General features: G+C 71.1%; 108 protein-coding genes and 2 tRNA genes (2 of these 110 cut by a window edge). 66 read left to right on the top strand and 44 right to left on the bottom strand.

Features of this window, described 5'->3' with window-relative positions:
* Positions 1-401: the beginning of an ATP-dependent RNA helicase HrpA gene (gene hrpA / locus M4I32_RS03555; protein WP_319033110.1), read on the bottom strand. The gene continues 3,634 nt to the left of window position 1, outside the view; 401 of the gene's 4,035 nt are visible here — the first part of the coding sequence; its start codon is at positions 399-401; the stop codon falls past the left edge of the window.
* Between the two features lie 43 nt (positions 402-444).
* On the opposite strand from hrpA, the gene M4I32_RS03550 reads away from it, so the two are divergent.
* The 4 genes from M4I32_RS03550 (at position 445) to M4I32_RS03535 (ending at position 5,439) form a co-directional block, all read left to right on the top strand.
* Positions 445-1,776: a hypothetical protein gene (locus tag M4I32_RS03550; RefSeq protein WP_319033109.1), complete on the top strand. Its 1,332-nt coding sequence runs from the start codon at positions 445-447 to the stop codon at positions 1,774-1,776.
* A 9-nt stretch (positions 1,777-1,785) separates the two neighbouring features.
* The gene (locus M4I32_RS03545; protein WP_319033108.1) at positions 1,786-2,622 is read left to right on the top strand and encodes an aldo/keto reductase; all 837 of its coding nucleotides are present in this window, start codon (positions 1,786-1,788) and stop codon (positions 2,620-2,622) included.
* A gap of 447 nt (positions 2,623-3,069) precedes the next feature.
* Positions 3,070-3,483, top strand: coding sequence for a metalloregulator ArsR/SmtB family transcription factor (locus M4I32_RS03540; RefSeq protein WP_319033107.1), 414 nt, complete (start codon positions 3,070-3,072; stop codon positions 3,481-3,483).
* Between the two features lie 87 nt (positions 3,484-3,570).
* Positions 3,571-5,439, top strand: coding sequence for a thioredoxin domain-containing protein (locus M4I32_RS03535; RefSeq protein WP_319033106.1), 1,869 nt, complete (start codon positions 3,571-3,573; stop codon positions 5,437-5,439).
* On the opposite strand, the gene M4I32_RS03530 is transcribed toward M4I32_RS03535, so the two are convergent.
* Positions 5,426-7,000: a dolichyl-phosphate-mannose--protein mannosyltransferase gene (locus M4I32_RS03530; RefSeq protein ID WP_319033105.1), complete on the bottom strand. Its 1,575-nt coding sequence runs from the start codon at positions 6,998-7,000 to the stop codon at positions 5,426-5,428. The genes M4I32_RS03535 and M4I32_RS03530 overlap by 14 nt on opposite strands.
* Before the next feature lie 40 nt (positions 7,001-7,040).
* Between M4I32_RS03530 and rsmI the strand changes: the two genes are divergently transcribed.
* Positions 7,041-7,856 (top strand): 16S rRNA (cytidine(1402)-2'-O)-methyltransferase, encoded by an 816-nt coding sequence (rsmI, locus tag M4I32_RS03525; RefSeq protein ID WP_319033104.1) that lies wholly within the window; start codon positions 7,041-7,043, stop codon positions 7,854-7,856.
* Positions 7,857-7,905: 49 nt separating this feature from the next.
* Here the strand turns inward: rsmI and phnE (M4I32_RS03520) are convergent, their stop codons facing one another.
* The 4 genes from phnE (M4I32_RS03520) to phnD all read right to left on the bottom strand — a co-directional run bounded on the left by phnE (M4I32_RS03520) (position 7,906) and on the right by phnD (position 11,438).
* A complete protein-coding gene (gene phnE / locus M4I32_RS03520; RefSeq protein WP_319033103.1) occupies positions 7,906-8,769 on the bottom strand; it encodes a phosphonate ABC transporter, permease protein PhnE in 864 nt (287 codons plus the stop codon).
* Positions 8,769-9,578, bottom strand: a complete 810-nt coding sequence (gene phnE / locus M4I32_RS03515) for a phosphonate ABC transporter, permease protein PhnE (RefSeq protein ID WP_319033102.1) — start codon at positions 9,576-9,578, stop codon at positions 8,769-8,771. Before phnE (M4I32_RS03515) ends, phnE (M4I32_RS03520) begins: the two co-directional genes overlap by 1 nt.
* Positions 9,575-10,390 (bottom strand): phosphonate ABC transporter ATP-binding protein, encoded by an 816-nt coding sequence (phnC, locus tag M4I32_RS03510; RefSeq protein ID WP_319033101.1) that lies wholly within the window; start codon positions 10,388-10,390, stop codon positions 9,575-9,577. Before phnC ends, phnE (M4I32_RS03515) begins: the two co-directional genes overlap by 4 nt.
* A 64-nt stretch (positions 10,391-10,454) precedes the next feature.
* The gene (gene phnD, locus M4I32_RS03505; RefSeq protein WP_319033100.1) at positions 10,455-11,438 is read right to left on the bottom strand and encodes a phosphate/phosphite/phosphonate ABC transporter substrate-binding protein; all 984 of its coding nucleotides are present in this window, start codon (positions 11,436-11,438) and stop codon (positions 10,455-10,457) included.
* A gap of 242 nt (positions 11,439-11,680) precedes the next feature.
* Between phnD and metG the strand changes: the two genes are divergently transcribed.
* Positions 11,681-13,258: a methionine--tRNA ligase gene (gene metG, locus M4I32_RS03500; RefSeq protein ID WP_319033099.1), complete on the top strand. Its 1,578-nt coding sequence runs from the start codon at positions 11,681-11,683 to the stop codon at positions 13,256-13,258.
* A 90-nt stretch (positions 13,259-13,348) separates the two neighbouring features.
* The gene (locus tag M4I32_RS03495) at positions 13,349-14,242 is read left to right on the top strand and encodes a TatD family hydrolase (protein WP_319033098.1); all 894 of its coding nucleotides are present in this window, start codon (positions 13,349-13,351) and stop codon (positions 14,240-14,242) included.
* A 118-nt stretch (positions 14,243-14,360) separates the two neighbouring features.
* On the opposite strand, the gene M4I32_RS03490 is transcribed toward M4I32_RS03495, so the two are convergent.
* Entirely contained in the window at positions 14,361-15,785 is a 1,425-nt protein-coding gene (locus M4I32_RS03490; RefSeq protein WP_319033347.1) for a sugar porter family MFS transporter, read from the bottom strand.
* Positions 15,786-15,920: 135 nt separating this feature from the next.
* On the opposite strand from M4I32_RS03490, the gene rsmA reads away from it, so the two are divergent.
* From rsmA to M4I32_RS03475, 3 genes are read left to right on the top strand one after another with little or no spacing between them, the layout of a single operon-like run.
* A complete protein-coding gene (gene rsmA, locus M4I32_RS03485; RefSeq protein ID WP_319033097.1) occupies positions 15,921-16,772 on the top strand; it encodes a 16S rRNA (adenine(1518)-N(6)/adenine(1519)-N(6))-dimethyltransferase RsmA in 852 nt (283 codons plus the stop codon).
* Positions 16,773-16,781: 9 nt separating this feature from the next.
* Positions 16,782-17,849, top strand: coding sequence for an L-glyceraldehyde 3-phosphate reductase (gene mgrA / locus M4I32_RS03480; protein ID WP_319033096.1), 1,068 nt, complete (start codon positions 16,782-16,784; stop codon positions 17,847-17,849).
* Positions 17,850-17,869: 20 nt separating this feature from the next.
* Positions 17,870-18,778, top strand: a complete 909-nt coding sequence (locus tag M4I32_RS03475; protein ID WP_319033095.1) for a 4-(cytidine 5'-diphospho)-2-C-methyl-D-erythritol kinase — start codon at positions 17,870-17,872, stop codon at positions 18,776-18,778.
* Positions 18,779-18,846: 68 nt separating this feature from the next.
* Here the strand turns inward: M4I32_RS03475 and M4I32_RS03470 are convergent, their stop codons facing one another.
* Entirely contained in the window at positions 18,847-20,082 is a 1,236-nt protein-coding gene (locus M4I32_RS03470) for a DUF2254 domain-containing protein (RefSeq protein ID WP_319033094.1), read from the bottom strand.
* Between the two features lie 90 nt (positions 20,083-20,172).
* Here M4I32_RS03470 and M4I32_RS03465 point away from each other — a divergent pair, with 90 nt between their 5' ends.
* From M4I32_RS03465 to M4I32_RS03425, 9 genes are all read left to right on the top strand, one after another.
* On the top strand, positions 20,173-20,535 hold the full coding sequence (locus M4I32_RS03465) for a rhodanese-like domain-containing protein (protein ID WP_319033093.1): 363 nt from the start codon (positions 20,173-20,175) through the stop codon (positions 20,533-20,535).
* A gap of 110 nt (positions 20,536-20,645) precedes the next feature.
* Positions 20,646-20,948, top strand: coding sequence for a DUF427 domain-containing protein (locus tag M4I32_RS03460; RefSeq protein WP_319033092.1), 303 nt, complete (start codon positions 20,646-20,648; stop codon positions 20,946-20,948).
* A gap of 48 nt (positions 20,949-20,996) precedes the next feature.
* Positions 20,997-21,821, top strand: coding sequence for an ABC transporter ATP-binding protein (locus tag M4I32_RS03455; RefSeq protein ID WP_319033091.1), 825 nt, complete (start codon positions 20,997-20,999; stop codon positions 21,819-21,821).
* The gene (locus tag M4I32_RS03450) at positions 21,818-22,510 is read left to right on the top strand and encodes an ABC transporter permease (RefSeq protein ID WP_319033090.1); all 693 of its coding nucleotides are present in this window, start codon (positions 21,818-21,820) and stop codon (positions 22,508-22,510) included. The genes M4I32_RS03455 and M4I32_RS03450 overlap by 4 nt, the downstream gene beginning before the upstream one ends.
* Positions 22,507-23,232, top strand: coding sequence for an ABC transporter permease (locus tag M4I32_RS03445; RefSeq protein ID WP_319033089.1), 726 nt, complete (start codon positions 22,507-22,509; stop codon positions 23,230-23,232). Before M4I32_RS03450 ends, M4I32_RS03445 begins: the two co-directional genes overlap by 4 nt.
* A gap of 100 nt (positions 23,233-23,332) precedes the next feature.
* Positions 23,333-24,250, top strand: a complete 918-nt coding sequence (locus M4I32_RS03440) for an ABC transporter substrate-binding protein (protein WP_319033088.1) — start codon at positions 23,333-23,335, stop codon at positions 24,248-24,250.
* 184 nt (positions 24,251-24,434) lie between these two features.
* Positions 24,435-26,240 carry an ABC-F family ATP-binding cassette domain-containing protein gene (locus M4I32_RS03435; protein ID WP_319033087.1) on the top strand — a complete coding sequence of 602 codons (1,806 nt, stop codon included), beginning with the start codon at positions 24,435-24,437 and terminating at the stop codon, positions 26,238-26,240.
* A 24-nt stretch (positions 26,241-26,264) separates the two neighbouring features.
* The gene (locus M4I32_RS03430; RefSeq protein WP_319033086.1) at positions 26,265-27,332 is read left to right on the top strand and encodes a lactate/malate family dehydrogenase; all 1,068 of its coding nucleotides are present in this window, start codon (positions 26,265-26,267) and stop codon (positions 27,330-27,332) included.
* Positions 27,329-27,769, top strand: a complete 441-nt coding sequence (locus M4I32_RS03425; RefSeq protein WP_319033085.1) for a hypothetical protein — start codon at positions 27,329-27,331, stop codon at positions 27,767-27,769. Before M4I32_RS03430 ends, M4I32_RS03425 begins: the two co-directional genes overlap by 4 nt.
* A gap of 255 nt (positions 27,770-28,024) precedes the next feature.
* Here the strand turns inward: M4I32_RS03425 and M4I32_RS03420 are convergent, their stop codons facing one another.
* Positions 28,025-28,522, bottom strand: a complete 498-nt coding sequence (locus tag M4I32_RS03420) for a MarR family winged helix-turn-helix transcriptional regulator (RefSeq protein WP_319033084.1) — start codon at positions 28,520-28,522, stop codon at positions 28,025-28,027.
* Between the two features lie 233 nt (positions 28,523-28,755).
* On the opposite strand from M4I32_RS03420, the gene M4I32_RS03415 reads away from it, so the two are divergent.
* The 6 genes from M4I32_RS03415 to M4I32_RS03390 all read left to right on the top strand — a co-directional run bounded on the left by M4I32_RS03415 (position 28,756) and on the right by M4I32_RS03390 (position 34,254).
* A tRNA-Gln gene (locus tag M4I32_RS03415) sits at positions 28,756-28,827 on the top strand.
* Between the two features lies 1 nt (position 28,828).
* Positions 28,829-30,271 (top strand): bifunctional UDP-N-acetylglucosamine diphosphorylase/glucosamine-1-phosphate N-acetyltransferase GlmU, encoded by a 1,443-nt coding sequence (glmU, locus tag M4I32_RS03410; RefSeq protein ID WP_319033083.1) that lies wholly within the window; start codon positions 28,829-28,831, stop codon positions 30,269-30,271.
* Positions 30,246-31,280 (top strand): ribose-phosphate diphosphokinase, encoded by a 1,035-nt coding sequence (locus tag M4I32_RS03405; protein ID WP_319033082.1) that lies wholly within the window; start codon positions 30,246-30,248, stop codon positions 31,278-31,280. Before glmU ends, M4I32_RS03405 begins: the two co-directional genes overlap by 26 nt.
* Positions 31,281-31,383: 103 nt before the next feature.
* A complete protein-coding gene (locus M4I32_RS03400) occupies positions 31,384-31,827 on the top strand; it encodes a hypothetical protein (protein WP_319033081.1) in 444 nt (147 codons plus the stop codon).
* Between the two features lies 1 nt (position 31,828).
* A complete protein-coding gene (locus tag M4I32_RS03395; RefSeq protein ID WP_319033080.1) occupies positions 31,829-32,710 on the top strand; it encodes an FAD:protein FMN transferase in 882 nt (293 codons plus the stop codon).
* Entirely contained in the window at positions 32,707-34,254 is a 1,548-nt protein-coding gene (locus M4I32_RS03390) for a flavodoxin reductase (protein ID WP_319033079.1), read from the top strand. Before M4I32_RS03395 ends, M4I32_RS03390 begins: the two co-directional genes overlap by 4 nt.
* A gap of 162 nt (positions 34,255-34,416) precedes the next feature.
* Here M4I32_RS03390 and M4I32_RS03385 read toward each other — a convergent pair whose 3' ends face one another.
* Together M4I32_RS03385 and M4I32_RS03380 are read right to left on the bottom strand one after the other, a co-directional pair.
* The gene (locus M4I32_RS03385; protein ID WP_319033078.1) at positions 34,417-35,961 is read right to left on the bottom strand and encodes a sensor histidine kinase; all 1,545 of its coding nucleotides are present in this window, start codon (positions 35,959-35,961) and stop codon (positions 34,417-34,419) included.
* Positions 35,958-36,689: a response regulator transcription factor gene (locus M4I32_RS03380; RefSeq protein ID WP_319033077.1), complete on the bottom strand. Its 732-nt coding sequence runs from the start codon at positions 36,687-36,689 to the stop codon at positions 35,958-35,960. Before M4I32_RS03380 ends, M4I32_RS03385 begins: the two co-directional genes overlap by 4 nt.
* Positions 36,690-36,884: 195 nt before the next feature.
* Between M4I32_RS03380 and M4I32_RS03375 the strand changes: the two genes are divergently transcribed.
* Complete coding sequence (locus tag M4I32_RS03375) at positions 36,885-38,345, top strand: ABC transporter permease (RefSeq protein WP_319033076.1); 1,461 nt, start codon at positions 36,885-36,887, stop codon at positions 38,343-38,345.
* Positions 38,346-38,390: 45 nt separating this feature from the next.
* A complete protein-coding gene (locus tag M4I32_RS03370; RefSeq protein ID WP_319033075.1) occupies positions 38,391-39,119 on the top strand; it encodes an ABC transporter ATP-binding protein in 729 nt (242 codons plus the stop codon).
* Positions 39,120-39,305: 186 nt separating this feature from the next.
* On the opposite strand, the gene gndA is transcribed toward M4I32_RS03370, so the two are convergent.
* Together gndA and M4I32_RS03360 are read right to left on the bottom strand one after the other, a co-directional pair.
* Positions 39,306-40,742 (bottom strand): NADP-dependent phosphogluconate dehydrogenase, encoded by a 1,437-nt coding sequence (gene gndA, locus M4I32_RS03365; RefSeq protein WP_319033346.1) that lies wholly within the window; start codon positions 40,740-40,742, stop codon positions 39,306-39,308.
* Positions 40,743-40,997: 255 nt separating this feature from the next.
* Positions 40,998-41,126, bottom strand: coding sequence for a hypothetical protein (locus tag M4I32_RS03360; protein WP_319033074.1), 129 nt, complete (start codon positions 41,124-41,126; stop codon positions 40,998-41,000).
* Positions 41,127-41,397: 271 nt separating this feature from the next.
* On the opposite strand from M4I32_RS03360, the gene M4I32_RS03355 reads away from it, so the two are divergent.
* Positions 41,398-42,018 carry a 50S ribosomal protein L25/general stress protein Ctc gene (locus M4I32_RS03355; RefSeq protein WP_319033073.1) on the top strand — a complete coding sequence of 207 codons (621 nt, stop codon included), beginning with the start codon at positions 41,398-41,400 and terminating at the stop codon, positions 42,016-42,018.
* Positions 42,019-42,090: 72 nt separating this feature from the next.
* A complete protein-coding gene (gene pth, locus M4I32_RS03350; RefSeq protein WP_319033072.1) occupies positions 42,091-42,675 on the top strand; it encodes an aminoacyl-tRNA hydrolase in 585 nt (194 codons plus the stop codon).
* Positions 42,676-42,720: 45 nt separating this feature from the next.
* Here pth and M4I32_RS03345 read toward each other — a convergent pair whose 3' ends face one another.
* On the bottom strand, positions 42,721-43,269 hold the full coding sequence (locus tag M4I32_RS03345) for a hypothetical protein (RefSeq protein WP_319033071.1): 549 nt from the start codon (positions 43,267-43,269) through the stop codon (positions 42,721-42,723).
* Positions 43,270-43,364: 95 nt separating this feature from the next.
* Between M4I32_RS03345 and mfd the strand changes: the two genes are divergently transcribed.
* Positions 43,365-47,042, top strand: a complete 3,678-nt coding sequence (mfd, locus tag M4I32_RS03340) for a transcription-repair coupling factor (protein WP_319033070.1) — start codon at positions 43,365-43,367, stop codon at positions 47,040-47,042.
* Between the two features lie 29 nt (positions 47,043-47,071).
* On the opposite strand, the gene M4I32_RS03335 is transcribed toward mfd, so the two are convergent.
* Positions 47,072-47,317 (bottom strand): hypothetical protein, encoded by a 246-nt coding sequence (locus M4I32_RS03335; protein WP_319033069.1) that lies wholly within the window; start codon positions 47,315-47,317, stop codon positions 47,072-47,074.
* A 48-nt stretch (positions 47,318-47,365) separates the two neighbouring features.
* On the bottom strand, positions 47,366-50,038 hold the full coding sequence (locus tag M4I32_RS03330; protein ID WP_319033068.1) for a phosphoenolpyruvate carboxylase: 2,673 nt from the start codon (positions 50,036-50,038) through the stop codon (positions 47,366-47,368).
* Between the two features lie 131 nt (positions 50,039-50,169).
* Here M4I32_RS03330 and nhaA point away from each other — a divergent pair, with 131 nt between their 5' ends.
* From nhaA to M4I32_RS03265, 13 genes are all read left to right on the top strand, one after another.
* Positions 50,170-51,327: a Na+/H+ antiporter NhaA gene (gene nhaA, locus M4I32_RS03325; protein WP_319033067.1), complete on the top strand. Its 1,158-nt coding sequence runs from the start codon at positions 50,170-50,172 to the stop codon at positions 51,325-51,327.
* Positions 51,285-52,064 (top strand): MazG family protein, encoded by a 780-nt coding sequence (locus M4I32_RS03320; protein WP_319033066.1) that lies wholly within the window; start codon positions 51,285-51,287, stop codon positions 52,062-52,064. Before nhaA ends, M4I32_RS03320 begins: the two co-directional genes overlap by 43 nt.
* 86 nt (positions 52,065-52,150) lie before the next feature.
* Positions 52,151-53,425, top strand: a complete 1,275-nt coding sequence (gene hisS / locus M4I32_RS03315; RefSeq protein WP_319033345.1) for a histidine--tRNA ligase — start codon at positions 52,151-52,153, stop codon at positions 53,423-53,425.
* Between the two features lie 96 nt (positions 53,426-53,521).
* Positions 53,522-54,802: a phosphopyruvate hydratase gene (eno, locus tag M4I32_RS03310; RefSeq protein ID WP_319033065.1), complete on the top strand. Its 1,281-nt coding sequence runs from the start codon at positions 53,522-53,524 to the stop codon at positions 54,800-54,802.
* A 34-nt stretch (positions 54,803-54,836) separates the two neighbouring features.
* Positions 54,837-55,403 carry a septum formation initiator family protein gene (locus tag M4I32_RS03305; RefSeq protein WP_319033064.1) on the top strand — a complete coding sequence of 189 codons (567 nt, stop codon included), beginning with the start codon at positions 54,837-54,839 and terminating at the stop codon, positions 55,401-55,403.
* 78 nt (positions 55,404-55,481) lie between these two features.
* A complete protein-coding gene (locus tag M4I32_RS03300) occupies positions 55,482-56,003 on the top strand; it encodes a DUF501 domain-containing protein (protein WP_319033063.1) in 522 nt (173 codons plus the stop codon).
* Positions 56,000-57,364 (top strand): S8 family peptidase, encoded by a 1,365-nt coding sequence (locus M4I32_RS03295; protein ID WP_319033062.1) that lies wholly within the window; start codon positions 56,000-56,002, stop codon positions 57,362-57,364. Before M4I32_RS03300 ends, M4I32_RS03295 begins: the two co-directional genes overlap by 4 nt.
* On the top strand, positions 57,361-58,794 hold the full coding sequence (locus M4I32_RS03290) for an NAD(P)/FAD-dependent oxidoreductase (protein ID WP_319033061.1): 1,434 nt from the start codon (positions 57,361-57,363) through the stop codon (positions 58,792-58,794). The genes M4I32_RS03295 and M4I32_RS03290 overlap by 4 nt, the downstream gene beginning before the upstream one ends.
* Before the next feature lie 68 nt (positions 58,795-58,862).
* Entirely contained in the window at positions 58,863-60,167 is a 1,305-nt protein-coding gene (wecB, locus tag M4I32_RS03285; protein WP_319033060.1) for a non-hydrolyzing UDP-N-acetylglucosamine 2-epimerase, read from the top strand.
* 28 nt (positions 60,168-60,195) lie between these two features.
* Positions 60,196-61,596: a glycosyltransferase family 2 protein gene (locus M4I32_RS03280; RefSeq protein ID WP_319033059.1), complete on the top strand. Its 1,401-nt coding sequence runs from the start codon at positions 60,196-60,198 to the stop codon at positions 61,594-61,596.
* A 25-nt stretch (positions 61,597-61,621) separates the two neighbouring features.
* A tRNA-Leu gene (locus tag M4I32_RS03275) sits at positions 61,622-61,695 on the top strand.
* Positions 61,696-61,782: 87 nt separating this feature from the next.
* Positions 61,783-62,352: a LemA family protein gene (locus M4I32_RS03270; RefSeq protein WP_319033058.1), complete on the top strand. Its 570-nt coding sequence runs from the start codon at positions 61,783-61,785 to the stop codon at positions 62,350-62,352.
* A 26-nt stretch (positions 62,353-62,378) separates the two neighbouring features.
* A complete protein-coding gene (locus M4I32_RS03265; RefSeq protein ID WP_319033057.1) occupies positions 62,379-63,266 on the top strand; it encodes a M48 family metallopeptidase in 888 nt (295 codons plus the stop codon).
* A 16-nt stretch (positions 63,267-63,282) separates the two neighbouring features.
* On the opposite strand, the gene M4I32_RS03260 is transcribed toward M4I32_RS03265, so the two are convergent.
* The gene (locus M4I32_RS03260) at positions 63,283-64,209 is read right to left on the bottom strand and encodes a hypothetical protein (RefSeq protein WP_319033056.1); all 927 of its coding nucleotides are present in this window, start codon (positions 64,207-64,209) and stop codon (positions 63,283-63,285) included.
* Positions 64,210-64,457: 248 nt separating this feature from the next.
* Between M4I32_RS03260 and M4I32_RS03255 the strand changes: the two genes are divergently transcribed.
* Complete coding sequence (locus M4I32_RS03255; RefSeq protein WP_319033055.1) at positions 64,458-65,639, top strand: AI-2E family transporter; 1,182 nt, start codon at positions 64,458-64,460, stop codon at positions 65,637-65,639.
* Positions 65,636-66,883 (top strand): threonine ammonia-lyase, encoded by a 1,248-nt coding sequence (gene ilvA, locus M4I32_RS03250; protein WP_319033054.1) that lies wholly within the window; start codon positions 65,636-65,638, stop codon positions 66,881-66,883. The genes M4I32_RS03255 and ilvA overlap by 4 nt, the downstream gene beginning before the upstream one ends.
* 12 nt (positions 66,884-66,895) lie before the next feature.
* On the opposite strand, the gene greA is transcribed toward ilvA, so the two are convergent.
* Both greA and M4I32_RS03240 read right to left on the bottom strand, forming a co-directional pair.
* The gene (gene greA, locus M4I32_RS03245; RefSeq protein WP_319033053.1) at positions 66,896-67,387 is read right to left on the bottom strand and encodes a transcription elongation factor GreA; all 492 of its coding nucleotides are present in this window, start codon (positions 67,385-67,387) and stop codon (positions 66,896-66,898) included.
* A gap of 99 nt (positions 67,388-67,486) precedes the next feature.
* Positions 67,487-67,921, bottom strand: a complete 435-nt coding sequence (locus M4I32_RS03240) for a DUF4307 domain-containing protein (RefSeq protein WP_319033052.1) — start codon at positions 67,919-67,921, stop codon at positions 67,487-67,489.
* Between the two features lie 74 nt (positions 67,922-67,995).
* Here M4I32_RS03240 and M4I32_RS03235 point away from each other — a divergent pair, with 74 nt between their 5' ends.
* On the top strand, positions 67,996-68,316 hold the full coding sequence (locus M4I32_RS03235; protein ID WP_319033051.1) for a hypothetical protein: 321 nt from the start codon (positions 67,996-67,998) through the stop codon (positions 68,314-68,316).
* Between the two features lie 69 nt (positions 68,317-68,385).
* On the opposite strand, the gene trhA is transcribed toward M4I32_RS03235, so the two are convergent.
* Positions 68,386-69,057, bottom strand: coding sequence for a PAQR family membrane homeostasis protein TrhA (trhA, locus tag M4I32_RS03230; protein ID WP_319033344.1), 672 nt, complete (start codon positions 69,055-69,057; stop codon positions 68,386-68,388).
* Positions 69,058-69,190: 133 nt separating this feature from the next.
* Between trhA and M4I32_RS03225 the strand changes: the two genes are divergently transcribed.
* The 3 genes from M4I32_RS03225 to M4I32_RS03215 all read left to right on the top strand — a co-directional run bounded on the left by M4I32_RS03225 (position 69,191) and on the right by M4I32_RS03215 (position 72,690).
* On the top strand, positions 69,191-69,961 hold the full coding sequence (locus tag M4I32_RS03225; protein WP_319033343.1) for an isoprenyl transferase: 771 nt from the start codon (positions 69,191-69,193) through the stop codon (positions 69,959-69,961).
* Between the two features lie 52 nt (positions 69,962-70,013).
* Positions 70,014-71,126 (top strand): aminotransferase class V-fold PLP-dependent enzyme, encoded by a 1,113-nt coding sequence (locus tag M4I32_RS03220; protein WP_319033342.1) that lies wholly within the window; start codon positions 70,014-70,016, stop codon positions 71,124-71,126.
* 187 nt (positions 71,127-71,313) lie between these two features.
* Positions 71,314-72,690 carry a PhoH family protein gene (locus M4I32_RS03215; RefSeq protein ID WP_413466774.1) on the top strand — a complete coding sequence of 459 codons (1,377 nt, stop codon included), beginning with the start codon at positions 71,314-71,316 and terminating at the stop codon, positions 72,688-72,690.
* Between the two features lie 293 nt (positions 72,691-72,983).
* Here the strand turns inward: M4I32_RS03215 and M4I32_RS03210 are convergent, their stop codons facing one another.
* The 7 genes from M4I32_RS03210 to xseA form a co-directional block, all read right to left on the bottom strand.
* Positions 72,984-73,640, bottom strand: coding sequence for a response regulator transcription factor (locus M4I32_RS03210; RefSeq protein ID WP_319033050.1), 657 nt, complete (start codon positions 73,638-73,640; stop codon positions 72,984-72,986).
* On the bottom strand, positions 73,637-75,139 hold the full coding sequence (locus M4I32_RS03205; protein ID WP_319033049.1) for a HAMP domain-containing sensor histidine kinase: 1,503 nt from the start codon (positions 75,137-75,139) through the stop codon (positions 73,637-73,639). The genes M4I32_RS03210 and M4I32_RS03205 overlap by 4 nt, the downstream gene beginning before the upstream one ends.
* 46 nt (positions 75,140-75,185) lie before the next feature.
* On the bottom strand, positions 75,186-76,580 hold the full coding sequence (locus tag M4I32_RS03200; RefSeq protein WP_319033048.1) for a class II fumarate hydratase: 1,395 nt from the start codon (positions 76,578-76,580) through the stop codon (positions 75,186-75,188).
* Positions 76,581-76,627: 47 nt separating this feature from the next.
* Entirely contained in the window at positions 76,628-77,281 is a 654-nt protein-coding gene (locus tag M4I32_RS03195; RefSeq protein ID WP_319033047.1) for a carbonic anhydrase, read from the bottom strand.
* The gene (locus tag M4I32_RS03190) at positions 77,278-77,919 is read right to left on the bottom strand and encodes a DUF4245 family protein (RefSeq protein ID WP_319033046.1); all 642 of its coding nucleotides are present in this window, start codon (positions 77,917-77,919) and stop codon (positions 77,278-77,280) included. The genes M4I32_RS03195 and M4I32_RS03190 overlap by 4 nt, the downstream gene beginning before the upstream one ends.
* Positions 77,919-78,179 (bottom strand): exodeoxyribonuclease VII small subunit, encoded by a 261-nt coding sequence (locus M4I32_RS03185; RefSeq protein ID WP_319033045.1) that lies wholly within the window; start codon positions 78,177-78,179, stop codon positions 77,919-77,921. The genes M4I32_RS03190 and M4I32_RS03185 overlap by 1 nt, the downstream gene beginning before the upstream one ends.
* A gap of 103 nt (positions 78,180-78,282) precedes the next feature.
* The gene (gene xseA / locus M4I32_RS03180; protein WP_319033044.1) at positions 78,283-79,551 is read right to left on the bottom strand and encodes an exodeoxyribonuclease VII large subunit; all 1,269 of its coding nucleotides are present in this window, start codon (positions 79,549-79,551) and stop codon (positions 78,283-78,285) included.
* A 96-nt stretch (positions 79,552-79,647) separates the two neighbouring features.
* On the opposite strand from xseA, the gene M4I32_RS03175 reads away from it, so the two are divergent.
* The 3 genes from M4I32_RS03175 to M4I32_RS03165 are packed head-to-tail and all read left to right on the top strand — an operon-like array spanning position 79,648 to position 81,846.
* The gene (locus tag M4I32_RS03175) at positions 79,648-80,676 is read left to right on the top strand and encodes a 4-hydroxy-3-methylbut-2-enyl diphosphate reductase (RefSeq protein WP_319033340.1); all 1,029 of its coding nucleotides are present in this window, start codon (positions 79,648-79,650) and stop codon (positions 80,674-80,676) included.
* Entirely contained in the window at positions 80,673-81,254 is a 582-nt protein-coding gene (locus tag M4I32_RS03170; protein ID WP_319033043.1) for a DUF6264 family protein, read from the top strand. Before M4I32_RS03175 ends, M4I32_RS03170 begins: the two co-directional genes overlap by 4 nt.
* Before the next feature lie 40 nt (positions 81,255-81,294).
* Positions 81,295-81,846, top strand: coding sequence for an MOSC domain-containing protein (locus M4I32_RS03165; RefSeq protein ID WP_319033042.1), 552 nt, complete (start codon positions 81,295-81,297; stop codon positions 81,844-81,846).
* Between the two features lie 25 nt (positions 81,847-81,871).
* Here M4I32_RS03165 and fbaA read toward each other — a convergent pair whose 3' ends face one another.
* A complete protein-coding gene (gene fbaA, locus M4I32_RS03160; protein ID WP_319033041.1) occupies positions 81,872-82,900 on the bottom strand; it encodes a class II fructose-bisphosphate aldolase in 1,029 nt (342 codons plus the stop codon).
* 188 nt (positions 82,901-83,088) lie between these two features.
* On the opposite strand from fbaA, the gene glpX reads away from it, so the two are divergent.
* Both glpX and M4I32_RS03150 read left to right on the top strand, forming a co-directional pair.
* Positions 83,089-84,075 (top strand): class II fructose-bisphosphatase, encoded by a 987-nt coding sequence (gene glpX / locus M4I32_RS03155; protein ID WP_319033040.1) that lies wholly within the window; start codon positions 83,089-83,091, stop codon positions 84,073-84,075.
* 168 nt (positions 84,076-84,243) lie between these two features.
* A complete protein-coding gene (locus M4I32_RS03150; protein WP_319033039.1) occupies positions 84,244-84,441 on the top strand; it encodes a UDP-N-acetylmuramyl pentapeptide phosphotransferase in 198 nt (65 codons plus the stop codon).
* Here the strand turns inward: M4I32_RS03150 and M4I32_RS03145 are convergent.
* Both M4I32_RS03145 and M4I32_RS03140 read right to left on the bottom strand, forming a co-directional pair.
* Positions 84,425-85,720 carry a DNA recombination protein RmuC gene (locus tag M4I32_RS03145; protein WP_319033038.1) on the bottom strand — a complete coding sequence of 432 codons (1,296 nt, stop codon included), beginning with the start codon at positions 85,718-85,720 and terminating at the stop codon, positions 84,425-84,427. The two genes, M4I32_RS03150 and M4I32_RS03145, sit on opposite strands and share 17 nt — an antisense overlap.
* A gap of 68 nt (positions 85,721-85,788) precedes the next feature.
* Positions 85,789-86,400, bottom strand: a complete 612-nt coding sequence (locus tag M4I32_RS03140) for an exonuclease domain-containing protein (RefSeq protein ID WP_319033037.1) — start codon at positions 86,398-86,400, stop codon at positions 85,789-85,791.
* Between the two features lie 84 nt (positions 86,401-86,484).
* On the opposite strand from M4I32_RS03140, the gene ychF reads away from it, so the two are divergent.
* From ychF to M4I32_RS03110, 6 genes are all read left to right on the top strand, one after another.
* Positions 86,485-87,558: a redox-regulated ATPase YchF gene (ychF, locus tag M4I32_RS03135; protein ID WP_319033036.1), complete on the top strand. Its 1,074-nt coding sequence runs from the start codon at positions 86,485-86,487 to the stop codon at positions 87,556-87,558.
* Positions 87,559-87,910: 352 nt separating this feature from the next.
* Positions 87,911-88,375, top strand: a complete 465-nt coding sequence (locus tag M4I32_RS03130) for an aromatic ring-opening dioxygenase LigA (RefSeq protein WP_319033035.1) — start codon at positions 87,911-87,913, stop codon at positions 88,373-88,375.
* 86 nt (positions 88,376-88,461) lie between these two features.
* On the top strand, positions 88,462-89,049 hold the full coding sequence (locus M4I32_RS03125; RefSeq protein WP_319033034.1) for an alpha/beta hydrolase: 588 nt from the start codon (positions 88,462-88,464) through the stop codon (positions 89,047-89,049).
* 135 nt (positions 89,050-89,184) lie between these two features.
* A complete protein-coding gene (locus M4I32_RS03120) occupies positions 89,185-90,258 on the top strand; it encodes an alkene reductase (protein WP_319033033.1) in 1,074 nt (357 codons plus the stop codon).
* A 51-nt stretch (positions 90,259-90,309) separates the two neighbouring features.
* Positions 90,310-90,432 carry a hypothetical protein gene (locus M4I32_RS03115; protein WP_319033032.1) on the top strand — a complete coding sequence of 41 codons (123 nt, stop codon included), beginning with the start codon at positions 90,310-90,312 and terminating at the stop codon, positions 90,430-90,432.
* Positions 90,433-90,822: 390 nt separating this feature from the next.
* Entirely contained in the window at positions 90,823-91,176 is a 354-nt protein-coding gene (locus M4I32_RS03110; RefSeq protein WP_319033031.1) for a DUF1801 domain-containing protein, read from the top strand.
* Between the two features lie 42 nt (positions 91,177-91,218).
* Here the strand turns inward: M4I32_RS03110 and M4I32_RS03105 are convergent, their stop codons facing one another.
* The 3 genes from M4I32_RS03105 to M4I32_RS03095 all read right to left on the bottom strand — a co-directional run bounded on the left by M4I32_RS03105 (position 91,219) and on the right by M4I32_RS03095 (position 93,473).
* Positions 91,219-91,389 (bottom strand): hypothetical protein, encoded by a 171-nt coding sequence (locus tag M4I32_RS03105; RefSeq protein ID WP_319033030.1) that lies wholly within the window; start codon positions 91,387-91,389, stop codon positions 91,219-91,221.
* A gap of 87 nt (positions 91,390-91,476) precedes the next feature.
* Positions 91,477-92,484, bottom strand: coding sequence for a TerC family protein (locus M4I32_RS03100; RefSeq protein WP_319033029.1), 1,008 nt, complete (start codon positions 92,482-92,484; stop codon positions 91,477-91,479).
* Positions 92,485-92,690: 206 nt separating this feature from the next.
* The gene (locus M4I32_RS03095) at positions 92,691-93,473 is read right to left on the bottom strand and encodes a methyltransferase domain-containing protein (protein WP_319033028.1); all 783 of its coding nucleotides are present in this window, start codon (positions 93,471-93,473) and stop codon (positions 92,691-92,693) included.
* A gap of 68 nt (positions 93,474-93,541) precedes the next feature.
* Here M4I32_RS03095 and M4I32_RS03090 point away from each other — a divergent pair, with 68 nt between their 5' ends.
* Positions 93,542-94,159, top strand: coding sequence for a hypothetical protein (locus tag M4I32_RS03090; RefSeq protein WP_319033027.1), 618 nt, complete (start codon positions 93,542-93,544; stop codon positions 94,157-94,159).
* 95 nt (positions 94,160-94,254) lie between these two features.
* Here M4I32_RS03090 and M4I32_RS03085 read toward each other — a convergent pair whose 3' ends face one another.
* The 4 genes from M4I32_RS03085 to M4I32_RS03070 all read right to left on the bottom strand — a co-directional run bounded on the left by M4I32_RS03085 (position 94,255) and on the right by M4I32_RS03070 (position 97,006).
* Positions 94,255-94,476 (bottom strand): dodecin, encoded by a 222-nt coding sequence (locus tag M4I32_RS03085; RefSeq protein ID WP_319033026.1) that lies wholly within the window; start codon positions 94,474-94,476, stop codon positions 94,255-94,257.
* A 30-nt stretch (positions 94,477-94,506) separates the two neighbouring features.
* Positions 94,507-95,055: a type 1 glutamine amidotransferase domain-containing protein gene (locus tag M4I32_RS03080; RefSeq protein WP_319033025.1), complete on the bottom strand. Its 549-nt coding sequence runs from the start codon at positions 95,053-95,055 to the stop codon at positions 94,507-94,509.
* 77 nt (positions 95,056-95,132) lie between these two features.
* Positions 95,133-96,647: an MDR family MFS transporter gene (locus M4I32_RS03075; RefSeq protein WP_319033024.1), complete on the bottom strand. Its 1,515-nt coding sequence runs from the start codon at positions 96,645-96,647 to the stop codon at positions 95,133-95,135.
* A gap of 179 nt (positions 96,648-96,826) precedes the next feature.
* Positions 96,827-97,006 (bottom strand): hypothetical protein, encoded by a 180-nt coding sequence (locus M4I32_RS03070; RefSeq protein WP_319033023.1) that lies wholly within the window; start codon positions 97,004-97,006, stop codon positions 96,827-96,829.
* A gap of 148 nt (positions 97,007-97,154) precedes the next feature.
* On the opposite strand from M4I32_RS03070, the gene M4I32_RS03065 reads away from it, so the two are divergent.
* Entirely contained in the window at positions 97,155-99,026 is a 1,872-nt protein-coding gene (locus M4I32_RS03065; protein WP_413466778.1) for an ABC transporter ATP-binding protein, read from the top strand.
* A 21-nt stretch (positions 99,027-99,047) separates the two neighbouring features.
* Here the strand turns inward: M4I32_RS03065 and M4I32_RS03060 are convergent, their stop codons facing one another.
* Genes M4I32_RS03060 through M4I32_RS03040 form a run of 5 tightly spaced genes read right to left on the bottom strand, consistent with a single transcriptional unit; the run spans position 99,048 to position 104,835 of the window.
* Entirely contained in the window at positions 99,048-100,190 is a 1,143-nt protein-coding gene (locus M4I32_RS03060; RefSeq protein WP_319033021.1) for a cysteine desulfurase family protein, read from the bottom strand.
* 7 nt (positions 100,191-100,197) lie between these two features.
* Positions 100,198-101,073: a carboxylating nicotinate-nucleotide diphosphorylase gene (gene nadC, locus M4I32_RS03055; RefSeq protein ID WP_319033020.1), complete on the bottom strand. Its 876-nt coding sequence runs from the start codon at positions 101,071-101,073 to the stop codon at positions 100,198-100,200.
* Entirely contained in the window at positions 101,067-102,719 is a 1,653-nt protein-coding gene (locus M4I32_RS03050) for an L-aspartate oxidase (protein ID WP_319033019.1), read from the bottom strand. The genes nadC and M4I32_RS03050 overlap by 7 nt, the downstream gene beginning before the upstream one ends.
* Positions 102,716-104,047 carry a quinolinate synthase NadA gene (gene nadA, locus M4I32_RS03045; RefSeq protein WP_319033018.1) on the bottom strand — a complete coding sequence of 444 codons (1,332 nt, stop codon included), beginning with the start codon at positions 104,045-104,047 and terminating at the stop codon, positions 102,716-102,718. The genes M4I32_RS03050 and nadA overlap by 4 nt, the downstream gene beginning before the upstream one ends.
* Positions 104,048-104,049: 2 nt before the next feature.
* Positions 104,050-104,835 carry an NUDIX hydrolase gene (locus M4I32_RS03040; protein WP_319033017.1) on the bottom strand — a complete coding sequence of 262 codons (786 nt, stop codon included), beginning with the start codon at positions 104,833-104,835 and terminating at the stop codon, positions 104,050-104,052.
* A 149-nt stretch (positions 104,836-104,984) separates the two neighbouring features.
* On the opposite strand from M4I32_RS03040, the gene M4I32_RS03035 reads away from it, so the two are divergent.
* Complete coding sequence (locus tag M4I32_RS03035; protein WP_319033016.1) at positions 104,985-106,157, top strand: MarP family serine protease; 1,173 nt, start codon at positions 104,985-104,987, stop codon at positions 106,155-106,157.
* Positions 106,158-106,355: 198 nt separating this feature from the next.
* Here the strand turns inward: M4I32_RS03035 and M4I32_RS03030 are convergent, their stop codons facing one another.
* Both M4I32_RS03030 and M4I32_RS03025 read right to left on the bottom strand, forming a co-directional pair.
* Positions 106,356-107,321, bottom strand: a complete 966-nt coding sequence (locus M4I32_RS03030) for a hypothetical protein (RefSeq protein WP_319033015.1) — start codon at positions 107,319-107,321, stop codon at positions 106,356-106,358.
* A gap of 209 nt (positions 107,322-107,530) precedes the next feature.
* Complete coding sequence (locus M4I32_RS03025; protein WP_319033014.1) at positions 107,531-108,379, bottom strand: CPBP family intramembrane glutamic endopeptidase; 849 nt, start codon at positions 108,377-108,379, stop codon at positions 107,531-107,533.
* 142 nt (positions 108,380-108,521) lie between these two features.
* On the opposite strand from M4I32_RS03025, the gene M4I32_RS03020 reads away from it, so the two are divergent.
* The 3 genes from M4I32_RS03020 to typA form a co-directional block, all read left to right on the top strand.
* Entirely contained in the window at positions 108,522-109,085 is a 564-nt protein-coding gene (locus M4I32_RS03020) for a hypothetical protein (protein ID WP_319033013.1), read from the top strand.
* A 53-nt stretch (positions 109,086-109,138) separates the two neighbouring features.
* Positions 109,139-110,821, top strand: coding sequence for an ABC transporter family substrate-binding protein (locus M4I32_RS03015; RefSeq protein WP_319033012.1), 1,683 nt, complete (start codon positions 109,139-109,141; stop codon positions 110,819-110,821).
* Between the two features lie 109 nt (positions 110,822-110,930).
* A protein-coding gene (gene typA / locus M4I32_RS03010; RefSeq protein ID WP_319033011.1) for a translational GTPase TypA crosses the window boundary here: on the top strand, positions 110,931-112,568 show its 5' portion. Its footprint extends 264 nt past the window's final position; only the first 1,638 of its 1,902 coding nucleotides appear in the window; its start codon is at positions 110,931-110,933; its stop codon lies off the right edge, out of view.

Genomic DNA, 112,568 nt, shown 5'->3' with positions numbered 1-112,568 from the left:
ATGACCGTGTCGTAGCGGCGCAGCAGGCGGTCGCGATGGATCTCGTTGAGCAGGATGCCGTCGGTCAACAGGGCCACGCGCGTGGCGTCGGAGACCTTGTCGGTGAAGCGCACCTTGTAGCCGACGGTCGTGCCGAGCTCGACGTCGAGCTCGTCGGCGATGCGCTCGGCGATCGTGCGCGCGGCGATGCGGCGGGGCTGCGTATGGGCGATTCTCTCGCGGCCCAGCTCGAGGCAGATCTTCGGCAGCTGCGTCGTCTTGCCCGAGCCCGTCGCCCCGGCGACGATCACGACCTGATGATCCCGGATCGCGGCGGCGATCTCGTCACGGGCGGCGCTGACCGGCAGCTCGGGCGGGTACGAGATCACACCGTCGAGGGGAGAGGCGGTGGACGCGGACATGACCCTCCATGGTACGGCGACGGGCCGCCTCTAGGCTGGGCGGATGACGACACCGGGCTGGCAGCGCGTGCGGTTCATCGGCTACGCGATCCCCACGGCCCCGGCTCAGATGGTGCCGCTCGGCTCCCCCGGCGGCGGCGGGTCGCTCGGCGGCACGTACCTGGGGCTGCCGGATGCCGAGTCCGACATCGCCGGGCGCCTCGGCATCCTGCGCGCCGCCGTGCACGCCGCACGGGAGGCGCTGCCGGACGACGACGAGGGCGTGCTGAACGTCTTCGCGGTGCCCGAGTTCTTCTGGCACGGACCCCAGGGGCCGTATCTGTTCGGGACCGGCGAGACCGACCCGGTCGACCACCTGCAGACGCTGCTCGAGCGGGAATTCCCCGCCGACGAGTACGCCGACTGGCTGTTCCTGTTCGGCACCGCCATCACCGCCCAGGCCGACGACCCGCGGGAGGTGTTCTCGCGCGCCACGACGCTCGTGCGCAACGGCGTCGTCGCCGACCTTGCGGCCCGCTACCGGCGGGCATCCGGCGAAGACCAGGTCAAGGTCTTCGACATGGTCGAGGACTACCTCGAGTGGGGGCACGCGCATCCCGTGCTGCAGGTGCGAAACCGGGCGCTGCTGATGGGCGGGGCGCCGCTCGGAACCCCACGCGGAGCGTTCGGCGGGCGCGTCGCGACGACCGAGAAGTACGTCGACTCGGGGGAGGACTTCGTGCTGTGGGACACCACAGGGCGGGCCGACGTCGTGACCGAGCAGATGATCGCGCACGCGTTCATCGACCTGTCGGCGGGCGATCTCAAGCGCCGCGCCGACGACGCCCACGCGATCGCTCGATTGGCGCCGGATGCCGCGGCGCCGGTCGACGTCGGCGTTGAGATCTGCCTCGATCACACCGACGCCCGCCTGCGGCAGGGTCTGCCGCGCAATCGCTGGCCGCGCGATGCGGGGGACGGCATCGAGCTGCAGCTAGTGCCTTCGTGCGGGGCGGCGCTGCGCGCGGCATCGGTGGCCGTCGCCGCCGGCGGATACGCGTTCAACGTCGACGGGCAGTTCGTCGTGGGCGACGGATTCTCGCCGACGGGAGCGGGCCCCGTCTTCGGCGTCGCCTCCGCGTGGGGCAACCACGTCGCGCCCGCGAACCCGCGCTACCAGGCGCACACCCAGCTGGCGCGGGTCGACCGGCCGGCGAGCGGCGGCGACGCGAAGTCGCCCAGTTCGACGACCGCGACCTTCGAACGGCTCACGGCGGATGACGTGGCGGTGGTCGGCGTGCCGCTGCGGGCGATGACCGACACCTTCTTCGCCGGCGGTGGCGGAGCGGTGCACATCTACGGGTTGCGCGAGGCGCTGCCACTGTCGTCTTCGTAGGCTGGGGACATGACGATTCCCGCTCTGCGACTGAATTCCGGTCACGACATCCCCCAGCTCGGCTACGGCGTGTTCAAGGTGCCCGCCGACGACACCGCCCGCGCTGTGGGTGAGGCGCTCGCGCTCGGCTACCGGCACATCGATACCGCCGCCGTCTACGGCAACGAGGAGGGCGTCGGCGCCGCCATCGCCGCCTCCGGCATCCCCCGCGACGAGCTCTTCGTCACGACCAAGCTCTGGAACGACCGGCACGAGGGCGACGAGCCGCAGAAGGCCATCAGAGAGAGCCTGGCCAAGCTCGGGCTCGAGTACGTCGACCTGTACCTCGTGCACTGGCCGACGCCCGCCAACGACAACTACGTCGAGGCGTGGCAGGCGCTGATCGCCATGCGCGACGCCGGCCTGGCGCGCAGCATCGGGGTCTCGAACTTTCTGGTGCGGCACCTCGAGCGCATCGTCGCCGAGACGGGCGTGACGCCGGCTGTGGACCAGATCGAGCTGCACCCGGCGCATCAGCAGCGCGACGTCGTCGCCTGGGCACGTGAGAACGGCGTGCTGATCGAGGCATGGGGCCCACTGGGCCAGGGCAAGTACGACCTGTTCTCCGAGCCCGCGGTCGCGGGCGCGGCCGCGGCGCACGGCAAGTCGGTAGCCCAGGTCGTGCTGCGCTGGCATATCCAGAAGGGCAACGTCGTCTTTCCGAAGTCGGTGCGGGCGGAGCGGCTGCGAGAGAACATGGACGTGTTCGACCTGCAGCTCACCGACGCCGAGATGGCCGCGATCGACGCGCTCGACCCCGGCGACGGCTCGGGCCGCGTGGGCGCGCACCCCGACGACGTGAACTGAGCGGCCGCGCCCTCTCGCTCTCGACCGGGTGCCGCGTTCCAGGATCCGTATGCCACTTCGGGGTGGTGGTGTCGTTCGTGTGGCGGGTTCGGGGCGGGCGGTCCCGGAATCCGTATGCCACTTCGGGGTGGCGGTGTGGTGCACGTGGCCGGTTTGGGATGGGTGACCCGGAATCCGTATGCCACTTCGGGGTGACGGTGTGGCGCGGCGAACTCGGGGCGGGCGGTCCCAGAATCCGTATGCCACTTCGGGGTGGCGGTGTGATTCGCGTGGCGAACCCGAGGCGGGTGAGGCGGCGTCATCGGTCCGTGAGCCTCGAGTGGCATTCGAATAATCGGAGTTCACTTTCGGCAGCACTCTTCCTCCACAGCGCGCGATCCCGCCCCGGCGACCTCTCCCACGAGCGAGAGGCCGGTGACGTGACGGCGGCGGGTCTAGGGTCGGGCCGTGCACCCGTTCGAAGCGATGGCAGAGCCCATCCGGCGCCGCATCGTCGAGGTGCTCGCCTCGGGTGAACACCCCGCAAGCGTGATCTCGCACGTCATCCACACCGAGTACGGGGTCGGCCGGTCGGCCGTCTCGCGGCATCTGCGGGTGCTGCTCGATTCCGGCTTCGCCGAGGTGCGACCCGAGGCGAACGTCCGGCTCTACAGACTGAGGGGCGAGGGCATCGACGAGATACTCCACGAGGCGACACGACTGCACCGCCTCTGGCAGCGGCGCGTGGAGTGGGACTCGCCGGCGGACCCCTTCGCCGTGGCCGTGGAGCAGTGGTCACGGCCGCGGCGCGCGGAGTCGCGCCGCGGGAACCGCGGACGGTCGACCTGGACGCCCCCAGACGCGCCGCCGCCGGAATTCTGACGCTGCCTCGCGCGCCGAAGACCGGGGCGCCTGACAGCACCGCGCGGGGCCTGGCAGCGGTGCGCGGGGCGGGCGTAGCGTGGGCGAATGGCATCCCGGCTCGAATCCGCGCGCAGCCCCTATCTGCGCCAGCACGCCGACAATCCCGTCGCCTGGTACCCCTGGGGCGAGGAGGCCTTCGCCGAGGCGCGCCGCCGTGACGTGCCCGTGCTGGTCTCGATCGGATACTCCACGTGCCACTGGTGCCACGTGATGGCCCGCGAGTCCTTCGCCGATCCCGACATCGCCGCGCTGCTGAACGCCGGGTTCGTCACCATCAAGGTCGATCGCGAGGAGCATCCCGAGATCGATGCGGCCTATATGGCTGCGGCCGGGGCGTTCACCCGGCACCTGGGTTGGCCCCTGACCGTCTTCACGACGCCCGAGGGCGTGCCCTTCTACGCGGGCACCTACTATCCGCCGGTGCCGCATCCGCCGGTGCCCGCGTTCCGCGACGTGCTGCGGGCGGTGCAGGATGCCTGGACCGCTCGCCGCGGCGAGGTCGACGCCACCGCGCGCGCGCTCGCCGAGGCGCTTGAGCGCGCCGCCGCGCCGGCAACGGGCGGCGGCGATGAGGCGGCGCCGCCCTCGGCCGGCGCGCTGATCGCCGCCGCCCGCACGCTCGCCGCTCAGGAGGATCCGGAGCACGGCGGGTTCGTGAGCACGCCGGGGCCCACGCCCGACACCCCCAAGTTCCCGATCGCCTCGGCCCTCGGGTTCCTGCTGGCGCCCCTCGTGCGCGGTGGCGACCCGCACGCCTCCGCCGTCGCCGATCGCGCCCTGTCGTCGATGGCCTCGTCCGAGCTGCGCGACCCGGTCGAGGGAGGGTTCTTCCGGTACACGACGCGGCGGGACTGGACCGTGCCGCACTATGAGCGCATGCTCACCGACAACGCCCTGCTGCTGGATGCCGCGACGGCGCTCGGCGCCCACGAGGTCGCCGCGGGCATCGCCGCGTTCCTGATCGACGTGCTGCAGCAGCCCTCGGACGGGTTCGGGGCCGCCCAGGATTCCGAATCAGTCATCGACGGCGTTCGCAACGAGGGCGGCTACTACTCCCGGGATGCCGCGGGCCGGTCCGATCTGGCCCCGCCCGCCGTCGACGGCAAGATCGTGTCGGGGTGGAACGGACTCGCGATCGGCGCCCTCTCTCGCGCCGCCGTGCGCTGGGGCAAGCCGGAGTGGACCGACGCCGCAGAGCGCGCGGCGCTCGACGTGCTCCAGAACAACGTCGATGCGGACGGGATGCTGGTGCGCGCCTCGTTCGAGCAGCGGCCCTCGCCCGCGGCGGCGACCCTCGCCGACCACGGTCAGCTGGCGCGGGGGCTCGCCGCGCTCGGCGTCGCGACGGGTCAGGCGCGCTACGTGCGGCGGGCGCGAGAGCTCGTCGACGCCTGCTTCGCGGCCGACGGCCCGCCGCGCACCCCGGGCGGTGGCGATCCCGTCCTCGCGGCGCAGGGGCTGTCCGCGCCGCTGGATGCCGCCGACATGGACCAGCCGTCGGGCCCGTCCGCGGTCGCCGCGGCGGCCCTGGACCTCTGGCTGCTCGGGGCGCCCGAGCGGTACCGGGAACATGCCGCGCGCACGGTGGCGGCCCACGCTGCCGACGCCCTCGCCCGTCCGCTGGCGCACGGAGAGCTGCTGCGCGTCGCCGCCGTGCTGGCCGAGCCGCCGCGGCAGCTCGTCGTCGTGACGGAGGATGCCGCGGACCCGCTCGCCGCCGCTGCCCGCGCGGCCGACGCCGATGTGCTCGCGATCGTCACCCCGGCGGCGGCGGCAGCCCTCGCGGACGCGGGTCTCGATCTGTTCGCCGGCAAGGCCGAGGCGGGCGCGGCGCGCGCCTACGACTGTCGCGCGTTCGTCTGCCGCCTGCCGGTCGCCGAGCCCGGCGGCATCCCCGCGATCAGATCCAGCTGACCAGCCAGTTGTGCAGGCGCCAGAACTCGTAGGGCACCTCCATCGCCGTCCAGACCGGATACCAGAAGGCCGACAGCAGCACCGCGACGGCGAGCAGCACGACGACCACGCCCTGCCGGCTCGTGCGCCGCACCGCATCCGCGTCCCGATCGGCGGCGAACCGCCGCAGCGCCAGCACGAGCGCCAGGATCGTGAACGGCACGATCACCACCGTGTAGAACTGGAACACCGTGCGCTCGGGGAACAGCAGCCAGGGTACGTAGGTCGCGGCGATCCCGGTGAGCACGAACGCCGCGCCCGCGTCACGGACCCGCCCCGAACCCGGCCAGGCGAAGCGCACCGCCAGGTAGACGACGGCGGCGACGCCCGCGTACCAGATCAGCGGATTCGGGATGCTCGAGATCGCCTGCACGCAGCCGCCGGCCATGTCGCACCCGTCGACGCCCTGATCGGTCTTGTTCCAGAACATCGAGGTCGGGCGCAGCAGCAAGGGCCACTGCCACGCGGGCGACGCGTAGGAGTGCTCGGTCGTCAGCCCGACGTGGAACCGGTACATCGCCTGGTGATAGGTCCACAGCGCGACCAGCGGGTTGGCGTCGGAACCGCGGTCGTACCCGCCCGAGGTGGCCAGCCAGCCCGTCCACGACGCCACGTAGGTCACCACGGCGATCGGCACCAGCGACAGGAACGTCACGGGCCCCTGGCGGAGCGCGGCATCCTGCGCCCAGAACCGCACGCCGGCGCGCCGTCTGGCGAGCGCGTCGGTGACGACCAGGTAGATGCCGAGCGCCGCGAGCGCGTACAGCCCCGACCACTTGATCGCCGTCGCCGCGCCGAGCGCCACGCCCGCCGCGAGCAGCCACGGCCGCCACGGCCAGACCGGGCCCCACCGTGAGCCGTCGGCGATCGCGGCGCCGACGCGGTCATCGAGACCCTGGCGGTCGATCAGCACGAACAGCGCACCCAGCAGCACGAACAGCGCCAGCAGACCGTCGAGCAGCGCCACGCGTGACAGCACGATGCCGAGGCCGTCGATCGCGAGCAGGCCGCCGGCGACGCACGCCCACACCGTGGAGCCGGTGAGGCGACGCGTGATCAGCATCAGCACCACGACGCTGGCCGTGCCCGCGAGGGCCACCGCGATGCGCCATCCCCACCCGCTGTCGGGGCCGATGCCGCCCAGCCCGAGCGCGATCAGCCACTTGCCGAGCGGCGGATGCACCACGAACCCGGCGTCGGGCAGAAAGCCCGAGACGTCGCCGGCGACGAACGCCGCGTCGGCGTCGTCCGGCCACGACCCCTCGTACCCCAGCTGCAGCAGCGTCCAGGCGTCTTTGACGTAGTAGGTCTCGTCGAAGACCAGGGTGCGCGGGGTGCCCAGATTGAACAGGCGCAGGATGCCGGCGAGCAGGGCGACGAGCGTCGGCGCGACCCACCGCCACGCACGCTCGGCGGCCGGCGTGGGCGCCAGGCGGTGTCGCGCGCGCTCGAAGGGCGTGAGAGCGGGGTACGCCGCGGGCGACGCGTTCGCGCCGGTCGCCGTGTCGTCCGCCTGCTGCACACCGGACAGCCTACGGGCGGGCAGGTGCGAGACTGGCGGGGTGCTGATCCTCGCCGCGACCCCGATCGGCAACCTCGGGGATGCCTCGCGTCGCCTCGTCGACGCCCTCGGCGCGGCCGAGGTGATCGCCGCCGAGGACACGCGCACGACGCAGCGGCTGCTGGCGGCCCTCGGGATCGAGAACCGGCCGCGCCTGATCGCCCTGCACGATCACAACGAGAAGCAGAAGGCGGCCGAGATCGTCGCGCTCGCGGCGGAGCGCGACGTGCTGCTGCTCAGCGACGCCGGCATGCCCGCTGTCAGCGACCCCGGCTATGGGGTGGTCACCGAAGCGGCTGCCCGCGGCGTGCTGGTCACCGTCATCCCCGGCCCGAGCGCCGTGCTCACCGCGCTCGCCGTCTCGGGCCTGCCCACCGACCGCTTCACGTTCGAGGGGTTCGCGCCGCGCAAACCCGGGGAGCGCCGGTCGCTGTTCTCGTCGCTGCGCGACGAGTCCCGCACGATGGTGTTCTTCGAGGCCCCCGCGCGCGTGGCCGCGACCCTCTCGGCCATGGCCGAGGCGTTCGGGGTGGATCGCCGCGCGGCCGTCTGCCGCGAGCTGACCAAACTGCACGAAGAGGTCGCCCGCGGTTCGCTCGCCGAACTCGGAGAGTGGGCCGCCCCCGGCGTGCGGGGGGAGTGCGTCATCGTGGTCGCCGGCGCCGAGGCGCGCCGTGTGCCGCTCGAGGTCGCCGTCGCGCAGGTGCTCGAGCGCACCGCCGCGGGAGAGCGGATGAAGGATGCCTGCGGGCAGGTCGCCCTCGTCACCGGTCACTCCTCCCGCGAGCTCTACCAGGCCGCGCTCGCCGCTCGCTGAACCCCCGGTCGTTGAGCGAGCGGAGCGAGCCGAAACGCCCGCCCCCGGGTCAGAGGTACACGCCGCCCCGCAGGTTCTCGCCGCCGATGATGCGGTGGCGCACCGCGGCCGAGATCTGGTCGACGACGATCGTGATGATCACCGTCACGACGAGCGCGATGCCCAGGCGCGCCCACTCCCGGCCGTTGAAGAGCTGATCGAGCAGGAATCCGATGCCGCCGAGGCCGAGGGCGCCGAGGATCGCTCCGGCGCGGATGTTGATCTCGAACCGGTACAGCCAGAAGGCGATCACCTCGGGCAGCACCTGAGGCAGCATCCCCCACCTGAGCACGGAGAGGTGCGTCGCGCCGGTCGCGCGCAGCGCCTCGACGGGACCGGCGCGCAGCCCCTCGATCGCCTCGCTGGTGAGCTTGCCGAGGGTGCCGACGGATCCGATGCCGAGGGCGATCGCGCCCGCGGTGGGCTCGAAGCCGTACAGCGGCAGCAGGAACACGATCGCGATGATGAACTCGGGGATCGCGCGGATCACATTGAGCACGGTGCGGGTGATGCCGACGATCCAGGCGGGGGCGACGTTGCGCGCCGCGAGAAAGCCGAGCGGCAGCGACAGCGCGGCGCCGATGAGCGTGCCCATCCACGCGATGTACACCGAGTCGAGCATGAACTCGATCGAGATCTGCCACCATTCCCGCTGCGGCAGCTCGAGTGGCGGCAGGAACAGGCCCTGCGAGAGCAGCCCGGCGTAGGTGATGAGTGCTTCGGGCAGCCCGAGCAGGCGGGCCCATTCGGCGTCGAGCAGCCACACGCAGACGACGATGACGAGGGCGCCGATGACGAAGCCGAGCGTCTTGGGCCACTTCGGGGGCGGGGTCGGACGCGCGGTGCGCTGTGGATCGGGCGCGAGGGCGGTCATCAGAGCACCCGCTTTCGTACGATGCGCGAGACGATGTCGAGCGCGATGACGATGACGATGAGTCCCACGATCAGCGCCGACACGTTGTCGTAGTTGAATCGGGCCCGCTCGACGGCGATGACCGCGCCGATGCCGCCCGCGCCGACGAGGCCCATGATGGCCGAGGCGCGCAGGTTGAGCTCGAACACGTAGAGCACGTACGAGAAGTAGCCGGGCCAGATCTGCGGGAGCACCGCGCTGATCGAGCGCTGCACGCTGGTCGCGCCGGCGGCATCCGCTGCTTCGAGGGGACCCCGGTCGACGGCGTCGATGGTCTCGCTGGTGAGCTTGGCGATGATGCCCACGTTGAAGATCGCCAGGGCGAGGAACCCGGCCAGGGTGCCCGTGCTCACGAGCGCCACCATCAGGTAGGCATACCCGATCTCGGGGAGCGAGCGCAGCACCGAGAGGAACCATCTCACGAGGCGCACGAACCAGGGCGAGCGGTTCGTGGCGCGCGAGGCGAGCAGCGCGAAGACCAGCCCGACCGCCGAGCCCGCGAGCGTCGCGAGGATCGCCATCACGATCGTCTCGACCCACGCGTCCCAGACCCGGAAGAGGAAGGACCAGTTCGGCGAGAGGTAGGCCGCGATGATGTCCCACGCCCGCGGGTTGCCCACGAAGAGCGGTTCAAGGGTGAAGTCGATCTGCGCCGCCGACCAGATCGTCATGAACACGGCGACGATGCCGGTGACGATGAAGAACGGTCTCGGCCGCGGCTTGGTGGGCCGGGCCGTCGTCGACGCAGCGGGGGTCGTCGAGCCGCTCATGAGGCGTCCGTCGGGCGCCGGCCGGTCTCCGCCTCTCCGCCGGCCGGTGTGCCGGGGAGCACGTCGTCGGATTTGAGTGCGCGCCCGTAGATCTCGGCGAAGACCGCCTCATTGGTCTCGGCGGGGGTGCCGTCGAAGACCACCTGCCCCTCCCGCATCCCGATGATCCGCTCGGCGTAGGACGTCGCCAGGTCGAGGAAGTGCAGGTTGACGACGGTGGTGATCCCCAGATCCCGGTTGATGCGCTGCAGGTCGCGCATGACGAGGTTGGCGGTCGGCGGGTCGAGCGAGGCGACCGGCTCGTCCGCGAGGATCACGGCGGGCTCCTGGGCGAGCGCGCGCGCGATCGCGACGCGCTGCTGCTGTCCACCCGACAGGGAGGAGGCCCGGGTGTACGCCTTCTCGACGATGTTCACGCGCTCGAGGGCCTGGAACGCCAGCTCGATGTCGGGCTTGCGCCACGCTCCGAACAGCGCGCGCCATGCCGGCGTCGCGTGCAGCCGGCCGGTGAGCACGTTGGTGAGCACCGAGGCGCGCTCGACCAGGTTGAAGGCCTGGAAGATCATCCCGACGCGCGTGCGCAGCGCCCTCAGCTTTCGCCGCGACGCGCCGTCGACGCGCTGGCCCTCGACCTCGAGGGTGCCGCTCGAGACGGGGACGAGGCCGTTGATCGTGCGCACCAGCGTGGACTTGCCGGCGCCCGAAAGGCCGACCACGACCACGAACTGTCCGCGGGGGATCTCGAGGGTCACGCCGTCGAGGCCTTTCGTGCCGCCGGGGTAGGTGACGCTGACGTCGTCGAATCTGATCACGCGGTGCGGTGCTTTCTCATGAAGGAAGGGGTCCGGCCCGCGGCGCGGACCGGACCCCCGACGGTCACTCTTCGCCGAAGTTCTGCTCGACCTGTCGTGCCGCGTCCAGCGCGTCGAGGTCGGCGGGGGCGAACCCGTCGATGTTGTACACGGCGTCGAGGATGGCCAGGCCGTCCTCCGTCTCGGCGATGGCCATGAACGCCTCGGTGATGCTCTCCTGCATCTCCTCCGACAGGTCGGCCGAGACCGCGATGCCGTCGTTGGGGATCTCGGTCGACCAGGCGAAGACGGTCACGTCCTCGCCGATGGTGGGCTGCTCCTCGACGACCTCGGTGCGGGCGTCGTTGAAGCTCACGCCGACGCTCGCGCTGCCGTCGGCGACGGCGAGCACGGCGTTGGGGTGGCCCCCGGCGAAGAAGGCGCCGTTCAGGGCGAACGGGTCGAGGCCGGCCTCCTGCAGCTGCGTCGCCGGGTAGTAGTAGCCCGACGCCGAGCCCTCGTCGACGAACGCGATCGTCTCGTCCTGGGTGATCTCCGACAGTGCATCCTCGCCCACGGGGCCGCTCTCGGCATCCAGCACGCCGTTGCAGAAGGTGAAGCCCTCATCGTCGGTGACGACCTCGTCCGTGCAGAACCGGTCGGGGTCGTTGGTGTACCACTGGGTGACGTAGGTGCTCGAACCGTAGCGCACGGACTGCAGGACCGGCACGGCGCCGGCCTCGTCGGCCGCCTGCACCAGGGCGATGGGACCGAACATCCCGATCTGCGCCTGACCGGCCTGCATGGCCGTCACGAGAGCGGTGTAGTCGGTCGTGACCTCGGCGGTCACGGGGATGCCGAGCTCGTCCTCGAGCAGCGTGCCGAGCTCCTCGGCATCGAGCACGAGCTGATCGACGTCCTGCGAGGGGACGAGTCCGAGCACGAGTTCGGTCGGGTCCTCTCCCGCGGGCTCGGCGTCGCCGGAATCATCGGCGCCTCCGGCGCATCCGGCGAGGACGAGGACGGTGGCGGCGGCCGCGGCGAGCGCTGCCGGCATCCTGAGCTTCATGGTTCCTCCTGGTGGGTGCCCGGGGCTGTACCGGGCGGCGTGTGGACATGTGATGCGCACGCCGGTGCGGCGGCGATTCCGACACTAACCCCGTGATCCTGCGCCGAACGGTTCGTTCACACGCTTGTAACCGACTGGACGCTTTGTCCGCGATCGCCTCTCCTCGCGGCCCGCGCGTCGACCCCGGGACGCCGGATTCGGCGGGCGGAAGGGCACCGGGACGGGACGCCTAGAATCGACGGGTGACATCCGGCCGCTCGTTCTACATCACCACGCCGATCTACTACCCCAGCGACGTGCCCCACATCGGGCACGGCTACACCACCGTGGCCGTCGATGCGCTCGCGCGCTGGCACCGTCAGGCGGGGGACGACACCTGGATGCTGACGGGCACCGACGAGCACGGGCAGAAGATGATCCGCGCGGCGACCGCCAACGGAGCGACGCCGCAGGAGTGGGTCGACAAGCTCGTCGCCGAGTCGTGGTTCCCCCTGCTCGAGACCCTCGACGTCGCCAACGACGACTTCATCCGCACGACGCAGGAGCGTCACGAGACGCGCGTGCAGACCTTTCTGCAGGCCATCTACGACCGCGGCTACATCTACGCGGGCGAGTACGAGGCCCTGTACTGCGTCGGCTGCGAGGAGTTCAAGCCCGACTCCGAGATCGTCGACGGCACGGGAGCTTTCGAGGGCCTCAAGGTCTGTGCCATCCACTCCAAGCCGCTCGAGCTGCTGCAGGAGAAGAACTACTTCTTCAAGCTCAGCGAGTTCGTCGAGCCGCTGCTGGCGCTGTACCGCTCGCAGCCCGACTTCATCCGCCCCGAGTCCGCGCGCAACGAGGTCGTCTCGTTCGTGCGCAGTGGCCTGAAGGACCTCTCGATCTCGCGCTCGACCTTCGACTGGGGCATCGAGGTGCCGTGGGACTCCTCCCACGTCATCTACGTGTGGGTCGACGCGCTGCTCAACTACGCCACCGCGGTCGGATACGGCGCCGACCCCGAGACCTTCGCCCGCCGCTGGCCCGCCTATCACGTCGTGGGCAAGGACATCCTGCGCTTCCACGCCGTCATCTGGCCGGCGATGCTGATGGCAGCCGGCGTCGAGGTGCCCCACGGCGTCTTCGCCCACGGCTGGCTGCTCGTCGGCGGCGAGAAGATGTCCAAGTCGAAGCTGACGGGCATCGCGCCCACCGAGATCACCGACGTGTTCGGATCGGACGCCTACCGGTTCTACTTCCTCTCGGCGATCGCCTTCGGGCAGGACGGCTCGTTCTCGTGGGAGGACCTCTCGGCGAGGTACCAGGCCGAGCTCGCCAACGGGTTCGGCAACCTCGCCTCGCGCACGGTCGCGATGATCGGCAAGTACTTCGACGGCACTGTGCCGCCCGCATCCGCGTACACGGACGTCGACACGGCGATCCAGAAGACGGTGTCGGATGCCGCCGAGATCGCGGATGCCGCGATGGAGCGCTTTCGCATCGACGAGGCGATCGACGCGATCTGGACGATCGTCGATGCGCTCAACGGCTACATCACCGACATGGAGCCGTGGGCGCTGGCCAAGGACGACGCGCAGCGGGACCGGCTCGGCACCGTGCTGTACACCTGCGCCGAGGGACTCCGCGCGCTCGCGGTGCTGCTCTCGCCGGTCATGCCCGAGTCGACGGCCAAGCTCTGGACGGCGCTCGGCGCCGACGAGGCGCTCGGGCCGCTGCAGGAGCAGCCGCTTCGCGAGGCCGGCACGTGGGGCATCCTGCCCGCGGGCACGCGAACCCGCGCGCTCGCGCCGTTGTTCCCGCGGGTCGAACAGTCCGAGTGACCGCTCCGGCACGGGTCCCCGGCATCCGCGTGGTGATGTCCCGATTTTTCACGCTTCCGATGCCGGGTGGGATGAAAAGGTGGGACATGTATGGCTGAGGTGACCGATCCGTCGAAGTACGTGCGTGAGCGCACCCAGGAGGGGCGCCGCGACATCCGCTACCCGGACGCCCCCGAGCCGCTGGCGGTGCCGGTGTACGACAACCATGCGCATCTCGAGATCGCCGACGGAGACGATCCGCTCACGCTCGAGCAGCAGCTCGACCGCGCGGCCGAGGCCGGCGTTGCGGGGGTCGTGCAGGCCGGCGGCGACATCGACTCCTCACGCTGGTCGGCGTGGGCCGCCGCATCGCATCCCCGTGTGCTCGCCGCGGTCGCGATCCATCCGAACGAGGCGCCCGGGTACGCCGATGCCGGTCGTCTCGACGAGGCGATCGGCGTGATCGACGAGCTCGCGGCGCAGCCGCGGGTGCGCGCGATCGGCGAGACGGGGCTGGACTTCTTCCGCACCGACGAGGCCGGGCGGCCGGCGCAGTTCGAGAGCTTCGAGGCGCACATCGCGTTGGCCAAGAAGCACGACATCGCGATGCAGATCCACGACCGCGACGCCCACGATGCGGTGCTGCAGACCCTGGAGCGGGTCGGAGCGCCCGAGCGCACCGTCTTCCACTGCTTCTCGGGCGACGCCGAGATGGCGCATCTCGCCGCCGATCGCGGGTACTGGCTGTCGTTCGCGGGCAACGTGACCTTCAAGAACGCCCAGAACCTTCGCGACGCGCTCGCGGTCACGCCGCTCGGGCGGATCCTCGTCGAGACCGACGCGCCGTTCCTCACGCCCATGCCGCACCGAGGTCGGCCGAACGCGCCGTACCTGGTGCCGGTGACGGTGTGCTTCATGGCCGCCGAACTCGGCCTCGGCGTCGATGAGCTCTGCGCGCAGCTTGCGGCCAACACCCTCGAGGTCTACGGCGCGTTCGAGGACTGACCGCCCCGCCGCGGCATCCCGTCGCACAGGGGCTCGCCTGTCGCGGATCGACGCGTCACCGCCCGCGGACGGTCGATGTGCGACAGCGGAGCACGGGTGGTTGGCGGCTGTCGTGCCGTCAGGGGGCCGTGCGCGAGAGCTTGGGCTTGCCCGTGAACAGCGTCTCGGTCTGCTCGAGCTCCATGCCCTTGGTCTCGGGGATCTTCAGCAGCACGTACACGAACGACAGTCCGGCGAACACGGCGTACATCGCGTACGTCAGCGGCAGCGACCATCCCGACATCGCCGGGAAGCTGACCGTGATCAAGAAGTTCGCGATCCACTGGGCGCCCGCGGCCACGCCGAGGGCCTTGCCCCGGATGCGGCTGGGGAAGATCTCGCCGAGCAGCACCCAGACGAGCGGGCCCCACGAGGCGCCGAACCCGATGACGAAGACGTTCGCCGCGATGAGGGCGACCGGGCCCCACGCCCCCGGAAGGCTCACGTCCTGGCCGCTGCCCGAGGCGAAGGAGAACGCCAGGGCCATCGCCCCCAGCGACACCGCCATCATCACCGACCCCGTCAGCAGGATCGGCTTGCGGCCGACGCGGTCCACCAGCACGATCGCCACGATCGTGACGAGCACGTTGGTGACCGAGGTGATCACGCTGATCAGCAGCGAGTTCTGCTCGGTGAACCCGACGGCGCGCCACAGCGTCGTCGAGTAGTAGAAGATCACGTTGATGCCGACGAACTGCTGGAACACCGACAGGATGATGCCGACCCAGACGATCGGCTGCAGCCCCAGCCGGGGGCCGCGCAGCGACACTCCCTTGGTCTCGCGGTCCTGCTTGATCATCCGCTCGAGATCGCGCATGGTCTGCTCGAGGTCGGCCTTCGGCACGAGCCGGGCGAAGATGGCGCGGGCGTCGTCGTAGCGGCCCTTCGCGATCAGGTAGCGCGGCGACTCGGGCATCGTGAACGCGAGCACGCCGTAGACGAGGGCGGGTACGGCCTCGACCAGCAGCATCCAGCGCCAGGCCTCGAGGCCCAGCCACAGGGTCTCGGACGAGCCGCCCGCGACACCGGCGAGCATGGCGTTGGAGAGCAGGGCGCCGAAGATGCCGAGGGTGATCGCCAGCTGCTGCAGCGACCCCAGCGTGCCGCGGATCTGGCGCGGCGCGACCTCGGCGATGTACGCGGGGGCGACGACCGACGCGATGCCGATGCCGAGACCGCCGATGAAGCGCCAGACGGTGAGGTCGATCGCCGAGAAGGCGAGGCCCGACCCGAACGCGCTGGCGAAGAACAGCGCGGCGCCGATCATCATGACCCGCAGGCGGCCCCACCGGTCGCTCATCACGCCGGCGAGCACGGCACCGAGGGCGCAGCCCAGCAGGGCGACGGCCACGACGAAGCCCGTGACGACGTCGTTCAGGCCGAACTGGTTCTCGATCGAGTTGACGGCGCCGTTGATGACCGACGAGTCGAAGCCGAACAGGAAGCCGCCGACGGCGGCGGCGATCGACAGCGCAACCGCCCTTCGGCCGAAGGGACTCTTCATCGAGAAGGCTGCCGTGGGAATGGTGCCGGTTGTGCTCACGAGCGACACACTATCGGCGCGGATGCGGTGCGCGCGGCAGTGCGCGTGCATCCGCGTGCCGCGGAGCGGTCATGATGGTCTCGGAGGACACCACGCATGACGATCACCCTGCTCGGGGCATCCGAGATCCGCGCGCTCGCGGCCGATCTCGACGTGACCCCGACGAAGAAGCTCGGGCAGAACTTCGTCGTCGACGCCAACACGGTGCGGCGCATCGTGCAGATCGCGCGCGTCGCCCCGGGTGACCGCGTCGTCGAGGTGGGACCCGGTCTCGGGTCGCTGACGCTGGCGATCCTCGAGGCGCAGGCCGCGGTGACCGCGGTCGAGATCGATCACCGGCTGGCCGCGCGCCTGGCACAGACCGCTCGCGCGCACGGCGTGCCCGAGGGCGCTCTCACGGTGGTGGATGCCGACGCCCTCCGGGTCGTGGATCTGCCCGGCGACCCGCGCGTGCTGGTGGCCAACCTGCCCTACAACGTGTCGGTCCCGGTGCTGCTGCACCTGCTCGAGACGTTCCCGCACCTGGCGAGCGGCGTCGTGATGGTGCAGGCCGAGGTCGGTGAACGGCTCGCCGCCGTGCCGGGCTCGAAGGTCTACGGCGCGCCGAGCGTCAAGGCCGCCTGGTACGGGGCATGGCGGCTCGCCGGCACGGTGTCGCGTCAGGTCTTCTGGCCCGTGCCCGGAGTCGATTCCGTGCTCGTCGCGTTCGAGCGCGACGAGCAGCCGCGAGGCAGCGACGAGGAGCGCAGAAGGGTGTTCGCGGTGGTGGACGCGGCGTTCCAGCAGCGGCGCAAGATGCTGCGGCAGGCGCTCGCGGGCGTGCTCGGCGGCTCCTCCGCAGCGGCGACCGAGGTGCTCGAGGCGGCGGGCGTCGCTCCCACGGCCCGAGGCGAGCAGCTCACCATCGACGACTTCGTGCGCATCGCCCGGGCGGCTCTGTATCGCTAGCCTGGAGCGGTGACCGACTCACCGCGCTTCCGCTCCTCCGTCCCCGACGTCCACCGTCCGTATGCCGCGGCATCCGACCGGTACGACCGGACGACGTATCGACAGGTCGGCGCCTCCGGCCTCTATCTGCCACCGATCTCGCTGGGGCTCTGGTGGAACTTCGGTGACAACATCCCCTTCGACAACCAGCGCGCGCTGCTGCGCCACGCGTTCGATCGGGGCATCACGCACTTCGACCTGGCGAACAACTACGGACCGCCCTACGGCTCCGCCGAGACGAACTTCGGGCGCATGATGCGCGAGGATCTCGCGCCGTATCGCGACGAGCTCATCATCTCGTCGAAGGCCGGGTACGAGATGTGGCCGGGCCCGTACGGGGATTTCGGGTCGCGCAAATACCTCCTGGCCAGCGCCGACCAGGCGCTGACGCGCATGGGCCTCGACTACGTCGATATCTTCTACTCCCACCGTGCCGACCCGGTGACGCCGCTCGAAGAGACGATCGGGGCGCTCGACACGCTCGTGCGCCAGGGCAAGGCGCTCTACGTCGGCATCTCGTCGTACAGCGCCGAGCGCACGGCGGAGGCGACGGCCGTGGCCCGCTCGCTCGGCACTCCCCTCGTCATCCACCAGCCGTCGTACTCGATCCTCAACCGATGGGTCGAGGACGGGCTGACCGGGGTGCTGCGCCAGGAGGGGCTCGGGGCGATCGCGTTCACGCCGCTCGCGCAGGGGCTGCTCACCGACAAGTACCTCGGCGACGCCCCCGCCGAACGCGCGCAGAAGCGCTGGTCGTTTCCCGACAAGAGCCTCTCCGAGCGCGGCATCGCGACTCTGCGCGGCCTCGACGTGATCGCGAAGGAGCGCGGCCAGAGCCTGGCGCAGATGGCGCTGCAGTGGGTTCTGCGCGACGACGTCGTCGCCTCCGCCCTCATCGGCGCCTCGCGCCCGGAGCAGATCGACGAGAACATCGCCGCTCTCGCCGGCCCGGCGTTCGACACCGAGGAGCTCGAGCGCATCGACGGCCTGTCCGATGGGATCGACGTCGACCTGTGGGCGGAGTCGTCGACGCTGTGACGGGTCCGGACGCAGCCCGCGTGCATGTTCGTGCGCCCGGCAAGGTCAACCTCTTCCTCGAGGTGGGCCGGGTGCTGCCCGACGGCTACCACGCGCTGGCGACCGCGTTTCAGGCCGTGTCGCTCTGCGAGGACATCTGGGCGACCCCGGCCGAGGGCTTCTCCGTCAGCGTCCGTGGGCCGGTCGATGTGTCGGGGGTGCCCCGGGACGACCGCAACCTGGCGGTGCGCGCGGCGCGCCTGCTCGCGGCCAAGACGGGGTACGCGGGCGGCGTGCATCTCGAGATCCACAAGGCCGTGCCGGTCGCGGGCGGTATGGGGGGCGGGTCCGCGGATGCCGCGGCGGCTCTGGTGGCGTGCGACGCCCTCTGGGACACGCACCTGACCTCGGCGCAGCTGCACGCGCTGGCCGCGCGGCTGGGCGCCGACGTGCCCTTCGCCCTTCGCGGAGGAACGGCGGTCGGCACCGGCCGGGGAGACGAACTGAGCTCGGCGCTCGCCCGGGGCCGTTTCGACTGGGTGTTCGTGACCGCATCCGAGGGGCTGTCGACCCCCGAGGTCTACGGCGCGCTCGATCGGCACCGCGAGCGGCACCGGTTCGACATCGAGCCCAGCGCCGCCGGACCGCGCGTGGAGCCGGACGTTCTGCATGCGCTGCGGGCCGGCGACCCGGCGGCGCTCGCCGCCGCGCTGCGCAACGATCTGCAGGTGGCGGCGCTCGCGCTGCGACCGGATCTGGCCGATGTGCTGGTGAGCGGCGAACGTGCCGGGGCGCTCGCCGGGATCGTCTCGGGGTCGGGCCCCACCCTGGCGTTCCTGTGCGCGGATGAGGCGGCGGCGGCGGATGTCGCGGGGTCGCTGGCCGCCGACGGGTTCGATGCGCACGTCGCCTACGGCGCCGTTCCCGGCGCCCGGGTGGTCACCGGCTGAACCGCGTCGAGAGCGGCCCCGGCACGCCAGCGCGCGGCTTGCGGTCCGGTCGCCCCGTCGGCCTCAGCTCACGGGGCCCAGGCGTCGCGCGCCACGTCCCTCAGAAGACGACGATCGTCGCGATCATCGAGCGCGGCATCCGCGCGTCGGCGGGCCGCGACAGCCGAGCGGAAGAACTCTCCGGCGTGTTGCGGGAAGGCGGTGGCGAGGGCGGCGAGGGTCTTCTGCAGACGCAGCTGCACCTCGATGTTCGCGGCGCCGTCGCGCGCGATCGGGCGGAAGGCATCCTCGATCAGGTCGCGCAGCACGGGGCGCGGCGCGAACACGCGGTCACACGGGTCTTCATCGGCGACGGGCGTGTCGAGCTCCCGGAACACGCGCTGCAGCGCGCCGAGCACTTCGATCGCCGTCCCGGGGTCGTTCGTGGCGGGGGAGAGGGCGCGACTGGCGATCTCGCTCAACGCGATCAGGCCGATTCGGGGGTCCTGTTCGAACGTGCGGTGGGCCTCGACCCGGAAGGCGCGACGCACGCGGCGCTCGCCATCCTCGTCCAGAGCGCCCTCGACGCGCACGAGCGGCGACGAGCTGTCGGCGGCTCGTCCGGGGATCGCGAGCACATGCACCCTCGCGCGGGCGCCGGCGGCCCACTCCTGCAGCGCCGGGACGTCGACGGTGGTGACGAAGCCGCTCGTCTCGGCGTAGACGGGGCGGGCCGAGGAGGGCACTCGCTCCGCGGGCCGCGCGCCCAGGTGGGGGCGTTGCGCGAATCCGCGCAGCGCGTCGGAGGCGGCGGCCTCCACGCGGTCGATGACGTCGGCCATCCGGCCGAACGTCGCCAGGTGCGAGATCCAGCGCAGCAGGGTGATCACGATGATCGCGATGACCACGAGCGTGCCGAAGAAGAGTACGGTCCGCCCCTGTTCGGGGTAGTAGCCCGTCGACAGTGCGACGATGCCGACGATCGAGAACAAAAAAGAGCCCACGAACGTCGACAGCGCATTCTGCGACGTCGGGTCGGCGATCAGCAGCTGTGTGGCACGGGGCGTGGCCGTGGTCGTGGCCGCGCTGTAGGCCGAGACCATCGTGGCCAGCGAAAACGTCGTGACCGCCAGCATCGACGTCGCGATGATCTGCAGGATGCTGTCGACCGAGTTCTGGCCCAGGTCGACGGAGAGTGCCTGGGGGAGCAGCTCGCCGAGCAGGGCCGACAGCAGCGCCAGCACGACGGCCGCCGCGCAGAACATCGCCGCCCGGAACCAGATCTGCCGCACCAGTCGCTTCAGCAGCACCAGCCAGTCGCCCATGCGTCACCTCTCTCCGCCCCTCACCCTAGAACCCCCGCGCGTTCCTCCCGCGACGGCCCCACCCCGGCCCCGCCTTCGTAGGATCGAGGCATGCGCCGTCTCCTCGCCGTTCTCGCACTCGTGCTCGGTCTCTCGGGTGCGCTGGCAGCCTGCGCGGTGGGCGAAGAGGCAGGTGTCGGGCCCGATGCGGTGATCATCGACGTGCGCACCCCCGCGGAGTACGACGAGGGGCACCTCGAGGGCGCGGTCAACATCGACGTCTCGGCATCCGACTTCGACGAGCGGATGTCGCAGCTCGATCCCGATGGCGAGTACTTCGTCTACTGCCGCACCGGCAACCGCTCGGCGCAGGCCGCCGAGCGCATGGAGGATCTCGGGTTCGGCGACGTGACCGACCTCGGGTCGTTCGGCGAGGCCCAGGAAGCCACGGGCATCCCCGTCGTGACGGGCTGAGGGCGGGGGAGAAGCCCCGAACCGTACCGGCCTCGCGCAATCGCGGCAAGTTCCGGCCGGGCGTCGTCGGCGGCCGCTAGGCTCGGTACACGTCCCCCTAAGGAGGAATCATGCGCGCAGTCTGGGGCGATCATGTGATCGCAGAAGCACCCGAGCAGGATCTGATCCGCATCGAGGGCAACTGGTACTTCCCGCCCGCAAGTGTCGCCGAGGGAATGCTCGTCGAGAGCCCCACGCCGTACACATGCCCCTGGAAGGGGCCCGTGCAGTATTACTCCCTCCAGACCGACGAGGGCCTCGTGGACGACGCCGCCTTCGCCTATCACGAGCTGCGCCCCGGCGCCGTCGATCGCGTCGGCCAGGACTTCGCGAGCTATGTCGCGTTCTCGCCGAGCGTGCAGGTCGTCGAGTGAGCGCGGCGGAGGCCGCCCGCAGCATCCGCCGATGAGGAGCGAGCGCTCATGATCGAGTTCTCGCACGTGTCGAAGGTGTTCCCCGACGGCACGAAGGCGGTGGGGGACTTCAGCCTCGTCCTCCCCTCGCACGATACGACAGTGCTCGTCGGGTCGTCCGGATGCGGCAAGACCACGCTGCTGCGGATGATCAACCGCATGGTCGAGCCCTCGTCCGGATCGATCTCGATCGACGACGAGGACATCGCCGACCGGCCTCCCGTCGCGCTGCGCCGTTCCATCGGGTACGTCATGCAGAACTCCGGTCTCATGCCGCACTTCACCGTCATCGACAACATCGCGACCGTGCCGGTGCTGGGCGGGGTCCCCAAGAAGGAGGCGCGCGAGCGCGCGCGCGAGCTGATGGACACGGTCGGCCTCGATCGGACGATGGCCGACCGCTACCCGAGCCAGCTGTCCGGTGGCCAGCAGCAGCGCGTCGGGGTTGCACGCGGACTCGCGGCCGACCCCAACATCCTGCTGATGGATGAGCCGTTCGGGGCCGTCGACCCGATCGTGCGCGCCGAGCTGCAACAGGAGCTGCTGCGGCTGCAGCGCGAGCTCGGCAAGACGACCGTGTTCGTCACGCACGACATCGACGAGGCGTTCCTGCTCGGTGACCAGGTCGTGATCCTCGAGAAGGGCGCCGACGTGGCACAGGTCGGAACACCGTCCGAGATCCTCGAGAATCCGGCGAGCGATTTCGTGGCGAGCTTCGTCGGTGCCGACAAGGGCAAGCGGGCCCTGCGCCTTCGCGAGACCGTGCACGGAACCGTGGTCGTCGACGCCGAGGGGCGCACGCAGGGTGCGCTCGTGGAGGAGCCCGCGTCGTGAGCTGGGTGCTCGACAGTCTCGATCTGATCGGCGAGCTCACCCTCATCCACCTGAGGCAGAGCGTCGTGGCGATCGTGCTCGGCTTCGTGCTCTCGGTGCCGATCGGCTGGGTCGCGTTCCGCTTCCGGCTGCTGCGCAGCGGGCTCATCACCGTCGTGGGCCTGCTCTACACGATCCCCTCGCTGGCGCTGCTGATGCTGCTGCCGACCATCTTCGGCTACAGCGCGATCAGCGAGACCAACCTGATCATCGCGCTCACGATATATGCGCTCGCGATCATGGTGCGGTCGGTCTCGGACGGCCTGCAGTCGGTGGACGGCGGGGTGCGTCAGGCCGCGACCGCCGTGGGTTACGGATCGCTGCGCCGCTTCTTCGCCGTCGAGTTCCCGCTCGCGGGCCCGGTGGTGCTCGCCGGGCTGCGGGTGACGGCGGTCAGCACGATCTCGCTGGCCACCGTCGGCATCCTGATCGGCGTGACGAACCTGGGCTACCTCTTCACCAACGGCCTGCAGCGCCGCATCATCCCGGAGGTGTTCGCCGGGGTCGTCGCGGTCGTCGTGATCGCCCTCCTGATCGACTACCTGCTGGTGCTCGCCGGGCGCGCGCTCATGCCGTGGGCGCGAAAGCCCTCGCGCCGGGTCGCCCGCCGGGCGCGCCGCGCCCTCGCCGCCTCCGAGGTGACCGCGTGAACCTTCTCGCAGAATCCTTCGCGTGGCTCGTCGACCCGGCGCACTGGAGCGGACCGACCGGCATCCCCGTCGCCACCGCCGAGCACCTCTGGTACACGTTCCTGTCGGTGTTCGTCGCCGCCGCGATCGCGATCCCGGTCGGGTGGGCCATCGGGCACACGGGGCGCGGCCGCGAGATCGCGGTGGCGGTGTCGGGCGCGGCCCGCGCTGTCCCATCGTTCGGTCTGCTGATCCTGCTCGTGCTGCTGCTCGGCGTGCTGCAGACCACCCTCGCCGCAGTGATCACCTTCGTGCTGCTCGGCATCCCCTCGATCCTCGCCGGGGCCTACTCGGGGTTCGAGGCGGTCGATCGCCGGGTCGTCGATGCCGGCCGCTCCATGGGCATGACCGAGTGGCAGATCCTGTGGCGCATCGAGGTGCCGCTCGGCCTGCCGCTGCTGGTGTCGGGCCTGCGTGCGGCGACGCTGCAGATCGTGGCGACCGTGACGATCGCCGCCTACGTCAACCTCGGCGGCCTCGGGCAGTACATCATCCAGGGGATCCCGCTGCGGCGCTTCGACCAGGTGCTCGCGGGCGCGATCCTCGTCGCGGTGCTCGCCCTCGTGCTCGACGCGATCTTCGGCGTCGCCGAGCGACTCGTGGTGCCCCGGGGCGTGCGCGCCGGCCGGCACGGCGCCCGCACCCCCTCCCGCCGCCGCAGCGCACGCGCGGCCGCGGCCTGACCCTGTCCCCTCCGCACAGATCCATCTGCACCGTTCCATCTGCACACTGAGACCCATCCGCACACTGAGACCCATCCGCACACACAGAGAGAAGAACAGCATGTCCACAGCGAAGAACAGGCTCCTCGCCGGAGCCGCGCTCGCCGCGAGCGCCGCCCTGGTGCTCGCCGGATGCTCCTCCAGCAACCCGCTCGACGAAGACACGAGCGGCGACGGTGACGCGGCATCCACCGACACGATCGTCGTCGGCTCGCAGGCGTACTACTCCAACGAGATCATCGCCGAGATCTACGCGCAGGCGCTCGAGAACGCCGGAATCGATGTCGAACGCCAGTTCAGCATCGGTCAGCGCGACGCCTACGTCCCCGAGCTCGAGTCGGGCGCGATCTCGCTGTTCCCCGAGTACACCGGAAACCTGCTGCAGTACTACGACCCCGAGACCGACGCGCGCACGGCGGAGGACGTCTACGCGGCGCTGCAGGAGGCGCTGCCCGAGAACCTCGATGTGCTCGACTACGCCGAGGCCAGCGACCAGGACTCCTACACCGTGACCGCCGATTTCGCCGCGGCCAACGGTCTCACGACCATCGGCGATCTCGCCGACGTGGACGGCACCGTGACCCTGGGCGGGCCGCCCGAGCTCGAGGAGCGCCCGTACGGTCCCGAGGGCCTGGCGGATATCTACGGCGTCGATGTCGAGTTCTCGCCGACCGGCGACACGACCTTCGAGAGCCTCATCGCCGGCACGGTCGACGTGGCGAACATCTTCACGGCCGATCCCCGGATCGAGACCGAGGACCTCGTCGTGCTCGAGGACCCCGAGGGACTGTTCCTCGCCTCGAACGTCGTGCCGGTGGTCAACGCCGACGTTGCGGACGAGGTGGCGGACGTCATCAACGACGTCAGCGCCGCCCTGACGGCCGAGACTCTCGTCGCGCTCAACGTGCAGAGCACCGAGGAGCAGATGTCGCTCGAGGACATCGCAGCACAGTTCCTGGAGACCAACGGCCTGATGTGAGGCTTGCACGCTCGTGAGGCGCCCGGCGGCTTCGGCCCCGGGCGCCTTGCGCTGCCCGGGCCGCGGCATCCGCCCGCCTCTCATGTCCCACCTTTTCATCGCACCGGTCGGCGTTGGCCTGAAAAGGTGGGACATCGTGCGGCTGGAGCGGGCGCGCGGCTGCGTCGCCTAACCTGGAGCGGATATGGCGCATCTTCTCGGGGCCGAGGCCCTGCACCTCGAATACCCGACCAAAGTCGTCTTCGACTCCATCTCGCTCGGCGTGAACGAGGGTGATCGCATCGGCATCGTCGGCCGCAACGGCGACGGCAAGTCGAGCCTGCTCGCCATGCTCGCCGGGCGACTGCAGCCGGATGCCGGACGCGTCACGTGGCGCAACGGCGTGCACATCGGCGTGCTCGATCAGGCCGACACCCTCGACGACGACGACACGATCGGCAACGCCGTCGTCGGTGACGCCGCAGAGCACGAATGGGCCGGCGACGCCCGGGTGCGCGACGTGATCGCCGGGCTGCTGGGCGATCTGCCCTGGGACGCGCGGCTGGGCACCCTCTCGGGCGGACAGCGGCGCCGCGTCGCCCTCGCCCGCCTGCTCGCCGGCGACTGGGACGTGCTGGCGCTCGACGAGCCCACCAACCACCTCGACGTCGAGGCGATCGCCTGGCTGGCCGAGCACCTGCAGCGCCGGTGGTCCGCCAACGCCGGCGGGCTGCTCGTCGTGACGCACGACCGCTGGTTCCTGGATGCCGTCTGCACCGCCACGTGGGAGGTGCACGACCGCATCGTCGACCCCTTCGAGGGCGGCTACGCCGCGTACATCCTGCAGCGCGTGGAGCGTGACCGGCAGGCCGCGTCGATCGAGGCGCGGCGCCAGAACCTGGCCCGCAAGGAGCTCGCGTGGCTGCGACGCGGCGCCCCGGCGCGCACGAGCAAGCCCAAGTTCCGCATCGACGCCGCCAACGAGCTGATCGCCGACGTGCCCGAGATCCGCGACCGGGTCTCGCTGCAGTCCCTCGCCGTCTCGCGGCTGGGCAAGGACGTCGTCGATCTGCTCGACGTGTCGGTGTCGTACGACGACCATCAGGTGCTGCGCGACGTCGAGTGGCGCATCGCCCCGGGCGAGCGCACCGGCATCCTCGGCGTGAACGGGGCGGGCAAGTCGACGCTGCTGGGACTGGTCGCGGGAACGGTGGAGCCGAGCACCGGCCGGGTCAAGCGCGGCAAGACCGTCAAGGTCGCCACCCTCACCCAGCAGATGGACGTGCTCGACCCGCACCTCGACGACCCGGTGCGGGTCGTCATCTCGGGGCTGCGCACGAGCTACACGATCGGCGCGGGTTCGAAGGCGCAGGAGCTGACCCCGGGTCAGCTGCTCGAGCGCATGGGATTCTCCTCGACCCAGCTCTCGACGCCCGTCAAGGATCTCTCGGGCGGGCAGAAGCGCCGGCTGCAGCTGCTGCTGATCCTGCTCGACCAGCCCAACGTGCTGATCCTCGACGAGCCGACGAACGACCTCGACACCGACATGCTCGCCGCCATCGAGGACCTGCTGGATTCGTGGGCGGGCACGCTCATCGTCGTCTCGCACGACCGCTACTTTCTCGAGCGCGTCACCGATCAGCAGTACGCGATCCTCGGCGCGCGCCTGCGGCATCTGCCCGGGGGAGTGGAGGAGTACCTGCAGCGGCGGCGCGACGAGCGCGCGGGTGGTGATCCGAAGGCGGGCCGGCAGGGCGCGGATGCCGGGGGCGCCTCGCCGCCGGGACTGACCGGCGCCGAGCTGCGAAACGCGCAGAAGGAGCTCGCCTCGCTCGAGCGCCGCATCGCGAAGATGACGGCCGACATCGCCGCCCGGCGCGTCGCTCTGGCCGACCACGACCAGAACGACTACGTCGGCCTCGGTGAGAAGACGGCGGCGATCGGCGACCTGGAGCGCGAGGTCGGCTCGCTCGAGGACCGCTGGCTAGAACTCGGCGAGCGCCTGGGCTGAGTGCGCCGCGGTAGCGTCTGAGCCATGGATGTGGCGGTGCTGGGTGCGACGGGTGACATCGGGCGCGCGATCTGCGCCGAGCTGATCGAGCGGCGGGTGCTGCGTTCGACGTCGCGGCTGCAGCTGGTCGGGCGGGCGGACGGCGCCTCGGGCCGGGCTGCGCACGGGCTGCGCGTCGACCTCATCGACGCCCACGACGAGCACGCCCCGATGATCGATGTCGCGACCTCGCCCGACGATGTCGTCGCCGATGTCGTCGTGTGCGCCGCAGGGCGCACGATACCCACCGACCCCGGCCAGGTCGTCGACCGCGACGAGCTCGCGAACGCCAATCGCGCGATCTTCGAGGACTATGCCGACGCGCTCGCCGCGCACGGCAGCGGGCACGAGGTCGTCATCGTCGTCTCGAATCCCGTCGAGCTGGGGGTCAGCGTGATGGCCGAGCGTCTCGACCGCCACCGTGTGATCGGGATGGGCGCCTGGCTCGACACGCTCCGCTTTCGTCGCGAGATCGCGTCGGCCCTCGGCATCCGGCGTCAGCGGGTGGGCGGTTTCGTCGCCGGCCAGCACGGCGACGGGGCGGTACCGCTGTGGTCGAGTGTGCGGCTGCGCGGACTCGACGTCGACGAGCGGCGCGACACCGTGGCCCGTCTGCGTGGGCCGCGCACGCTCGCCGACTTCGCCGGCGAGATCCTGCAGAGCAAGGCGAAGGTCGCGGCGGCGGGCGGCAGCGACCTGGGCGCCGCGTTCGCCATGATCGATGGCTGGCCGCCCGACGTGCAGGCCGTCGTGCGCCCCTACCTGACCCACCAGACCGGGGCAAAGACGGCCTACGGCACGGCGGGTGCCACGGTCGATCTCGTGGACACCGTGCTGGACGGCCGCGACATCGTCGTCGCGGGCCAGGTGCTGCTCGACGGAGAGGCCGACATCGACGGGATGCCGCGGGCCGGCGTGCTCGGCGTGCCGCTCGTGCTCGGTCCCGACGGATGGGGTCCCGTGCTGCTCGAGGGTCTCGCCCCCGACGAAGCCGCCCGGCTGCGCGTCGTCGGCACGCACATCAACGACGCGATCGCGGGGTGGACGCGATGAGCGACGCGGCGTCGCAGCCGGCGGCCGACGGGCTGGGCGGAACGCACGAGCGGTGGATCGTGTTCGTGCGCGCGACCGACCGCAGCGGTGCGCTGACGGCGCTCGCCGAGACCTTCTCGAGCCGGGGGATCAGCTTCGAGGCCTTCCACACGCTGACGGTGCAGGAAGGATACGGCGACATGTCGATCATCTTCCGGGGGAGCGAACGCCTCGCCCGCGTGCTGACGCGCACCATCGAGCGGCTCACGATGATCTGCTCGGTGGTGCTCGAGCGCACATCCGAGCCCGGCCTGCGCGCCGTCGCGGTCGTCCGCGAGCCGGCGGAGGGCTCGGTGGTGCTCACCGGCTCCCTCCGCGATGTCGAGGCCGAGGTCGCGTCCGCCCGTGCCGCAGGCGCCGGGCTCGAGGCGATCGTCGTGCTGCCGCCGGAGCGGTAGGCGCGGCGAGCGGCGCCCGGATGCTGCACCCTCGCTCACCCGCTTCACGTCACCGTCCCTCGCTCATCCGTCGCACTTTGCGGGTCGGATGCCGCGGCACCCGCAAAATGCGACGGCTGAACGGCGCGCGGGTTCGCGTCCGCCCGCGCCCGCGCGCGCTCCCGCGCGCGCTCGCCTGTCGCAAATCGTGGCTCGGATGCCGCAGCATCCGCGGAATGCGACAGCCGAGCGGGGAGCGGGCTCCGCGGGCCGCGGTCAGGAGTCGAAGCCGAGGCTCAGTTTGCGCAGCAGCACCGCGAGCCGGTCGCGGTCGGTGCGGGGGAGGGCCTCGAGCAGCTGGGACTCGGCGTCCACGAGGCGCGTGATCGCGGCATCCACGCGGGTGCGGCCGTCGTCGGTGAGGGTCACCAGCACACTGCGACCATCCGCCGGGTCGCTCTCGCGACGTACGAGCCGGCGCCCGACGAGACGGTCGATGCGGTTGGTCATCGTGCCGCTCGAGACGAGCGTCTGCTGCAGCAGGTGCTTGGGGCTCAGCTGAAAGGGCTCGCCCGCGCGGCGCAGGGCCGAGAGCACGTCCCACTCCCACGCCTCGAGTTCGCTGCGCTGGAACGCCGCCCGCCGGGCACGGTCGAGGTGGCGCGAGAGGCGGTCGACGCGCGAGAGCACCTCGAGCGGTGAGAAGTCGAGGTCCGGGCGCTGGCCGCTCCACGCGGCGACGATCCGGTCGACCTCGTCGCTCTCTCTCGGCATCGCTCCATCATGGCATCACCGGCGAAGCCCTGCCGTCGCCACGAGACACCACCGTTTGCGCGAGACGGGTCGCGATGCGCGCGGTTTCGCGCGAACGCTGGTTTCTCGACGAACACCGACCGGGTGCGCGGCGCGCCCGGTCGTTGAGCGAGCGGAGCGAGCCGAAACGACGCCCCGCCGGCGCTCTGGCAGACTTGTCGGGTGGCCGCCGGCGACAGCGCCGGGGGCCGCGGTCCGCCGTGGTGTAATGGCAGCACGACAGCCTTTGGAGCTGTGAGGTCTAGGTTCGAATCCTGGCGGCGGAGCATGGCCGAACCCCAGCTCGCCGTCATCGTCCTCGCCGCAGGTCAGGGCACCCGCATGAGATCCCGCACGCCCAAGGTGCTGCACCGCATCGGCGGGAGATCCCTGCTCGAGCACGTGCTCGTCACCGCCGAGTCGCTGGCCCCCGACCGCACGGTCGTCGTCGTGCGCCACGAGCGCGACCTCGTCGCCGGGGCGGTGACGGATGCCGCGCCGCGCGCGGTGGTCGTCGACCAGGACGACGTGCCGGGCACGGGCCGGGCGGTCGAGATGGCCCTCGCCGAGCTGGCGGGGTTCACCGGTGACGTGCTGGTGCTCAGCGGCGATGTGCCGCTGCTGGATGCGGTCACGCTCGGCGACCTGCTCGCCGCCCACCGGCGCGACGGCGTCGCCGCCACCCTGCTGAGCGCCCGACCCGACGACCCGACGGGCTACGGGCGCGTCGTCCGGGAGGGTGACGGCACCGTCGCGCGCGTCGTGGAGCAGAAGGACGCGTCCCGCGACGAGGCGGCCATCGCCGAGATCAACGCGGGCGTGTACGTCTTTCAGGCCGGGCCCCTGCGCGAGCATCTCGCGCTGGTCGGCACCGCGAACGCGCAGGGCGAGCGCTACCTGACCGACGTGGTTGCGCTGCTGCGCGCCTCGCGACTGGCGGTGGCCGCGGCATCCGCCCCCGACGCGTCGGCCGCGCTCGGGGTCAACGACCGTGTGCAGCTGTCGGATGCCGCGGCGGCGCTGAACGCCCGCACCGTGCGGCACTGGCAGCGCGAGGGCGTCACCGTGCTCGACCCCGCCACGACCTGGATCGATGTGACGGCGACCCTCGCCCCCGACGTCACCGTGCTTCCCAACACCCACATCCTGCGCGCGACCGCGATCGCCGAGGGGGCGACCGTGGGGCCCGACACGAGCCTCGTCGATTGCGAAGTGGGCGCGGATGCCGTCGTCACCCGCACCGACGCGACCCTCGCCGTGATCGGCGCGGGCGCCACGGTCGGCCCCTTCGCCTACCTGCGTCCGGGAACCGACCTGGGCGCCCAGGGCAAGATCGGAACCTTCGTCGAGACGAAGAACGCGCGGATCGGAGAGGCGAGCAAGATCCCGCACCTGTCCTACGTCGGCGACGCGGAGGTCGGCGTGGGCGCCAACGTCGGGGCCGGCACGATCGTGGCGAACTACGACGGCGAGCGCAAACACCGCACGCGCGTCGGCGACCACGTGCGCACCGGCGCCCACAACGTGTTCGTCGCGCCCGTTAGAATCGGTGACGGTGCCTACACGGGCGCGGGCACGGTGGTGCGGAAGAACGTTCCGCCCGGCGCACTCGCGGTCGTTCCGGGCTCGCAACGCAATGTCGAGGGCTGGGTCGAGACGCATCGACCCGGTTCAGCCGCGGCTCAGGCCGCAGAGAAGGCGGCACATGGCTCGCAAGAAGAAGACGGTTGACCTCGATCGCGAATCGGGCATCGCCCCGGGGCTGGTCGCGAAGACCAAGAAGCGCCTCGTCGTCGTCTCGGGACGGTCGCACCCTGACCTCGCCCACGACGTCGCGGGATGCCTGGGCACCGAACTCGCGCCGACCGATCACCGCACGTTCGCCAGCGGCGAGATCTACACCCGCTTCGAGGTGTCGATCCGCGGCTGCGACGTCTTCGTCATCCAGTCCTTCGGCAACCCGGTCAACGAGTGGCTCATGGAGCTGCTCATCATGCTCGACGCCCTCAAGCGGGCCTCGGCCAAGCGCATCACGGTGGTCGCGCCGTACTTCCCGTACTCCCGGCAGGACAAGAAGGGCCGTGGCCGCGAGCCGATCAGCGCGCGCCTGGTCGCCGATCTGCTCCGCACCGCGGGTGCCGACCGCGTGATGAGTGTGGACCTGCACGCCGCGCAGATCCAGGGCTTCTTCGACGGCCCCGTCGATCACCTCTTCGCCAAGCCCGTGCTGCTTGAGCACTTCAAGGCCCACCTCGAGCCGGGTGACCGCGCCAAGCTGACGGTGGTCTCGCCCGACATGGGTCGCGTGCGCGTCGCGGACACATGGTCGGACAGCCTGGGCGCTCCGCTGGCGATCATCCACAAGCGCCGCGACCCCAAGGTGGCGAACCAGGTGACGGTCCACGAGATCGTCGGCGAGGTGAGCGGACGGGTGTGTCTGCTCGTCGACGACATGATCGACACCGGCGGCACGATCGTGAAGGCGGCGCAGGCGCTGAAGGCCAGCGGGGCGGAGAAGGTCATCGTCGCCGCCACCCATGCGATCCTGAGCGACCCCGCCACCGAGCGTCTGCAGGACGACGCGATCGACGAGGTCGTGGTGACCGATACGGTGCCGGTGCCGCCGGAGCGCCGTTTCCCGGGGCTGACGGTGCTGCCGATCTCGCCGCTGCTCGCCCGGGCGATCCACGAGGTGTTCGAGGACGGCTCGGTCACGAGCATGTTCGACGGCGCGGCCTGACGCCCCGGCATCCGCGGCGGACCGCCTCGAAGCCCGCTCATAGGGGGATGCGGCAGGATTCGTCGGGTACGACTGGACGAGCCCCCACCGCCCGAGGAGTGTCATGATCAGTGCGACCGCCGAGCCGAGCGACGTGCGAAGCAGCGCCGCTGCACACCGGATGCGCGTCGGCGCTGCACTCGTCGGCGTCGCGGGCACGGTCGTGCTGGCCGGGTGCGCCTCCGACGGCGGGAGCGCAGCGGCGGCGGGTCCCTACACCGACGGCACGTACTCCGCGACGGGGTCGTACGTGACGCCCGAGACGGTCGAGACCATCGAGGTCACGCTGACGCTCGAGGGCGACGCCGTCACCGCGGTGGAGGTCGTCGGCGACCCGCAGACGGCCGAGTCGGAGCAGTACCAGTCCCGGTTCATCGGCGGAATCAGCGATGAGGTGGTGGGGCGCGGTCTCGACGAGATCGACGTGGACCGCGTGGCCGGGTCGTCGCTCACGAGCGGCGGCTTCGACGAGGCCCTGGCGAGCATCAGGGCCGAAGCCGCGCAGTAGCATGCCGCGCGCCGTGTGGGAGTTCGACGCGATCGGCACGCGATGGCGCATCGAGACGGTCGTCCCGCTCGACGGCGGGGCACGCGATGTGGTCGACGCGACGATCGAGGGCTTCGACCGGGCGTGGTCGCGGTTCCGCGCCGATTCCCTCGTCACCCGCCTCGCTCGAGGAGCCGGGACCATGCCCGCCCCGCCGGATGCCGCGCCGATGCTCGAGCTCTACCGCGAGCTCGCGGCGGCGACATCCGGGGCGGTGAACCCGCTCGTCGGCGGGCCGCTGGCGGGACTCGGCTACGACGAGAACGTGTCGCTCGCCGCGGGCGCCCCGAGCGCGGCGCCGGAGGACTGGGAGGGTCGCCTGCGCGTCGAGCACGGTCGGCTGCATCTGGATGGAGCCGGCACGATCGACGTCGGCGCGCTCGGCAAGGGCCGCCTCGTCGACCTTGTGCTGGCCGCGCTGCCGGCGCCGATCGGCGCCGACGCGGTGGTGGATGCCGGCGGCGACCTGGCCGCGCGCGGAGCCCCGCAGCGGATCGGGCTCGAGCACCCGCACGACGCCTCCCGCGCGATCGGCGTGTGGCGGGTCGAGAACGCGGCGCTCTGCGCGTCGGGGGTGAACCGCCGCGCCTGGGGTGACGGCCTGCACCACGTGCTCGACGCGCGCACCGGGGTGCCGGTGCGCACCGTCGTCGCGACCTGGGCCGTCGCGCCCGAGGCGATGCGGGCCGACGCGGCGGCCACGGCGCTGTTCTTCGACGGCGGCGCAGAGCTGGCGCACCGGTGGGAGGTGGCGTGGGTGCGGATGCTGTCGGATGGGCGGGTGGAGTTCTCGCCGGGGTGCGAGGCCGAGCTGTTCACGCGAACGGATAGCGTGAGACGGTGATCGCCACCCTCACCGCCGCCTGGACCCGCATGCTCGGCTCCCTCGGCCGGTTCTCGATGTACCGGCTGGTGCTGCTGGCGCTCGCGCTGCTGACGGTCGTCGCCCTCGTGCTGTCGGTGTTCGGGCTCGTGCTGCCCACGCCGCTTGAGATGCTCGCCACCGGCGCGGTGCTCGGCGTCGCCTGCGTGGGCGCGAACGCCCTCATACAGCGGATGCTGCGGATGCCGATGCGGCACGAGTCCTCGCTGATCACCGCCTACATCCTGCTGTTCATCCTGCGGCCCACGCTGGTGCCGCTCGAGCTGCTCTTCATCGGGCTGGCCGGCGTCGTCGCCGTCGTGTCGAAGTACGTGATCGCCTGGCGCGGGCGCCATATCCTCAACCCGGCGGCGGTCGGGGCGAGCGTCCTGACGATCTCGGGCCTGGGAGCGTCCGCGTGGTGGGTGGGCACCCCGGTACTCGCCGCGCCCGTCATCGTGCTCGGCCTCGCCGTGCTCGTCCGCACCGAGCGGCTGCGGATCGTGGCGGTGTTCGTCGTCGTGGCGGTGGGCGTGGCGGTGCTGCGCCTCGCCGTGCAGTCGCAGGCGGCGGGTGTCGCGATCGACGTGGCCACGGTGCTGGAGTTCGCGCTGTTGTCTTCGCCGTTCCTGTTCCTCGGGGCGTTCATGCTGTCGGAGCCGCTCACGCTGCCGCCCCGCCGGTGGCAGCAGCTGACGGTGGCTGCCGTCGTCGGCGTGCTCGCCGGCTGGCCGATCCCGCTCGGATCCGTCTCGCTGGGACAGGAGCGGGCGCTCCTGATCGGAAACCTGGTCGCGTTCATCTGGGCGGCACACCAGACGGTGCGCCTGCGGCTGCGCGACGCGTCGATGATCACCCCCACCGTGCGCCAGCTGACGTTCGAGTCGCAGCGTCCGGTGCGCTTCTCACCGGGCCAGTACGTCGAGCTCGAGGTGCCCCACGCGCACGCGGATGCGCGCGGCACGCGGCGCGAGTTCAGCATCGTCTCAGCCCCGAGCGACGCACCCCTCGTCCGGATCGCCTACCGGGTCAAGGAGGGCGCCCGCGAGAGCAGCTACAAGCGGGCCCTCGCCACCGCCGAGCCGGGCGTCGACTACGCCGCCACCGGCATCTGGGGCGATTTCGTGCTGCCCCGTGACACGTCGGCCCCGGTGCTGCTCGTCGCCGCGGGCATCGGCGTGACGCCGTTCGTGTCGCAGCTGCGCGAGATGGCGGCCCGGGGCGAGTCCCGCGACGTCGTGCTCGTCTACAGCGCCGGTCAGGCTGCCGAGCTGGCGTTCCGCGACGAGCTCGCCGCGACCGGGGTGCCGGTGATCGTCGTCACCCGCGATGACCCGTCGCCGCTGCCGGCGCATTGGCGGCGGGCCGACGGCATCCGCATCGACGCGGCGGGGCTGCTGCGCGAGGTGCCCGACCTCTCCGCGCGCCACGCCTACGTCTCGGGACCGCCCTCGCTCGTCGCCGACCTCTCGGCAGCGCTCGATCGTGCCCGCTCGCTCACCACCGACGCCTTCGCCGGCTACTGAATCGCTCGCGGCGCCGGTCATGCGCAGCGCCATGTCTCCCCGCGGTCTGCTGATGCGCGCCCCGACACCCCGTTCATCCGGCGCAGAATGCGGGTGCGGATGCCGCGCACCCGCAAAGCGCGTCGGATGAAGCGAACGGGGGCGAGCCCCGGGGCCGCGGGCTCAGGCCTCCGGGTCGCGCGGCCGCGCGGGCAGGCGCACCTCGAAGGCGGTGTCGCCGGGCACGCTGTGCACCGAGATCTCCCCGTGGTGCGCCGTCACGATCGCGCGCGCGATCGACAGGCCGAGACCCGAGCCGCCCGTCTGGCGGGTGCGCGAACGGTCGGCGCGCGAGAACCTCTCGAACAGCTCGTCGCGGATGCCGGGCTCGATGCCGGGCCCGTCGTCGTGCACGCGGATCACGGCATCCTCGCCCACCCGCTGCACGCTCACGGTCACGGTCGTGCCCGCGGGCGTGTGCGTGCGGGCGTTCGCCAGCAGGTTCGCCACCACCTGGTGCAGGCGCGAGGTGTCGCCGGCCAGCTGCACGGGTTCGTCGCCGAGCTCGAGCTCCCAGCGGTGATCGGGTCCGGCGGCGCGCGCGTCGCCCACCGCCTCGATGACAAGGCGCGAGAGGTCCACGGTGCTGTAGACGAGCTCCTGGCCCTCGTCGAGGCGAGCGAGAAGCAGCAGGTCGTCGACCAGGCTCGACATGCGGATGGACTGGGCCTGGATACGCTCCAGCGCCTGCGCGGTCGGGTCCTCCTCGGATCCCGGACCATCGGCGTCGCGGCGCAGCCCGCGCAGCGACAGCTCGGAGTACCCGCGGATCGACGACAGCGGTGTGCGCAGCTCATGGCTCGCGTCGGCGACGAAGCGCCGCATCCGCTCCTCGTTCCGCTGCCGCGCCGTGAGCGACGCGTCGACGTGATCGAGGAGGGTGTTGAGAGCATCGCCCACCTGCCCCACCTCGGTGCGGGGGTCGGCCTGTCGCTCGGGCACGCGCTCGGTGATCGCCACCTCGCCCTGCGCAAGCGGCTGCCGGGCCACCCGGCTGGCGGTCGCGGCGACGGCACGCAGAGGGGCGAGCCCGGCGCGGATCGTCCACGTCGCCGCGAGCACGAGCGCGAACAGTCCGGCCGCCGTGACGAGACCGATCGTCGTGAGCATCTGGGCGATCGTCGCCCGCACCTCGGTCAGGGGCAGCCCGACCACGCCGGCGAACCGGCCGTCGAAGGAGCGCCAATGCGCGATGCGGTACTCGCCGAGGCCCTCGATGCCGACGCTGGCGATCTCGCCGGTCGCGACATCCGCCAGCTCGTCCAGCTGGGTGGGGGTCAGCTCGGAGACGTTCGTGAAGTCCGAGACCCAGGCGCCCGAGATCTCGGCGTCGTCCTCGAGGGTCAGCAGGAACCCCGGGGGCTGGCGGCCGCCCGCCAGCACGTCGAAGGCCATGGCGTCCGGCCCGGCCCGCAGGATGTCGATGCCCACGTCCTGCACGGACGCACGCAGCTCCTGATCGAGCCGATCCTGCAGCACGCGCCCGAGCACCGCGCTCGTGACGATCGCCACGACCACGAGGATCGCCGAGACGATGCCGATGATCGTCAGGATGAGCCGCCGCTGCAGCGTCCACGGGCGGCGGGCGGGGCGGGATCCGAGCGCACGCTCGCCGGCGGCGGGCGCAGCGGACGACTCCGCGGCATCCGTGCGGGAAGGGTGGGTCACTGGGGCGCCTTGATCATGTAGCCGGCGCCGCGCACGGTGTGGATGAGCGGCGAGCGGCCCGCGTCGATCTTCTTGCGCAGGTACGAGATGTAGAGCTCGACCACGCTCGAGCGGCCGCCGAAGTCGTAGTTCCAGACGCGGTCGAGGATCTGCGCCTTCGACACGACCCGTCGCGGGTTGCGCATGAGGTATCGCAGCAGCTCGAACTCGGTGGCGGTCAGCTCGATCTCATCGCCCGCGCGCTCGACCTCGTGGCTGTCCTCGTTGAGCGAGAGGTCGCCGACGCGCAGGATCGGCTCCGCATCGCTGGTGTAGGCCGTGCCGGCGCGGCGCATCAGCCCGCGCAGCCGTGCGACGACCTCTTCGAGGCTGAAGGGCTTGGTGACGTAGTCGTCGCCGCCGGCGGTCAGGCCCGCGACGCGATCGGCGACCGCATCCTTCGCGGTGAGGAAGAGTACGGGCACATCGTTGCCGGACTGACGCAGCCGCTGCAGCACCGCCATGCCGTCGAGGTCGGGCATCATGATGTCGAGCACGAGCGCGTCGGGCGCGAACTCGCGCGTCAGCTGCAGCGCCTCGAACCCGGATGCGGCGGTGCGCACCTCCCACCCCTCCATGCGCAGGGCCATCGAGAGCAGGTCGGTGAGCATCTGCTCGTCGTCGACGACCCCGATGCGCAACGGGGAGCCGTCGGGTCGGTGGAGGGCGGGCAGCGCGGCGGAGGACATGAGGTCCATTCTGCGCGGGGTTGCTATGTGCGGGCTATGCAGAGACCTATGTCTTTGCTGTGATCCTGCGCCGCGGCATCCGCGCCGCTCTTCACCGCATGACATAGGGCTTTCATAAGCGGCACTGGGGTGACGCATCGATGCCGTCCCTAACGTCGGCAGCGGTCCGGCCGCGGGGTCGGCAGAGGGAGAGAGATGTACGGCACATACCTGCGGCGCGAACTCGCCGGCCGCAAGAAACAGACCATCATCGTCGCCGCCGGTCTCGGCCTGGCGATCGCGCTCGTCATCATCGTCACGGCGCTGTCGGGCGGCGTCAGAGAAGCCCAGGCCCAGGCCCTGGAGTCGGTTTACGGGGTCGGCACCGACTTGACGGTCACCGGCGCGCAGGCCGGGCCGGGCGAGGGCGGCGGACCCGCGTTCGAGTTCGAAGAGGGTGCGGGGCAGAGCGCGGACGGCACGACGACGCTCAGCCAGTCGCGCCTGATGACGGACCGTTCTCGCGGCACGCTGGATGCCGCCGCGCTCGACACGGTCGGATCGGTCGAGGGGGTCGCCGCCGCATCCGGAGCGCTCAGCCTGACGAACACGACGTTCTCGGGCGAGATGCCCGACCGATCGCAGATGACCGCGCCGGGCGAGGGCGGGGCGCCACCTGCCGGCGGCGCGAACGGGGCCGGCGGCAGCGCGTTCGACCTCGACTCGTTCACCGTGCTCGGCATCGCCCCGGGGCAGGATGCCGTCGGCCCGCTCTCGGCCGTCGAGCTGACCGAGGGGCGCGTGCTCGCCGCGAGCGACGCCGGCGCGGATGTCGCCGTCATCGACGCCACGTACGCGACCACGAACGAGCTGTCGGTGGGCGACACGATGGATGTCGGGGGCACCGAGGTCGAGATCGTCGGCGTCGTCGCCTCCACCTCCGACGAGGCCGACACCGCCGCGAACGTCTACATTCCCCTCGACGTCGCCCAGAGCCTGGCGGGCGTCGGAGAGGTCCTCTCCACGGTCTACGTGCAGGCCGAGTCCTCCGGGGCCATCGCGACGGTGCAGGCGGCCATTGCGGAGGAGCTGCCCGACGTCACCGTCAGCTCGCAGTCCGAGCTCGCCTCGAGCGTGTCGGGGTCGCTCGCCAGCGCCTCGTCGCTGATCACAAGCCTCGGCACGTGGCTCTCGGTCGTCGTGCTCGCCGTGGCGGTGCTGCTCGCGGTGCTCTTCACGACCTCGGGCGTCTCACGCCGCACGCGGGAGTTCGGCACCCTCAAGGCCATCGGGTGGTCGAACGGCCGCGTCGTCGGCCAGGTGGCGGGCGAGTCGGTCGTGCAGGGCCTCATCGGCGGCGCCGTCGGCCTGGCGGTCGGGCTCGCGGGCGTGCTCGCGATCAATCTGATCTCGCCCACCATCTCGTCGGCACCCGAAGTCGTGGCGGGCCCCGGCGCCGGCGCTGGTGCGGGCGGCAGACCGGGGGGCATGGGCGGCTTCGGCGGCGCCGAGACGACGCAGGCGGCCACCGACATCGTGCTCCAGGCCCCGGTGACGATCGGCGTCATCGCCGCGGCCGTCGGACTGGCGATCGCCGGTGGACTCATCGCGGGGGCGTTCGGCGGGTGGCGGGCCGCGCGCCTCAGCCCGGCTGAAGCGCTGCGCTCGGTCGGCTGAGCCATGGACGACCCGACACCCACGCACGAACGAACGGACGAGCACATGACACTCACGAACACCGACTCGAACACCGACCGCAACGGCGATGCGGCATCCGCCCTCTATCGGCTTGAGGGGGTGACGAAGACCTACGACCAGAAGGGCCGCCGGGTGACCGCGCTCCGCGGCGTCGAGATCGAGATCGCGGCGGGCGACTTCGTCACGATCCAGGGGCCGACCGGCGGCGGCAAGTCGACGTTCCTGCAGCTGCTCGGCGCGCTCGACCGCCCTACCGCAGGGGTCGTGCGCCTGGGCGAGACCGAGATGGCGACGGCGTCCAACGCCGAGCTCGGGCGGCTGCGCGCCCATGAGATCGGCTTCGTCTTCCAGGGGTTCAACCTGATCCCGACGCTGACGGCCCACGAGAACGTCGACATGGCTCTCGAACCGCTCGGGCTGGGCAAGACCGAGCGCTCACAGCGCGTGACCGAGGCGCTCGCGCACGTCGGGCTCGCCGAGCGCGGCGATCACCGTCCGGGCGAGCTCTCGGGCGGGCAGCAGCAGCGCGTCGCGATTGCGCGCGCGATCGTCAAGCGGCCGCGGGTGCTGCTCGCCGATGAGCCCACGGGCAACCTCGACGAGAGCATGCGCGATGAGATCCTCGCGCTGCTCGAGGGCCTGCACGCGCAGGGGCTCACGCTGATCGTCGTCACGCACGACTCGGCGGTCGCGCGTCGGGCGAACCGCCGGCTGCGGCTGGAGAAGGGCACCGTGCGCGACATCACCCGCTGACGCCGAGCGCCCCGCGAACCCGTCCCGCCCTCGATGTCCCACCCTTTCAGCCCACCCGCGGGTGTGGGCTGAAAAGGTGGGACACGGTTCGCTGGGCGCCGGCCGCGCGAGAGGAGGGCTCTCGCGCGGGAGGAGGAGCCTCGCGCGCGACGAATCCTCGCGCGGCGCGAAAGTCCTCGCGCGGCGTCAGTGCGTGTCTTCGGCCTCGACCTCGGTGCGGTCCGCCGACCACAGCGTGTGGAAGGTGCCCTCGCGGTCGACGCGCTGGTACGTGTGCGCCCCGAAGAAGTCGCGCTGCCCCTGCACGAGCGCGGCGGGCAGGCGCTCCGCCCGCAGCCCGTCGTAGTACGCCAGCGACGACGAGAAGGCGGGGGCGGGGATGCCGGCGGCCGCCGCCTGCGCGACGATGCGCCGCCACGCGGCCTGCGCCGGGCGCAGCGCGTCGACGAAGTACGGGGCCGTCAGCAGCACCGGCAGGTCGGGCGTCGCGCCGTAGGCGTCCGAGATGCGGTTGAGGAACTGGGCCCGGATGATGCAGCCCCCGCGCCAGATCTTCGCGATCGCGCCCAGGTCGATGCTCCAGCCGTATTCGGCCGCGCCCGCGCGGATCTCGTCGAAGCCCTGGGAGTACGCCACGATCTTCGAGGCGTACAGGGCGCGGCGCACGTCCTCGATGAACGCGTCGGCGTCGGCGATCTCGAAGGCGTCGTCGGGGCCCGGCAGCTCACGCGAGATGACGCGCTGCTCGGGGTGGCTCGACAGGGAGCGGGCGAACACGGCCTCGGCGATGCCCGAGACGGGGACGCCGAGCGCCAGGGCCGTCTGCACGGTCCACGCCCCGGTGCCCTTCGCGCCGGCCTGGTCGAGGATCACGTCGACGAGCGGCTTGCCGGTGTCGGCGTCGACCTGGCGCAGCACCTCGGCGGTGATCTCGATCAGGTACGACTCCAGCTCGCCGCGGTTCCATTCCGCGAAGATGTCGGCGATCTCGGCGGGGGACTTGCCGGTGCCGCGACGGATGAGGTCATAGGCTTCGGCGATCAGCTGCATGTCGGCGTACTCGATGCCGTTGTGCACCATCTTCACGAAGTGGCCGGCGCCGTCGTGGCCGACATGCGTCACGCAGGGCTCGCCCTCCGCCACGGCCGCGATCGACTCGAGGATGGGCCCGAGCGTCACCCACGACTCGTCCGATCCGCCCGGCATGATCGAGGGCCCGAGCAGCGCGCCCTCTTCGCCGCCCGAGATGCCGGCTCCGACGAAGTTGATGCCCGTCTCGCGCACCGCCTTCTCGCGCCGGATGGTGTCGGTGAACAGGGCGTTGCCGCCGTCGACGATGATGTCGCCGGGTTCGAACGCGTCGACGAGGGCGTCGATGACGGCATCCGTGGCGGGGCCGGCCTTCACCATGATCAGTGCGGTGCGCGGCCGCTGCAGGCTGGCGGCGAACTCGTCGTACGAGGTCGCGGGCACGAAGCCGGCCTCGGGATGCTGGGCCAGCAGGTGCTCGGTCTTCTCGTGGCTGCGGTTGTAGATCGCGACCGTGTTGCCCTCGCGGCTGGCGAGGTTGCGGGCGAGGTTCGAGCCCATCACGGCCAGACCGACGACGCCGATGTTCGCGATGGGTGCGCGAGCGGCATCCGGACCATCGGGGGCGGGAGTGGCGCGACCGACCTGCTCCGCGCCGGGCGCCCCGACGTGGGCGGGTGCCGAACCCGGCTCGTCCTCCCGATCGGTCGAGGTGTGGGTCTGGGGGGACGGCTCGTTCTGCGACACGCGCACTCCTCATATCGGCGAGATGGGGGTTCGCCGCGCATCCGGCGGCCCGCTCAGGCTATCGCGACCGCCCGGTGCGGTGCGGCGGGGCGCCGTGGGGCCTCACTCCACCTTGCGGTAGCCTGCGCGACCCAGTGACCAGAAGGCGCCCACCGTGAGCACGCCGCCCACGAGCGTGAGCGCGCCGATGAACCAGAGCACGAAGTGCGAGATGAGGGCGTCGTCGAGCATGAATCCTCCGCGAAAGTGGCGTGTGTGCGGTCGAGGCGTGCGGCGTCCGCGGGCAGAGCGACCAACACCGTGTCTTCACGGTACAGGCAACTCGGGTAGCATGTGGGCAGACCCTCGGCGAGGGGTGCTTTTCGATGCCGCTGCACGGCGGACCGAAGCGCCCGTGATCGACGCGGTGTAGTGGCCTCTCGGGGCTTCCTCGCGCGTCGGCGTTCGAGTCGAAGACCCCACGACCCGCGCGAGACCGTTCGCGCCCACAAGGAGAACCACTATGTCGGACGACACCAAGATCCCCGCCGAGCAGCGCACCGAATTCGGCAAGGGCTTCGCCCGCCGTCTGCGTGCGGCCGGCAAGATTCCCGCCGTCATCTACGGCCACGGCGGCGACCCCGTCCACGTCGCGCTTCCCGGGCACGACATGATGCTCGTCGTGCGCCGCGCGAACGCGGTCATCGAGCTGGATGTCGAGGGCACCTCGCACCTGGTGCTCGTCAAGGACGTGCAGCGTGACCCGGTGAGCCAGATCATCGAGCACATCGACCTGCTCGTCGTGCGCAAGGGCGAGAAGGTGCACGTCGAGATCCCCGTCTACGTCGTCGGCGAGACCTTCCCCGGCACCATCGCCAACCTCGACGCCGCGACGATCTCGCTCGAGGTCGAGGCCACGCACATTCCCGAGCACGTCGAGGTCGATGTCGAGGGCCTCGAAGAGGGCGCTCACATCACCGCGGCCGACCTGACGTTGCCGAAGGGCGCGAGCCTGCTGGCCGACCCCGAGACGCTCATCGTCGCCGTGTCGGTGCCGGCGGCCACGCTGGCGGCCGAGGACGAGATCGCCGAGACCGACGCCGAGGTGGCCGCTGAGCAGTCCGAGGCCGACACCGAGGCGTAGTAGTCCCCACCGCGTCCCGCCGCTGTCCGCACCGCGGAGCGGTGGGGCGTCCGGCGGGCGGAGGGATCGAGGATGGCCGACACCTGGCTCGTCGTGGGCCTCGGAAACCCGGGCCCTCGATACGAGGCGACGCGGCACAACATCGGGCAGTTCGTCGTCGACGAACTCGCCGCGCGACGGCAGGGCACGTTCCGCAGCCACAAGGCCAATGCCCGCGTGGTCGAGACCTGGCTGCGTCCGGGGGCGGCCAAGCTCGTGCTGGCGAAGCCGAACTCGTTCATGAACGTCTCGGGCGGCCCCGTCTCGGGGCTGGCGCGCTTCTACAGCGTCGACCCCGAGCGGGTCGTCGTCGTGCACGATGAACTCGATATCCCGTTCGATACCGTGCGGCTGAAGATCGGCGGCGGCGCCGGTGGCCACAACGGCGTGCGCGATGTGCAGAAGGCGCTCGGCACACCGGACTTCCCCCGCGTGCGCGTGGGGATCGGCCGCCCCCCGGGGCGTGCGGATGCCGCGGACTGGGTGCTCGACCCCTTCGGCGCGGTCGAGCGACGCGAGTTGCCCAACCTCGTCGCCGACGCCGCGGATGCGGTCGAGACGCTGGTGGAGTCAGGGCTGCTCGCCGCGCAGCAGCGATTCCACGCGCCCAAGGACTGACCCGCTCATCGCCCGCCCGTGCCGCAACCGGTGAGGCCGAGCGCCTCACATGCCGGCACCGCCGCTCATCGCGACGCCGACGGCGAGTGCGAGGTAGGTGGCGAGGCCGAAGGCGAGCGCGGCGAGGACGGCGACGACCACGGCGCCGATCCCGGCTCCTCGGCCCCGGTTGCGCACGATCGCGACGACGCCCTGCGCGATCGCCCAGATGCCGAGCACCGTGCCGCCCCAGAACGCCAGTTCAGCCAGGAGCACCCATCCGCGCACGGGCGCGAGGAACGACAGGTCCTGCATGGCCGCCGGTGACACGAACACGGCCGAGGTCGCGAGCTCGTCGCCGATCGCGAAGGCGGCGACGGCGGCCAGTGTGGGCGAGACGATGAGGGTGACGAGCGCGACCACGAGCGCCGTGACGCCGAGTCCACGCTTCGGCCTGCCGGACGGCGGGCCCGCTGCGCCCGCCGGCGGCGCGGACGGGCGGGCGGCAGGCGCGGCGTCCCCGGATGTCGGGGCGCCCGGAAGCGGGGGACGCGGCGGCGTCCCCTCGGGCCGCGGAGCGGGGGCGGGCGGCACCGGGGGCGGCAGATCGCTCATGAGCACATCCTAGGTGCGCGTCGGCGCAGCCCCCGATGCGCCTGTCGCGCCCGGGTGATGCTCTCAACGTCGGTGGCGGTGCATAGACTCGATCCGTGAGTATTCACGGGATCACGCGCGCCCTCGCGCGCTCGGACGCGCTGCGAGACGGCCTGGTCGCGGCATCCGTCGACGCCGATTTCTCGCTCGTCGAGGGGCTCGTCGCGCCGACGATCGCCTCTCTTCTCGAGCGGCGGTTCGCGCAGGGGGCGCCGGCGGCCGCGCTGGTGGTCACGCCCACCGGGCGCCGGGCCGACCAGCTCGCCCCCGCGCTCGAGGCCTACCTGCCCGACGCCGAGGTGATCTCGTTCCCGGCGTGGGAGACGCTGCCGCACGAGCGGCTGAGTCCGAGCGCCGAGACGATCGGCGCGCGCCTGGCGGCCCTGCGTCGCCTGGCGCAGTGGGACGGCGCCCGTCCGGTCATCGTCACCGCGTCCATCCGCGCGGCGATCCAGCCGCTGGCCGCCGGACTGGCCGCGATCGAGCCCGTGACACTGCGGGTCGGCGGTCGCGGGCTCGAGCTGACGCAGCTCGCGGAACGCCTGGTCGAGCTCGCGTACGCCCGCGTCGACATGGTCTCCAGGCGCGGTGAATTCGCGCTGCGCGGCGGCATCCTCGACGTCTTCCCCGCCGCCGCCGAGCACCCGTTTCGCGTCGAGTTCTTCGGCGACGAGGTCGACCAGATCCGCGCGTTCGCCGTCGCCGACCAGCGGTCGATCCCGGGCGACATCGACGAGATCGTGCTCGCGCCCAGCCGTGAGCTGATCCTGACCCCCGATGTGCGCCGCCGTGCCGGGGCGCTGCGCGAAGAGCTGCCGGGTCTGTCGGGAATGCTCGAGCGGATGTCGGAGGGCATCCCCGTCGACGGCATGGAGTCGCTGATCCCCGCCCTCGTCGACGACCTCGTGCCCCTCGTGGACTACCTGCCGCGCGGTGCCGCCGTCGCCCTCGTCGATCCCGAGCGCTCGGTCGCGCGTGCCCTGACGCTGCAGGAGACCAACCGCGAGTTCCTCGAGGCCGCATGGAGCGCCGCCGTCGCCGGTGCGCAGACCCCGGTCGACCTGGGCTCCGGCGACTTCCTGACCCTCCCCGCGCTGCGCGAGGCGGCGCGGGAGCGCGGGGGCGTGTGGTGGAGCTTCAGCGCGTTCGACTCGGGGGCCGCGGATGCCGTCGCCGAGAGTGACGCGGACGACACCCTGCTCGTCGAGCGCGCGGCCGAGGCCAGTGCCACGCTGCGGGTGCCCGGTGGGGCGATGCCGTCCTTCCACGGCAACATCGACGGCGCGACCGGACACATCGCCGACCTGCTGCGGGACTCCTGGTGCGTGGTGGTCGCCGCCGGGGGATCGGGGCTCGTGGAACGGGCCCGCGACGTGCTGTCGGAGCGGGGGATCGCCGCCCGCATCGTGGACGAGCTCGACACCGAGCCCGAGGCCGGCGTCGCCCTGCTGACCCAGGCCCGCGTCGAGGCGGGCTTCCAGATGGGCGAGGCGAAGGTCGCCGTGCTCACCGAGGCGGACTTCTACGGGCGCACGATCGGCAGCGACGCCCGGGTCGTGAAGAAGCTCGCGTCGCGGCGCAAGAACGTCGTCGACCCGCTGCAGCTGAAACCCGGCGACCCCGTCGTGCACGCGACCCACGGCATCGGCCGGTTCGTCGAGCTCGTGCAGAGAGAGGTCTCGTCGGGCGGGCGCAACCCCGTCAAGAGCACCCGCGAGTACCTCGTCGTCGAGTACGCCCCGTCAAAGCGCGGCTATCCGGGCGACAAGCTCTCGGTACCCACCGACCAGCTCGACCAGCTCTCCCGCTACGTCGGCGGCGAAGCGCCGGCGCTGTCGAAGATGGGCGGGAGTGACTGGGCGCAGGCCAAGGGCCGTGCCCGCAAGGCGGTGCGCGACATCGCCGTCGAGCTGGTGAAGCTCTACTCGGCGCGCATGTCGGCCAAGGGCCATGCGTTCGGCCCCGACACCCCCTGGCAGCGCGAACTCGAAGAGGCGTTCCCCTTCGCCGAGACACCGGATCAGCTGCAGACGATCGATGAGATCAAGGCCGACATGGAACGGCCCGTGCCGATGGACCGGCTGCTCTCGGGCGACGTCGGCTTCGGCAAGACCGAGGTCGCCGTCCGGGCGGCCTTCAAGGCGATCCAGGACGGCAAGCAGGTGGCGATGCTCGTTCCGACGACGCTGCTGGTGAAACAGCACTATGAGACGTTCACCGAGCGCTTCGCGGGCTTCCCCGTCCGCACGCGTGCTCTCTCGCGCTTTCAGACCGACAAGGAGGCGCGCGAGATCCTGGCGGGCCTCAGCGACGGCTCGATCGACATGGTGATCGGCACGCACCGCATCCTCACCGAGAAGGTGAAGTTCAAGGACCTGGGCTTTCTCATCGTCGACGAGGAGCAGCGGTTCGGCGTCGAGCACAAGGACGCGATCAAGAAGCTGAAGACGGGCGTCGACATCCTCGCGATGAGCGCCACGCCGATCCCGCGCACGCTCGAGATGGCCGTCACCGGCATCCGCGAGATGTCGACGCTGCAGACCCCTCCCGAAGACCGGCACCCGATCCTGTCGTATGTCGGTCCGCGCAACGACAAGCAGGTCGCGGCCGCGATCCGCCGCGAGCTGCTGCGCGAGGGACAGGTGTTCTACGTGCACAATCGGGTGCAGTCCATCCAGCGGGTCGCGGCGCACCTCGCCGAGATCGTGCCCGAGGCGCGCATCGCGGTCGCGCACGGGCAGATGGGCGAGCATGCCCTCGAGCAGGTCGTGGACGACTTCTGGGAGCGCAAGTTCGACGTGCTCGTGTCGACCACGATCATCGAGACCGGCATGGACATCCCGAACGCGAACACGATGATCATCGACCGCGCCGACAAGTACGGGCTGTCTCAGCTGCATCAGCTGCGGGGCCGCGTGGGCCGCGCCCGTCAGCGTGCGTACGCGTACTTCCTGTACGACGAGAACAGGCCGCTGTCCGAGACAGCGGCCGACCGCCTCGAGACGATCGCCGTCAACAACGACCTGGGCTCGGGCATCCGGGTCGCGATGAAGGACCTCGAGCTGCGCGGCGCCGGCAACATGCTGGGTGCCGAGCAGGCCGGGCACATCGCCGGCGTCGGGTTCGACCTGTATCTGCGGATGATCGGCGAGGCGGTGGCGACGTTCCGCGGCGAAGAGACCGAGGGACCCACCGAGCTGCGTCTCGAGCTGCCCGTGCAGGCGCGCATTCCCGAGTCGTACATCGACAGCGAGCGGCTGCGCCTCGAGGCGTACCAGAAGCTGTCCGCGGCGGCGGGCGTGCGAGCTGCCCCCGACGCTCTCGACGGCGTCGTCGACGAGCTGCGCGACCGCTACGGCGAACCGCCTGCCGATGTCGCCGGCCTCGTCGCCGTGGCGCGCCTGCGGCGATCCGCTGCGCGGGCGGGACTCGCGGACGTGGTGGCCATGGGGCCGAACCTGCGGATCGCGCCGGCGGACCTGCCCGATTCGCGCCGGGTGCGGATGCAGCGGCTCTACCCGGGCGCCAAGCTCGTGCAGGGCGGCGACGCCCTCGTCGTGCCCCTGCCGAAGGACGGCGGAGAGCCGGTCACCGACGAGGCGCTGATCGCATGGGTGGGTCAGCTGCTCACCGCCCTGTTCCCCGAGCCCGATCCCACGCCGGAGCAGGCCGGCGCAGGCGGGTCCGCGGTCACGGATGCCGGCGAGCCGGCCCCGGCATCCTCGCCTCGCTGACGCACGAGTCCCCGCGAGGGTCCGCGCCCTCAGCTCCAGCGCGCGGCGCAGTCCCGGCAGTCGAACTCGACCGCGTCGGGCCCAGCTGCGTCGGGCCCAGCCGCGTCGGATCCTGCCGTGTCGCCGCCGCGCACCTCGTCGCCGCGTTCGAACTCGAGCACGAACCAGCCCGCCTCGGCGGCCCGCACGCGTGTCGACCCGCACTCGGGGCAGGCCTCGTCGGTCACCGCCACCGCCACCGTCGCGGTCTGTGCCGCGTCATCCCATGTCCTCATGCCCGACACGTTAGACCGGGCCGCCGACACCTGCGGCAGCGACCCGCGTCAGCCGGTGTTCTGCAGTCCGGCGGCCACCCCCGACACCGACAGCAGCAGCAGTCGCTGCAGCTCCGGTTCGGGCGCGGCGTCGTGCGGGGCGTCCCGGAGGGCCCGCAGCGCGCGCAGCTGGAGCAGCGACAGCGCGTCGACGTAGGGGCTGCGCATCTTGACCGCGCGGCCGAGGATCGGGCGGTTCGCGAGCAGCTCGTCGCCGCCGGTGATCCGGATCACCCACTCGCGCGTCAGCGCCATCTCGTCGAGGACGAGCGCCGCGAGGTCGTCGCGGTCACCGAGCGCCAGGTAGGCCCGTGCGATGCGCTCGTCCGCCTTCGCCAGGCTCATCGCGACGTTGTCGATCATCGTGCGCAGCAGCGGCCACTGCTCGTACGCCTCTCGCAGCACCGCCTCGTCGCTCACCGCGGCCAGCGCCGAGCCGAGCCCGAACCAGCCGGCGAGGTTGATGCGCGCCTGCGTCCAAGCGAAGACCCACGGGATCGCGCGCAGATCCTCGAGCGACTCCACCGAGAGGCCGCGGCGCGCGGGCCGTGAACCGAGCGCGAGCAGCCCGACCTCCTCCATCGGCGTGACCGTGGCGAACCACGGCGCAAAGCCCTCCGCCTTCACCAGGTCGAAGAACCGCTGTCGCGAGGCCCGGTCCATCGTCGCGGCGACGGCGGCGTAGCGCGCCGCCGCCTCCTCGTTGCGCCGCTCGTTCGAGGGAGCCGATGCCAGCAGCGTCGCGGCCGCCACCTGGTCGATGTGGCGCATCGCGATGTGCCGGTCGCCGTAGCGGGCGAAGATCACCTCGCCCTGCTCCGTGAGCTTGAACCTGCTCTCGACCGAGTGGGGCGGCTGGGCGAGGATGGCGCTGTTGGCGGGCCCGCCCCCGCGTCCGAGCGCGCCGCCGCGCCCGTGGAAGAGCGTCAGCTCGATCCCCTCGTCCTTCGCCCACGCGCCGATCTTCGCCTGCGCCTCGTACAGCGCGAGAGTCGCCGCGACGGGACCGACGTCCTTCGAGGAGTCGGAGTAGCCGAGCATGACCTCCAGGCGCCGTCCCGTTGCAGCCAGGCGGGCGGCGAACTCGGGATGCTCGACGATCTCGGCGAGGACGCCGGGGGCGGCCTGCAGGTCGGCGAACGTCTCGAACAGCGGGATCACATCGAGCACGGGCGCCGCGGCATCCGGCCCCATGGCATGCCGGGCGAGCCGGTGCACGTTCGCGAGGTCCTCCGCCGACTGGGTGAACGAGACGATGTAGCGGCCCGCCGCACGCGGACCGAACCGCTCCTGCACGAAGGCGATGGAGCGGAAGACGTCGAGCACCTCTTCGGTCTCGTCGCTGCGCTCGTCGCCGGCCTCCAGCTGCTCGAGCACCCGGCGGTGCACCTGCGAGTGCTGACGCACCTCGAGCTCGGCCAGGTGGAATCCGAAGGTCTGCACCTGCCAGATCAGCTGCTGCAGCCCGCCGTAGGCGTGCCGCTGTGCGCCGGCGTCGATGAGCGAGTGCTGCACCGTCGTCAGGTCGGCGATCAGCTCGTCGGGGTCTCGGTAGGCCAGGTCGGCGTTGCGGGTGCGGGTCGCCTCGATGCGCCGGGCGATCAGCAGCATGATGCGGCGGTGCGGCTCGGCAGGGGAGCGCTTGGCGATGTCGGCGGCCGCGTCCTCGTCGGCGGCCCGCAGCCGGTGCCACTGCGCCGTCAGGGCCTCGCTGGGCGGGGTGGAACCGGCATCCAGGGTCAGCGATCGGCCCACGCGGGAGGTGGTGCGCTCCAGCCCGCGCAGCACGTGCTCGGCGGCGATCCCGGCCGCCTTGCGGGTGACCTTCGCGGTCACGAACGGGTTGCCGTCGCGGTCGCCGCCCACCCACGTCCCGATCCGCACGAAGGGCGTCACGAGCGGCGCGACCCGCCCCGCATCGGCTCCCTGCAGTGCGTCGTCCACGCGCCGGTACGTGTCGGGCACGGCCGTGTAGAGGGTGTCGTCGAAGACGGCCATGACGGCGCGCACCTCGTCGGTGGGAGAGGGCTTCTCGGCTCGCAGGGGAGCGGTGCGCCACAGCGTGTCGACCTCTTCGAGCATGCGCCGCCGCACGCGTCGCTCGTCGGACCCCCCGCGCGGCCCGGCGTCGACCTCGTCGAGCAGATCGGACAGGCGACGGATGCTGGTCGACACGGCGCGCCGGCGCGCCTCGGTGGGATGCGCGGTGAAGACCGGGTGAAAGCGCAGCTGTCGCAGCCGCTCGCGTGCCGACTGCTCGCCGATCTCGTCCGCCAGTCGCGTGAACGCGGCCACGATCGAGTCGGAGGACTCCTGGCGCGCGGGGTCGGCGTCGCGGGCGCGCAGGACGCGCACCCGGTGGTGCTCCTCGACCAGGTTGACCAGGTGGAAGTAGCAGGTGAAGGCGCGGGCGACCTCGGCCGCCCGCGCCACCGAGAAGCCCGCGACGATGCGCGCGGCGCGTTCGGACGCCTCGGCGGTGTGGTCGGTGTACGCCTGGATCGTGGCCGCGCGCAGCCGCTCCACGTCGTCGAAGAGACCCTCGCTGCCGCTCTCTCGCAGCACGCGCCCGAGCAGCGAGCCGAGCTCGCGGACGTCGGCTCGCATCGACTCGGGCAGCTCCTGACCGGCGTCGAACCTGCCGACGAGATCGATGGTCTCGGTGGGGGTGGGGGAGGACATGCCGACAACGCTACTGGGGTGCTGTTACGCCCTCGTCACACGCGCGACGGTAGACTGCACTCTCGGTGTGCCGGGAAGTCTGGTCGGCGGCGTGCGTGCGCGCCCACCCACCGCCCGACGGAAGGATCCGTGTGACGCTGCTCCGCTCTGCCCGCTTTCCCGCCATCGTCCTGCTCGTGGCCGCGGCCATCGGCCTCGCGACGGCGAATTCACCCCTCGGACTCGGCCTCGAGGAGCTGAAGGGCACCTACCTCGGCATCCCCGGGGTGTTCGAGATGTCGATCAGCCACTGGGTGCAGGACGGCCTGCTCGCCGTCTTCTTCTTCGTCGTCGCCGTCGAGCTGCAGTTCGAGCTGACCAACGGCGAGCTCAACTCGGCGCGCAAGGCCCTGCAGCCGGCGATCGCCGCCGCGGGTGGCGTGCTCGTCCCGATCGCGGTCTACCTCGCCTTCGCCCTCGGCTCGCCGGCGTCGGGCGGGTGGCCCATCCCGACGGCCACCGACATCGCCTTCGCCCTCGGCGTGCTCGCCGTCTTCGGCAAGGGCCTGCCCTCCGGCATCCGCATCTTCCTGCTCGCCCTCGCGATCCTCGACGACATCGTCGGCATCATCTTCATCGCGGTGCTGTTCACGAACGACGTGAACATCGGTCTGCTCGCGCTCGCGGCCGTGCTCGTCGTCGTGTTCGGTTTCCTCAGCCGGCAGCTCGATGGACGTGCGAAGCTGCCGATCGCGATCGCCCTGGTCGTTCTCGGCGCCGTCACGTGGGGCCTGGTCTACGAGTCGGGCGTGCACGCGACGATCGCGGGCGTCGCCCTGGGCCTGGCGATGGCGCAGCGCCCGGCGCTGCGCACGCGACACGAGCTCGAGCCGTGGGTCAATGCCATCGTGCTGCCGCTGTTCGCCTTCTCAGCGGCGAGCGTCGCGATCCCGGCGCTGTCGGTGTCGGAGCTCTCCCCCGCGTTCTGGGGCGTGCTCGTCGCGCTCCCGGTCGGCAAGATCATCGGCATCAGCGTGTTCGGGTGGATCTCGATGCGCATCGGCACCGGCGGGGCGGCCCCGCATCTGAGCTTCGGCGACCTGCTCGCGGCAGGAGCCCTGGGCGGCATCGGGTTCACCGTCTCGCTCCTGCTGTCCGAGCTCGCGTTCGCCGACGAGGCGTTCGTGCGCGACCAGGCGACTCTCGGTGTGCTCGCCGGGTCGGTCGTGTCGCTGCTGGTCGCGGCGGTGCTCGTATCGTGGCGGGCATGGCATTACCGGCGCAGAGCGGTGGAAGAGGCGGTCGCCTGACCCGGAGCGGCGACCCGCTCCGCGAGGCGGCCGAGGTGATGCGCGCGGTGCACGAGCGCTGCGTGTGGTCGCAGGGCATGAGCCATCGCGCGCTCGCGCCCTACCTGATCGAGGAGAGCGCCGAGCTCGTGGACGCGATCGAGCGCGGCTCGCCCGCCGAGATCCGCGAGGAGCTCGGCGACGTGCTGTGGCAGGTGCTCTTCCACGCCCAGATCGCCGCGCGGGCCGGCGCCGAACACGATGGCTCCGGTGATCCAGTCGGCGACTCGGCGGCCTTCGACATCGACGATGTGGCCCGCGACCTGACCGCGAAGATGGTGCACCGGCATCCGCATGTCTTCGGCGACGCCATCGCCCGCACTCCCGACGAGGTGCTCGTGCTCTGGAACGCGGCGAAGGCCGAAGAGAAGCGCGAGCGGCGCAGCGCGCTCGAGGGCATCGCCCCCGGCATGCCCTCGCTCGCCCTGGCCCAGAAGATGCTCGGCCGCGGCGCGGCGGTCGGCGCATCGCCGCCCCCGCTGAACCCCCCGGTCGTTGAGCGAGCGGAGCCCTCGGTCGTTGAGCGAGCGGAGCGAGACGAAACGACACCCCCGCCCCTCACGTCCGAGGCTCAGCTCGGCGACGAGCTGCTGCGGCTCGTCGCCGTGGCCCGCGAGCGTGGCTGGGACGCCGAGCGTGCCCTGCGCGAGCGCCTGCGCACCCTCGAGACCGACATCCGCGCCGCCGAATCGCGCTGACCCGGCCAGCCCCGGGCGACCTGCGCGGGTGCCGCCCGGCCGGATGGGAGGATGGGGGAGTGCCATCCGTGAATCCGCCGCGCGGCATGCGCGACTTCCTCCCCGCCGACAAGGCCCGCCGCGAGCGCGTGCTCGCCGTCATCCGCGACCGCTACCGCGCGCACGGCTTCGACGAGATCGAGACCCCCGTGGTCGAGGACTACGCGCGTCTGCATGCAGGCCTCGGCGGCGACAACGAGAAGCTCTCGTTCAGCGTGCTCAAGCGCGGACTCGATGCCGACGGCATCCGCGCCGCCGCCGACGACCCCGCCGCGCTCGCCGACCTCGGCCTGCGCTACGACCTGACCGTGCCGCTCGCCCGGTTCTACGCCAGCCACCGGGGCGAGCTGCCGGCCGTGTTCCGCGCGATCCAGATCGCCCCGGTCTGGCGCGCCGAGCGCCCGCAGAAGGGGCGCTACCGCCAGTTCGTGCAGTGCGACATCGACATCATCGGCGATGCGACCGCGCGCGCCGAGGCCGAGCTGATGGCGGCGAGCCTCGATGTGCTCGCGGCCCTCGGCCTGCGCGAGGCGAGCGTCCGGGTCAACGACCGGCGGGTGCTCGAATGGATGCTGGCGAGCTTCGGCTTCGCCGACGCCGACCTGCCGGCCGTGCTGATCACGATCGACAAACTCGACAAGGTGGGGCCGGCGGGGGTCGTGTCCGAACTTCGCGAGCGCGGGGCGGAGGCCGCCGCCGTGTCGGCCCTCGAGGCGTTCCTCGCGCGTCCGCAGCCGGCCGCGGAGGCGCCCTACGGCGAGAGCGAGATCCGCGCCGCGCTGCCGCAGGGAGCGCCCGACGACGTCATCGCCCACCTGGTCGCGCTCGGTGATTCCGTCGCCCAGGCGCGGGCGGCGTCGGGGGAGGGCGTGGATGCCGCGGTGCCGCTCGTGTTCGACCCGTTCCTGGTGCGCGGCATGGGCTACTACACCGGCACGATCTTCGAGCTCGCCCACCCCGCGGTGGGCTTCTCGCTCGGCGGCGGCGGACGCTACGACGGCATGATCGGACGCTTCCTCGGGCAGGAGGTGCCGGCGGTGGGCTTCTCGATCGGCTTCGAGCGGATCGTCGACATGGTGGCCCGCGACGAGCAGCCGGCCGCATCCGCCGTCGTGCTCGTGCACGATCGCGACGTGCCGGTCGCCGACCTGCTGCGGGTGAAGGCCGCCCTCATCTCCGGCGGGTCGCGCGTGCGGCTCGAGACGCGCACGAAGAACCTCAAGGCGCTGCTCGAGCGTGCGGCATCCGACGGCTACACCGCCTTCGCCACCGTCTCGGCGGGAACGACGGCCGACGGGCTCGACCTCAAGCCCCTCGGCTGACTCACCCTGTGTCGCCGGCACACGCTCTGGCTAGACTGCACGCGGGCCGACGACGCTCTCATCCACCTTCAGCTCACGAACAAGGAGCAACCAACCGTGGCACTCATCGAGGCAGTAGGCGCTCGCGAAATCCTCGATTCGCGAGGAAACCCGACGGTCGAAGTGGAGGTGCTCCTCGACGACGGCATCGTGCAGCGTGCGGCCGTGCCCTCCGGCGCGTCCACGGGCGCCTTCGAGGCGTACGAGCTGCGTGACGGCGACAAGGACCGCTACGGCGGCAAGGGCGTGCAGAAGGCCGTCGCCGCCGTCATCGACGAGCTCGGGCCCGCGATCGAGGGCATCGACGCGAGCGAGCAGCGCGTCATCGACGAGGTGCTGATCGCCACCGACGGCACCGAGAACAAGAAGCGCACCGGTGCCAACGCGATCCTGGGCGTCAGCCTCGCCGTCGCGAAGGCGGCCGCCGACAGCGCCGATCTGCCGCTGTTCCGCTACCTCGGCGGCCCGAATGCGCACGTGCTCCCCGTTCCGCTGCTGAACGTCATCAACGGCGGGGCGCACGCCGACACCGGCGTCGACATCCAGGAGTTCTTCCTCGTCCCGCACGGGGCCGACACCTATGCCGAGGCGCTGCGCTGGGGCACCGAGACCTACCACGTGCTCAAGGGCGAGCTGAAGGCGGGCGGCTTCGCCACGGGCCTGGGCGACGAGGGCGGCTTCGCGCCCGACCTGCCCAGCAACCGCGAGGCGCTCGACTTTCTGCTCAAGGCGATCGAGAAGGCCGGCTACACCCCGGGCTCCGACATCGCGGTCGGCCTCGACGTCGCGGCGACGGAGTTCTACCGCGACGGCGCGTATCACTTCGAGGGCAAGACCTGGAGCGCCGAGTCGCTCACCGACTACTACGACGAGCTGCTCGCCAACTACCCGCTCGTCACCATCGAGGACGCGCTGAGCGAGGACGACTGGGACGGCTGGAAGGCCGCGACCGATCGCCTCGGCGCCAAGGTGCAGCTGGTCGGCGACGACCTGTTCGTGACCAACCCCGCGCGCCTCGCGGACGGGATCGCCCGCGGCGTCGGCAACTCGCTGCTGGTCAAGGTCAACCAGATCGGCACGCTGTCCGAGACCCTGGATGCCGTCAGCCTGGCGCACCGCTCCGGATACACCGCGATGCTCTCGCACCGTTCGGGCGAGACCGAGGACACCACGATCGCCGACCTCGCGGTGGCCACCAACGCGGGTCAGATCAAGACCGGCGCGCCCGCCCGCAGCGAGCGGATCGCGAAATACAATCAGCTTCTGCGCATCGAGGAGGAGCTGGGCGAGGCGGCGGAGTTCGCCGGTCGCGGCGCCTTCCCGCGCTACAAGGGCTGAGCGACACACGCATACGTGCGAGGAGGGGGGAGTCATGGCGAGACGGCCGGCTCCCCCCTCCGGCATGTTCGGCGGCGACGCGCCGCCCCCGGCGGCCGCACCGGGCCGCCGGCCTCCGGCCGCGGCGGTGCGGGGACGGCGTGAGCGGCGGGCGCGGCCGCCGCGGCGCCAGGTCGACGTGCGGGAGTGGCTCGGCGGCATCCGTCTGTCGGGCTTCATGGTCGTGATGCTGGGGCTCGTGGTGCTCGCGGCCTTCGTGCTCATGCCGACGTTCGGCACGTTCGTGCAGCAGCGACAGCGCATCGCCGCGCTGGAGCAGTCGGTGCAGGCCGGGCAGGACGAGGTCGAGCAGCTCGAGGCGCAGCGGGAGCGCTGGAGCGATCCCGCCTACATCACGACGCAGGCGCGGGAGCGGCTGTACTACGTGCGGCCCGGTGAGGTCGTCTACCTCGTGCAGAACGACCTCGACGAGCAGCTGCAGCCGACGGCCGACGAGCCGGTGAGCGCCGACATCACGCAGACGCGCACCGACTGGATGTCGCAGCTGCTGGCATCGGTCACCGCCGCGGGGGTCGCGGGCACGATCCGGCCGGCTCCCTGACGGTCGGGCGGTGCGCTCGGCGCCGCGCTCCGGGGGACGCTCAGGCTGCTCCGTGCCGGCCCCCGATAGCCTGAGGGCATGATCTTCCGTCCCGGCGCGCCCGCGCCCACCGAGGCCGAGCTCGCCGTCGTGCAGGCCCAGCTGGGTCGTCCCGCGCGCGGCGTCGCGGCGATCGCCGCGCGCTGCGTGTGCGGCAACCCCACGGTGGTCCAGACGGCGCCGCGGCTCGCCGACGGCTCGCCGTTCCCCACCTTCTACTACCTCACGCATCCCGCGGCGACCGCGGCCATGAGCGAGCTCGAAGCCACGCACGTGATGGCCGAGCTGCAGGACGAGCTCTCGGCCGACGCCGGGCTGCAGCAGGAGTACGCGCGAGCGCACCGGGCCTACCTGGCCGACCGGGCCGCGTACGGCGACGTGCCCGAGATCGAGGGCATCTCGGCCGGGGGGATGCCCACTCGCGTCAAGTGCCTGCACGCGCTGGCCGGACACGCGCTCGCAGCGGGTCCGGGCGTCAATCCGATCGGCGATCGTGCCCTCGCGCGATCACGCTGGTCGCCCGACCGCTGCGCGTGCGCGGAACCCGGATCGGCGGCATGAGGGCCGGCCGTGCGATCGTCGCGGTGCTCTGCGCAGCGGCGCTGTCGCTGACCGCGACGGCACCGGCCGCGGCGACGCCGCGCGGCGACGCGTCGCACGCGGGCATCGAGGCGGCCCACGCCGTGCCGGCGTTCGCCGACGACCCGGACGACCCGGTGCGCGAAGCGGAGTACTGGCTCGACTCGCTCGGCGTGCGCGAGGCCTGGGAGACCACTCGTGGCGCAGGCCAGACGATCGCGATCATCGACACCGGGATCGGGGCGGGCCCGCCCGAGTTCGACGGCGCGGTCGCCGGCGGCACCGACGTCTCGGGCGCGGGCACACCGGACGGGCGCACTCCCGTCGGTGCGCTCGACTCGAACCACGGCTCGTGGGTGGCCTCGCTCGCGGCTGCGCGCGGGACCGGCGATGGCGAGGGCATGGTGGGCGTCGCCCCCGAGGCATCGCTGCTGTCGGTGTCGGTCGGCTTCGGGGGCGCGGCGCAGACGCCGTTCGTCGAGCAGGTGGCCGACGGCATCCGCTGGGCGGTCGACAACGGGGCGACGGTGATCAACCTGTCCTTCACGACGAACACCCTCGATTGGGATCCGCTCTGGGACGACGCGTTCGAGTACGCGTACGACAACGACGTGGTGGTGGTGGTCGCCGCCGGCAACCGGGGCAGCGGCACGACCCGCGTGGGCGCTCCCGCCACCATCCCGGGCGTGCTCACCGTGGCCGGCGTCGACCCCGACGGCACGGCCAGCGTCGACGCGTCGACGCAGGGCATCACCATCGGCGTCTCGGCGCCGAGCGAGGATCTGCTCGGGGTCTCGGCCGACGGTCGCATCGTGCGCTGGAGCGGCACGAGCGGTGCGGCGCCGATCGTCGCGGGCATCGCGGCACTGGTGCGGTCCGCGCACCCGGGCGCCGACGTCGCGAACGTCATCAACCGGCTCGTCGAGACGGCCGCGCCCGCTCCCGATCAGTCCGATCGACCCGACCCGCTCTATGGGTACGGCATCGTGGATGCCGCCGCCGCGGTCTCGGGGTCCGTCCCACAGGTGACCGAGAACCCGATGGGCAGCCTGGCGGAGTGGATCCGCATCTATCGCCGTGCGGAGGTGAACCCCGAGCCCGAGCAGACGACCGAGGAGGTCGTGATCCCGGAGCTGCCGCCGCGTGAGGGACCCACGCGCGGCGATTCCGCGCTGCTGCCTTCCGAAGACAGTCTGCGGTATGGGACACTGCCCCTCGTCGCGACGACCGTCGCTGGTATCCTGGTCGCGCTTGGCGTCACCGCAGCCGCCCGCTTCGCCAGATCGACGCGCGCATCGCGCACGCCGGACCGCACCACCGCCAAGGAGTCGCCCTCATCGTGAGCACCGCCACGTCTGAAGCCGTCGCACGCACCGACACCCCCCGCATCCTCGTCGTCGGGGGAGGATACGCGGGCTTCTACACGGCGTGGAAGCTCGAGAAGCAGCTGCGCCGGGGCGAGGCAGAGGTGACGATCGTCGACCCGCTGCCGTACATGACCTACCAGCCCTTCCTTCCCGAGGTCGCGGCCGGGGGCATCGAGGCACGTCACTCGGTCGTCGCCCTGCGCCGGCACCTCAACCGCACCCGCGTGCTCACGGCCAAGGTGACGGGCATCGACCACGCGAACCGCGTCGCGACGGTCACCGCCGACACCGGGGACACCTGGCAGGAGGAGTACGACCAGATCATCGTGACGGCGGGGGCCGTCTCGCGCACGTTCCCCATCCCGGGCATCGCCGAGAACGCGATCGGGCTGAAGACCATCGAAGAGGCGGTCGCCATCCGCGATCGTCTGATGTCCAACTTCGACAAGGCCGCGCTTCTGCCGCCCGGCCCCGAGCGCGACCGTCTTCTGACGGTCATCGTGGTCGGGGGCGGCTTCGCCGGCATCGAGATCTTCGCCGAGCTGCGGTCGCTGGCGTCGTCGCTGCTGCGCGAGTATCCGCAGCTGACGTTCGACGACACGCACTTCCACCTGATCGAGGCGATGGGGCGCATCATGCCCGAGGTCTCGATGAAGACCAGCGAGAAGGTGCTCGCCAACCTCGCCAAGCGAGGCGCCTACGTGCACCTCGACACGCAGGTCAAGGGCGCGCTCGACGGAAACGTCGAGCTCTCGACCGGCGAGACCTTCGCGTCCGACATCATCGTGTGGACGGCCGGCGTGATGGCCAACCCGCAGGTGGTGCGGGGCAGCGACCTCCCCGTCGAGGAGCGCGGCCGCATCCGCACCCGCCCCGACCTGCGCGTGGGGTCCGATGAGGAGATCGTCGAGGGCGCCTGGGCCGCCGGCGATGTGTCGGCCGTTCCCGACCTCTCGGGCGGCGGCGTGGGCGGCTACTGCGTGCCGAACGCCCAGCACGCCGTGCGTCAGGGCAAACTGCTGGCACAGAACGTGACGGCCGTGCTGCGCGGCGAGGAGCCGCGCGACTACTTCCACAAGAACCTCGGTGCCGTCGCGGGGCTCGGGCTCTACGAGGGCGCATTCCAGAAGGGAAATATCGGCTTCACCGGTCTTCCCGCCTGGCTGGCGCACCGCGGGTACCACGGCCTGGCCATGCCGACGTGGGAACGCAAGTGGCGCGTGCTGTGGGGCTGGTGGAACAACTTCTGGCTGGGGCGCGACCTCGTCAACCTGCAGGCCGTGCAGAATCCACGCTACGTGTTCGAGGAGTTCGCCGCGCGCCCGCGCCCGCCGCAGCCCGCCGTCACGCCGCCGGCCGAGCCCCGCAACTCCGCCAAGAAGGCCGAGAGCGAAAAGACCGCCTGAGTCGCCTGCCCGCGCGCCGGGGAGCATGATGCACGGGCATACGTCTCGTGATCGATACCGTGGGACGTATGCCCGAACTCCCCCCGCGCGCGCCCCTGCACGCCGTCTTCGTCGTGGGCACGCGCCCCGAGGCGATCAAGATGCTGCCCCTCATCGTCGCCGTGCGCGGCAGCTCCCGATTCGAGCCCGTGGTGGTCTCGACCGGGCAGCATGCGGAACTCGTCGCCCGCGTGCTGCAGATCGGCGGCATCGAACCCGACGTGACGTTCGAATTGCCGCCCGCCCCGCGCACGCTCAACGAGCTGTACGCCGCGGTGCTGGTGGACCTCGAGCGCTACATGCACGACCGATTCGGACCGCCCGCGCCGCCCAGTGAGGCGCCGTACTCGACGGGCTATCCGGCGGCGTGCTTCGTGCACGGCGACACGTCGAGTGCCGCGGCCGCCGCGCTGGCTGCGTTCCATCTGCACCTGCCCGTCGTTCATGTCGAAGCCGGACTGCGCACGAACGACACGCTCTCGCCGTTTCCCGAGGAGCTGAACCGCCAGCTCATCAGCCGCATCGCCGCCTGGCATCTGGCACCCACCGAGCACAACAAGGAGAACCTCATCCGGGAGGGGATCCGCGCCGGCAAGGTGTTCGTGACCGGCAACACGGCGATCGACGCGCTGCACATCGCCGCGCAGCTCGAGCTGCCCTTCGGCGACCCGCAGCTGGCCGACATCGAAGCCGACGAGCGCATCCGCGTCGTGGCGGTGACCGCGCATCGGCGCGAGAACTGGGGCGAACCCCTCGAGCGCGTCGCGGAGGCCGTCGGCATCCTGGCCGAGAGCCACCGCGACGTGCGGTTCGTCGTGGCGCTGCACCCCAACCCGGATGTCGCGGTCGTGATGCGACGGCGTCTGACGGACGAGCCGAACGTGTCGCTCGTCGGGCCGATGGGCTATGCGCAGTTCGCTCGACTGCTCGCCCGCTCCGCCATCGCGATCACCGACTCCGGCGGCATCCAGGAGGAGGCGCCCTCCCTCGGCACGCCCGTCGTGTGCGTGCGCGAGAGCACCGAACGGCAGGAGGGGGTGGATGCCGGCACCGTGCATCTGGTCGGCACCGACACCGAGCGCATCGTCGCGGTCGCCGGGCGGCTGCTCGATGACCCCCGCGCGCACGCACGCGCGGCGACGGCGCGCAACCCCTACGGCGACGGCCACGCGGCGCAGCGGATCGTGCGCGGCATGGAGCACCTGATCTTCGACACCCGCCCGCCGCAGCCGTTCGGGCCGCCCGGATTCGATCGGCGCGCCGTGCTGCACGCCGCCGGCAGCGAGGACCCGGTCGAGGTCGGCTGGGTGCATCCCTGGGGCGAGCAGTGGTGAGCGGTCTGCACAGCGCGGGGCCCCGGCGATGATCGGCGATCTGTTCAGCCCGCTGCCGATCTGGGCGCAGGTGCTCTTCTGGGTCGTCTTGGGCATCATCGTCTGCTCGCTCATCTCCATCGTCACTCTGCTTGCGGCGGCGGGACGCTTCGCCGCCCTCACCCGGCGCCGCGAACGGGACGCCCTCGCCCGGCGACCGGAGGGGGCGCCGCCGGACGAATCCCGTTTTCTCTGGGTCTTCGTGGTCCCGGCGCTGAACGAAGAGGTGACGATCGCCGACAGCATCGCCCGCCTGCGCGCCACGAACGCGACCGACGCGGTGTTCCTCGTCATCGACGACGGCTCCACCGACGCCACCGGCGAGATCCTCGCATCGATCGACGACCCGCGGCTGAGCGTGCTGACCCGCACCCCGCCCGACGCGCGCCAGGGCAAGGCCGCGGCACTGAACGCGGGCTACCGGCACGTGCGCGAGCACCTGCTCACCCAGCCCCGCTACGCCTCCTTCACCGCGGATCGGGTGATCATCGTGGTCGTCGACGCCGACGGCAGGCTCGATGCGAACGCGCCGGATGCCGCGGCGCGGCAGTTCGCCGACGGCGGGGTGGGCGGCGTGCAGACGCTCGTGCGCATCTACAACCGCCGTGGATGGCTCACGTGGGCGCAGGACGTGGAGTTCTCGTCGTTCGGCCTGGTCTATCAGGCGGGCAGGTCGTGGTGGGGCACGGCGAACATGGGGGGCAACGGCCAGTTCACCCGGCTCGCGGCGCTCGAGAGCGTCGATGCGGGGGAGGGCCCATGGCGGGATCGGCTGACCGAGGACCAGGACCTCGGGGTGCGCATGATCCAGGCCGGCTGGGCGTCGGTGCACGTCAACGACGTCTCGGTGGACCAGCAGGGCCTGAACTCGGTGCGCCGGCTGTATCGCCAGCGTGTGCGCTGGGCGCAGGGCGCGTGGCAGGCGTTCAGCCTGCTCGGCGGCGTCGCCCGCCCGCGTCTGCCGTTGCCGGCGCGGGTGGATGCCGTCTGGTACCTGCTCACGCCCGCGCTGCAGCTGCTGACGGGGGTGGCTTTCGTCACGTCGATCGTGCTGGCGCTCGCGGAGGGGTTCACCTATCGGCCCACCCACTGGTGGGTGCTCGTCTTCTTCATCGGCCTGTCCTTCGGGCCGGGCGTGGCGTCGCTCGCGCTGCGGGGGCGCCGCTGGTGGTCGCCGTTCGCCGCGCTGGTGCTCGTCATCCCCTACACGCTCTATTCGTGGGTCGTCTTCCCCGTGCTCGCCGTGGCCCTCATCCGGCAGGCGGCGGGTCGCACCTCGTGGGCGAAGACGGCTCGCGAGAGCACGGGGCCGGCGACGGACGGGTCGGCGGGCGCAGCGTCGGAGCACGCGGCACCGGCGGCATCCGCCCGCGTCGGCGATACTGAGTGAGGCGCCACCGACTCGACAGCGCGGCGCCCCCGTAGCCCAATCGGCAGAGGCAGGCGACTTAAAATCGCTTCAGTCCGGGTTCGAATCCCGGCGGGGGCACGGCTCCCGCCCGCGGATGCTCGGCGGGCGGTCAGCCCCGCTCGGTAGGATGGGCGGGTCCGCTTCCGGTCGTGCAGGAGAACTCCAATGTGGGAATGGCTCATCCCCGTCCTGATCGTCGTCGCGCTCGTCGCGATCGTCGGCATCTACCTCTGGGCGACGTACAACTCGCTCGTCCAACTCAAGATCCGCGTCGATGAGGCGTGGAGCGACATCACGGTGCAGCTCAAACGCCGCGCCGACCTGATTCCACAGCTCGTCGACACGGTCAAGGGCTACGCCGCGCATGAACGCGGGGTCTTCGAGAACGTGACGAAGGCGCGGGCCGAGACGATGTCGGTCGAGACGCCCGCCGAGGCGGGGGTCGCCGAGGGTCACATGCAGCAGGCGCTCAAGTCGCTGTTCGCCGTGGCCGAGGCATACCCGCAGCTGCAGGCGAGCCAGAACTTTCTGCAGCTGCAGCAGTCGATCGTCGACACCGAAGACAAGATCCAGGCCTCGCGCCGGTTCTACAACGGCGGCGTGCGCGAGCTCAACACCAAGATCCGCGTCTTTCCGAACAACCTCTTCGCCCGCAACCTCGGATTCACCGAGCGGGAGTTCTTCGAGGTCGAGGACGGCGCGGCGATCTCCGAGCCGCCGCGCGTGCAGTTCTGATCCGTCCGGTCGGCTAGAGGGGGCGCGTGTACTCGGCCATCGCGCGCAACAAGCGCAACACATGGTTCATCCTGATCGGCTTCGTGCTGGTGCTCGGCCTGCTGGGTCTTGTCGGCGGCTGGCTCGCCGGCAACAACTGGTGGATCACCGGGGGCGTCGTGATCGGTGCCGGTGCCTACGCCGCCTTCCAGTACTTCTTCGCCGGACGTGAGGCGCTCGCCATGGCCGGGGCGGTGCAGATCGAGAAGTCCGATGATCCGCGCCTCTGGAACACGATCGAGAACCTCTGCATCACCACCGGCACGCCGATGCCCAAGGTCTACGTCGTGGAGGACGACGCTCCCAACGCCTTCGCCACAGGGCGCAAGCCCGAAGAGGCCGCGATCGCCGTGACCACGGGCCTGCGCCGCATCATGACCGATCGGGAGCTCGAGGGCGTGCTGGCGCACGAGCTCGCGCACATCCGCAACTACGACATCCGGGTCTCGCTGCTCGTCTTCGGCCTGGTCGTCGCCGTCGGCCTGATCGCCGACATCCTCATGCGCATGGCCTTCTTCGGCGGCATGCGCCGGGGCGGCAACAATCAGGCGCAGCTGGTGTTCATGCTCTTCGGCATCGTCGCCGCGATCGTCGCGCCGCTGCTGGCGGGTGTGGTCCAGGCGGCCATCTCGCGGCAGCGCGAGTACCTCGCCGACGCCACCGGCGCGCTGACCACCCGCGACCCGGAGGGCCTGGGATCGGCGCTGGCGAAGCTGCAGGAGCACGCGCAGCCCATGCGCAAGGCGAACTCGTCGATGGCGCACCTGTGGATCTCGAACCCCTTGCGTGCGAACTCGCTGAACCGGCTCTTCGCGACGCACCCGCCCATCCCGGACCGCATCGAGCGCCTGCACGAGATCGGCGGACGCTTCTAGCCGCTCGCGCGCGCCCTCACCAGACCTGCAGCACCATCTCGTCGCCGGCGAACAGCAGCGCACCGCGCACGGTCCAGTCGTCGTCACGATAGGTGACGGATGCCGGGGCACCCTCCCGGTCGGTGCCGGTCACCGTCACGACGTAGTCGCCGCCGGTGGCGAGGAACGAGGAATCCTCGGCCGCGAGCTCGAGCTGCGGCATCCGGTCGATGCGGTAGGCGAAGTCGTCCGCCGTCGCGAGCTCGGCTCCCCACGGGATGCGGATGCCGCACCCCTCGGGCACGCTCGCCGCACCGCCGGCGCAGTCCTCGAGATAGTCCTCCAGCCCGCTCTGCGCGAGCGGCTGCGCCTGGTCCGTGACGTCCGGTTCGATCGTGATCTCGCTCTCGTCGCCCGGCAGCGCGACGGTCTCGGCGCCGCCGCTCAGCACCTGGGCGGGCGCGGGAGAGACGGGGTATCGCGCGGGCAGCACCGCGACGGGCTCGCCCGCGACGACGAGGGCATCGCCGAGCCGCACGGCATCGCCGCGCGTGGTCCCGGCGGTCACGGCCGCCAGGGCCTCCCCGCCCAGCACCCATCCGTCGTCCTCGCGCACCAACGGCACCTCGAAACTGCGGCGCTCGCCGCCCAGGTCCGCGGAGGCGCGCACCGCCACGCGGCCCGCGCGCTGCTCACCGACCTCTTCGACGCGCGGTTCGGCGATCGTCTCGCTCGCCCCCGCGTAGGCGGCCGTGAGCACGTCGCGCTCGTCGGCCGACAGCTCGTCCGGCAGCATCCGCTCGATCGACGTCACATCGGATGCCGCGAGAGCCTCGAGATACCGCGCCGCGGCGTCGCGGGCGCTCGGCGGCTGCGACAGCAGCCACCACGCGATCAGCGCGGCAGCGATGCCGGCGACGACGACTCCGCCGCCGACGAGAGCGAATATCCTGCCGCGTGTCACGGGTCCACCGTAGCCGGGCCGGGCGCGGTCGGGCGGCCGGCGCAGGGGCGTGCGTGCGTGAGGACTTTCGCGCGAGGCGAGGACTTTCTGCGTGCGAGAGGCCTCTTGTGGCGCGAGAGTCCTCCTCTCGCGCGGGGGCGCGGGAGCCATGCGGCGCGCCGTGCCGCGACGGGCCGGGTTCCCGCTTGCGCGGGCGCCTGATCCCGTCGATGCCGACGGCCGCATGGTGCGGCTCCTAGAATTGGCGCGTGAACGAATCCGCGCCCCCGCCCCGCCGCCGGCTCGCCGACGCGCTGCGCGAGCGCACGGTGACGTCGGATCTCACACCCGCCATCCCGCGCGGCCTGCGTCTGGCGACGGCATATGCCTGGCGCTTCCTGGTGATCGCGGGTGCCGCGGCCGTCGCCATCTTCCTGATCATCCAGCTCAAGCTGCTCGTCGTCCCGCTCCTCATCGCGATCCTCCTCACCGCGCTGCTCTGGCCCGGATTCACCTGGATGCTGCGGCACCGCGTGCCGCGCTGGATCGCGATCGTCGTCGCCGTGCTGGTCACCCTCGCGATCGTCAGCGGCCTGATGTGGCTCGTGATCTGGCAGGTGTCGAGCGAGTGGGCGAGTGTGCAGGGGCGCACGGTGGACGCCGTGCTCGAGCTGCGCCAGTTCCTCATCGACGGCCCCCTGCACCTCACCCCGCAGCAGATCGACGTCTGGCTCGCGCAGGGCTGGCAGCTGGTGCAGCAGCAGGCCGAGCTGCTGCTCTCGGGGGCCGTGGCCTTCGGGTCCACACTCGGGCACGTCGCGGCCGGAGCGCTGCTGGCGCTGTTCATCCTGCTCTGCACGCTCGCCGACGGCGGCGGGATCTGGCGCTGGACGGTGCGCCTGTTCCCGCATGATGCCCGTCCCGCCGTGGACGGCGCCGCCCGTGCCGGGTGGAAGACCGTCGTCAACTACGCCCGCACGCAGCTGCTCGTCGCCACGATCGACGCCGTCGGCATCGGTCTCGGCGCGTTCCTGCTGGGGGTGCCCCTCGCGATCCCCATCGCCGTGCTCGTGTTCCTCGGTGCGTTCGTGCCGTTCATCGGAGCGATCGTCACCGGGGCCGTCGCCATCTTCCTCGCGCTGGTCTACAACGGCCCGTGGATCGCCTTCTGGATGCTGGTCGTCGTCCTCGTCGTGCAGCAGCTCGAGAGCCATGTGCTCCAGCCGCTGCTGATGGGGTCGGCGGTCAAGGTCCACCCGCTCGCCGTGGTGCTGGTCGTCGCGGGCGGCGCGATGATCGGCGGCATCCCCGGCGCGCTGTTCGCCGTTCCCCTCGCGGCGTTCGTCAACGTCGTCGCCGTCTACATCGGCCAGCGAGGCTGGGAGAGACCGGGCCCCGTCTCTGCCGATCTGATCTGGAGCACCGTTCCCCGAACCAGGAGGTCTCGATGACCGTTCCCGATGTCGCTACCGATCTGCCGACCCTGGCGGAGTTCGAAGACGCCGCGCAGTTCCTGAGCGACGTGATCGGCCACACGCCGCTGGAGTACTCGAAGCACCTCACAGAGGTGCTCGGCGTGCCGGTGCGGCTCAAGCTCGAGAACCTGCAGCGCACGGGGTCCTTCAAAATCCGTGGCGCGGCATACCGGCTCAGCCGGCTCACGGCGGAGGAGCGCTCCCGCGGGGTCGTGGCGGCATCGGCCGGCAACCACGCGCAGGGAGTGGCTCTGGCGGCGCAGGAGCTCGGCATCCCCGCGACGATCTTCATGCCCATGGGCGTGCCGGTCCCCAAGCTGCTGGCCACGCGCGGGTACGGCGCCGATGTCATCCTCGAGGGCGACACGGTGGAGACGCCCCTGCGGCTCGCGAGCGAGTTCGCGGAGCGCACCGGAGCGGTGCAGATCCACCCGTTCGATCACCGCGACATCGTCGTGGGGCAGGGCACCCTGGGGCTCGAGATCGTGGAGGACATGCCCGAGGTCGAGACGGTGCTCGTCGGCATCGGCGGGGGAGGGCTCATCGCGGGTGTCGCCGGTGCGGTGAAAGCGCGGGCGGCCGCGGCGGGCCGCACCGTGCGTGTCATCGGGGTGCAGGCCGAGAACGCGGCGCCCTATCCCGAGTCCCTCGAGCAGGGGCGACCCGTCGAGGTGCAGACCAGCCCGACGATCGCCGACGGCATCATGGTCGGGCGCCCCGGCGATGTGCCGTTCGCGATGATCCGCGAGCTCGTCGACGAGGTCGTGACCGTCACCGACGACGACATCGCCCGGGCCATGCTCGTGCTGCTCGAGCGCGCAAAGGTCGTCGTCGAGCCCGCGGGAGCCGTCGGCGTCGCCGCGATCCTCGCCGGCAAGGTTCAGCCGACGGGGCCGACGGTCGCCGTGCTCTCCGGTGGCAACATCGACCCGCTGCTGCTGCAGCGCGTCGTGGCGCACGGCCTGGCGGCATCCGGTCGCTACATGACGATGCGCATTCCTCTGCCCGACCGGCCCGGCCAGCTCTCCCGGGTGTCCGAGCTGCTCGCCGAGGCGGGCGCGAACGTCATCGAGGTGCTGCACACCCGGCATGGCCAGGGGCTGCAGATCAGCGAGGTCGTCTTGCAGATCAGCGTTGAGACGCGGGGCGAGGACCACAAGGTCCTGACGCTTGCGACGCTCGAGAGCGCCGGATTCCGTCCGATGGTCGTGCCGGACTGACCTGGTTCGCGCTCAGCGGCCGTCGTAGGTCTCGACGGCGATGATCTCGACCGGGATCTCCCGGCCGTTCGGCGTCTCGTAGCTCGAGGTGTCGCCCTCGCGCAGACCCAGGATGGCGGCCCCCAGGGGGCTCGCCTCGCTGTAGACATCCAGCTCGGAATCGCCGGCCAGCTCTCGGTTGGCCAGCAGGAAGCGCAGTTCACGGCCGGCGACCTTCGCGCGCACGACGGTGCCGGGCTGCACGACCCCGCCGGAGTCGGGGGCGTCTCCCACGGATGCCGACGCGAGCAGCTGCTTGAGACTGTGGATGCGTGCCTCTTGGCGGCCCTGTTCGTCCTTCGCGGCGTGGTACCCGCCGTTCTCCTTCAGGTCACCCTCTTCACGCGCCGCCTCGATGCGCTTGGCGATCTCTTCGCGGCCGACCGTCGAGAGCTGGTCGAGCTCTGCCTTGAGACGGTCGTACGCATCCTGGGTGAGGAAGGTGACCGGTGCGTCATTCGACACGGTTTCTCCTTCGTTCGAGGATCGGGCGCCGATCGCTCGGCGCAGAGGGCTGGATAGACCAAAACGCCCCGGCAACCTGCCAGGGCGTCGATCAGGAGTTTAGGCGACCCAGCACGCGTTCACCAAACCTGTCGTCGCGAGTGCCACCGTCGGCACACTCTCGCGAAAACTCCGGGTCGTCTCGCCGTTCGGCGGGTAGACGAAGACGCGCCAGCCCACGACGCCGAACTCCTCGTCGAGGGCCTCGACGGCGCAGGCGATGGCACGATCCGCCGGTCCGCTGGTCTGGAAGGCGACCTCGACGCTTCGTTCGTCCGTCACCTCGTATCCGAGGTCGTCGGCCCGCACGCTGCCCTGCGAGGTGGCGAGGGCGAACCAGCCGACCACGACGGCCGCGACCGTGATCGCCGCGACGCCCGCGATCACGCGGACACGGCGACGCTGCGGCGTGCGGCCATAGCGCAGGTCGAGTCTCGAGGGTTCGGCGCGGGAGCGCGCCGAGAGGGGTGGGGGCGCGGGGGAGGAAGCGGTCACGGGAGCTTTCGTGGCGGGCGGTAGGCTGGAATCTCCAGGCTACGCGCTGTGCGTGCGGGGAGGAGGGCATGCCGATGATCGCGTCTGCGACGACCGCGATCGCCTTCGCGGCGATCCCTTCCGCCATTGGCACGCCGTCGCCGACGACCCCGCCCGACGAGCTGGTGACCCCGGGCTTCGCCGGATTCGCCGTCATCGTCATCCTGGTCATCGCGGTCATCGTGCTGATCGCCGACATGCTTCGGCGCGTGCGCCGCACCCGCTACCGCGCCGAGATCGACGAACGCCTCGACGCCGAACAGAACCAGGGCGCGGGCACGAGCGAAGAGTCGGCGGCGGATGACGCCGAGCCTGACGGCCCCGACGGCGGTGCCGCCGGTCCGTCCGGACGTTGAGCGGGCGCAGCGAGACGAAGTGCCCCCGGGCGTTGAGCGGGCGCAGCGAGACGAAACGCCGGATGCCGCTCAGCGGTTGTAGATCGGGTCGAGGGCGATCAGCAGCGCCGCCGTCCAGTGGCAGAGGAACGCCAGCACGGTGCAGACGTGGAAGATCTCGTGGAAGCCGAAGTGCCCCGGCCACGGGTTGGGTCGCTTGAGGGCGTAGATGACCGCACCCGCGGTGTAGAGCAGGCCGCCGACCAGCACGAGAACCATCATCGCCACGTTGGCCTGCATCAGATCGACGAGGTACATCACGGCCGCCCAGCCGAGTGCCACGTAGAGGGCCACGTAGAGCAGCCGGGGCGCCCCGATCCAGAACACGCGGAAGAGGATGCCGAGCAGCGCACCGCTCCACACGATCGTGAGCAGGAGCGTTCCCTTGGCCGGCGGCAGCGCGAGCACGGCGATCGGCGTGTAGGTGCCGGCGATCAGCAGCAGGATGTTGGCGTGGTCGATGCGCTTGAGCACCGCCCTCGTGCGCGCGCCCCAGTCGAAGCGGTGATAGAGCGCGGAGTTGCCGAACAGCAGCAGGGAGGTGGCCATGAACACGGCAGAGGCCCATTTGGCGGGGGCCCCCTGCGCCAGGACGATGAGCACGATCCCCGCCGCCACCGCTATCGGGAAGATGGCCGCGTGGATCCAGCCGCGCCAGGTGGGCCGGATCTCGACGTTCGCATCGACGTCGGCGGCATCCATGAGCGGCAGCGCGGGCACCTCGGGTGTGCTGTCGTGCTCGGAGTGCGTCACCCTTTCAGCGTACGGCTGCGCGGATACGCTCAGGGGCACATGAGCGTCGCGGTAGTAGCGTAGATCCGTGAGCGGACGCCGGATGAACGAGGGCCGAGGGCCCCTGTACCGGCTGTACATCACGCGGCTGCGACGCGCCCTCCGCGCGGATGCCGTGCCGCACCACGTCGCGATGATGATCGACGGCAATCGGCGCTGGGCGCGGCAGCTCGGCTACTCGTCCGCGGCGCACGGGCACCGGGCCGGCGCGGCGAAGATGCGCGAGTTCCTGACGTGGTGCGACGACGTGGGCGTGCGGGTCGTCTCGCTCTACCTGCTCTCGCACGACAACCTGGCCAAGCGCGACTCGCGCGAGCTGCACGACCTGCTCGAGATCATCGCCGAGCTCGCCGAGCGGGTGTCGGGGGAGCGGGACTGGCGGATCAAGCACGTGGGCCGGGCGGCGGGGCTCCCCCCCGATCTGGCGCGGGTGCTGGCCTCGGCCGAAGACCGCACGAAGGCCAACACGGGCATGCACGTCAATCTCGCGGTCGGCTACGGCGGGCGCAGTGAGATCGTCGACGCCGTGCGCAGCATCATCGCGGCCCACCACGTCGGCGGGGGCTCGCTCGAAGAGCTCGCCGAGAGCCTGACGCCGGAGCAGATCGGCGAGCACCTGTACACGGGCGGTCTACCCGATCCCGACCTGGTGATCCGCACCTCGGGCGAGCAGCGCTTGTCGGACTTTCTGCTGTGGCAGAGCGCCCACAGCGAGTTCTACTTCGTCGAGGCGCTCGGACCGGATCTGCGCGAGGTGGACTTTCTGCGGGCGATCCGCGACTACGTCACGCGCGATCGCCGGTTCGGCGGCTGACGCCGGCGCCGCCGCCGGTCGGCGCCATGCCAGAATATGAGGCGTGGGGAGCATGGAGGAGTACCGGGCGAGCTTCGACCTCGAGCCCGGATACCTCGACTGGGCCGTCTTCGGCCCGCTCTCCGACGCCGTGCGGCAGGAGGCCCTGGCCGATGTCGAGCTGCTTGGCACCGGACGGCGCGCCGGCATGGAACTCGTGCGCGAGCATGCTGCCGCCGCCTCCGCGCTGGTCGCCGAGATGGTGGGCGGGCGTGAGGACGCCGTGGTGCTGCAGCCTTCGACGACGGACGGGCTCATGCAGGCCGTCTTCGGCGTCACGGGCGGCATCCTGCTCTCACGCACCGAGACCCCGGCGCTCACCGTCGCGGTGACACGCGCCGCCGAGGCCCTGCACGTCGTCGATCCGCAGTGGGTCGACCCGCCGGCGGGGTACCTGACGCCCGAGGTCGTCCGCGACGCCCTGACGCCCGCCACCCGAGCCGTCGCGGTCAGCCTGGTCGATCACCGCACGGGATACCGGGCCGATCTGTCGGCGCTGCGCGAGGTGATCGGCGAGCGTCTCCTGATCGTCGACGCCGTGCATGCGTTCGGCGTCGTGCAGGCGGACTATGCCGCCGCCGATGTCGTCTGCGGCGCGGGACACACCTGGCTGCGCGCCGGCCGGGGCACGGGATTCGCATGGTTCGGCGATCGTGCGCGCGACGAGCTGACGCCCGTCTTCTCCGGCCGGGCAGGCACCGTGCGCGAGCCGACGACGGATTCCGTTCCCGCGGCCGCGGCGGCGCCGCGCGGCTTCACGGTCAGTGCGCCCGACCAGATGGCGGCGGCCCGGTTGGCCGCCGGTCTGCGCGAGGCCCAGCAGGTCGGAGTCCCCCTCATCGAGGAGGCCCTGGTCGCCCGCACGGGAGAGCTGCTGCAGCTCGCCGATCGTCACGGCCTGGCAACCCTCACCCCGCGTGACGCAGGACGCCGGGCGGGAATCGTCACGCTCGTGCCGGGCGCCGACGCCACCGGTGCGCTCGCAGCATCCCTCGTCAACCACGGCGTGACCTGCACGACACGGGCCGGCGCCGTGCGTGTGTCGGCACACGTGGGCACCGGCGCCGAGACGCTCGGGATGGTCGAGGGCGCGCTGGCCTCGTTCAGCCAGCTGCGCGGGTGGTGACGAGCGAATTTACCGCCCCGTAACCTCGCGCGGGGCGTGTCGGATACACCCGCGGTGAGCCGCGGTCGTACGTTCATCACATCGGGCAAGGCGCCCGGTCGAGTCGGCCACGATCGAGTGCGACTCGCGACCTCTTGAGTGGCCGAACTCGCGGATACCGGGGATCCACCCGGGTCGGGAGCAGGCTGTGACCACGAGGGCATCGCACCACCAGCACATGTCGACGGCATCCGCGCACGAGCCGTCGCCGCACGACGAGGGCGAGGCGGCGCAGGATCTGCGCTGCTACGTGCTCGACACATCCGTGCTGCTTTCGGATCCGCGGGCGTTCTTCCGCTTCGCCGAGCATTCCGTCGTCATCCCGGTCGTCGTCGTCACCGAGCTGGAGGGAAAGCGACACGACCCCGAGATCGGCTACTTCGCGCGGCAGGCGCTGCGCCACCTCGACGACCTGCGCATCGCGCACGGCCGCCTCGATTTTCCCGTTCCGGTGGGCAGCGGCGGCACGCTGCGCGTGGAGCTGAACAACACCGATCAGACGGTGCTGCCCTCGGGGATGCGGCTGCACGACAACGACAGCCGCATCCTGGCCGTCGCGATGCACCTGGCTCAGGACGGTCAGGACGTCGTGGTGGTGTCCAAAGACATGCCGATGCGCGTGAAGGCCTCGTCGCTCGGCATCCCCGCCGAGGAGTACCTCGCCGAGCAGGCGGTCGACTCGGGCTGGACGGGCATCGCGGGCATCGACCTCTCGGGCGACGACATCAGCGACCTGTACGAGAGCGAGGTGGGTTCGCACGAGAGCGTCCTCGGTCTGCCGGTGAACACGGGGCTGATCATCCAGTCGGAGCGGGGATCGGCGCTGGCGCGGGTCACGGGCGAGGGGGAGTACCGCCTCGTGCGCGGCGACCGCGACGTGTTCGGGCTGCACGGTCGCTCGGCCGAGCAGCGCATCGCCATCGACCTGCTCCTGGACCCCGAGGTGGGGATCGTCTCGCTCGGCGGCCGGGCGGGGACGGGCAAGTCGGCGCTGGCGCTGTGCGCCGCTTTGGAGGCCGTGCTGGAGCGGCAGGAGCAGCGCAAGATCATCGTCTTCCGCCCGCTGTTCGCGGTCGGTGGGCAGGAGCTCGGCTACCTGCCGGGCGACCAGACCGAGAAGATGAACCCGTGGGGGCAGGCCGTCTACGACACGCTCGGATCGGTCGTCTCGCCGAACGTGCTCGACGAGGTGATCGAGCGCGGGCTGCTCGAGGTGCTGCCCCTGACGCACATCCGCGGGCGATCGCTGCACGACGCCTTCGTGATCGTCGACGAGGCGCAGTCGCTCGAGCGCAATGTGCTCCTCACCGTGCTCAGCCGGATGGGGCAGAACTCCCGCGTCGTGCTCACCCACGACGTCGGGCAGCGCGACAACCTGCGGGTCGGCCGGCATGACGGCGTCGCGTCGGTCATCGAGACGCTCAAGGGTCATGGACTGTTCGGACACGTCACTCTGATGAGGTCGGAGCGCTCCGCCATCGCGGCGCTCGTCACCGAGCTGCTGGAGGCCGGAGAGCTCGCCTGATCGGCACGCCTACGCCACATCGCCGGCATGAGAGAAATCTCATGCCGGCGATGTCGTGATCTCATGGGCGGCGTTGATCCTGGGTGAAGACAACTTCACACATCCCCGCGCACGCGGGACCATGACCGCCGCTGTCCCCCCGGGCATGCGGCAGGTGAAAAAAGTCAATCCCGTCCCCCTCCCTTTCGACGGGATTGCCCAAGGCGAGAGGCCCCCAGCTCACCGCCTTCCCAGCCCCCGGCGTTCCCCCAACGTCGGGGGCTTCTCCGTTCGAGCCGAGCCGGCCGGAGCCGCTACTGCCAGCGGTATCCCGCACCGCGCACGGTCGCGATGCGGTCCGCGCCGAACTTCGCCCTCAGGTACCGCACGTACACGTCGACGACGTTCGAGCCCGAGTCGAAGTCCATCCCCCACACGCTCGAGAGCAGCTGTTCACGGCTGAGCACCTGGCCCGGATGCCGCAGGAACTGCTCCGCGAGCGCGAACTCGCGGGCGGACAGGTCGAGGTCGCGGCCGCCGACCCGCGCGCGACGCGTGAGCGGGTCGAGACTGATGTCTCCGTGCGCGACCCCTACGCCTCCGGGCGAGACATTCTCGCGCAGGCGGGAGCGCACGCGCGCCAGCAGCTCGTCGAACTTGAAGGGCTTGGCCACGTAGTCGTTCGCGCCGGCATCCAGCCCCTGCACGGTGTCTCGCGTGCTGCTGCGCGCCGTCAGCATGATCACGGGCACGGTCGCCCCCTGGCCCCGCAGGTGCCGCAGCACCTCGAATCCGTCCATTCCGGGCAGCCCGACATCGAGCAGCACGAGGTCGATGTCGGGCCCGAGGGCGAGTTCGAGGGCTTCGTCGCCGTTCTCGACCACCGTGGCGGTGTAGCCGGCCGATTCGAGCCCGCGCGCGACGAACGACGAGATGCGCGGCTCGTCTTCGGCGATGAGGATGCGGGTCATCCGGTGGCCTCCCTTTGCGATACGACGTCGCCGGCACGCACGGGAGAGGGCAGCGTCTCACCCTGATGCCGCGAGACGGGGATGTTGATGGTGAACGTGGCGCCACCGCCCGGGGTGTCGGTGACCACGCAGGTGCCCTGGTGGGCCTTGGCGATCGCATCGACGATCGCCAGTCCCAGACCGGAGCCGCCGACGGTGCGGTGGTCGGCGCGCGCGAAGCGGTGGAAGATGCGCCGACGGGCGGCGGGAGCGATGCCTGGTCCGTGATCACGCACCCAGAGGTGGGCGCTCGTGGCATCGACGTCGCTGCCGACCTCGATGGGCGAGCCCTGCGGCGTGTACTTGGAGGCGTTGTCCGCCAGCTGCAGCCACGCCTGCAGGAGCCGGTCGTTGTCGGCCTCGATGAGGCCGCGTGCGGAGCGGGCGACGCGCCAGGGGTGCCCGGGGATCGCCTCGATGAGGTCGCCGAGCCGCTCCGTGAGCTCGCCGACCTCGACGGGCACGAACGCGAACTGGTCGGCCTCCGCCGACGAGAGCAGGTCGATGTCCTCGACGAGTCGCGTCATGCGGTCCAGTTCGGCCATGCCGATGTCGCGCGTGCTCGCGACATCCGACGGGCTCGACACGTCCATCATCTCGAGGTGTCCGCGCACGATGGTGATCGGCGTCTTCAGCTCGTGCCGCACGTCGTCGAGCAGCTGGCGCTGGCTGTCGATCGAGGTCTCGAGCCGGTCCAGCATCAGATTCACGGTGCGGCTGAGGTCCGAGATGTCGTCGTTGCCGGCTTCGGGCAGGCGCGCCCGCAGATCGGTCGGCGTGATCGCGTCGGCTGTCTCACGCATGCGCCGGATGGGTGAGAGGATGCGCCCCGCGACGAACCAGCCGACGATCCCCATCGCCGTGAGGGTCGCCAGCGCCGACGCGGTGTAGGTCAGAAGCGACAGCGTGACCGGGCGCAGCTCTTCGGTCACGTTGACCGCGCGGACGAAGACGCCCTCGCGCGGATCGGCGGGGGTCGCCACCGGCACGCTGATGTAGCGGATGTCGCCCGCCTCCGTGGCCGTGCTCGCGATGACGGCGCTGCCGGCTTCGGCGGCCTCGGCCGCCGTCTGCACGAACGCGGGATCGTCGGCGAGCTCCTCGCTCAGCGACGACGTGGTGCGGAAGTGGACTTCGCCGTCGATGACGCCGAAGGACGCCTCGTTGCGGCCGGGGATGAGTCGCGAGACGGCCGCGCGCAGGTACTCCTCCATGCCCGCGAACTCGTCGACGGAGCGCACCCCCGCGTCCGGTCCGTCTTCGACGATGACCTGCAACTGCGCCACCTCCCCCAGTGCCCCGACGAGCGACGTCAGTCTCTCGTCGATCTCCGTCAGCGTCCGGTCGCGCTGTGCGACGAACGTGACGGCGCCCACGATTGCGAACCCCAGTGCCGCAACCGCGAGAATGGCGCCCACGATCAAGGCCTTCGCCGGTATGGGTCGCCGCTCGCGCGTCATGTCGACATTATCGTGCCGCACGCCCGTGCGGCGCACGGCGCGCTGATCACCCCGGGTGCGTCATCGACAACAGGTCGAGCTTCTGATCGAGCTGCTCGAGGGTCAGTTCGCCGCGCTCGACGTATCCCATCTCGAGTACGGCCTCGCGGATCGTGATCCCCTTGGCCACGCTGTGCTTGGCGATCTTGGCCGCCGCCTCGTATCCGATCAGCTTGTTCAGGGGCGTGACGATCGAGGGCGACATCCCGGCGAACGCCGCCGCGCGATCGAGATTCGCCTCGAGTCCGCGGATGGTCTTGTCGGCCAGCACGCGCATGGTGTTGGCGAGAAGCCGGATCGACTCGAGCAACGCCGTGCCCATGACGGGGATCGCGACATTGAGCTCGAAGGCGCCGGACGCGCCGGACCAGGCGATCGAGGCGTCGTTGCCGATCACGCGCGAACAGACCATCAGCGTGGCTTCGGGGACGACCGGATTGACCTTGCCGGGCATGATCGACGAGCCGGGCTGCAGATCGGGGATGTGCAGCTCGCCCAGCCCGGTGTTGGGGCCGGACCCCATCCAGCGCAGATCATTGTTGATCTTGGTCAGCGACACGGCGATCGTGCGCAGCGCCCCGGAGGTCTCGACCAGCGCGTCGCGGTTGGCCTGGGCTTCGAAGTGGTCCTTCGCCTCGGTGATCGGCAGCTCGGTCTCGGTGGCCAGCAGCTCGAGCACCTTCTCGGGAAAGCCGGCCGGGGTGTTGATGCCGGTGCCGACCGCGGTGCCACCGAGGGGCACCTCGCTGACACGAGGGATCACGGACTGCACCCGCTCGATGCCCAGGCGCATCTGCCGGGCATACCCGCCGAATTCCTGCCCCAGGGTCACCGGGGTGGCGTCCATGAGGTGGGTGCGTCCGGACTTGACCGCGTCCTTCCACAGTTCCGCCTTCTCTTCGAAGGCCACCGCGAGGTGATCGAGCGCGGGGATCAGGTCGTCGATGAGCTCCTGCGTCACCGCGAGGTGCACGGATGTCGGGAACACGTCGTTCGAAGACTGCGAGGCGTTCACGTGGTCGTTGGGGTGCACGGGAGAGCCGAGGGTGCGCGACGCCAGGGTGGCGAGCACCTCGTTCATGTTCATGTTCGACGACGTGCCGCTGCCGGTCTGGTAGACGTCGATCGGGAACTGATCGCCGTGCTCGCCCGCGATGACCTCGTCCGCCGCGGCAGCGATCGCGTCCGCGACGGCGGCGTCGAGGGTGCCGAGCTGCTTGTTCGCGAGTGCGGCCGCCTTCTTGATGCGGGCCAGGGCCTGGATCTGCGACGGATCGAGCGGATCTCCCGAGATCGGGAAGTTCTCGACGGCGCGCTGCGTCTGGGCGCTGTAGAGCGCGCGGGCCGGCACGCGCACCTCTCCCATCGTGTCGTGCTCGATGCGGTACTCGGTGTCGGTCACGTCGTCGTTCCTCCCGTGGTTGTGCGTGGGTGTGGCTTGAGGGCGGGTCAGTCGGCGTCGGCGGCGGGGCCGACGATGATCTCGGGCACGGCGGTGCCCTCTTCGAGCCGGTAGTTGGCCCCGACCACGGCGACGCGGCCTTCGGCCACGGCCTCGCTGATCATCTCGGACGCTCGCAGAAGCTCTGCGACCGTGTTGCGCAGATGCACGCGGCCGACCTCCATGGGATCGAGCGCATCCGGCGAGACACCCTCCGTCGCACCCGCGGCCAGAAGTGAGCGCGCGGCGGGGACGATCGGTGCGATCTGACGCCAGATCAGCGGCGGGAGCACGGGGGCGTCGGGCCGCGTGCTGTCGATGGCCGCGCCCACGGCACCGCAGGCGTCGTGGGCGAGCACGACGATCAGCGACACGTCCAGCACGGCGACGGCGTACTCCAGACTGCCGACCACCGAGTCCGAGATCACCTGACCGGCATTGCGCACCACGAACAGGTCGCCGAGCCCCTTGTCGAAGATGATCTCCGCCGCCAGGCGCGAGTCGGAGCAGCCGAAAAGCGCCGCGCGCGGCTTCTGCGCGGCCGCGAGTTCCGTACGGCGCTCGACGTCCTGACGGGGGTGCCGGGGCTCGCCGGCGACGAATCGCGCGTTGCCGCGCTTCATCTCGGCCCAGACGCGGGCGGGGGTGGGGCGTTCGCTCATGAGTCAGCGCTCCGGAGGATGTCGATCTGGGCGGTCAGCGTCGCGGCGATATCGCGAACCGTCTCGGGTGCCGCCGACCCGTACACGAGCACGTAGTCGGCACCGGCCTGGGTTCCGAGAGCGAAGGAGATGTTCGCGGCGGAGGAGGGGTCGTCGGGTTCGAAGACGTCCCAGCTCACTCCGTCGATGGTCACGACGCCCTCGGGGGTCGTTCCGAGCAGCGTGCTGCGCGCCCAGGCGTCGTCCACGTCGAAGGCCTGCGCGACACGCAGGAAGCCGTCCTGAGGGGGCGCGTACACGATCGTCCACTCCGTCGTTCCCGCGGTGTCGCCTTCGACGCCCGCGGCGTTCACCCGCCAGTCGGCGGGGACGACGGGCACGACGATCTCGCGGCCGTAGGCCTCGGCGGCGGCCGACGCGAGCGGAGCGGGGTCGATGCTCTGCGTCTGCGGGGCCTCGCCGCGCGGCACGGCGAGCACGACCACCACCACGACGGCGAGCGTGGCCAGCAGGGCGGCGATGAGGTTGCGGAAGGACTGACTCGATCGGTACACCCGCGACGACTCCGCCTTGCGAGCCGCCTCCTCTTCCGGCGTCTCGGGCCGGCCGAGCTCCGCGACGACGCGCCCAGTGGGCATCAGGTCGTCACCTCGGGCGAGCCGCCGGTCGTCCCGTCAGCCGTGGCCGTGCCATCGGTGGTCGCACGAGCGGAATCCAGCCGTCGCTTCGCGCCCACGAGCCATTCCTCGCAGCGCTGCGCGAGATGCTCGCCTCGTTCCCACAGGCGGAGCGATTCCTCGAGGGTCGGCGACCCCTGCTCCAGCTGAGCGACGACGCGCTGAAGCTCGTCGCGAGCCTGTTCGAACGAGAGCGCCGCGGTATCGGCCTGCTCCGTCATGGGCACCATTCTACGGGGGTCGACGACATCGCCCGGGACGGTTCCCCCGCACTGCCGTCACCGCATCCATGGCGCGCCGGTGCCGCGATCACGTCTGCCGCCTTCACGCTGGGCGCTCTCCCTCGGAGCGCGCCGCGAACGCGCCGCGCGCAACGGTCACAACGAGCGGGGCATCGGCGGGAGCCTGCGCGGCATCGCGCACGATCCCCTCGCCGCCCTCGACGATGGCGTAGCCCCGCTCGAGGGTGTGCTGTGGGCCGATCGCCCGCAGCGTCGCCCGCAGCTCCGCCAGCTCCCGCTCGGCCGCTGCCAGGCGCCGGTCCGAGGCGGCGCGGGCCCGGCCGACGGCCTGCTCCAGCCAGGCCGCGCGATCCTGCAGCATCCGTTCCGGGGCGCGCAGCACGGGTCTCGAGCGCAGCTGCTCGAGCTGGGCGATGTCGTGCGAGATCCGCTGCGTCAGCCGCAGCGTCGCGCGCCCCCGCAGCTGCTCCACGAGCGCCCGCTGCTCCGACACGTCCGGCACGACGCGCTTGGCCGCATCCGTGGGTGTCGAGGCGCGCATGTCGGCCACGTCGTCGAGCAGCGGGTGGTCGTTCTCGTGCCCGATCGCGCTCACGATCGGGGTGGATGCCGCAGCCACCGCCCGCAGCATCCGCTCATCGCTGAACCCGAGCAGGGTCTGCGGGTCGCCGCCGCCGCGCGCGATGACGATCACGTCGACATGCGGATCCGCGTCCAGCCGCTGCAGCGCGGCGATCGTCTCGGGAACGCACCGGTCGCCCTGCACCGCGGCGTACTCCGTGCGGAAGCGCACCTGCGGCCACCGCAGCTCCGAGTTGCGATGGATGTCGCGCTCGGCGTCGGAGCGTTCCCCCGTGATCAGGCCGATGAGGTGCGGCAGAAAGGGCAGCGGCTTCTTGCGGGCCGCATCGAACAGCCCCTCCCTGCGCAGCTGCGCCCGCAGCCGCTCGAGCTTCTCGAGCTGGTCGCCCAGACCGACGTGGCGCATTGACGAGACGCCGAAGCTGAAATCGCCGGTGCGCACGAAGTAGTCGGACTTGACGCACCCGACGACGTGGTCGCCGACCTTCAGATCGGCGGGCAGACGCTGGCGGGTGCTCGACCAGATGCGGAAGGACAGCGACGCGTCGGTGCCCAGGTCCTTGAGCCGGCCGAACACGTGCCCACCGCGCACGTTCCACGACGTGATCTCGCCCTCGACCCAGACCGACCCCCACTTGTCGACGAATCCCTTGATGGTCTCGTTGAGCCGCGACACCGACGTGGGCGCGGCAGAGGTGGACTCGCGCGGCGAGACGGAATCGGGCGGGGGTGCCTGCGCGCCCTCCGGCACGGGCTGGAACGTCGTCATCGTCTCCTTCGCGGGCTTCGCGGGCCGCGGTCGGGCCCGCATCCAGGCGGCGGCCGTAGACTCGGGAAGGTGAGCACCTCCACCGTCAGTATGCCCATGCCCCGCGTCCCGGGGCGCTCCGGGCAGCTCAAGGATATCCCGGTCCAGGGACACAAGCGGGTCCTGCTCGCGGCGCCGCGCGGCTACTGCGCGGGCGTCGATCGTGCGGTGATCGCCGTCGAGAAGGCGCTGGAGCGATTCGGCGCGCCCGTCTACGTGCGCAAGCAGATCGTCCACAACGTGCACGTCGTGGACGAGCTGGAGCAGCGCGGGGCCGTCTTCGTCGACGAGGTCGACGCCGTTCCCGAGGGCGCTCATGTGGTCTTCAGCGCACACGGGGTCTCGCCGGCTGTCGTGTCGGCGGCATCCGATCGCGGTCTCCAGGCGATCGATGCGACCTGCCCGCTCGTGACGAAGGTGCACCGCGAGGCGGTGCGCTTCGCGCGGGACGACATGGAGATCCTGCTGATCGGGCACACGGGGCACGAGGAGGTCGAGGGAACGGCCGGAGAGGCGCCCGACCACGTCACCGTCGTGAACTCGCCCGAAGAGGCGGCGACCGTCGAGGTGCGCGATCCCTCGAACGTGGTGTGGCTGTCGCAGACGACGCTGTCGGTCGACGAGACGATGGAGACCGTGCGTCGGCTGCGCGAGCGCTTTCCGAACCTGCAGGACCCGCCCTCCGATGACATCTGCTACGCCACCCAGAACCGTCAGGTGGCGATCAAGAAGGTCGCGCAGGACGCCGACCTCGTGATCGTGGTGGGTTCGGCGAACTCATCCAACAGCGTGCGCCTGGTCGAGGTCGCGCTCGAGTACGGCGCCAAGGCCGCCTACCGCGTGGACTACGCGGACGAGGTCAAGCAGGAGTGGCTCGACGGCGTCGAAACCGTCGGCGTCACCAGCGGCGCATCGGTGCCGGACGTGCTCGTGCAGGAGGTGCTCGCCGACCTTGCGGGCGCCGGCTACGCGGACGTCGAAGAAGTGCGCACCGCCGAAGAGGACCTGATGTTCTCGTTGCCGAAGGAGCTGCGGCAGAGCCCGGGCGAGGGCCGCGGCGGTCGCCGCGAGAGGGCGAGCGCGTGAACGACGCAGCCGACCGTCCGAGGCCGGCGCCGCAGTTCGGCGAGTACGCCACCCCCGAGCAGCAGCGGGAGCGGATCCAGCAGCCGGATGCCTCGTGGGCGATCGATTCGGGCAACGCGCCGGACGACGCCGAGCGCACAGCTCCGGCGGCTGCTGTCGCAGCCGATGAGAGGCGGGAGCCCGCGGGGCGCGTCATCTCGCCGCGCACCCGCATGGTGGACCGGGTGCTGACCATCGGGTTGCTCGTCTATGGGCTGTTCACGGTCCTCACGACGATTCCGGCGCTCACCGACTACGGCACGTACTCCGAGACCCTGCTCGAGATGCTGGGAGTGGATGCCGAGGTCGCCGACCCCGCCGCCGGCCAGCCCTGGGCGATCGCCGCCGCGCTCGTGCTGGGCCTGGGCTGGTTGATCACGGCGGCCGCATCCTGGGGCTGGCTGCGCCGGGGCCACATGTCGTTCTGGATCCCGCTCGTCGGCGGTGTGCTGTTCACCGCGATCTCGAGCGTGCTGCTGATCGTGCCGCTCATGAACGATCCCGACGTCTGGAACGCGCTCGTGGGCGTCATCGGCTGACGCAGCGCTTTCTCCTGCGGGGTGCTCGTACGATGAACGCATGCCCCGTCTTCTCGCCGTCTGCGCCGTCGCCGAGCTGCGTCCCGATTCCGGGAGCCTGGGCGTGACCGCCATCGACAAGCGTCCGCTGGAGGGGGCCGTGCGCGTCGGCCCCTACGGGGTGCGCGGCGACGTGCAGGCCAGTCGCAAGCACCACGGCGGACTGGAGCAGGCCGTGTACGCCTACGCCCAGGAAGACGCCGACTTCTGGGCCGCCGAGCTCGGGCGCGATCTGCCCGCGGGCTTCTTCGGCGAGAACCTGCGCACCGAGGGGTTCGATGTCAACGCAGCCGTCGTGGGGGAGCGGTGGCGGGTCGGCGACACCGTCGAACTCGAGGTGACCTCACCCCGCACGCCCTGTCAGGTCTTCGCGCGATGGGTGGGAGGACCGCACGCGCGCGACTGGGTGCGGCGGTTCTCGGACGAGCGCCGGCTGGGCCCCTACCTGCGGGTGCGGCGGTCGGGCGAGGTGCGTGCGGGCGACCCGATCGAGATCGTGCACCGCCCGGAGGGCGCCCCGACGGTGCTCTCGCTCTACCGAATGCCTGCCTGAGCGTTCCCGCCGGAGCGCCGCGGCGTCAGCTCTGCGATTTGCCGTGCGAGCCCAGCTGCTTGGTCGCGGCGACGACGCGGGCGGCCATCGCGGTCTCGGCGATCTTGCCCCAGGCGCGCGGGTCGTAGGCCTTCTTGCTGCCGACCTCGCCGTCGATCTTGAGCACGCCGTCGTAGTTCTGGAACATGAAGCCGGCGATCGAGCGAGTGAACGCGTACTGCGTGTCGGTGTCGATGTTCATCTTGACGACGCCGTTGGCGACGGCGAGGTTGATCTCGTCGTCGGTCGAGCCGCTGCCACCGTGGAAGACGAGGTCGAGCGGCTTCTCGCCGGTGCCGAACGCGGCGGCGATGCCCTCCTGGATCTCGCCGAGCAGCTCGGGGCGCAGCTTGACGTTGCCGGGCTTGTAGACGCCGTGCACGTTGCCGAACGTCAGGGCCGAGATGTAGCGGCCGTTCTCGCCGAGGCCCAGGGCCTCGACGGCCTTGGTGACATCGGCGACCGTCGTGTAGAGGGCCTCGTTCGAACCCTCGTGCGTGACGCCGTCTTCTTCGCCGCCGACGACCCCGATCTCGACCTCGAGGATCGCGTTGATGTTCTTCATGCGCGGCAGCAGGTCCTTCGAGATCTCGATGTTCTCGTCGAGGGGCACCGCCGAGCCGTCCCACATGTGCGACTGGAAGATGGGGTCGCGTCCCGCCTTCACCTCTTCTTCGGATGCGGCGATCAGCGGCATCACGAAGCCGTCGAGGGCGTCCTTCGGGCAGTGGTCGGTGTGCAGCGCGACCGTGATGGGGTAGTTCTTCGCGACCTCCGTCACGTAGCGGGCGAAGGCGAGTGCGCCCGTCGCGCGGGCCTTGACCGTGTGGCCGGCGAAGTAGTCGGCACCGCCGGTCGTGACCTGCAGGATGCCGTCGGAACCGGCTTCGGTGAGGCCCTGCAGCACGGCGTTGATCGTCTGCGAGCTCGACACGTTGATCGCGGGGTAGGCGAAGCCGCCGGCCTTGGCGCGGTCCAGCATCTCGGCGTACTGATCGGGGGTTGCGACGGGCATTGTCGAGCTCCTTCGGATCGATGGCGTAGCGCTGTCACTCTATCCAAACCGCGCGTCTGCGCCCACGCCAGCGCACCCCGTGGACGGGACCGCCCTCGTCATGACGTCTCGTTAAGAACGTCGATTCCTTCGGCGATGCGGACGTGAAAGGCCAGGTGCGCGAAGACCGCCCTGGATAGGCTGACCCCATGGTGAGCATCACGGGCGACATGAGTCCCCTCCATCCCGACCGCAACCTGGCCCTCGAACTGGTGCGCGCGACCGAAGCCGCCGCGATCCGCTCGGTGCCCTTCATCGGGCGCGGGGCCAAGGAGGCCGCCGACGGCGCCGCCGTGGATGCGATGCGCGCCTTCCTCGGAACCGTGGCGTTCGACGGCGTCATCGTGATCGGCGAGGGCGAGAAGGACGACGCGCCGATGCTGTTCAACGGCGAGAAGGTCGGCACGGGCAAGGGCCCCCAGTGCGATGTGGCCGTCGACCCGATCGACGGCACCTCGCTCACCGCGGCGGGCCGCAACAACGCCCTCTCCGTCATCGCCGTGTCCGAACGCGGCACGATGCTCGACGCCTCGAGCGTGTTCTACATGGACAAGATCGTCACCGGTCCCGAGGGCGTGGGCGTCGTCGACATCCGCCTTCCCGTCGGTGAGAACGTGCGACGCCTGGCCGAGGCGCTCGGCAAACCCGTCGACGAACTGGTCGTGTCGGTGCTGAACCGCCCGCGGCACGAGAAGCTGATCGCCGAGATCCGCGAGGCCGGTGCGGGCACCCGCCTGATGACCGACGGCGACGTGGCCGGCGGCATCAATGCGGCCCGCCACAACGCCCGCACGGACATGTGCATCGGCATCGGCGGCAGCCCGGAGGGCATCGTCACGGCCTGTGCGATCAAGGCCCTGGGCGGTCACATCCAGGGGCGGCTCTGGCCGCGCGACGACGACGAGCGCCAGCGCGGTGTCGATGCGGGTCTGAAGTTCGACCATGTCTACGAGGCCGACGAGCTGGTCGACAGCAAGAACACGATCTTCGTCGCGACCGGCGTGACCGACGGCCAGCTGGTGGCCGGAGTCCGCCGGGACGGCGGGTTCGTCTACACCGAGAGCGTGGTGCTGCGCGGAGCCTCGGGAACCCTGCGGCGGATCACGTCGGAGCACCTGACCTCGAAGTGGCTCTGATCGGCCGACCCATCGGTGACGGCGGTGCGGGGCCTGCGCGGGCGCGACCTGATCGTTACACCGCCGGCGCGCGATCGTCTGAGACAATGAGTGGCGTTGGTCTGAGACGATGGATGCGGCGCGCGGTTCTGTGCGGCGGATTCTGAGACGCACACGAGGGTGGTACGCATGAGCACGGCAGAGGAACCGAGAACCGGGGCGATCGCCGTCGTCGCGGATGCGGTGGACCCTGCACGACGCAGCGACGTCCTGCTCCGCGTCCGGCGCGAAGAGGGCCACGAGGTCAGCGCCTGGTGGCTCGTGGGCGCGTTCGTGGTCGTGTCGGGTACCGTCGTCGCGCTGATGAGCCTCATTCCCGGGACGTAGCACTCCGCGAAGCCGCGGGCGTCCCGCTGTCTCCGTCCTCGGGCGTGCGGGCGTCTGCCTCATCGTCCGCGAGGCGTCGGCGCAGCTCATCGAGGCCGGTGGCCGCGGGCGGCGTGGCGGTCTGTTCGGCCGATGCGAGCGGTCGAGTGGGAACGGCGACCGGCGCGGGTTCGGCAAGCAGCTTGGAGTCGTCGATGCCCGGGAACTTGCGGGCGGTGGCCAGCACTCGGGTCTCGAGCGACCCGGCGAAGGCGTTGTAGCTCTCGACGGTGCGCTCGATCGAGCGCCGCAGGGCATCGGCGTGACCGGCGAGGACGCCGAGCCGGTCGTACAGGGTGTTGCCGAGTTCGAACAGCTGCTTCGCTTCGGCCGAGACGTCCTGCTGCGTCCAGGCGAAGGAGACCGTCTTCAGCACCGCCCACAGATTGACGGGCGAGGCCAGCGCGACCCGCTGCCGGAACGCGTGGTCGAGCAGCGCGGGGTCGGTGTCGAGCGCGGTGGCCAGCAGCGATTCGTTCGGGATGAAGCAGACGACGAACTCCGGCGCCGCATCGAGTCCCTTCCAATACGCCCGCTTCGCGAGCGCGTCGATGTGCGCGCGCACCGCACGCACGTGTGTGCGCAGCAGCTGTGTGCGGCGATCGGCATCCGCTCCCGTCGCCGTCTCGGGGATCGCGACCGCCTCGAGGTAGGCGTCGAGGGGGACCTTGGCGTCGATCGGCACCGAGGCCCCGCCGGGCAGCCGCACGACCATGTCCGGGCGGCCGCGCCCATCCTCGCCGGTCAGCGCCGTCTGCACCGTGAAGTCGACGTGCCGCGTCAGGCCGGCCGCCTCGACCACGCGCCGCAGGGCCGCCTCGCCCCACAGACCGCGAGTGCCGGTGGAGCGCAGCGCCCCTGCCAGTGACTCCGTGGTGCGGCGCAGCTCCTCGTCGGACTCGAGCGACATGCGCAGCTGCGCGGCGATGGTGCCGTACTGCGCGCCGCGCTCGCGTTCGAGCTCGGCGACCTGGCGCTGCATGGCCTGCAACGACTCGCGCACGGGCGTGAGCGCCTGCAGCACCGCCGCGTCGGAGCGTTCGCGGTCGGCCCGCTCGGCCTGCGCCGACCGTTCCTGCGCGAGCTGCTCCCGCAGCCCGCCGACGAGCGACTCCGCGCCCTCGGCGCGGGCCCGGGCGGCACCGAGGTCGCTCGCGGAGCGCGCGCCCCGGGCAAGCCAGCCGATCGCGCCCCCGATCAGCGCGGCGACGGCGGCGAGGGCGAGGAACGCAGCATCCATGTCGTCATCGTGTCAGCACCCGGCGACATCGGTCATGGGCCGCGCCGACCGAGCCGGGGCCCCGTCGCTCAGGCGACGCGCGCGGCGCGAGGCGTCCGCGCGGTCACGGGGGCGGCGGCCAGATGCGAGAGCCGGATGCCGGATGCGTCGACGAGCGTCGGCACGTCCGAGGCGGTGTGGCGCCGGGCGGCGTCGATGACGATGCGGGCGCAGGCCTCGGCATCCGCCGCGGCATCGTGGTGCACGAAATCCGCGCACCCCGCGGCCGCGGCGACCAGGGGCAGGCGGTAGGAGTCGAGGCGGTAGGTCTTGCGGGCCAGCTGCACCGAGCACAGGTAGCGGTGCGGCGGGCAGGTGTCGCCGGTGGTGTCGCACGCGCGGCGCAGCACGTTCATGTCGAAGCCTGCGTTGTGGGCCACGAGCACGTCGGCGCCCGCGAACGCGCACAGCCGGTCGAGCTGCTCACTCCAGGTCGCGGCATCCGCCACGTCGCGGGCCCGGATGCCGTGGATGCGGGTGTTGAAGGGTGAGAACTCGTCGTGGCCCGCGGGTGGGCGGATGAGCCACGAGGCCCGAGCGACGACGCGGGCGTCCCGCACCCGCACGAGGCCCACGGCGCACGCCGAGGCCGGGCTGGCGTTCGCCGTCTCGAAGTCGATGGCGGTGAAATCCAGGGGCACAGCGCCACCCTGCCCCGAGGGCGGATCGGCGCGAGGCAGGCGCGCCGCCGGGAAGCGGTATCCGCGCCCGTAGACTTGACTCCCGTGGCTCTCACTATCGGCATCGTCGGCCTGCCCAACGTCGGCAAGTCCACCCTCTTCAACGCCCTGACGCGCAGTCAGGTGGTCGCGGCGAACTACCCGTTCGCGACGATCGAGCCGAACGTGGGGGTCGTGAACCTGCCGGATCCGCGGCTCGACACGCTCGCCCGCATCTTCGGCAGTGAGCGCATCCTGCCCGCAGCCGTCTCGTTCGTCGACATCGCCGGCATCGTGCGCGGTGCGAGCGAGGGGGAGGGGCTGGGCAACCAGTTCCTCGCGAACATCCGCGAGGCCGACGCGATCGCGCAGGTCGTGCGCGGCTTCGTGGACGAGGACGTCGTGCACGTCGAGGGCGACGTGAACCCCCGCAAGGACCTCGAGACGATCAACGCCGAGCTGATGCTCGCCGACCTGCAGACGCTCGAGAAGGCCATTCCGCGCTACGAGAAGGAGGTTCGGGGCAAGAAGACCGACCCCGCCGTTCTCGACGCGGCCAACGCGGCGAAGGACGCGCTCGAGCGCGGCGTGCTGCTCTCGGCGTCGGACCTCGACCTTGCGCCGATCCATGAGCTCGGGCTACTGACCGCCAAGCCGTACATCTACGTGTTCAACGTCGACGAGTCGGTGCTGAACGACACCGCCGCGCTCGCCGACCTCGCCCTGATGGTCGATCCGGCTCCCGCGGTGTTCCTCGACGCCAAGATCGAGTCGGAGCTGATCGATCTCGACCCCGAGGATGCCGCCGAGCTGCTGGCCTCGACGGGCCAGGAGGAGTCGGGACTCGATCAGCTCGCCCGCGTCGGTTTCGAGACCCTCGGCCTGCAGACGTACCTCACCGCGGGGCCCAAGGAGTCGCGCGCCTGGACGATCGGCAAGGGCTGGAAGGCGCCGCAGGCCGCCGGCGTCATCCACACCGACTTCGAGAAGGGCTTCATCAAGGCCGAGGTCATCTCGTTCGACGACCTCGTCGCCACCGGCTCGGTGCTCGAAGCACGCGCGAAGGGCAAGGCCCGCCTCGAGGGCAAGGACTACGTGATGCAGGACGGCGACGTGGTGGAGTTCCGGTTCAACGTCTAGCGTTATTGACGCACTCCGCCATTGCGGGTTGCATGACTGATGGCACCAGCGCGGGTTGGGAGACGTTGCAAGCGACCCATTCGCGATGGGAGCCTTGCGGAATGGATCCGGTCACCAGTCTCGTCCTGACGCTCACTCTGACGGGCGTGTCCTTGTACGCCTTGTACTGGGTGATTCGCAAGGCGGTCGCGGCGGGGATCCGGGATGAACAGGCGCGACGTCGCGACCGACCACTCGCAGAGGATACGCACGCTCAGTCGCCGCCGTAGGGGCGCACGGAGCGCGACGTGGCCTCGTCGAGCAATCATCGACAGATACACTTCACGCGATCCCACGCCCGAAAGGACCATCGATGACCTCGTCGCGCACCGCCTCCACTCTCCGCGATGTCGGAGGACTCGCCGTCGCCGCCGGCACGCTGCTCATGGTCACCGGAGCCGGTGCGTGGTTCACCGTGACGAAGCAGCTGCGCGATGAGAAGATCACCGTTCCTCCGAACGCGCCGATGCTCGCGGGCAAGCGCGTCCAAGATCCGGTGACGGCCTACGTCGAGGCGCTCGTCATCAAGGGCAATGCCGAGCGTGGAGCGGGCGGACGTACCTTCGCCGACATCAGTGCGGCGCTGCGCGGCGTCGACGGGAGCAGCGACGAGGCCCGCGAACTGCGCAACCAGAGCTCGGCGCTGTCGACCGCGGCATCGCTACGCACATCCCTCCTGACTTCCGTGCTCGCGTACGGGGTGAGCGCCCTTGTCGGCGGGCTCGGCGCCTTCTTCGCGATCGCGGGGTTCCGGCTGCGCCGCATCGATGAGAGATAGCGCCGCCGCGGAGCGTCTGTAGTGGCAGCGGGCCTGCGGAATCGTCACGTTTCCCGGATATTCTGGGTGGTTGGAGCAGAGGAGCCATGACGATGACCGAGACCGAGATGTTCGAACCCGACGGCCGCGCCATCCCGTATGGCGCTGAGGGGGAGGGCCCCGCGCTCGTGCTTCTGCCCGAACGCGGATCGGACATCGATTCGCTGAACCTGCTGGCCCACTCGGTGGCGCAAGAGGACTTCCGCGTCATCCGGATCGGGGTGAGCGCGGGCCGGGGCTCGGATGGTGTGGATGCCGCGGCTCAGGATCTCGTGCAGGACGTGGTCGACGTCATGGATCACCTCGGGGTCGACGACGCGTGGGTGGGCGGTCACGCCTTCGGCGGATCGGTCGCGCGAGCGGTGTCCCTCGCTCACCATGACCGGGTCAACGGCGTGCTTCTGCTCGGCGTGGAGGCGGCGGATGTCGCGCCGCCGCTGGCGCAGGGGCTGCCCGTGCTCGTGGTCCAGGGCACGGAGGACGAGGTCACACCCGTCGCGAACGGCGACGCTCTCCAGGCATCCGCGCCCGGTCTCGTGAGCGTCGTGCCGGTCGAGGGCGGGGGGCATATGTTCCCCATGACCCACGTCGGCGCGACGTCCTGGGCCATCGAGGACTACCTCGACTGGGATTGATCCCCGCTGCGGTGCGCATCCGTCCTGCGCGCCCCGTGCGGTCACTCCGCCGGGTCCGCCGGAATAGGCGCGCCGGCCGGCCGGTTGTGGCCGGGACGGTCGCTGTCGGCGGCCCACGCTCCCGAAAGGACCCCCGTGGATCTGTTCTCCCCCCTTGCCGTCGGTGACATCGACCTGCCGAACCGCGTCGTCATGGCGCCGCTCACGCGCCTCCGCTGCGGGGTGGAGGGCGTCCCCGGAGACATCGTCGCCGAGCACTATGCGCAACGGGCTCAGCTGGGTCTCATCATCACCGAGGGCGTGTATCCGAGCGCGGAGTCGCGCGGATACACGGGGCAGCCCGGAATCGTCACCGACGCGCAGCTGGAGGGATGGCGTGGGGTCAGCGACGCGGTGCACGCCGAAGGCGGGCGGATCGTCATGCAGCTCATGAACGCCGGTCGTGTGTCGCACCCCGACATCACGGGCACGGACCGGATTGTCGCGCCGAGCGCCATCGCGATCGACGGTGCGGTGCGCACGCCCCAGGGAAAGACGGCGTTCCCCGTTCCGCACGCTCTCACGACCGCCGAGCTCGAGCGGGTGCGCGACGAGTTCGTCGTCGCAGCGACACGGGCGATCGGTGCGGGGTTCGACGGTGTCGAGATGCACAGCGCGAACGGCTACCTGCTGCACCAGTTCCTCTCACCCGCCTCGAACCGGCGGGTCGACTCGTACGGCGGGTCTCCCGAGGCGCGGGCGAAGTTCGTCATCGAGGTCACGGCGGCGGTCGCGGATGCCGTCGGTGCGGGCCGAGTGGGGATTCGGCTGTCGCCGGCCCACAACATCCAGGACGTCATCGAATCGGACGAGGACGATGTGCGCGCGACGTACCAGGCGCTCGTCGACGGACTCGCTCCGCTCGGGCTCGCGTACCTCAGCGTGCTGCACGCCGAGCCGACGGGCGACTTCGTGCAGTTGTTGCGGCGCCGCTTCGGTGGCGTGTTCATCGCCAACAGCGGTTTCGGTCGCCTCACGACCAAGGATGAGGCGGTGGGTCTCGTCGCAGGCGGCCAGGCCGATGCGGTCGCCGTCGGGCGGCTCGCGCTCGCCAACCCCGATCTCGTCGCGCGGTGGGAGGGCGGCCACCCCGAGAACGAGCCTGATCCCGCGACCTTCTATGCGGCGGACGCCACGGGGTACACCGACTACCCTCGCCTCACGGCGTAGCCGGATACGCGGCGGGGCCTCGCACGGGATTGACGCGCGTACGCTGGAGGCATGAGCACAACCCCCGACTCCACCGCATCCGCCACCCTTCGTCCCGTCTCGGACGAGCAGAACCTGCTGAAGAACGACGATGCCGCAGGCTCCTGCTGCGGCGGCGCCTGCTGCAGCAGCTGACGTCCCTTCGCCGAGGCCCGTGGCTTCGCCGTGCCGAGCGTCGGGAGTCCTCTGCTGAGGAGAGGAGTCCTGCCCGGCCGAGGATCGGATCGGCGGGTCTGGCCCTCGCCCCGGCAGCCGTCCTCGTCTCGGGAATCTGCACCGATCGACCACCGCGCACGAGGCACGGGCATGATGCCCCGCGGTGGTTCCGTTTGCGCGTCTGAATCGGTAGCGTGAATGGCGCGACGGTACGACCCGCCGCGTTTCGCGCTTCCAGGTGACCGATCATCTGAATCATTGCGGAGAGGCCTGAACGATCAGGACACGTCCGAATGGGGTGCTGCGCCTTCCGGCGCGCCGACTTCATTGCGCCGATGCCGCGGCATCGGCTGACGAGAGGACACGATCGTGGCGACCAAAGACGAGAAGAACCTGCAGCAGGTGCTCGACAAGATCGCGGGGATGAAAGAGCCGGCCCGGTCCGTCATGCAGCGCATGCACGAGGTGATCGTCGCCGCCGCCCCGGAGCTGAAGCCGCGCATCTGGTACGGCATGCCCGGCTACGCGAAGTCGGCGAGCACCCCGGTGCTCGTCTTCTTCCGCAACGACGAGGTGATGACCCTGGGCGTCAGCGAGAAGGCCCCGCTCCGGCCCGCGGGCGGCACGGACGGCCGCCTCATCCCCGCGGCCTGGTACTTTGACGGACTGGACGAGGTCACCGAGACCCGCGTGGCCGAGATCGTGCGCTCGGCGATCGCGTAGGCGAGCACACCCCCGGGCTCGGCAGGTGTTCGGCGCGGGGCCTCAGTCCGGATGCCGGCCGTGGTCCTCCGTGTCCGGTTCCGCCCGGAGGGTGTCCGCGATCGGCTCCTCCGGTCGCGGCGCGACGTCCTCGTCGGCCTCGAGCTCGGGGATGGTCGGCTCGTCCGGGCCGGGGACGTGCTCGTGGGCGGGGTGCTCGTGGTGGGCAGACACGGATGATCCTTCGGTCGACGACATCCACAGCGTATGCCGATTCGGACCGGGCGACGAAGGGTCGCGCGGCGCCCGGTCCGCCTGCGTTCACCGCCGACGAGTGCGCGACGCCGGAGTCTCGGACGGCAGTCGGGCATCGCGCCGCGTCTTGATGAGGCTCGCCGCGGTCGCGACCACGATCGTCGCGCCGATGAACAGCAGCGAGAACCAGATCGGGATCTCGGGTGCCCACTCGACGCCCTGACCGCCGTTGATGAACGGCAGCTCGTTGACGTGCAGGGCGTGCAGCACGAGCTTCACGCCGATGAACGCGAGGATGACGCCCAGCCCCTGCGCCAGGTAGACGAGACGCTCGAGCAGCCCGCCGATGAGGAAGAAGAGCTGCCGCAGCCCCATCAGCGCGAACGCGTTGGCGGTGAAGACGATGTAGGCCTCCTCCGTCAGTCCGTAGATGGCGGGGATCGAATCGACGGCGAAGATGAGGTCGACGAACCCGATGGCGATGATCGTCAGCAGCATCGGTGTGACCCAGCGTCGGCCGTCCTTGACGGTCGTGAGCTTGTCGCCGTGGTACTCGTCGGTCACGCGCAGGTGCCGGCGCACGAACCGCATGAAGACCCCGTCGGCGGGGTTCGACTCGCCGTGCGTGAACGCCTGCCGATACGCGAGCACCAGCAGCAGCGCCCCGAAGAGGTAGAAGATCCAGGAGAAGTTCGCGATCAGCGTCGCCCCGACGGCGATGAAGATGCCGCGCAGGATCAGGGCGATCACGATGCCGATCATCAGCACCTTCTGCTGGTAGATCTTCGGCACGGCGAAGCTCGTCATCACGATGAGGAAGACGAAGAGGTTGTCGATCGACAGCGCCTTCTCGGTGAGGTAGCCGGCGAAGTACTCGCCGCCGTAGGTCCACCCCGAGACGACGCCGATGCCGACCCCGAACAGCAGCGCGAGGCCGATGTAGAAGACCGACCAGCGGGCCGACTCTCCGATGGTCGGTTCGTGCGGCGTGCGCACGTGCGCGAAGAACTCGTAGACGAAGAAGGCGATCGTGACCGCGATCGTGATGATCCAGACGAGTGGCGTGATATCCACGGGGGTGCTCCCAAGGTTGGCGTGAGGTGATCAGCGCCAAGGTCTTCTCCATCCTCGTGACCGAGGACCGGGGGCCCGGGATGCGAACGCATCCGTAGTGACGAGCCGACCGTGCCGGAGTACTCCCCTTGGGCCTCCCAGTCTACGGGATGCCGCGGCGTGTCTCGTCGCGGTCGCTCGCTGCGTCCGAGCGCCGGCGCGCACGGCTACCGCGCCAGCAGCTCGCCGTGCGGCATCGCCATCCAGCCGTCCTCGTCGTCGGCCCACGCGGTCCATGCGGCGCTGATCGTGCGCAGCTCGTCCACCGTGGCGAGTCCGTGCGAGAGCGCCGCCGCCGCGAAGCCGGAGTCCACCGCCCGGTCCGCCCAGAGGCCGCCCCACCAGGCGCGGTCCTCGGCGTTCTCGAACACCCACAGCGAGGCGCCCACGCGGATGTCGGAGAACCCGGCCGCCCGCGCCCAGGCCTTCAGGCGCCGCCCGGCATCCGGCTCGCCCACGGAGGCGCGGTGCACGCGCTGGTACAACTCCGCCCAGGCCCGCAGGCCGTCGGTGAATGGGTGGATGATGACCCCGGCGTAGTCGACGTCTCGGGCGGCGACGAGTCCGGCCACCCGCCCCCACTCCCGCAGGGCGTCGACCGGCCGCGCGAGATGCTGCAGCACCTGGTGGGCATGCGCCACGGCGAACTCTCCGTCGCCGAAGGGGAGGGCATAGGCATCCGCGACTGCGAATCCGGCCGGAGAGCCCAGCGCATCCGCCTGGGCGATGATCTCTGCCGACGCGTCGACTCCGACGACGCGAGCCGGGGCGACGATCCGGGCGAGGTCGGCGGTGATCGTGCCCGGGCCGCACCCGATGTCGAGGACGGAGGTGCCGGCATCCAGCGATGGCAGCAGATAGGCGGCGGAGTTCTCGGCCGTGCGCCAGCGATGCGAGCGAAGCACGCTCTCGTGGTGTCCGTGCGTGTACCGACCGCTGGCCTGCTCCATCGTCCCCGCCTTCGCCGTTTCGGTCAGGCTATCGCGATGGATGCATCACCGATCACTAGCCTGGGGGCATGCGCAGCCGACGGAGGACGTGGATGCTGGGCGGCATCGGACTCATCGCGTGCGCCGTCATCGACGTTGTGGCCGCAGCCGCTCCCGGCCTTGCCGGTGCGGGAGTGCTTCGCGTCTTCGGCGACGTCGTCTACGCAGCGGCCGTTCTGCTGTTCGCGGTCGGGCTGACCGCCGACGCGAGCGTGGTGCGGCGCGGCCCGCTGGGGGTCGTGGCGATGACGATCGTGGCGGTCTGGCCGCTCGTGGCGTCCATCGCGGCGCAGCTCGTGGCCTCGTCGGCACCGGCGACATGGTGGAGCGTCTACGGGTACGTCGCACTCGTCGTACCCGCCGGTGCGGGGCTCGTGGCCGCGATGCGGATCGCACGCGCCGCCGTGGTCCCCGACCCCTGGCGGTGGGCGCCCCTCTGGGTGCTCGGCGTGCACGCGGCCGCGGCGGTGCTCCCGCAGATCTTCATGGTCGCCTCCGACCGGAGTGCGATTCAGAGCGTGGCCGGGGTGTTCAGCGCCATCGGGATGCTGTCGTTCCTGACCGGAACCCTCGGCCTCGGCATCCTGGCGCTCGTCCTCGCAGCCTCCCAGCGACCCGACACGGTCGAGATCTTCCGCTCCGCCTGACATCCCGGTCTGCGCCGGCACGCGAAGGGGGCCGGAACACCTGGTCCCGGCCCCCTTCGCGTGCGTTGCTCCGGCGTCGTAATGCCGGCGAGGGGTCAGTCCTCCGGGTCCTCGAGGCGGAAGCCGATCTTGAGGGTCACCTGGAAGTGCAGCACCTCTTCTTCGTCGGCGTGGCCGCGGACGGACGCCACCTCGAACCAGTCGATGTTGCGTACCGTCTTGGCGGCGCGGGCGAGTCCGTTGCGGATCGCGGCATCCATGCCCTCGTGGGAGGTGCCGACGATCTCACTGACGCTGTAGGTGTGCGGTGCAGCCATGCGTTGTGCCTTTCGTTCGGGTGGGGGTGCTCAGGCGTGCTGGCCGGAGTGCTTGCCCTCGGCGATCTCTTCGATCACCTTCGCGTTGAAGGCGTCGAGGTCGTCGGGGGTGCGGCTCGATACGAAGCCCTGGTCGACGACGACTTCTTCGTCGACCCAGTTCGCGCCGGCGTTGCGCAGGTCGGTCTTCAGGCTCGGATAGCTCGTCAGGGTGCGCCCGTCGACCACTCCTGCTTCGATCAGGGTCCACGCGGCGTGGCAGATCGCGGCGACCGGCTTGGAGGCCGTGAAGAACGCCTTCGCGAAGGCGACGGATGCCTCGTCCATGCGCAGGTGGTCGGCGTTGACGACGCCGCCGGGGAGCACGAGCGCGTCGAAGTCGCCCTCCACCGCATCCGACGCGGGCAGCTGCACGCTCTGCACGTGCCCGTTCTTGCCGCGGATCTCGCCTTCCGCGGGTGCGACGAGCACAGGGGTCGCGCCCGCGTCGGATACGGCGTGCCAGGGGGAGGTCAGTTCGCTGTCTTCGAAGCCGTCGGTCGCGAGGAACGCGACCTTCTTTCCGTTCAGATCAGTCATGGCCGCGACGTTACGCCGATCCCCGGACCGACTGCGAGGGGTTGACAGTCGCCGACCTCGCCCCTACGCGGATGACGTCAGTGTGCGCCGGTCGCCACCGGCGCGTCCGCCGGCTTGCGGATGAAGAACGACAGCAGGATCGTGGGGGTCGCGACGATCGCCGCGAGCAGGAAGGCCACACGCGTCCCCGCGGCCTCCGCCGCGACCTCGGCGGCACCCCCGGCGATCGCCGTGGTCGCCACTCCGGACATGACGGTGATCATGAGGGCGATGCCCGCGGCCCCGGCGACCTGCTGGATCGTCGAGACGATCGCGCTGCCGTAGGAGTAGTAGCGGGGTTCGAGTGAGCCGAGGGACGATGAGAACAACGGCGTGAACGACAGCGCGAGGCCGACGGACAGGGCGGTCTGGCCGATCGCGATCACCCACACCGGGGTGCCGGCGTCGAGCGTGGTGAAGAACCAGAGCATCCCGCTCGCGAGGATCGACCCGGGCACGAGCAGCACGCGCGGTCCGTGCTTGTCGTAGATGCGGCCGATGATCGGTCCGAGCAGCCCCATGGCGAGGGCCCCGGGCAGCACCACGATGCCGGTGACGAAAGCGCTGACGTCGAGCACCCGCTGCATGTACAGCGGGATGACGGTGATCGCACCGAAGAACGCCAGCGAGATCAGCAGGAACTGCGTCACGGCGAGGGTGAAGTTGCGTGAGCGGAACACGCGCAGATCGAGCAGCGCGGCATCCCGCTGCTGCAGGCGCAGCTGCCGCCAGATGAACGTGCCCAGCGCGAGGACGCCGACCACGAGGGCGACCACGAGAGAGGTGAGCGAACCGCTCGCGGCGGCGGCGGCATCCACATCGCCGCCGTGGCTCGCCGCCCCGCCGATCTGGCTGAGGCCGAACACGATGCCGCCGAAACCGAGCGCCGAGAGCACGACCGACGGTGCGTCGATCGGAAGGCGGCGCGGTTCGCCGACGCTCACCATCCACCGCGCGCCCGCGATCAGCGCGAGGATCGCGATGGGAAAGACGAGGCCGAAGATCCAGCGCCATCCCACCGTGTCGAGGAGCACGCCCGAGACGGTGGGGCCGATCGCCGGAGCGAGAGAGATGACGACGCTGACGCGCCCCATCATGCGTCCTCGCGCCTGCGGCGGGACGAGGGTCATGAGGGTCGTCATCAGCAGCGGCATCATGATCGCGGTGCCGGAGGCCTGCACGACACGCGCACCCACGAGCATCGAGAAGCCGGGAGACAGGAAGGCCAGCAGGGTGCCGAGCGAGAACAGCGACATCGCCGTGAGGAACATGCTGCGGGTCGTGAACCGCTGCAGCAGGAACCCCGTGATGGGAATGACGACGGCCATCGTCAGCATGAACGCCGTCGTCAGCCACTGCGCATCGAGGGCAGTGATGCCGAGGTCGTCGATCAGGTGCGGGATGGCCACACCCATGGTCGTCTCGTTGAGGATCGCCACGAAGGCGGCCGCGAGCAGCAGCCAGATGAGGCGGGTCTCTTTGGGCCCCAGCACCGGTCCGGACGAGGAACGCGAGGCGGTGACGGGGATGCTGCCGGTGCTCGTCGCTGACATCGGTGCGTCTCCTCATCACGGGGCACGCGGCCCGCGACGACGGGGATGTCGTCGAGCGGGTGCCGGCGCGCAGGCAGGCATGCCCCTCACCGCACGCGGTGAGAGCTTTCAGGCTAACCGCGCGCACCGACAGGGAATTCCCACATCCGGGGAAAATCCTCGATGAGTTCGCGCGGGACTTACGCCTTCTCGTCGGTCTCGTCCCAGTCGACGGAGCCGATCGCGTCCGTCGGCTCGGGCTTGAGCTCGTCTTCGAAGAGCGTCTCCTCGGGAGTGAGCAGTTCGTCTTCGCTCTCACTCTCGAGCTTCTCCAGCTCGTCGTCGCCGCGGGGGTCGGGGTTTCCTGGCGTCGTGGTCATGTCGCCAGCCTAGCGACGACGCAGCGGATCAGGATGGTTCCGCTTGCCCGGAACATTACTTGCATGTCATCATACAAGTAATGTTCGGATCATCGCCGCCGCCCCGCCCGTGCCCGCCTCGCTCTCGCCTAGGCTCGGGCTCATGAGCATGGGCCGAGCCGGTGGCGTGCTGTCGCGCAACGTGGATGCCGATGCGCAGCGCGCGCGCAACGCCGAAGCACCAGAGATCCCGAATCTGGGCCGGCGGATCGTCGCGCTGTTCTCGCCGTACCGGGGCAGACTGAGCATCACCGCGGCGCTCGTCGTCGTGAGCGCTGCGATCGCGGTGGTGCCGGCGCTGCTCATCGAGCGCATCTTCGATCAGGCTCTCTTTCCCGAGGACGGCTCCGGACCGCACCTGCTGCTGCTGACCGAGCTCGTGGCGCTCATGATCGCGCTGTTCCTCGCCTCCGCCGGGCTCACCGTGGTGCAGACCTGGCTCACCTCCACCGTCGGAAACCGCGTCACCGGTGACCTGCGTGAGCGGCTTTTCCGGCATCTGCAGAGCATGGACCTGTCGTTCTTCACGCGCACCAAGACCGGCGTCATCCAGTCCCGCCTGCAGAACGACGTCGGCGGCGTCGCCGGCGTGCTGACGAACGCGATGACCAGCATCCTGGGCAACACCGTCACCGTCGTCGCCTCGCTCGTCGCGATGATCCTGATCGACTGGCGGCTGACCATCATCGCGGTCGTCATGCTGCCCGGGCTGGTGTGGGTGCAGAGGCGTGTCGGGCGCGTGCGGGCGCGCATCGCCACGCAGACGCAGGAATCGCTGTCGCAGCTGACCGCCATCACCCAGGAGACGCTCTCGGTGTCGGGCATCCTGCTGTCCAAGTCCTTCAACCGGCAGAGCGGTGAGATCGCGCGCTACGCGGGAGAGAACGCCACACAGGTGGGGCTGCAGGTGCGGCTCGCGATGAGCGGCCAGTGGTTCTTCGGGCTGGTGAACGTGATCATGTCGTCGGTCCCGGCCGTGATCTACCTGGTGGCGGGCCTGTTCCTCGCCGACGGCGCCCCCGACATATCGGCCGGCGTGATCGTCGCGTTCACGACGGTGCAGGCGCGGCTGCTGTTCCCCCTGATGGCGCTCATGCGCGTCGCGCTCGAGCTGCAGACCTCGAAGGCGCTGTTCGCGCGCATCTTCGAGTACCTCGACCTGCAGGCGACGATCGAGGATGCGTCCGACGCGATCACCGTGGATGCCGCGCCCGGCCCCCTCGGCCGCATCGAGTTCGAGCGAGTGCTCTTCCGCTACCCCGACGCGACGTCGACGTCGCCCCCGACTCTTGACCGGGTCTCGTTCGTCGCCGAGCCCGGGCAGCACGTGGCGTTCGTGGGCCCGAGCGGCGCCGGCAAGACCACGATCCTCTACCTCGCGCCGCGGCTGTACGAGGCGTCGGAGGGCACCGTGCGCTTCGCCGGGGCCGACGTGCGCGACCTGCGGCAGGGATCGATCATCGATCACGTCGGCGTGGTCTCGCAGGAGACCTACCTCTTCCACGCCTCGATCAGAGAGAACCTGCGCTACGCGAAGGCCGACGCCTCGCAGGAGGAGCTCGAGTCGGCGTGCCGGGCGGCCAACATCCACCACGTCATCGAAGGGTTCGCCGACGGCTACGACACCGTCGTGGGGGAGCGGGGATACCGGCTCTCGGGCGGCGAGAAGCAGCGCATCGCGATCGCGCGGGTGCTGCTGAAGGACCCGCCCGTGCTGCTGCTCGACGAGGCGACGAGCGCACTCGACACGGTGTCGGAGCGCGTCGTGCAGCAGGCCCTGGATGCCGCGGCGCGGGGCCGCACGACCCTGTCGATCGCGCACCGGCTCTCGACCGTGGCGCGGGCCGACGTCATCCACGTGGTCGAGGGCGGCCGCATCGTCGAATCGGGCACGCACTCCGAGCTGCTCGCCGCCGACGGGCTCTACGCCGAGCTTGCCTCGCGCCAGCTGGAGGCGTCGTCGGACCTCTCCGCGCCCTGAGCGGGACCGGCGCGGATCGGGTCAGCGGGGGCGCAGGGCCGCGACCGACTCCGTGACGGCCTCGGCGATGGGCCGCGCGTCACCCGTGAACGTGTGCGGCAGGGTGATGCGCACCGCCGTCTGCGCGACCTCGGGGGCGATGCCCAGCGCGATCAGCACGTGCGATGCTTCGTCGCTGCCGGCGGCGCAGGCCGAACCGCTCGATGACACGAAGCCGCGGCGCTCCAGCTCGAGCAGAACCGCCTCGCCGCCCGTGCCGGCGAAGGTGAAGCTCGCTGTGCCGGGCAACCGCTCGGTCGGGTGACCGGTCAGCGCCGCCCCCGGCACCGTGTCGAGCACGTGCCGGATGAGCTGGTCGCGCGCGGCGGAGACACGGGCGGATGCCTCGTCGCGAGCGGCATCCGCGATCTCGAGCGCCCGCGCGAGCGCGACGGCACCCGCCACGTTCTCGGTGCCGCTGCGCCGGCCGCGCTCCTGGCCGCCGCCGTGCAGGAGGGGCTCGAGAGGGATGCGTCCGCGCACCCCGACCGCCCCGGTCCCCTTCGGCGCGCCCACCTTGTGCCCGGCGATCGAGACGGCATCCACCCCCAGTTCCGCGGCGGAGAGATCGAGCCAGCCGGCCGCCTGGACCGCATCGATGTGGATCGGTACACGATGGGCCGCTGCGACGGCGGCGAGGGCGGCGACGTCCTGCACGGTGCCGACCTCGTTGTTGGCGTAGCCGATCGTCACCAGCGCGGTCAGGTCACACAGGGCGTCATCGAGGTCGGCGGGGTCCACCCGGCCGTCGCGGTCCACGGGCAGCTCCGTGACGACGAAGCCATGCACGCGCTGCAGGTAGCGCACCGACTGCAGCACCGACTCGTGCTCGATGGGCGTGGTGATGATGTGGGCCGCATCGCGCCGCAGCTGCGCGGCGATGGCGATGCCTTTGATCGCGAGGTTGTTGGCCTCGGTGCCGCCGGAGGTGAAGACCACGTCGCCTTTGCGCATGCCGAGCACGCGCGCGACGGATGCGCGGGCGTCGGCCAGGGCCGCGGCGGCGCGCTCGCCGACGGAATGATGGCTCGAGGGGTTGCCGAACTCCGAGGTCAGGAACGGCATCATCGCCTCGAGCGCTTCCGGATGCACGGGCGTCGTGGCCGCGTTGTCGAGGTACAGCATCGTGCCCCTAGTCTGCGCCTTCGGTCGCCGCGGCATCCACCGTGATGTCGAGACCGAGGTCGAGCGACCGCGCCGAATGCGTGAGCGCCCCGACCGAGATCACGTCGACGCCCGTCTCGGCGATCGCCCGGACGGTCGCGAGGTCGACGCCGCCGCTGGCCTCGACGATCGCGGCGCCGGCGATGCGCGCCACTCCCGTGCGCAGATCGGCGAGCGAGAAGTTGTCGAGCATCACCGTCCCCACACCCGCCGCGAGCACGGCGTCGAGCTGGTCGAGGCGATCCACCTCCACCTCGACGTGCGTCGTGTGCGGCAGCCGGGCGATGGCGCCCTGCAGCGCCGCGGTCACCGACACGCCCTGCCGCAGCAGCACGGCGAGGTGGTTGTCCTTGACCATGACGGCGTCCGAGAGCGAGTGGCGGTGGTTGTGCCCGCCGCCGCTCGTGACGGCGTGGCGCTCGAACGCGCGCAGCAGTGGGGTCGTCTTGCGCGTGTCGGCGATGCGGGCGCCCGTGTGGGCGACCTCGGCGACGTACCGGGCCGTGAGCGTGGCGATCCCCGACATCCGCTGGGCGAAGTTGAGGCCGATCCGCTCGGCCGTGAGCACGGCGCGGGCGGGGCCCTCGACGACCGCGAGCGTATCGCCGCCGGCGAAGGTCGCGCCGTCGGCGACGCGGAGCCCGACGCGCATGCGTGGATCCGTGAGGCGGAACGCGGCCTCGAAGACCTCGCCGCCGCTGAACACCCCCGCCTCGCGGGCGACCAGCGCGGCGTGGGCCGTGGCGTCGGCGGGGATCAGGGTCGTCGTGGTCAGGTCTCCCCACGGCGCGTCCTCTTCGAGGGCGCCGGTGACGAGGCGCTCGATCTGCAGGCGGGTCAGCATGCGACCGCTCCTGCCAGGGCGGGGGCCTGCGCGAAGGCGTCGCCGGCGGCATCCGGTGCCGCGACCGCGTCGTCGCGCCGATAGTGCGCGCCGACCGACGTGCGACGGGCGAGTGCGGCGCCGACGGTGGCGGCAGCCAGCTGCAGCAGGTTCTCATCCTCGAACTGGGCCGGGGTGCGCGGGGTGCGTGCTGCGGCTCGCCACGTCGCGATGGCGGCGGCGGCGCGGCGCAGGCCGCGCTCGTCGCGCATCACGCCGACGTGCTCCGACATGATGCGCTGCAGAGCGGTTCGCGTGAACGGGCCCGGTGCCGACGACCACGCGTCCTTCGCGCCCGGCCGTGGGCCCTCCGCTGTCACGGATCGACCGCGGGACGGGCCGCCGACGTCGATCTGCGACAGCGGAGCGGGGGTGGGAGGGGTCGGAGCCGGGTGCGGCGGCGGGGCGGCCGCGGCGGGCGCTCCGGCGAGGGCCGCGGCGGCCCGGGCGGCGAAGACCGCGCCCTCCAGCAGCGAGTTCGAGGCCAGGCGATTCGCCCCGTGCACCCCGGTGCGGGCGACCTCGCCCACCGCGAACAGGCGCGGGATGCTGGTGCGCCCGTCGAGGTCGGTGGCGACGCCGCCCATCAGGTAGTGCGCCGCCGGTGTCACGGGGATCGGCTCGCGCGCCCAGTCCAGTCCGCGCTCGCGCACGGCGCGGTCGATGGTCGGGAACCTGCGGGCGAGGAACGCCGCGGCGTCCTCGCCCCGCGCGGGGCCCAGGCCCGTCGCGTCGAGCAGCACGGGACGGCCGTGCTGCTCGCTCATGCGGGCCGCGATCGCGCGCGCGACGACGTCACGGGGCGCCAGCTCGCCGTCGGGATGCGCGGCCAGGGCGAAGCGGCATCCGTCGGCGTCGATCAGGGTCGCGCCCTCGCCGCGGACGGCCTCGGAGATCAGGAACGGCTCGCCGGCGGCGAGCACGGTGGGGTGGAACTGCACGAACTCCAGGTCGGCGACGGCCGCACCCGCACGCAGCGCGGCCGCGATGCCGTCGCCGGTCGCGATGACGGGGTTCGTCGTGTGCGCATACAGCTGCCCGGCGCCGCCGGTGGCGAGCACGACGGCGTCGGCGCGCAGCGAGCGGCGCTCCCGCCCCTCGATCAGCAGCTCGGCGCCGCGCGCCTCGCCGCCCTCGACCACGAGGTCGATCAGAAAGGCGTGTTCGATGATCTCGACGCCCGACCGGCGCACGGCGGCGACGAGCGCGCTCTCGATCGCCGAGCCGGTCGCATCTCCGCCGGAGTGCAGGATGCGGGGATAGGAGTGCGCCCCCTCGAGCCCGCGGACGAAAGCGCCGTCGGGCCCGCGGTCGAAGGCGACGCCGAGGTCGATGAGCTCGCGGATACGATCCGGTCCTTCTCCGACGAGCACGCGCACGGCCTCGGCGTCGGCGAGGCCGGCACCGGCGACCAGGGTGTCGTGGGCGTGATCGTCGACCCGGTCGTCGGCGAACATCACCCCCGCGATCCCGCCCTGTGCATAGCGGGTGTTGGCGTGCTCGAGCACGTCCTTGGTGGCGAGGGTGACAGCTACGCCCGCCTGGGCCGCGCGCAGCGCGACCGTCAGCCCCGCGATGCCGGACCCGATCACGAGCGCCGTGGTCATCGGGTCACCTGGGGCGCGGGCTTGGACGCCAGCATCCGTTCGAGGGCCACCCGCGCCGGATCGGCGACGTCGGCCGGCACGGTGATGCGGTTCGGGGTCTCGCCGGCCACGAGCGACTCGAGCACCCATGCGAGGTAGCCGGGGTGAATGCGGTACATCGTCGAGCACGGGCACACCACGGGATCGAGGCAGAAGATCGTGTGCTGCGGATGCTGCGCGGCCAGGCGCTGCACGAGATTGATCTCGGTGCCGATCGCGAACGTGGTGGGCTCGGACGCGGCGGCGATGGCCGTGCGGATGTAGTCGGTCGAACCGGCCTCGTCAGCCGCATCCACGACCGGCATCGGGCACTCGGGGTGCACGATCACGCGCACGCCGGGATGCTCGGCGCGCGCCTTGTCGATCTGGTCGACGGTGAAGCGCCGGTGCACGCTGCAGAAACCGTGCCACAGGATGACGCGTGCGTCGTCCAGGTCGGCGGCGTCGTTGCCCCCGAGCGGCTTGTTCGGGTTCCACATCGGCATCTGCTCGAGCGGCACGCCCATCGCCTTGGCGGTGTTGCGGCCCAGATGCTGATCGGGAAAGAACAGCACGCGGCGGCCGCGCTCGAACGCCCACTCCAGCACCGTGCGCGCGTTCGAGGATGTGCAGACGATTCCGCCATGCCGGCCGACGAAGCCCTTGATCGCGGCCGAGGAGTTCATGTAGGTGACGGGGATCACGGGCACGAGGCCATCGGCATCCGCCTCGTGCATGGGGCCGTAGACGTCCTCGAGCTGTTCCCAGCACTCCTCGACCTGATCGATGTCGGCCATGTCGGCCATCGAGCACCCCGCGGCGAGGTTGGGCAGGATCACCGCCTGGTCGGGGCCCGAGAGCAGGTCGGCGGTCTCGGCCATGAAGTGCACGCCGCAGAAGACGATCGCCTCGGCCTCGGGATGCGCCTTCGCGGCGTTGGCGAGCTGGAACGAGTCGCCGACGTAGTCCGCGTGGCGCACGACCTCCTCGCGCTGATAGAAGTGGCCGAGCACGACGACGCGGTCGCCGAGGGTCTGCTTGGCGGCGCGGATGCGTTCGTGCAGCTGTTCTTCGTCGGCCTCGCGGTACGCGCGCGGCAGCTCCCCCTGACGGGGCGCGCCGGCGGGGATCACATCGCCCATCGACGAGCCGGGCCCGTAGCCCGGCCGGGTGTCGAAGTCCCACGGGCCGGCCGCGAGATCGGTGTTGCACGTCTCGCCGGAGGACTCGCCCGCGACGATCGCCTGGATCTCATGGTCGACGGAGGGGTCGACCGGGCGGTTCTGCAGGGTGACGAGTGTGGCGGACATGACTACCTCGATTCGACGGATGCCGCAGGCTCCGCGAGCCGTGCGAGGGGCCCGCGGTCGGCGAGCTCGACATCCTGGTTGTAGCGGTAGAGGCGCGCGGGACGATGGCTGCCCGTGCGGAACCTCTCGGTGGGGATCAGGTTTCCGGAGCTCTCGACCTGGCGGCGGAAGTTCGCGGGGTCGAGCCGCCGGCCCAGCATGGCCTCGTAGGCCTCGCGCAGGTCGGCGAGTGTGAACTCGTCGGGCAGCAGTCCGTGCGCGACGCGGCTGTAGCCGACCTTGTTGCGCAGGCGCCACAGGGCGTACTCGACGATGTCGTCGTGATCGAACGCGAGCCGAGGCAGGCTGGCGGCGGCGAACCATTCCACGTTCTGCGGGGCGGACCCGGCGGCGGCGTGCGCGGCCTGCTGCGCGTCGACCTCGTCGGCCCGCAGCAGCGCCCAGTACACGATCGAGACGACGCGGGTGGGGGAGCGGTCGACGTCGCCGAACGCGTAGAGCTGCTCCAGATAGCTCGGCATCAGGCCGGTGGTCTCGGCCAGGGTTCGGGATCCCGCGGCATCCAGCCCCTCGCGCGGGTCGAGCCAGCCCCCGGGCAGCGCCCAACGGCCCGCATAGGGATCGCGGGTGCGGCGGACGAGGGGCATCACCACCGTGGCGCACCCGTCTTCGGGGCGTCGGCGCAGCGAGAAGATCACGGTGGAGACGGCCAGGCGCACGTCCTCACCCCGAGCCGCGGTGTGCTCGGGTGCGGGGGCTGTGGAGGGAGGGGGCGCAGTTCTTGTCATGGTGACCTTATCTGGAACGATCTTAATGTCTGTGTGACCCGAAGTGCAACCGCCGGCCGGGCGGGTTCTCAGCGTGGGTGCCTAAGCTCGGACGCGAACGCGGCGCATCGTCGTGCGGCGACGGCGGAACGAGGCGGGAGGGGCGGGCGGTGCAGATCATCGACATCCTGCTCCTCGTGGTGCTCCTGTCCGCCCTCGTGGTCGGCCTGCAGCGCGGGTTCTTCGCGAGTCTCGGCTCGCTGCTCGGCGTGATCGCGGGCGGAGCCGCCGCGCTGTGGGTCGTGCCCCTGGTCAACGATGCGGTGCCGTGGGATCAGTGGCGCGGCATTCTGGTGCTGGCCGTCGCGGTGCTCCTGCTCGTGTTCGGCGCAGCCGTGGGCGGCGCACTGGGGATGCTGGTGCGACGCGGTGCCGACCGCATCCGTCTTCGCGCCGTCGAACGACTGGCAGGAGGGGCGGTGAGCGTCGTCGTCGCGGCGCTCGCGATCTCGCTCGTCGGCCAGAGCGTGTCGGCGACGGGGATGCCGGTGGTCTCGCAGGCGCTGGCCTCGTCACAGGTGCTGCGCACGATCGAGGACCTCACGCCCCGTCCCGTGCAGACCACGCTGGCGCAGCTGCGTGGCGCGGTCATGGACGGCGGCCTGCCCCGTGTCGGCGAGCTGCTGGTGCCCGGCAGCGTCGACGCCGCGCCCGAGGTGCAGCTCGACGATCCCGCCCTGGCCACGGCGGCGCAGTCCGTGGCGCGCGTGTCGGGGGTGGCCTATGCGTGCGGCACGAGCGCCACCGGCAGCGGGTTCGTGCTCGCGCCCGACCGCGTCGTCACCAACGCCCATGTGGTGGCCGGTGTCGAGACCCCGGTGGTCGAGGTGCCCGGCGAGACGGCCAAGGAGGGCCGCATCGTCTACTTCGACCCGATCGACGACCTGGCGGTGATCGCGGTCGACGGCCTCGCCGCACCGGCGCTCGCCGTGGTGCCGACGCTCGTGGCCGGCGACGCGGCCGTCGTGCAGGGGTACCCGTTCGGGGGGCCGTTCACGATGGGCGGCGCCGAGGTGCTCTCGGTAGGCGGCGCACCCGTGCCCGACATCTACGAGGACCAGGTCGCTTCCCGCGAGGTGTACGCGCTGGCGGCGACCGTTCAGCCCGGCAACTCCGGGGGGCCGCTGCTGACGGCCGAGGGCGACGTGGCGGGCGTCGTGTTCGCGCGGGGCGAGGGCGACGCCGACCGGGGATACGCGATGACCACGACGGAGCTCGGTCCCGTGCTGGCACAGGCCGAGGACCTGACGCAGGCGGTGTCGACGGGGCGCTGCCTGGGCTGAGCCCGGCGTGCGGGCGCGGCACGATCGCGTCAGTACCGGTGCCACCCGCTCGACGCCCCGAGAAATCACCGTTCGCGCGAAACCCGCCGCGACGCGGTGTGTCTCACGCGGATGCTGGTTTGTCATCGAACGGAGACGCCGGCTGCGGTGCGTGGTTCCGAGACGTATCGAACGGCGTGCCGGGTGCAGGGCGAGCGCTCAGCCCAGCGAACGGGGATTGCGCCGCAGCGTCGCCAGCATCGAAGGCTGGGGCGTGCGCACGACGGGCACGCCCACCCGGAGGACGATCGAGCGGAGCGTCGGCCAGTGCATCGTCTCCCGCCATGTCCACCGCGCGAAGGCGTCTTCGTGTCGGCGCAACCGATCTTCTCGCAGCTTCTCGGCCATCACCCGGCGAATGCTCTCGTCCGCCGTCGAGGCGGCGTACTTGCCGAAGCCGTCGGACTCGCCGATGGCACGCAGTCGCGGCCAGTAGAAGTCAGCGCGGTCCTCGACGCCTTCGTGATGGAACGTCCGCTGCAGCTCCGGCGCCTCGAACCCGCACCACAGGATGACCGCACGGCTCACGGACTCGCCCGCCGACTCCGCTCGCGCATCGGCGTGCTGCAGGGCCCACTCCACGCGCACCGTCCCTCGCCGATTCGCCTGACGGTGGGCGACCTCCTCGAGCGTCGCGAGTGCGATGCCGTGATCGGCTCGGTGACTGATCGCGGCATCCATCACCGCGAGAGCGAAGGCGGGTGGCAGCACGCGTGCAAGGTCGATCACCGTCTCAGACGGTGAGACGGTGGCTACTCCCGCTGACTCGACGACATGCCGGTCGTCCTGGCTCGTGTGCACGGCGACATCTCCGAAGCGTCGGGATTGCGTGCGGCTCGCATCGAAGACATGGATGTCGCGGGGCTCCCCGAAGAGGGGAAGCCCGCGCAGCGCAGCCGCGGATTCATGGGAGAAGACCGCGCCCGGCAGGGCGAGCGCGGCAGCGTGTACGCGTGCGAGGTATCTCTCCCACGGCTGAAGCCTCTGCCAGGCCTTCTGCTCGGCGAAGATGCGTGGGCGAAGGCGGACGAGCGTACGGTCGTCGCGGAGGCGACGGGCGGCGTGTTCGCTGGCAGTGTCCAGCAGCGGCAAAGGGCTCGGGCGATGCATGTCGACGGCGCTCACCGTGCCATCTTTCGACCGCACCCGAGTCCGCGTGCGGGCATGCGGGTGTGTCTGTGGACCGGTGGTCATCACGAACCGCTGGGGAGACCGAGCAGCCGATCCCTGAGAATCCATCGTTCGCGCGAAGCGCGCCGCATCGCGATAGGTCTCGTGCAAACGATGGTTTCTGGGCAGGGTGAGGCGCGAGCGGTGGCAGAGGGGCGGCTGCGTCAGCCCGTCGGGGTGGCAGAGGGTGTCGGCGAGGGGGATGCCGCGGGAACCGGCGGGCCGAACAGGGCCGGCCACAGCGCCGCCGCGAGGGGATAACCGACGAACGCGATCACATCGATCAGCGTGTGCGCGATCACCAGTGGCACGACCCGCCCCCAGCGGCGGTAGCACCAGCCGAAGACGATTCCCATCGCGAAGTTGCCCAGCACCGGACCGAGGCCCTGGTACGCGTGATAGGCCGCGCGCAGCGTCGCCGAGGCGATGATGATCGGCCACCACTCCCACCCGAGCCGCCGCAGGCGGTCGAAGAGGTAGCCCAGCATGATCACCTCTTCGAGCAGCCCCGCGCGCAGCGCCGAGAGCAGCAGCAGCGGCACGGTCCACCACGCGGCATCCAGCGGCGACGCGGCCACCGCCACGGTGACGCCGAGCGCCCGGCCGACGGCGTACAGAGTGAGCCCCGGAACGCCGATCACGACGATCAGCAGGATGCCGCGCGCGAGGTCGCCGCCGAAGCGCGTGAAATCCAGCCCGATGCGGCGCAGCGCGCTCTTGCCCGGCTCCCAGAGCAGGAACACGACGAGGGCGACCAGCGCGAGGTCGAAGAACACCGACAGCAGCTGGTAGGCGGCATCCCACGCGGCGACATCGTCGCGCGACGGATTCAGCTGCGCCTGCTGCTGTCCGAGTGGAACGGTTGCCGTCAGGCGCCGCACGAGGGCGAGCACGGAGTAGAGCGCCGACTGGCCGAGGGTGACGGCCAGCACGATGCCCACCTCCCAGCGCAGCCGCGCGCGGGCGGGACCGTCGAGGGGATGCGAGGGCGCGGGCCCGTCGGCTGGCGGCATGGGTTCCTCCGTTCGCAGACCCGAGTGTGGTCCGCCGGTATCCATGATCGTGCACGCGACGCCGCCGCCGGACCCGGCTACTACACTCGACGGCGGTCGGCTGCCACACGGGGCGCCGATGCGGCGAGGAGGACGCGGACGCATGCCGAAAGCCCGAGACACGCAGGTCTTCCGCCCACCGATCGCGACCGTGACCCTGTTCGCCGCGGCGGTGCTGGCGGGCTTCCTGCTCGTCGACGCGCTGGTTCGTGCCGGAGTCGTCGAGATGCTGCTGCTGGCGCCATGGGTGCTGATTCCGCTGTGGGTCGTGTATCTGCTCTCGTACACCTCGCACATCAGGGTGGATGCCGCCGGCGCCACCGTGCAGAACCTGCTGCGCATCGTGCGCATCCCCTGGGCGGCCGTGGCCGAGATCGACCTGGGCTGGCAGATCGGCTTCACGCTGCACGACGGCACCGTCATCCGCAGCTTCGGCGGTCCCTCGCGCTCGCGTCCGGGGCGCACACGCCGTGCCGACAACGGTGAACCCCGGGTGACGGCGGGGGAGCGGCAGCTCGAGCGGATGCGGGAGCAGTGGCGCGCCGCCGGTGCCGAGCAGCGCACGGAGGCAGGGGGCGTCCGGCGTTCGTGGGACGTCCCCGCGCTGCTCGTCGGGCTCGCGCTGGCGGTCTGGGCCGTCGCGGCAGTGCTCATTGCGGGTGTCTGACACCGCCGCGGTCGACGCGCCGAGCGCCCGCCGCGGGTTACCCTTGCCGCACGATGAGCACTCCACGATCACGGCGCAGCACCGGGCTGATCGCCGCCGCGTGCGCGCTGCTGATCGTCGCGACGGGGTGCACGGCGCCGCCGATCGTCGAGGAGCAGACGCCGCCCCCCGTCGTCGATGCATCTGAGCTGCCGCTGACGGCCTGGGAACGCGCTCAGCCCGGCGACGTGGCCGAGGGGGGCGAGGTCGGCATCGGCGTGGACGCGCTGCCGTCGAACTTCAATCCCGCGCGCATCTGCCCGTGCGACGCCGCCGGACTTCGTGTGCTCGATCCCACCGCGGGCGGGCCTTTCGTCCTCGACGAGCAGGGAGAGGCGGTGCTCGACGAGGACTACGCCCTCTCGGCGGAGGTCACCGGCGCCGACCCCCTGGTGGTCGAGCTGCATCTGAACCCCGACGCGGTGTGGGAGGACGGCACCCCGCTCACGGCCGGGGACTACGTCGCGACGTGGAGCGCCCTGAACGGCTCGGACGCCGCCTACCGGCCCGCCTCCAGCGCCGGGTACGACGCCGTGCGGCAGATGACGGTCGGTGACGACGCCCACCACCTGATCGCGACGTTCGCCCGGCCCTTCACGGACTGGCCACTGCTGTTCCGGTTCGTGCTGCCCGAGCGGGTGGCACAGGACCCGGCCGCGTTCAACGCCGGGTTCGCTTCGACGCCGCTGCCCTCCAACGGACCCTTCGTGGTGACCGAGATCGAGGACGGGGAGGGGGTCGTCCTCGATCGCAACCCGCTCTGGTGGGGCGATGTCCCGGTGCTCGAGCGCATCCGGTTCCAGGTCGTCCGCGACGACGAGCGCGCCGCCTGGTACGCCAGCGGCGAGCTCGATGTCATGGATGTCGCGTCGGATGAGGCGGTAGCGGCATCCGCGATGGCGGACGACGACGTGCGGGTGCAGCGGTCACGGGGCGACGACGTCGTGCTGTTGACGATCCGCGCGGGCGACGGCCCCCTGGCCGAGCCGGGGGTGCGTCGCGCGCTGGCGCTGATGCTGGATCGGCAGGCCCTCGCCGAGATCGGCCTGGCCGAGGGGGTCGCCGTGTCGGCCGTCGGCGATCACCTGCTCGTGCCGGGCGAGGCGGGGTACACGGACCGGGCTCCGGCGACCGACCCCGAGGCGGCCGAGGCTGCCCTGGAGGTGGCCGGGTTCTCCGCCGAGGGCGGGGAGTGGGCCCGCGACGGAGAGGTGCTGCGGCTCACGCTCGGTGTGCGGTCCGGTGCCGCATCCGACCGGGCGCGCGCGGAGGGAGTGCGCGACCAACTGGCGGCCGAGGGGATCGCCGTCGACATCGTCGAGCTGTCGCGGCTCGTCCCCTTCGACGAGGACGACGACATCGCGGGTGTCGACATGCTGCTGTCGACATGGCATCGCCCGCCGTTCCCGCTCGCGTCGCTGCGGTCGCTCTACGCGCCGCTGTACTCGGGGTCCAACCTCACGCAGATGTCGGCGCCCGAACTGGGTTCCCTGTGGGACGCGCTCGACGCCGAGGCAGACCCCGAGACCCGGGCGAGGGATGCCGAGGCGGTCGATGAAATCCTCTGGCAGGAGCTTCCTGCGGTGCCGATGGTGGCACCCCCGCGGGTCGAGGCTGTCTCAGCCGGCCTGCGCAACCTCGGCGCGGCGGCGTACGAGAGCGTCGACTGGACGAGCGTCGGCTGGGCGGAGCAGTAGCCGCCGCGTTTCCATGTGGAACACGTGCTCGCGGACCGTGGCGACACCCCTGCGGTAGGCTGAACCCGCCGCAATTCCGGCTCTCTCCCTCCACTGCAAGGACCTTGTCATGGCGCGCGCCCTCCGTACCGACCTCCGCAACGTCGCGATCGTCGCGCACGTCGACCACGGCAAGACCACCCTGGTCGATGCGATGCTGCGCCAGACCGGCTCGTTCGGCGAGCACTCGAACGTCGAGGAACGGGCGATGGACTCGAACGATCTCGAGCGGGAGAAGGGCATCACGATCCTCGCCAAGAACACGGCGATCACCTACAACGGCGTGCACACCGACGAGCCCGTCACGATCAACGTGATCGACACGCCGGGGCACGCGGACTTCGGCGGCGAGGTCGAGCGTGGCCTGTCGATGGTCGACGGCGTCGTGCTTCTGGTCGACGCCAGTGAGGGCCCGCTGCCGCAGACCCGCTTCGTGCTGCGCAAGGCGCTCGAGGCGAAGCTCCCCGTCATCCTGCTGGTCAACAAGACCGACCGCCCGGACGCGCGCATCGTCGAGGTCGAGGAGGAGAGCCACGACCTGCTGCTGGGGCTGGCCTCGGATCTGGTCGACGATGTGCCCGACCTCGACGTCGATGCGCTGCTCGACGTGCCCGTCGTGTACGCCTCGGGCCGCGCGGGCGCAGCATCGCGCACGCGGCCGGAGAACGGCGGACTGCCCGACAACGACGACCTCGAACCGCTCTTCGAGGCGATCCTCGAGCACGTGCCCGCTCCCGTCTACGACGATGAGGCGCCGCTGCAGGCGTGGGTCACGAACCTCGACTCCTCGCCGTTCCTCGGCCGTCTTGCGCTGCTCCGCGTGTTCAACGGCACCCTGAAGAAGGGTCAGACGGTCGCCTGGGTGCGCGCCGACGGCACGACGAGCAACGCACGCATCACGGAGCTGCTCAAGACCCGTGCGCTCGAGCGCTACCCGGCCGACAGTGCCGCTCCCGGCGACATCGTCGCCATCGCGGGCTTCGAGGACATCACCATCGGCGAGACGATCGCCGACCCGGATGACGTGCGTCCCCTGCGCGCCATCACGGTCGATGACCCGGCGATCTCGATGACGATCGGCACCAACACCTCGCCCCTGATCGGCAAGGTCAAGGGGCACAAGCTGACGGCCCGCATGGTCAAGGACCGGCTCGACCGCGAGCTCATCGGCAACGTCTCGCTGAAGGTCCTCGACATCGGGCGCCCCGACACCTGGGAGGTGCAGGGCCGCGGCGAGCTCGCGCTCGCGATCCTCGTCGAGAACATGCGCCGCGAGGGCTTCGAGCTCACCGTCGGCAAGCCCCAGGTGGTCACCAAGACGATCGACGGCAAGACGCATGAGCCCTTCGAGCACCTCACGATCGACGCACCGGAGGAGTACCTGGGCGCGATCACCCAGCTGCTCGCCGCCCGCAAGGGGCGCATGGACAACATGACCAACCACGGCACCGGATGGGTGCGCATGGAGTTCATCGTCCCCTCGCGTGGCCTCATCGGATTCCGCACCGAGTTCCTCACGACCACGCGGGGCACGGGCATCGCCAACGCCATCTCGCACGGCTACGAGCCCTGGGCGGGCACGATCACGACGCGCCAGAACGGCTCGATCGTCGCCGACCGAGCGGGCGTCGCGACGCCCTTCGCGATGATCGGGCTGCAGGAGCGCATGACCTTCTTCGTCCAGCCCACCCAGGAGGTCTACGAGGGC

The organism is Microbacterium sp. LRZ72, from assembly GCF_033792225.1.
In the GTDB taxonomy this organism is placed as follows: Bacteria; Actinomycetota; Actinomycetes; order Actinomycetales; family Microbacteriaceae; genus Microbacterium.
Note: the sequence above shows the minus strand (reverse complement) of the source record. Positions and strands in the feature narration are given on the sequence as shown.

What these genes read in the sequence shown, in the direction of transcription:
- M4I32_RS03550 (WP_319033109.1), top strand. Translation starts at nt 445, where the DNA reads ATGACGACACCGGGCTGGCAGCGCGTGCGGTTCATCGGCTACGCGATC.
- M4I32_RS03545 (WP_319033108.1), top strand. Translation starts at nt 1,786, where the DNA reads ATGACGATTCCCGCTCTGCGACTGAATTCCGGTCACGACATCCCCCAG.
- M4I32_RS03535 (WP_319033106.1), top strand. Translation starts at nt 3,571, where the DNA reads ATGGCATCCCGGCTCGAATCCGCGCGCAGCCCCTATCTGCGCCAGCAC.
- phnE (WP_319033103.1), bottom strand. Translation starts at nt 8,769, where the DNA reads ATGACCGCCCTCGCGCCCGATCCACAGCGCACCGCGCGTCCGACCCCG.
- phnE (WP_319033102.1), bottom strand. Translation starts at nt 9,578, where the DNA reads ATGAGCGGCTCGACGACCCCCGCTGCGTCGACGACGGCCCGGCCCACC.
- phnD (WP_319033100.1), bottom strand. Translation starts at nt 11,438, where the DNA reads ATGAAGCTCAGGATGCCGGCAGCGCTCGCCGCGGCCGCCGCCACCGTC.
- M4I32_RS03495 (WP_319033098.1), top strand. Translation starts at nt 13,349, where the DNA reads ATGGCTGAGGTGACCGATCCGTCGAAGTACGTGCGTGAGCGCACCCAG.
- M4I32_RS03490 (WP_319033347.1), bottom strand. Translation starts at nt 15,785, where the DNA reads ATGAAGAGTCCCTTCGGCCGAAGGGCGGTTGCGCTGTCGATCGCCGCC.
- rsmA (WP_319033097.1), top strand. Translation starts at nt 15,921, where the DNA reads ATGACGATCACCCTGCTCGGGGCATCCGAGATCCGCGCGCTCGCGGCC.
- M4I32_RS03470 (WP_319033094.1), bottom strand. Translation starts at nt 20,082, where the DNA reads ATGGGCGACTGGCTGGTGCTGCTGAAGCGACTGGTGCGGCAGATCTGG.
- M4I32_RS03465 (WP_319033093.1), top strand. Translation starts at nt 20,173, where the DNA reads ATGCGCCGTCTCCTCGCCGTTCTCGCACTCGTGCTCGGTCTCTCGGGT.
- M4I32_RS03460 (WP_319033092.1), top strand. Translation starts at nt 20,646, where the DNA reads ATGCGCGCAGTCTGGGGCGATCATGTGATCGCAGAAGCACCCGAGCAG.
- M4I32_RS03455 (WP_319033091.1), top strand. Translation starts at nt 20,997, where the DNA reads ATGATCGAGTTCTCGCACGTGTCGAAGGTGTTCCCCGACGGCACGAAG.
- M4I32_RS03440 (WP_319033088.1), top strand. Translation starts at nt 23,333, where the DNA reads ATGTCCACAGCGAAGAACAGGCTCCTCGCCGGAGCCGCGCTCGCCGCG.
- M4I32_RS03435 (WP_319033087.1), top strand. Translation starts at nt 24,435, where the DNA reads ATGGCGCATCTTCTCGGGGCCGAGGCCCTGCACCTCGAATACCCGACC.
- M4I32_RS03430 (WP_319033086.1), top strand. Translation starts at nt 26,265, where the DNA reads ATGGATGTGGCGGTGCTGGGTGCGACGGGTGACATCGGGCGCGCGATC.
- M4I32_RS03425 (WP_319033085.1), top strand. Translation starts at nt 27,329, where the DNA reads ATGAGCGACGCGGCGTCGCAGCCGGCGGCCGACGGGCTGGGCGGAACG.
- M4I32_RS03420 (WP_319033084.1), bottom strand. Translation starts at nt 28,522, where the DNA reads ATGCCGAGAGAGAGCGACGAGGTCGACCGGATCGTCGCCGCGTGGAGC.
- glmU (WP_319033083.1), top strand. Translation starts at nt 28,829, where the DNA reads ATGGCCGAACCCCAGCTCGCCGTCATCGTCCTCGCCGCAGGTCAGGGC.
- M4I32_RS03405 (WP_319033082.1), top strand. Translation starts at nt 30,246, where the DNA reads ATGGCTCGCAAGAAGAAGACGGTTGACCTCGATCGCGAATCGGGCATC.
- M4I32_RS03400 (WP_319033081.1), top strand. Translation starts at nt 31,384, where the DNA reads ATGATCAGTGCGACCGCCGAGCCGAGCGACGTGCGAAGCAGCGCCGCT.
- M4I32_RS03395 (WP_319033080.1), top strand. Translation starts at nt 31,829, where the DNA reads ATGCCGCGCGCCGTGTGGGAGTTCGACGCGATCGGCACGCGATGGCGC.
- M4I32_RS03380 (WP_319033077.1), bottom strand. Translation starts at nt 36,689, where the DNA reads ATGTCCTCCGCCGCGCTGCCCGCCCTCCACCGACCCGACGGCTCCCCG.
- M4I32_RS03375 (WP_319033076.1), top strand. Translation starts at nt 36,885, where the DNA reads ATGTACGGCACATACCTGCGGCGCGAACTCGCCGGCCGCAAGAAACAG.
- M4I32_RS03370 (WP_319033075.1), top strand. Translation starts at nt 38,391, where the DNA reads ATGACACTCACGAACACCGACTCGAACACCGACCGCAACGGCGATGCG.
- M4I32_RS03360 (WP_319033074.1), bottom strand. Translation starts at nt 41,126, where the DNA reads ATGCTCGACGACGCCCTCATCTCGCACTTCGTGCTCTGGTTCATCGGC.
- M4I32_RS03355 (WP_319033073.1), top strand. Translation starts at nt 41,398, where the DNA reads ATGTCGGACGACACCAAGATCCCCGCCGAGCAGCGCACCGAATTCGGC.
- pth (WP_319033072.1), top strand. Translation starts at nt 42,091, where the DNA reads ATGGCCGACACCTGGCTCGTCGTGGGCCTCGGAAACCCGGGCCCTCGA.
- M4I32_RS03345 (WP_319033071.1), bottom strand. Translation starts at nt 43,269, where the DNA reads ATGAGCGATCTGCCGCCCCCGGTGCCGCCCGCCCCCGCTCCGCGGCCC.
- M4I32_RS03335 (WP_319033069.1), bottom strand. Translation starts at nt 47,317, where the DNA reads ATGAGGACATGGGATGACGCGGCACAGACCGCGACGGTGGCGGTGGCG.
- M4I32_RS03330 (WP_319033068.1), bottom strand. Translation starts at nt 50,038, where the DNA reads ATGTCCTCCCCCACCCCCACCGAGACCATCGATCTCGTCGGCAGGTTC.
- M4I32_RS03320 (WP_319033066.1), top strand. Translation starts at nt 51,285, where the DNA reads ATGGCATTACCGGCGCAGAGCGGTGGAAGAGGCGGTCGCCTGACCCGG.
- hisS (WP_319033345.1), top strand. Translation starts at nt 52,151, where the DNA reads ATGCGCGACTTCCTCCCCGCCGACAAGGCCCGCCGCGAGCGCGTGCTC.
- M4I32_RS03305 (WP_319033064.1), top strand. Translation starts at nt 54,837, where the DNA reads ATGGCGAGACGGCCGGCTCCCCCCTCCGGCATGTTCGGCGGCGACGCG.
- M4I32_RS03300 (WP_319033063.1), top strand. Translation starts at nt 55,482, where the DNA reads ATGATCTTCCGTCCCGGCGCGCCCGCGCCCACCGAGGCCGAGCTCGCC.
- M4I32_RS03295 (WP_319033062.1), top strand. Translation starts at nt 56,000, where the DNA reads ATGAGGGCCGGCCGTGCGATCGTCGCGGTGCTCTGCGCAGCGGCGCTG.
- wecB (WP_319033060.1), top strand. Translation starts at nt 58,863, where the DNA reads ATGCCCGAACTCCCCCCGCGCGCGCCCCTGCACGCCGTCTTCGTCGTG.
- M4I32_RS03280 (WP_319033059.1), top strand. Translation starts at nt 60,196, where the DNA reads ATGATCGGCGATCTGTTCAGCCCGCTGCCGATCTGGGCGCAGGTGCTC.
- M4I32_RS03270 (WP_319033058.1), top strand. Translation starts at nt 61,783, where the DNA reads ATGTGGGAATGGCTCATCCCCGTCCTGATCGTCGTCGCGCTCGTCGCG.
- ilvA (WP_319033054.1), top strand. Translation starts at nt 65,636, where the DNA reads ATGACCGTTCCCGATGTCGCTACCGATCTGCCGACCCTGGCGGAGTTC.
- M4I32_RS03235 (WP_319033051.1), top strand. Translation starts at nt 67,996, where the DNA reads ATGATCGCGTCTGCGACGACCGCGATCGCCTTCGCGGCGATCCCTTCC.
- trhA (WP_319033344.1), bottom strand. Translation starts at nt 69,057, where the DNA reads ATGGATGCCGCCGACGTCGATGCGAACGTCGAGATCCGGCCCACCTGG.
- M4I32_RS03225 (WP_319033343.1), top strand. Translation starts at nt 69,191, where the DNA reads ATGAACGAGGGCCGAGGGCCCCTGTACCGGCTGTACATCACGCGGCTG.
- M4I32_RS03220 (WP_319033342.1), top strand. Translation starts at nt 70,014, where the DNA reads ATGGAGGAGTACCGGGCGAGCTTCGACCTCGAGCCCGGATACCTCGAC.
- M4I32_RS03210 (WP_319033050.1), bottom strand. Translation starts at nt 73,640, where the DNA reads ATGACCCGCATCCTCATCGCCGAAGACGAGCCGCGCATCTCGTCGTTC.
- M4I32_RS03205 (WP_319033049.1), bottom strand. Translation starts at nt 75,139, where the DNA reads ATGACGCGCGAGCGGCGACCCATACCGGCGAAGGCCTTGATCGTGGGC.
- M4I32_RS03195 (WP_319033047.1), bottom strand. Translation starts at nt 77,281, where the DNA reads ATGAGCGAACGCCCCACCCCCGCCCGCGTCTGGGCCGAGATGAAGCGC.
- M4I32_RS03190 (WP_319033046.1), bottom strand. Translation starts at nt 77,919, where the DNA reads ATGCCCACTGGGCGCGTCGTCGCGGAGCTCGGCCGGCCCGAGACGCCG.
- M4I32_RS03185 (WP_319033045.1), bottom strand. Translation starts at nt 78,179, where the DNA reads ATGACGGAGCAGGCCGATACCGCGGCGCTCTCGTTCGAACAGGCTCGC.
- xseA (WP_319033044.1), bottom strand. Translation starts at nt 79,551, where the DNA reads ATGACGACGTTCCAGCCCGTGCCGGAGGGCGCGCAGGCACCCCCGCCC.
- M4I32_RS03175 (WP_319033340.1), top strand. Translation starts at nt 79,648, where the DNA reads ATGCCCCGCGTCCCGGGGCGCTCCGGGCAGCTCAAGGATATCCCGGTC.
- M4I32_RS03165 (WP_319033042.1), top strand. Translation starts at nt 81,295, where the DNA reads ATGCCCCGTCTTCTCGCCGTCTGCGCCGTCGCCGAGCTGCGTCCCGAT.
- fbaA (WP_319033041.1), bottom strand. Translation starts at nt 82,900, where the DNA reads ATGCCCGTCGCAACCCCCGATCAGTACGCCGAGATGCTGGACCGCGCC.
- glpX (WP_319033040.1), top strand. Translation starts at nt 83,089, where the DNA reads ATGGTGAGCATCACGGGCGACATGAGTCCCCTCCATCCCGACCGCAAC.
- M4I32_RS03150 (WP_319033039.1), top strand. Translation starts at nt 84,244, where the DNA reads ATGAGCACGGCAGAGGAACCGAGAACCGGGGCGATCGCCGTCGTCGCG.
- M4I32_RS03145 (WP_319033038.1), bottom strand. Translation starts at nt 85,720, where the DNA reads ATGGATGCTGCGTTCCTCGCCCTCGCCGCCGTCGCCGCGCTGATCGGG.
- M4I32_RS03130 (WP_319033035.1), top strand. Translation starts at nt 87,911, where the DNA reads ATGACCTCGTCGCGCACCGCCTCCACTCTCCGCGATGTCGGAGGACTC.
- M4I32_RS03125 (WP_319033034.1), top strand. Translation starts at nt 88,462, where the DNA reads ATGACGATGACCGAGACCGAGATGTTCGAACCCGACGGCCGCGCCATC.
- M4I32_RS03115 (WP_319033032.1), top strand. Translation starts at nt 90,310, where the DNA reads ATGAGCACAACCCCCGACTCCACCGCATCCGCCACCCTTCGTCCCGTC.
- M4I32_RS03095 (WP_319033028.1), bottom strand. Translation starts at nt 93,473, where the DNA reads ATGGAGCAGGCCAGCGGTCGGTACACGCACGGACACCACGAGAGCGTG.
- M4I32_RS03090 (WP_319033027.1), top strand. Translation starts at nt 93,542, where the DNA reads ATGCGCAGCCGACGGAGGACGTGGATGCTGGGCGGCATCGGACTCATC.
- M4I32_RS03085 (WP_319033026.1), bottom strand. Translation starts at nt 94,476, where the DNA reads ATGGCTGCACCGCACACCTACAGCGTCAGTGAGATCGTCGGCACCTCC.
- M4I32_RS03080 (WP_319033025.1), bottom strand. Translation starts at nt 95,055, where the DNA reads ATGACTGATCTGAACGGAAAGAAGGTCGCGTTCCTCGCGACCGACGGC.
- M4I32_RS03075 (WP_319033024.1), bottom strand. Translation starts at nt 96,647, where the DNA reads ATGTCAGCGACGAGCACCGGCAGCATCCCCGTCACCGCCTCGCGTTCC.
- M4I32_RS03070 (WP_319033023.1), bottom strand. Translation starts at nt 97,006, where the DNA reads ATGACCACGACGCCAGGAAACCCCGACCCCCGCGGCGACGACGAGCTG.
- M4I32_RS03065 (WP_413466778.1), top strand. Translation starts at nt 97,155, where the DNA reads ATGGGCCGAGCCGGTGGCGTGCTGTCGCGCAACGTGGATGCCGATGCG.
- M4I32_RS03060 (WP_319033021.1), bottom strand. Translation starts at nt 100,190, where the DNA reads ATGCTGTACCTCGACAACGCGGCCACGACGCCCGTGCATCCGGAAGCG.
- nadC (WP_319033020.1), bottom strand. Translation starts at nt 101,073, where the DNA reads ATGCTGACCCGCCTGCAGATCGAGCGCCTCGTCACCGGCGCCCTCGAA.
- M4I32_RS03050 (WP_319033019.1), bottom strand. Translation starts at nt 102,719, where the DNA reads ATGACCACGGCGCTCGTGATCGGGTCCGGCATCGCGGGGCTGACGGTC.
- nadA (WP_319033018.1), bottom strand. Translation starts at nt 104,047, where the DNA reads ATGTCCGCCACACTCGTCACCCTGCAGAACCGCCCGGTCGACCCCTCC.
- M4I32_RS03040 (WP_319033017.1), bottom strand. Translation starts at nt 104,835, where the DNA reads ATGACAAGAACTGCGCCCCCTCCCTCCACAGCCCCCGCACCCGAGCAC.
- M4I32_RS03025 (WP_319033014.1), bottom strand. Translation starts at nt 108,379, where the DNA reads ATGCCGCCAGCCGACGGGCCCGCGCCCTCGCATCCCCTCGACGGTCCC.
- M4I32_RS03020 (WP_319033013.1), top strand. Translation starts at nt 108,522, where the DNA reads ATGCCGAAAGCCCGAGACACGCAGGTCTTCCGCCCACCGATCGCGACC.
- M4I32_RS03015 (WP_319033012.1), top strand. Translation starts at nt 109,139, where the DNA reads ATGAGCACTCCACGATCACGGCGCAGCACCGGGCTGATCGCCGCCGCG.